The organism is Enterobacter sp. Bisph1, assembly GCF_000814905.1.
Taxonomy (GTDB): domain Bacteria; phylum Pseudomonadota; class Gammaproteobacteria; order Enterobacterales; family Enterobacteriaceae; genus Kosakonia.
This window is the reverse complement of sequence record NZ_JXAG01000050.1, coordinates 173015-288357: the sequence shown is the minus strand read 5'-3', so window position 1 is coordinate 288357 and position 115343 is coordinate 173015. Positions and strand designations below refer to the sequence as shown.

The 115343-nt window shown below is 55.2% G+C and carries 106 protein-coding genes and 1 pseudogene (2 of these 107 running past the window's edge); 60 read left to right on the top strand and 47 right to left on the bottom strand.

From position 1 onward, the window contains the following. The 6 genes in view from RW65_RS19000 to RW65_RS18975 are tightly spaced (each overlapping or abutting the next) and all read left to right on the top strand, a layout consistent with a single transcriptional unit that may run on beyond the window. Window positions 1–1154: the 3' portion of a DUF3131 domain-containing protein gene (locus RW65_RS19000; protein ID WP_039058377.1), read on the top strand. The gene continues 178 nt to the left of window position 1, outside the view; 1154 of the gene's 1332 nt are visible here — the last part of the coding sequence; its start codon lies beyond the left edge, outside the window; the stop codon is at window positions 1152–1154. Further along, window positions 1151–2698, top strand: a complete 1548-nt coding sequence (locus RW65_RS18995) for a DUF3131 domain-containing protein (protein WP_039058376.1) — start codon at window positions 1151–1153, stop codon at window positions 2696–2698. Before RW65_RS19000 ends, RW65_RS18995 begins: the two co-directional genes overlap by 4 nt. Continuing rightward, window positions 2683–4086, top strand: a complete 1404-nt coding sequence (locus RW65_RS18990; RefSeq protein ID WP_039058375.1) for a DUF3131 domain-containing protein — start codon at window positions 2683–2685, stop codon at window positions 4084–4086. The genes RW65_RS18995 and RW65_RS18990 overlap by 16 nt, the downstream gene beginning before the upstream one ends. Next, window positions 4086–4523 (top strand): hypothetical protein, encoded by a 438-nt coding sequence (locus RW65_RS18985; RefSeq protein ID WP_039058374.1) that lies wholly within the window; start codon window positions 4086–4088, stop codon window positions 4521–4523. Before RW65_RS18990 ends, RW65_RS18985 begins: the two co-directional genes overlap by 1 nt. Next, window positions 4520–7210 (top strand): hybrid sensor histidine kinase/response regulator, encoded by a 2691-nt coding sequence (locus RW65_RS18980; protein WP_039058373.1) that lies wholly within the window; start codon window positions 4520–4522, stop codon window positions 7208–7210. Before RW65_RS18985 ends, RW65_RS18980 begins: the two co-directional genes overlap by 4 nt. Beyond that, the gene (locus RW65_RS18975) at window positions 7207–9408 is read left to right on the top strand and encodes a glycoside hydrolase family 2 protein (protein ID WP_039058372.1); all 2202 of its coding nucleotides are present in this window, start codon (window positions 7207–7209) and stop codon (window positions 9406–9408) included. Before RW65_RS18980 ends, RW65_RS18975 begins: the two co-directional genes overlap by 4 nt. Before the next feature lie 45 nt (window positions 9409–9453). On the opposite strand, the gene glgX is transcribed toward RW65_RS18975, so the two are convergent. The 4 genes from glgX to bla all read right to left on the bottom strand — a co-directional run bounded on the left by glgX (window position 9454) and on the right by bla (window position 16931). Beyond that, window positions 9454–11532, bottom strand: a complete 2079-nt coding sequence (glgX, locus tag RW65_RS18970) for a glycogen debranching protein GlgX (RefSeq protein ID WP_039058371.1) — start codon at window positions 11530–11532, stop codon at window positions 9454–9456. Between the two features lie 68 nt (window positions 11533–11600). Beyond that, window positions 11601–14111 (bottom strand): malto-oligosyltrehalose synthase, encoded by a 2511-nt coding sequence (gene treY / locus RW65_RS18965; protein WP_039058370.1) that lies wholly within the window; start codon window positions 14109–14111, stop codon window positions 11601–11603. Continuing rightward, window positions 14108–15895 carry a malto-oligosyltrehalose trehalohydrolase gene (treZ, locus tag RW65_RS18960; RefSeq protein WP_039058369.1) on the bottom strand — a complete coding sequence of 596 codons (1788 nt, stop codon included), beginning with the start codon at window positions 15893–15895 and terminating at the stop codon, window positions 14108–14110. The genes treY and treZ overlap by 4 nt, the downstream gene beginning before the upstream one ends. 163 nt (window positions 15896–16058) lie before the next feature. Beyond that, the gene (gene bla / locus RW65_RS18955; RefSeq protein WP_039058368.1) at window positions 16059–16931 is read right to left on the bottom strand and encodes a class A beta-lactamase; all 873 of its coding nucleotides are present in this window, start codon (window positions 16929–16931) and stop codon (window positions 16059–16061) included. Between the two features lie 45 nt (window positions 16932–16976). Between bla and RW65_RS18950 the strand changes: the two genes are divergently transcribed. After that, on the top strand, window positions 16977–17918 hold the full coding sequence (locus RW65_RS18950; RefSeq protein ID WP_039058367.1) for a zinc-dependent alcohol dehydrogenase family protein: 942 nt from the start codon (window positions 16977–16979) through the stop codon (window positions 17916–17918). 32 nt (window positions 17919–17950) lie between these two features. On the opposite strand, the gene RW65_RS18945 is transcribed toward RW65_RS18950, so the two are convergent. Continuing rightward, entirely contained in the window at window positions 17951–18448 is a 498-nt protein-coding gene (locus RW65_RS18945) for a cupin domain-containing protein (RefSeq protein WP_039058366.1), read from the bottom strand. A 274-nt stretch (window positions 18449–18722) separates the two neighbouring features. Here RW65_RS18945 and RW65_RS18940 point away from each other — a divergent pair, with 274 nt between their 5' ends. Further along, window positions 18723–19961: an EAL and HDOD domain-containing protein gene (locus tag RW65_RS18940; RefSeq protein ID WP_039058365.1), complete on the top strand. Its 1239-nt coding sequence runs from the start codon at window positions 18723–18725 to the stop codon at window positions 19959–19961. A 256-nt stretch (window positions 19962–20217) separates the two neighbouring features. Further along, window positions 20218–21783, top strand: coding sequence for a methyl-accepting chemotaxis protein (locus RW65_RS18935; protein WP_039058364.1), 1566 nt, complete (start codon window positions 20218–20220; stop codon window positions 21781–21783). A gap of 21 nt (window positions 21784–21804) precedes the next feature. On the opposite strand, the gene RW65_RS18930 is transcribed toward RW65_RS18935, so the two are convergent. Beyond that, window positions 21805–23238, bottom strand: a complete 1434-nt coding sequence (locus tag RW65_RS18930; RefSeq protein ID WP_039058363.1) for an aldehyde dehydrogenase family protein — start codon at window positions 23236–23238, stop codon at window positions 21805–21807. 100 nt (window positions 23239–23338) lie between these two features. Here RW65_RS18930 and RW65_RS18925 point away from each other — a divergent pair, with 100 nt between their 5' ends. After that, window positions 23339–24229, top strand: a complete 891-nt coding sequence (locus RW65_RS18925; protein WP_039058362.1) for a LysR family transcriptional regulator — start codon at window positions 23339–23341, stop codon at window positions 24227–24229. Here the strand turns inward: RW65_RS18925 and RW65_RS18920 are convergent, their stop codons facing one another. Continuing rightward, the gene (locus RW65_RS18920; protein ID WP_039058361.1) at window positions 24230–24709 is read right to left on the bottom strand and encodes a carboxymuconolactone decarboxylase family protein; all 480 of its coding nucleotides are present in this window, start codon (window positions 24707–24709) and stop codon (window positions 24230–24232) included. 92 nt (window positions 24710–24801) lie between these two features. On the opposite strand from RW65_RS18920, the gene pdxR reads away from it, so the two are divergent. Beyond that, complete coding sequence (pdxR, locus tag RW65_RS18915) at window positions 24802–26223, top strand: MocR-like pyridoxine biosynthesis transcription factor PdxR (RefSeq protein ID WP_039058360.1); 1422 nt, start codon at window positions 24802–24804, stop codon at window positions 26221–26223. Window positions 26224–26388: 165 nt separating this feature from the next. On the opposite strand, the gene RW65_RS18910 is transcribed toward pdxR, so the two are convergent. The 9 genes from RW65_RS18910 to sad form a co-directional block, all read right to left on the bottom strand. Next, the gene (locus RW65_RS18910) at window positions 26389–27303 is read right to left on the bottom strand and encodes a bestrophin family protein (RefSeq protein ID WP_039058359.1); all 915 of its coding nucleotides are present in this window, start codon (window positions 27301–27303) and stop codon (window positions 26389–26391) included. A 293-nt stretch (window positions 27304–27596) separates the two neighbouring features. Next, entirely contained in the window at window positions 27597–29048 is a 1452-nt protein-coding gene (locus tag RW65_RS18905) for a tagaturonate reductase (RefSeq protein WP_039058358.1), read from the bottom strand. Window positions 29049–29164: 116 nt separating this feature from the next. Next, a complete protein-coding gene (locus RW65_RS18900; RefSeq protein ID WP_039058357.1) occupies window positions 29165–29689 on the bottom strand; it encodes a GNAT family N-acetyltransferase in 525 nt (174 codons plus the stop codon). A 79-nt stretch (window positions 29690–29768) separates the two neighbouring features. Further along, window positions 29769–30737 carry a sensor domain-containing diguanylate cyclase gene (locus tag RW65_RS18895; RefSeq protein WP_039058356.1) on the bottom strand — a complete coding sequence of 323 codons (969 nt, stop codon included), beginning with the start codon at window positions 30735–30737 and terminating at the stop codon, window positions 29769–29771. Between the two features lie 376 nt (window positions 30738–31113). Beyond that, window positions 31114–32541 carry a GGDEF domain-containing protein gene (locus tag RW65_RS18890; protein ID WP_039058355.1) on the bottom strand — a complete coding sequence of 476 codons (1428 nt, stop codon included), beginning with the start codon at window positions 32539–32541 and terminating at the stop codon, window positions 31114–31116. 73 nt (window positions 32542–32614) lie between these two features. Further along, window positions 32615–32977, bottom strand: a complete 363-nt coding sequence (locus tag RW65_RS18885) for a DUF4186 domain-containing protein (RefSeq protein WP_039058354.1) — start codon at window positions 32975–32977, stop codon at window positions 32615–32617. Continuing rightward, entirely contained in the window at window positions 32977–33903 is a 927-nt protein-coding gene (gene glsB / locus RW65_RS18880) for a glutaminase B (RefSeq protein ID WP_039058353.1), read from the bottom strand. The genes RW65_RS18885 and glsB overlap by 1 nt, the downstream gene beginning before the upstream one ends. Window positions 33904–33965: 62 nt before the next feature. Continuing rightward, window positions 33966–35555, bottom strand: coding sequence for a methyl-accepting chemotaxis protein (locus tag RW65_RS18875; RefSeq protein ID WP_039058352.1), 1590 nt, complete (start codon window positions 35553–35555; stop codon window positions 33966–33968). Window positions 35556–35655: 100 nt separating this feature from the next. Next, entirely contained in the window at window positions 35656–37044 is a 1389-nt protein-coding gene (gene sad / locus RW65_RS18870) for a succinate-semialdehyde dehydrogenase (RefSeq protein ID WP_039058351.1), read from the bottom strand. Window positions 37045–37148: 104 nt separating this feature from the next. On the opposite strand from sad, the gene ptrR reads away from it, so the two are divergent. Beyond that, complete coding sequence (gene ptrR / locus RW65_RS18865; protein ID WP_039058350.1) at window positions 37149–38042, top strand: putrescine utilization regulator PtrR; 894 nt, start codon at window positions 37149–37151, stop codon at window positions 38040–38042. A gap of 145 nt (window positions 38043–38187) precedes the next feature. Continuing rightward, complete coding sequence (locus RW65_RS18860; RefSeq protein ID WP_039058349.1) at window positions 38188–39132, top strand: L-lactate dehydrogenase; 945 nt, start codon at window positions 38188–38190, stop codon at window positions 39130–39132. A gap of 65 nt (window positions 39133–39197) precedes the next feature. On the opposite strand, the gene RW65_RS18855 is transcribed toward RW65_RS18860, so the two are convergent. Continuing rightward, window positions 39198–39989 carry a PhzF family phenazine biosynthesis protein gene (locus RW65_RS18855; protein WP_039058348.1) on the bottom strand — a complete coding sequence of 264 codons (792 nt, stop codon included), beginning with the start codon at window positions 39987–39989 and terminating at the stop codon, window positions 39198–39200. Between the two features lie 171 nt (window positions 39990–40160). Here RW65_RS18855 and RW65_RS18850 point away from each other — a divergent pair, with 171 nt between their 5' ends. Further along, complete coding sequence (locus RW65_RS18850) at window positions 40161–41360, top strand: sugar transporter (protein ID WP_039058347.1); 1200 nt, start codon at window positions 40161–40163, stop codon at window positions 41358–41360. Between the two features lie 66 nt (window positions 41361–41426). Here the strand turns inward: RW65_RS18850 and RW65_RS18845 are convergent, their stop codons facing one another. Continuing rightward, complete coding sequence (locus RW65_RS18845) at window positions 41427–42101, bottom strand: MarC family NAAT transporter (protein WP_039058346.1); 675 nt, start codon at window positions 42099–42101, stop codon at window positions 41427–41429. Between the two features lie 241 nt (window positions 42102–42342). Here RW65_RS18845 and marR point away from each other — a divergent pair, with 241 nt between their 5' ends. From marR to marB, 3 genes are read left to right on the top strand one after another with little or no spacing between them, the layout of a single operon-like run. After that, window positions 42343–42777, top strand: coding sequence for a multiple antibiotic resistance transcriptional regulator MarR (marR, locus tag RW65_RS18840; protein ID WP_039058345.1), 435 nt, complete (start codon window positions 42343–42345; stop codon window positions 42775–42777). Window positions 42778–42796: 19 nt separating this feature from the next. Continuing rightward, window positions 42797–43177: an MDR efflux pump AcrAB transcriptional activator MarA gene (gene marA / locus RW65_RS18835; protein WP_039058344.1), complete on the top strand. Its 381-nt coding sequence runs from the start codon at window positions 42797–42799 to the stop codon at window positions 43175–43177. Between the two features lie 36 nt (window positions 43178–43213). Beyond that, window positions 43214–43429, top strand: a complete 216-nt coding sequence (gene marB, locus RW65_RS18830; protein WP_039058343.1) for a multiple antibiotic resistance protein MarB — start codon at window positions 43214–43216, stop codon at window positions 43427–43429. Between the two features lie 29 nt (window positions 43430–43458). On the opposite strand, the gene eamA is transcribed toward marB, so the two are convergent. Further along, window positions 43459–44352 (bottom strand): O-acetylserine/cysteine exporter, encoded by an 894-nt coding sequence (gene eamA / locus RW65_RS18825; protein ID WP_039058342.1) that lies wholly within the window; start codon window positions 44350–44352, stop codon window positions 43459–43461. Between the two features lie 195 nt (window positions 44353–44547). On the opposite strand from eamA, the gene ydeE reads away from it, so the two are divergent. Next, a complete protein-coding gene (gene ydeE, locus RW65_RS18820; protein ID WP_039058341.1) occupies window positions 44548–45732 on the top strand; it encodes an efflux MFS transporter YdeE in 1185 nt (394 codons plus the stop codon). 122 nt (window positions 45733–45854) lie between these two features. On the opposite strand, the gene RW65_RS18815 is transcribed toward ydeE, so the two are convergent. Then, complete coding sequence (locus RW65_RS18815; RefSeq protein ID WP_039058340.1) at window positions 45855–46958, bottom strand: cobalamin-independent methionine synthase II family protein; 1104 nt, start codon at window positions 46956–46958, stop codon at window positions 45855–45857. Between the two features lie 184 nt (window positions 46959–47142). Next, window positions 47143–47556: a rhodanese-like domain-containing protein gene (locus tag RW65_RS18810; RefSeq protein WP_039058339.1), complete on the bottom strand. Its 414-nt coding sequence runs from the start codon at window positions 47554–47556 to the stop codon at window positions 47143–47145. A 67-nt stretch (window positions 47557–47623) separates the two neighbouring features. On the opposite strand from RW65_RS18810, the gene ftrA reads away from it, so the two are divergent. Both ftrA and mgtS read left to right on the top strand, forming a co-directional pair. Then, the gene (gene ftrA / locus RW65_RS18805) at window positions 47624–48628 is read left to right on the top strand and encodes a transcriptional regulator FtrA (protein WP_039058338.1); all 1005 of its coding nucleotides are present in this window, start codon (window positions 47624–47626) and stop codon (window positions 48626–48628) included. 106 nt (window positions 48629–48734) lie between these two features. Continuing rightward, the gene (mgtS, locus tag RW65_RS22785) at window positions 48735–48830 is read left to right on the top strand and encodes a protein MgtS (protein WP_039058337.1); all 96 of its coding nucleotides are present in this window, start codon (window positions 48735–48737) and stop codon (window positions 48828–48830) included. 595 nt (window positions 48831–49425) lie between these two features. Here mgtS and RW65_RS18795 read toward each other — a convergent pair. The 3 genes from RW65_RS18795 to dcp form a co-directional block, all read right to left on the bottom strand. Next, the gene (locus RW65_RS18795; protein WP_039058336.1) at window positions 49426–49851 is read right to left on the bottom strand and encodes a GvpU-like protein; all 426 of its coding nucleotides are present in this window, start codon (window positions 49849–49851) and stop codon (window positions 49426–49428) included. Window positions 49852–49896: 45 nt separating this feature from the next. Beyond that, window positions 49897–50115 carry a hypothetical protein gene (locus RW65_RS18790; protein WP_039058335.1) on the bottom strand — a complete coding sequence of 73 codons (219 nt, stop codon included), beginning with the start codon at window positions 50113–50115 and terminating at the stop codon, window positions 49897–49899. Window positions 50116–50558: 443 nt separating this feature from the next. Further along, complete coding sequence (dcp, locus tag RW65_RS18785; protein ID WP_039058334.1) at window positions 50559–52604, bottom strand: peptidyl-dipeptidase Dcp; 2046 nt, start codon at window positions 52602–52604, stop codon at window positions 50559–50561. A gap of 183 nt (window positions 52605–52787) precedes the next feature. Between dcp and ydfG the strand changes: the two genes are divergently transcribed. The 3 genes from ydfG to ydfZ all read left to right on the top strand — a co-directional run bounded on the left by ydfG (window position 52788) and on the right by ydfZ (window position 54692). After that, window positions 52788–53537, top strand: a complete 750-nt coding sequence (gene ydfG, locus RW65_RS18780; RefSeq protein ID WP_039058333.1) for a bifunctional NADP-dependent 3-hydroxy acid dehydrogenase/3-hydroxypropionate dehydrogenase YdfG — start codon at window positions 52788–52790, stop codon at window positions 53535–53537. Between the two features lie 89 nt (window positions 53538–53626). Further along, window positions 53627–54313 (top strand): GntR family transcriptional regulator, encoded by a 687-nt coding sequence (locus tag RW65_RS18775; RefSeq protein WP_039058332.1) that lies wholly within the window; start codon window positions 53627–53629, stop codon window positions 54311–54313. A 175-nt stretch (window positions 54314–54488) separates the two neighbouring features. Continuing rightward, window positions 54489–54692, top strand: a complete 204-nt coding sequence (gene ydfZ / locus RW65_RS18770; RefSeq protein WP_039058331.1) for a putative selenium delivery protein YdfZ — start codon at window positions 54489–54491, stop codon at window positions 54690–54692. Window positions 54693–54740: 48 nt separating this feature from the next. Here the strand turns inward: ydfZ and RW65_RS18765 are convergent, their stop codons facing one another. From RW65_RS18765 to RW65_RS18745, 5 genes are all read right to left on the bottom strand, one after another. Beyond that, on the bottom strand, window positions 54741–56204 hold the full coding sequence (locus tag RW65_RS18765) for a mannitol dehydrogenase family protein (RefSeq protein WP_039058330.1): 1464 nt from the start codon (window positions 56202–56204) through the stop codon (window positions 54741–54743). Window positions 56205–56382: 178 nt separating this feature from the next. Next, window positions 56383–57756 carry an MFS transporter gene (locus tag RW65_RS18760; protein ID WP_039058392.1) on the bottom strand — a complete coding sequence of 458 codons (1374 nt, stop codon included), beginning with the start codon at window positions 57754–57756 and terminating at the stop codon, window positions 56383–56385. Between the two features lie 57 nt (window positions 57757–57813). After that, window positions 57814–58830, bottom strand: coding sequence for a Zn-dependent oxidoreductase (locus RW65_RS18755; protein WP_039058391.1), 1017 nt, complete (start codon window positions 58828–58830; stop codon window positions 57814–57816). A 14-nt stretch (window positions 58831–58844) separates the two neighbouring features. Then, on the bottom strand, window positions 58845–60059 hold the full coding sequence (gene manD, locus RW65_RS18750; RefSeq protein WP_039058328.1) for a D-mannonate dehydratase ManD: 1215 nt from the start codon (window positions 60057–60059) through the stop codon (window positions 58845–58847). Window positions 60060–60175: 116 nt separating this feature from the next. After that, window positions 60176–60502: a YnfA family protein gene (locus tag RW65_RS18745; protein ID WP_039058390.1), complete on the bottom strand. Its 327-nt coding sequence runs from the start codon at window positions 60500–60502 to the stop codon at window positions 60176–60178. Between the two features lie 146 nt (window positions 60503–60648). Between RW65_RS18745 and RW65_RS18740 the strand changes: the two genes are divergently transcribed. Continuing rightward, window positions 60649–60987 (top strand): DUF1283 family protein, encoded by a 339-nt coding sequence (locus RW65_RS18740; RefSeq protein ID WP_039058327.1) that lies wholly within the window; start codon window positions 60649–60651, stop codon window positions 60985–60987. Window positions 60988–61040: 53 nt separating this feature from the next. Next, window positions 61041–61601, top strand: a complete 561-nt coding sequence (speG, locus tag RW65_RS18735; RefSeq protein ID WP_039058326.1) for a spermidine N1-acetyltransferase — start codon at window positions 61041–61043, stop codon at window positions 61599–61601. A 19-nt stretch (window positions 61602–61620) separates the two neighbouring features. On the opposite strand, the gene RW65_RS18730 is transcribed toward speG, so the two are convergent. After that, window positions 61621–62331, bottom strand: coding sequence for a YnfC family lipoprotein (locus RW65_RS18730; RefSeq protein ID WP_039058325.1), 711 nt, complete (start codon window positions 62329–62331; stop codon window positions 61621–61623). A 351-nt stretch (window positions 62332–62682) separates the two neighbouring features. On the opposite strand from RW65_RS18730, the gene RW65_RS18725 reads away from it, so the two are divergent. The 5 genes from RW65_RS18725 to dmsD all read left to right on the top strand — a co-directional run bounded on the left by RW65_RS18725 (window position 62683) and on the right by dmsD (window position 67689). Then, window positions 62683–62964, top strand: coding sequence for a DUF1161 domain-containing protein (locus tag RW65_RS18725; RefSeq protein ID WP_039058324.1), 282 nt, complete (start codon window positions 62683–62685; stop codon window positions 62962–62964). Between the two features lie 148 nt (window positions 62965–63112). After that, window positions 63113–65551 carry a selenate/tellurate reductase subunit YnfE gene (ynfE, locus tag RW65_RS18720; protein WP_039058323.1) on the top strand — a complete coding sequence of 813 codons (2439 nt, stop codon included), beginning with the start codon at window positions 63113–63115 and terminating at the stop codon, window positions 65549–65551. A 10-nt stretch (window positions 65552–65561) separates the two neighbouring features. Beyond that, window positions 65562–66179, top strand: coding sequence for a DMSO/selenate family reductase complex B subunit (locus RW65_RS18715; RefSeq protein WP_039058322.1), 618 nt, complete (start codon window positions 65562–65564; stop codon window positions 66177–66179). Window position 66180: 1 nt separating this feature from the next. Then, window positions 66181–67038, top strand: a complete 858-nt coding sequence (locus RW65_RS18710) for a DmsC/YnfH family molybdoenzyme membrane anchor subunit (RefSeq protein ID WP_039058321.1) — start codon at window positions 66181–66183, stop codon at window positions 67036–67038. Between the two features lie 39 nt (window positions 67039–67077). Beyond that, window positions 67078–67689: a Tat proofreading chaperone DmsD gene (gene dmsD / locus RW65_RS18705; protein WP_039058320.1), complete on the top strand. Its 612-nt coding sequence runs from the start codon at window positions 67078–67080 to the stop codon at window positions 67687–67689. 306 nt (window positions 67690–67995) lie between these two features. On the opposite strand, the gene bioD is transcribed toward dmsD, so the two are convergent. The 3 genes from bioD to ynfL form a co-directional block, all read right to left on the bottom strand. Beyond that, complete coding sequence (bioD, locus tag RW65_RS18700) at window positions 67996–68691, bottom strand: dethiobiotin synthase (protein ID WP_039058319.1); 696 nt, start codon at window positions 68689–68691, stop codon at window positions 67996–67998. Between the two features lie 125 nt (window positions 68692–68816). Then, entirely contained in the window at window positions 68817–70037 is a 1221-nt protein-coding gene (gene mlc, locus RW65_RS18695; RefSeq protein ID WP_039058318.1) for a sugar metabolism global transcriptional regulator Mlc, read from the bottom strand. Between the two features lie 129 nt (window positions 70038–70166). Further along, complete coding sequence (gene ynfL, locus RW65_RS18690) at window positions 70167–71063, bottom strand: multidrug efflux transcriptional activator YnfL/SxtR(Kp) (RefSeq protein ID WP_039058317.1); 897 nt, start codon at window positions 71061–71063, stop codon at window positions 70167–70169. Between the two features lie 119 nt (window positions 71064–71182). Between ynfL and ynfM the strand changes: the two genes are divergently transcribed. Further along, window positions 71183–72433: a multidrug efflux MFS transporter YnfM/SxtP(Kp) gene (gene ynfM, locus RW65_RS18685; protein ID WP_039058314.1), complete on the top strand. Its 1251-nt coding sequence runs from the start codon at window positions 71183–71185 to the stop codon at window positions 72431–72433. A 61-nt stretch (window positions 72434–72494) separates the two neighbouring features. Here ynfM and RW65_RS23270 read toward each other — a convergent pair whose 3' ends face one another. Beyond that, entirely contained in the window at window positions 72495–72587 is a 93-nt protein-coding gene (locus RW65_RS23270) for a KPN_01571 family protein (RefSeq protein ID WP_353599152.1), read from the bottom strand. A gap of 130 nt (window positions 72588–72717) precedes the next feature. Between RW65_RS23270 and RW65_RS18680 the strand changes: the two genes are divergently transcribed. From RW65_RS18680 to RW65_RS18670, 4 genes are all read left to right on the top strand, one after another. Continuing rightward, entirely contained in the window at window positions 72718–74202 is a 1485-nt protein-coding gene (locus RW65_RS18680; RefSeq protein WP_039058313.1) for a carboxypeptidase M32, read from the top strand. A gap of 163 nt (window positions 74203–74365) precedes the next feature. Further along, window positions 74366–74701, top strand: a complete 336-nt coding sequence (asr, locus tag RW65_RS18675) for an acid resistance repetitive basic protein Asr (protein WP_039058312.1) — start codon at window positions 74366–74368, stop codon at window positions 74699–74701. A gap of 94 nt (window positions 74702–74795) precedes the next feature. Next, window positions 74796–74882, top strand: a complete 87-nt coding sequence (ydgU, locus tag RW65_RS23410) for a small membrane protein YdgU (RefSeq protein ID WP_502685567.1) — start codon at window positions 74796–74798, stop codon at window positions 74880–74882. Window positions 74883–74976: 94 nt separating this feature from the next. Next, a complete protein-coding gene (locus tag RW65_RS18670; protein ID WP_039058311.1) occupies window positions 74977–75807 on the top strand; it encodes a trypsin-like serine peptidase in 831 nt (276 codons plus the stop codon). 131 nt (window positions 75808–75938) lie between these two features. On the opposite strand, the gene mdtI is transcribed toward RW65_RS18670, so the two are convergent. The 4 genes from mdtI to RW65_RS18650 form a co-directional block, all read right to left on the bottom strand. Continuing rightward, entirely contained in the window at window positions 75939–76268 is a 330-nt protein-coding gene (gene mdtI / locus RW65_RS18665) for a multidrug/spermidine efflux SMR transporter subunit MdtI (RefSeq protein ID WP_039058309.1), read from the bottom strand. Beyond that, on the bottom strand, window positions 76255–76611 hold the full coding sequence (gene mdtJ, locus RW65_RS18660; protein ID WP_039058307.1) for a multidrug/spermidine efflux SMR transporter subunit MdtJ: 357 nt from the start codon (window positions 76609–76611) through the stop codon (window positions 76255–76257). The genes mdtI and mdtJ overlap by 14 nt, the downstream gene beginning before the upstream one ends. A gap of 517 nt (window positions 76612–77128) precedes the next feature. Then, entirely contained in the window at window positions 77129–78202 is a 1074-nt protein-coding gene (locus RW65_RS18655; protein WP_039058306.1) for an AI-2E family transporter, read from the bottom strand. Between the two features lie 125 nt (window positions 78203–78327). Further along, the gene (locus tag RW65_RS18650) at window positions 78328–79869 is read right to left on the bottom strand and encodes an EAL domain-containing protein (RefSeq protein WP_039058305.1); all 1542 of its coding nucleotides are present in this window, start codon (window positions 79867–79869) and stop codon (window positions 78328–78330) included. A gap of 363 nt (window positions 79870–80232) precedes the next feature. On the opposite strand from RW65_RS18650, the gene umuD reads away from it, so the two are divergent. Beyond that, a complete protein-coding gene (umuD, locus tag RW65_RS18645; RefSeq protein ID WP_039058304.1) occupies window positions 80233–80667 on the top strand; it encodes a translesion error-prone DNA polymerase V autoproteolytic subunit in 435 nt (144 codons plus the stop codon). Beyond that, window positions 80651–81913 carry a translesion error-prone DNA polymerase V subunit UmuC gene (gene umuC / locus RW65_RS18640; RefSeq protein ID WP_039058303.1) on the top strand — a complete coding sequence of 421 codons (1263 nt, stop codon included), beginning with the start codon at window positions 80651–80653 and terminating at the stop codon, window positions 81911–81913. Before umuD ends, umuC begins: the two co-directional genes overlap by 17 nt. A 45-nt stretch (window positions 81914–81958) precedes the next feature. Here the strand turns inward: umuC and smrA are convergent, their stop codons facing one another. After that, the gene (gene smrA / locus RW65_RS18635) at window positions 81959–82522 is read right to left on the bottom strand and encodes a DNA endonuclease SmrA (protein WP_039058302.1); all 564 of its coding nucleotides are present in this window, start codon (window positions 82520–82522) and stop codon (window positions 81959–81961) included. 537 nt (window positions 82523–83059) lie between these two features. On the opposite strand from smrA, the gene ogt reads away from it, so the two are divergent. From ogt to uspE, 3 genes are all read left to right on the top strand, one after another. After that, window positions 83060–83578 carry a methylated-DNA--[protein]-cysteine S-methyltransferase gene (gene ogt / locus RW65_RS18630; RefSeq protein WP_039058301.1) on the top strand — a complete coding sequence of 173 codons (519 nt, stop codon included), beginning with the start codon at window positions 83060–83062 and terminating at the stop codon, window positions 83576–83578. A 209-nt stretch (window positions 83579–83787) separates the two neighbouring features. Continuing rightward, window positions 83788–84540, top strand: coding sequence for a fumarate/nitrate reduction transcriptional regulator Fnr (fnr, locus tag RW65_RS18625; protein WP_039058300.1), 753 nt, complete (start codon window positions 83788–83790; stop codon window positions 84538–84540). 144 nt (window positions 84541–84684) lie between these two features. After that, window positions 84685–85632 carry a universal stress protein UspE gene (uspE, locus tag RW65_RS18620; protein ID WP_039058299.1) on the top strand — a complete coding sequence of 316 codons (948 nt, stop codon included), beginning with the start codon at window positions 84685–84687 and terminating at the stop codon, window positions 85630–85632. A gap of 36 nt (window positions 85633–85668) precedes the next feature. Here the strand turns inward: uspE and RW65_RS18615 are convergent, their stop codons facing one another. From RW65_RS18615 to pntA, 3 genes are all read right to left on the bottom strand, one after another. Further along, window positions 85669–86772 (bottom strand): mechanosensitive ion channel family protein, encoded by a 1104-nt coding sequence (locus RW65_RS18615; RefSeq protein WP_039058298.1) that lies wholly within the window; start codon window positions 86770–86772, stop codon window positions 85669–85671. Between the two features lie 105 nt (window positions 86773–86877). Continuing rightward, complete coding sequence (gene pntB, locus RW65_RS18610; protein ID WP_039058297.1) at window positions 86878–88266, bottom strand: Re/Si-specific NAD(P)(+) transhydrogenase subunit beta; 1389 nt, start codon at window positions 88264–88266, stop codon at window positions 86878–86880. Between the two features lie 10 nt (window positions 88267–88276). Beyond that, window positions 88277–89806: a Re/Si-specific NAD(P)(+) transhydrogenase subunit alpha gene (gene pntA, locus RW65_RS18605; RefSeq protein WP_039058389.1), complete on the bottom strand. Its 1530-nt coding sequence runs from the start codon at window positions 89804–89806 to the stop codon at window positions 88277–88279. Window positions 89807–90309: 503 nt separating this feature from the next. Between pntA and ydgH the strand changes: the two genes are divergently transcribed. Together ydgH and RW65_RS18595 are read left to right on the top strand one after the other, a co-directional pair. Then, on the top strand, window positions 90310–91254 hold the full coding sequence (gene ydgH, locus RW65_RS18600) for a DUF1471 family protein YdgH (protein ID WP_039058296.1): 945 nt from the start codon (window positions 90310–90312) through the stop codon (window positions 91252–91254). Between the two features lie 192 nt (window positions 91255–91446). Next, window positions 91447–92829: an amino acid permease gene (locus RW65_RS18595; protein ID WP_039058295.1), complete on the top strand. Its 1383-nt coding sequence runs from the start codon at window positions 91447–91449 to the stop codon at window positions 92827–92829. Here the strand turns inward: RW65_RS18595 and RW65_RS18590 are convergent. Continuing rightward, window positions 92826–93161: a GlpM family protein gene (locus RW65_RS18590; RefSeq protein ID WP_039058294.1), complete on the bottom strand. Its 336-nt coding sequence runs from the start codon at window positions 93159–93161 to the stop codon at window positions 92826–92828. The genes RW65_RS18595 and RW65_RS18590 overlap by 4 nt on opposite strands. A 128-nt stretch (window positions 93162–93289) precedes the next feature. Here RW65_RS18590 and rstA point away from each other — a divergent pair, with 128 nt between their 5' ends. From rstA to tus, 3 genes are all read left to right on the top strand, one after another. Continuing rightward, window positions 93290–94012: a two-component system response regulator RstA gene (gene rstA / locus RW65_RS18585; protein WP_039058388.1), complete on the top strand. Its 723-nt coding sequence runs from the start codon at window positions 93290–93292 to the stop codon at window positions 94010–94012. Window positions 94013–94033: 21 nt separating this feature from the next. Beyond that, window positions 94034–95329, top strand: coding sequence for a two-component system sensor histidine kinase RstB (gene rstB, locus RW65_RS18580; protein WP_039058293.1), 1296 nt, complete (start codon window positions 94034–94036; stop codon window positions 95327–95329). Window positions 95330–95403: 74 nt separating this feature from the next. Further along, entirely contained in the window at window positions 95404–96333 is a 930-nt protein-coding gene (gene tus / locus RW65_RS18575) for a DNA replication terminus site-binding protein (protein WP_039058292.1), read from the top strand. On the opposite strand, the gene fumC is transcribed toward tus, so the two are convergent. Next, a complete protein-coding gene (gene fumC, locus RW65_RS18570; RefSeq protein ID WP_039058290.1) occupies window positions 96330–97730 on the bottom strand; it encodes a class II fumarate hydratase in 1401 nt (466 codons plus the stop codon). The genes tus and fumC overlap by 4 nt on opposite strands. A gap of 132 nt (window positions 97731–97862) precedes the next feature. Next, window positions 97863–99509 carry a class I fumarate hydratase FumA gene (fumA, locus tag RW65_RS18565; RefSeq protein WP_039058289.1) on the bottom strand — a complete coding sequence of 549 codons (1647 nt, stop codon included), beginning with the start codon at window positions 99507–99509 and terminating at the stop codon, window positions 97863–97865. Between the two features lie 193 nt (window positions 99510–99702). On the opposite strand from fumA, the gene manA reads away from it, so the two are divergent. The 5 genes and pseudogenes from manA (at window position 99703) to add (ending at window position 106554) form a co-directional block, all read left to right on the top strand. After that, on the top strand, window positions 99703–100875 hold the full coding sequence (manA, locus tag RW65_RS18560; RefSeq protein WP_039058288.1) for a mannose-6-phosphate isomerase: 1173 nt from the start codon (window positions 99703–99705) through the stop codon (window positions 100873–100875). Window positions 100876–100982: 107 nt separating this feature from the next. Beyond that, a complete protein-coding gene (locus tag RW65_RS18555; RefSeq protein ID WP_039058287.1) occupies window positions 100983–102512 on the top strand; it encodes a YdgA family protein in 1530 nt (509 codons plus the stop codon). A 187-nt stretch (window positions 102513–102699) separates the two neighbouring features. Further along, window positions 102700–104313, top strand: a complete 1614-nt coding sequence (malX, locus tag RW65_RS18550; protein ID WP_039058286.1) for a maltose/glucose-specific PTS transporter subunit IIBC — start codon at window positions 102700–102702, stop codon at window positions 104311–104313. A gap of 4 nt (window positions 104314–104317) precedes the next feature. Next, window positions 104318–105452, top strand: a pseudogene (locus tag RW65_RS18545) (MalY/PatB family protein). Window positions 105453–105552: 100 nt separating this feature from the next. Next, a complete protein-coding gene (add, locus tag RW65_RS18540) occupies window positions 105553–106554 on the top strand; it encodes an adenosine deaminase (protein ID WP_039058285.1) in 1002 nt (333 codons plus the stop codon). Window positions 106555–106598: 44 nt separating this feature from the next. Here add and RW65_RS18535 read toward each other — a convergent pair whose 3' ends face one another. After that, window positions 106599–107639, bottom strand: coding sequence for an oxidoreductase (locus RW65_RS18535; protein WP_039058284.1), 1041 nt, complete (start codon window positions 107637–107639; stop codon window positions 106599–106601). A 208-nt stretch (window positions 107640–107847) separates the two neighbouring features. On the opposite strand from RW65_RS18535, the gene blr reads away from it, so the two are divergent. The 10 genes from blr to nth all read left to right on the top strand — a co-directional run bounded on the left by blr (window position 107848) and on the right by nth (window position 115334). After that, window positions 107848–107985 carry a division septum protein Blr gene (gene blr / locus RW65_RS18530; RefSeq protein ID WP_039058283.1) on the top strand — a complete coding sequence of 46 codons (138 nt, stop codon included), beginning with the start codon at window positions 107848–107850 and terminating at the stop codon, window positions 107983–107985. A gap of 241 nt (window positions 107986–108226) precedes the next feature. Further along, window positions 108227–108442 (top strand): transcription modulator YdgT, encoded by a 216-nt coding sequence (ydgT, locus tag RW65_RS18525; protein WP_039058282.1) that lies wholly within the window; start codon window positions 108227–108229, stop codon window positions 108440–108442. 86 nt (window positions 108443–108528) lie between these two features. Then, window positions 108529–108969 (top strand): DUF2569 domain-containing protein, encoded by a 441-nt coding sequence (locus RW65_RS18520; RefSeq protein WP_039058281.1) that lies wholly within the window; start codon window positions 108529–108531, stop codon window positions 108967–108969. Window positions 108970–109044: 75 nt separating this feature from the next. Then, the gene (gene rsxA / locus RW65_RS18515) at window positions 109045–109626 is read left to right on the top strand and encodes an electron transport complex subunit RsxA (protein WP_039058280.1); all 582 of its coding nucleotides are present in this window, start codon (window positions 109045–109047) and stop codon (window positions 109624–109626) included. 1 nt (window position 109627) lies between these two features. Then, the gene (gene rsxB / locus RW65_RS18510; protein WP_039058279.1) at window positions 109628–110206 is read left to right on the top strand and encodes an electron transport complex subunit RsxB; all 579 of its coding nucleotides are present in this window, start codon (window positions 109628–109630) and stop codon (window positions 110204–110206) included. Beyond that, window positions 110199–112313: an electron transport complex subunit RsxC gene (gene rsxC / locus RW65_RS18505; protein WP_039058278.1), complete on the top strand. Its 2115-nt coding sequence runs from the start codon at window positions 110199–110201 to the stop codon at window positions 112311–112313. The genes rsxB and rsxC overlap by 8 nt, the downstream gene beginning before the upstream one ends. Then, window positions 112314–113366, top strand: coding sequence for an electron transport complex subunit RsxD (gene rsxD, locus RW65_RS18500; protein ID WP_039058277.1), 1053 nt, complete (start codon window positions 112314–112316; stop codon window positions 113364–113366). It abuts the gene before it with no gap. Between the two features lie 10 nt (window positions 113367–113376). Continuing rightward, window positions 113377–113997 carry an electron transport complex subunit RsxG gene (gene rsxG / locus RW65_RS18495; RefSeq protein ID WP_039058276.1) on the top strand — a complete coding sequence of 207 codons (621 nt, stop codon included), beginning with the start codon at window positions 113377–113379 and terminating at the stop codon, window positions 113995–113997. 3 nt (window positions 113998–114000) lie between these two features. Then, a complete protein-coding gene (locus RW65_RS18490; protein ID WP_039058275.1) occupies window positions 114001–114699 on the top strand; it encodes an electron transport complex subunit E in 699 nt (232 codons plus the stop codon). After that, window positions 114699–115334, top strand: a complete 636-nt coding sequence (nth, locus tag RW65_RS18485; RefSeq protein ID WP_039058274.1) for an endonuclease III — start codon at window positions 114699–114701, stop codon at window positions 115332–115334. The genes RW65_RS18490 and nth overlap by 1 nt, the downstream gene beginning before the upstream one ends. A gap of 6 nt (window positions 115335–115340) precedes the next feature. Here the strand turns inward: nth and RW65_RS18480 are convergent, their stop codons facing one another. Beyond that, a protein-coding gene (locus tag RW65_RS18480; protein WP_039058273.1) for a CopD family protein crosses the window boundary here: on the bottom strand, window positions 115341–115343 show its end. The gene runs 423 nt beyond the window's last position; only the last 3 of its 426 coding nucleotides appear in the window; the start codon falls outside the window, past its right edge; it ends in the stop codon at window positions 115341–115343.

The window sequence follows — 115343 nt, the reverse complement described above, 5'->3', positions numbered from 1 at the left end:
CCTTTAATGAAGCCATTTGGGCGCGCGTCGCCTGGCAATATTATGTCAATAACACCCAGCCGAACGGGCTGGCGAATGCCCGCGACGCGGAACCCTGGTTCAGCTTATGGAGTACCGGCAGCTATCTCTTTGCCGCCATGGCCGCGCAGCAGCTGCGTATTATCACCCCCGCCGAATTCGACGAGCGCATCGCCGCCGCCCTGTTTAGCCTCGGTCAGTTACCTCTGAATCCTCAGGGGCTGCCCGCCAGCTATTACCACGCCGACTCACTGCAAATCCTGGGTAAAGCCGAGAGTTCGGCGATTGGTATGGGACGCTTACTGACGGCGCTGCAAACCTTATTGTGGCGCTACCCGCAACACGCAGCGGAAATCCACGATCTGTTCAGTCAGTGGCAAACCGGAGCATTGATCGCCAGCGGCGAAACTACGCGCGCTTCTCTGCCGGTGCACCACTGGACGCTGGCGACGGATGAGCCGCGCAACAGCTTCGGTTACCGCCTGTATGCCAGTCAGACGCTGCGCCATGTTGGCAGCGAGGCGGGCTTAGCGGTAACTAACCCGCCAGAAGGCCAGTCGATGATCGATATCGACGGCATTATGGTGCCCGACGAAGGACTGCGTACCCCCTGGGGACGCCAGCCTTCCCTGGTGAGCCTGCCCTATTTGTTAACCGGGCTGGAGACCGGCTTTGATGCACAAAGCGCCGAGATCGCCTGGCGCATCATGCAAATTCAGCAGCGACGTAACAGCCTGCGGGTGCGTAAGCCGCCGATCAGTACCGACTATGCCGAACCCGCGCCGGATTACGTTAACGATCTGCCGAACCGCGAACCTGTCAATCAGGTGAGCGTGAGCAATGCGCCGCCGGAGCAGTACGCCATTACCTCCACCCGCTCAGCGTTCGCGTGGTACGCCCTGTTTCGTAACGGCTGGAGTGAAGCCCTGCGCGAGCAGGTGGTGAAATTACAGGTTCCCGGCAAAGGCTGGCAGCGCGGCCTGAATCTTAATAACAGCGTCAACAACGTGATTGATGGCGATACCAACGCGGTCGTGCTGGAGAGCCTTTCCTATATTGCCCACGGGCAGATGCTGTGCCTGAGCTGTATGCACACTTCAAGCCCAACAACCCCAGCAGCAGGAGCAACGCCATGAAGTTGAATTATTTAACGCTTTTTCGCCGGTGGGCAGGCATGGTGGCACTCTGCCTGGTGATGACCGGCGCGCAGGCCGCCTCGGGATTGCCTGCCTCCGACTACCCGGCGCGCAGCGGCGATTTAACCGCCCAGGAGATGCAGATAGCGAAAAACGCCTGGCAATATTTTGTCGCCAACTATCAGCCCACCACCGGGCTGGTCAATGCGGTAAATAACTACCCGTCGACCACTATGTGGGACAGCGCCTCTTATTTGGGGGCGATGACGGCGGCGCGCGAGCTGGGGATCATTGATAAAGCAGAATTCGACCGCCGCTTAATTAAGTTTCTCGCCACCCTCAATAATCTGCAGCTGTTTCGTAATCAACTGCCGAATAAAGCCTATAACACTGTTAACGGCCAGCAGGTGGACTATGTAAACAAACCCGGTGAGATTGGCTACTCGGCGCTGGATATTGGCCGCATGTTACTGTGGATGAAAATCATCAAAGAGCGTTATCCCGAATATGGCAACAGTATTGATAACGTTGTGCTGCGCTGGGATTTCAGCCACGCCGTTGACGGCTGCGGCACGCTGTATGGTGCCATTGTTGAGAACGGTCAGCCTAAATATGTCCAGGAGGGCCGTCTGGGCTATGAGGAGTACGCCTCGGCGGGATACCAGCTGTGGGGATTTAATACCTGCCAGGCCAGCCGACCCGATCCCTATGAGTTAGCGGATATCTACTGCGTGCTGGTGCCTTATGATTCGCGCGACTCACGCCAGACTTACCAGCATAACTATGTGGTCACCGAATCCTATCTGCTGTATGGCCTTGAGATGGGCTTTGATAACGTCAGCGATCGCAGTACGGACAGCAAAAGCTTCTCCCATCCGTGGATGAAAAACTTCGCCGATCGCGTCTATCAGGCACAGGAGAACCGGTACGCCATTACCGGCATTCTGACCGCACGCTCCGAGCATCAACTCGATAAAGCCCCTTACTTTGTTTACGACACGGTGTTTAGCGACGGCTTTAACTGGAACACCATTACCGACACCGGCCAGTATGTACCTGAAACCGCCGCCGTCTCCCTGAAAGCGGCGCTCGGTATGTGGGTGCTGTGGAATTCGCCCTACACCGATCGTCTGTTCAAAGCGATTGAAAACGCTAACGAAGCGGGCAAAGGCTATTACGAAGGGCTGTATGAGAACGGCAGCGGTCCCATCAAGGAGTTCACCGCCAATAACAACGGCATCATGCTTGAAGCCCTTTTGTTTAAAAAGAGCGGCAAGCTGCTGCGCTTTAACACCGATAACCCGAAAGATAAAAACTTTGCCCCGTCGCTGTGGGAGAAAAAACTGGTCGATCTGTTTGAAGAGAACAACACCCGACGCAACCGTCCGTTCCTCAATCCGACGCCAGCGGTGAAGAGCTGGTGTGAGCAGACCGGCACCGCCCTGCGCGTAAAATCGAGCTGTCAGGCGTGCCAGTGCGCCGCCTGTAAAGAGGTCGAGCCTGTTAAATTACCTCCGATGGCGGCGTCATGCTTAAAACAGTAAGCCGCAAAGCTGCACGCGTCATCCTCTGCCTGCTGGCGGCGGTTATTGCGCTGTTCGCCCTGATGCGCAACGACGGGGCGGGCTGGCGCTGGCTAAGTAAAGGCGGCTGGAACACCACTGCGCGCATCAGTGCCCTGACGCCACAAGAGCGCCAGTGGGCGCAAACCGCCTGGCGCTACTTCGTCAACAATACCCAGCCGCAAACGGGGCTGGTCAACGGTAACGATAAAGAGCCTCGCGTCACGCTGTGGCAAATGGGCGATACGCTGATTGCCCTGCTGGCGGCCCGCGAGCTGGGGCTGGTGCACGAGGATGAGTTCGATCGCCGACTCACTCAGTTACTCGGCACCTTAAACCGCCTGAATCTTGCCGATAGCCGCACGCCCGGTCGTCTCTACGCCACCGACAGCGGCAAGCTGGTTGACTTTAGCGGCCAGACACAGCGCAACGGCTGGTCGGCGCGGGATATGGCGCGCCTGATGCTGGCCTTGCGCCTGGTGAGCGAATGGGCGCCCCAGTATCAGGAGTATCTCGACAAAATTGTCCTGCGCTGGAATTTCTGCCCGGTTATCGATGCCCGCGGCGAACTGTGGTCTTCCTCCGTTGAGAATGGCACGCCGGTTATTCGCGAAGAGTTGCGCCTCGGCGAGAGTGAATATGCCGCCACCGCCTTTCGCTTATGGGGCTTCAACCCCGAGCAAGCTTTCGCCCCCCCGGCGCGCAATGTGATTATCTATGACCGGGCCATTACCGTTGACGCCCGCGATCCGCGCACCACCTGGCAGCCTTCATTGATAACCACGCTGCCCGCGGTGCTGCCGGGGCTGGAGTTCGGCTGGCAGCCGCCGGGCGTGGAGAGCGAAACCCGTCAGGCGCTGCGTGAACGGGCACGGCTGGTATGGCTAACGCAGCAAACCCGCTGGGAGAAAGAGAATGTCCTCACCGCCCGCGCCGATTACGCCCTTAATCAAGCCCCATGGCATGTCGATGATACGGTGTGGGGCAATGGTTTTGCCTGGAATACCCTCGGCGCGGATGGCAACTACTATCCGGCACTGGCCCAGGTCTCCACCAAAGCCGTGTTCGCCCTGTGGGTGCTGTGGGACACGCCGTTTACCGATGCGCTGATGGAGGTTACGCGGCGTAGCCACGATGCCGAACGCGGCTGGTATGAAGGCCGGGTCGAAGCTACCGGGGATGTCAACCGCACCATTACGCTTTCCACCAACGCCATCATTCTGGAAAGCCTCTTTTACAAAGCCCACGGCGGCCCGCTGTTTCATGGAGGCCTTATCGACAGCGCCAGCTATTTCAACCTGCGGGCGACAGATGTTTTTAATGCGCCGGGACGTTGCCTGCCCGGCGAGCGTCGGACGGAGGCGAAATAATGAAATTCTATCGCGATCTTTTTGAAGCAAGCCTCGGCCGTGTTTTTCCGCAGGAGGATAAAAAGCCCTTCTTTAACGCCTTTTATACCGCCTTCGTGAATATGTCGCCGGAGACCGAGCGTCACTTTCTGCTCGGTAATACCGACCAGGGTCGCCAGCTAATTTTTAAGTGTTTCTTCGCCATGCTGGCGGTCGATGGCTCACTCTTCGTGCCCGATTTTCTGGAAAAGCTGGCCCGCGATCAGGGCGAAAGCGGCTTGCATCTGCCGCCGCGCTTTTTTGCCCTCTGGCGACAGGCGATGCTGGACACGGTACGCCTGCGCGATCCGCTGTGTGATGAAGAGATCCTCACCGCCTGGGCGATGGCGATAGCGCCAGGGCTTGAATATTTACGCCGCCAGGCTGAGCTTCATTACCGCGCCGGGGCGCAATCATGAACGCTGCCGGTTTCGATCTTAACACCCTGCCAATCGCGGTGCTTGTCTTTGATGGCGAAGAGCGACTGGTGGCGTGGAATGACAAAATTCCCCTCTTTTACCCGGCGATGGCGTCGCGGCTACAGCTGGGGGCCACGCTCTCCGCGCTTACCGGCCAGTTTATCGATACCGCGTTTAATACCGATCCCGCCAGACGCCAGGCGCTGAAAGCGTCGGTGCTGCGCAACTGTCGGCTGCAGAACCATTATGAAGTACGCAACCACGGCGAGCGGCGGCTGTTTGTTCAGCATCAGCGCCTGCCCGATGGCGGCATCATCAGCCTGCATACGGATATCACCCGGCTCGATATGGCACAGCGGGCGCGCCAGGATCTGCATGCGGATTTTATGCTGGCGGCAGAATCTATTCACATCGGCATTTGGGACTGGCAGGTCTCCACGGATATTCTTCAGCTCAGCGATACGCTGTTAAGCCTGATAGAGCAGCCGCGCGACAGCTGGCAACATAGCGTCAGTGCGATGCTGCAGCTGGTACATAAAGCGGATCGTCCACGCCTGATAAAAGCGGTGCTGCGCTCGCGTGCGCACCATTTGCCAGTTTTTGAGTGTGAAATTCGCCTGCGCTATAAATGCGATGAGTGGCGCTGGATGCTGCTTTCCGGCCAGGTCACTACCCTGAACCTGAACGGCGCGATGGAGCGGGTAATTGGTACGCTGCAGGATATTAACCGCCGCAAAGAAGCCGAATTGATCGCCATTGCAGCGGCGCATGTCGCAAGGCAGGCGAATGAAGCGAAAAGCGCCTTTCTGGCGAATATGAGCCATGAAATCCGCACGCCGATGAACGGCATTCTGGGTATGACGCAACTGTGTCTGGAAACCCAACTGAGCGCTGAACAGCGCGAATATTTAACCCTGGTGATGAGTTCGGCGCAGTCGCTGTTGCATATCATCAACGATATTCTCGACTTCTCGAAAATCGAAGCCGGCAAGATCCTGCTTAATGACGAAGCGCTGGAGATCCGCCCGTTTATCCAGTCGCTGATCCGCCCGCATATGCCCGCCGCCGCTGAAAAAGGGGTCGAATTGCTGGTGGATATCGATCCCGGGCTGCCGCAGATAGTGCGGGTGGACAGTGTGCGCCTGCGCCAGATCCTTACCAACTTAATCAGCAATGCGCTGAAATTCACCCATCAGGGCGAAGTGCTGCTGGCAATTGAACCCGCTGACGGGGGAAAGTGGCGCTTTCGCGTCCGCGACAGCGGCATCGGTATTCCCGAGGAGAAGCAGCAGCTTATTTTTGAAGCCTTCAGCCAGGCGGACAGCTCCACCACCCGCCGCTATGGCGGCACCGGGCTGGGGCTGACCATTTCATCACGGCTGGTGTCGATGATGGGCGGTCATTTAACGGTTGCCAGCACTCCCGGTGCGGGCAGCGAATTCTTTTTCTCTCTGCCGCTGGAAAGCCATACCAGCGAAGAGCTGGCCTGGTCCGAGACACTCAAATTCAACGGCGAGCGCGTACTGGTGGTGGACGATAACGCCACCAACCTGCGGCTGCTAAAGGCCAAGCTGAGCGCGATGGGGCTTACGCCAGTATGCATTAATAAACCCCTTGAGGCGCTCGCGCTGGCGGCAGAGCTGCCACCGTTTCCGCTGATCCTGCTGGATGCGCAGATGCCGGAAATGGACGGTATTTCGCTGGCCCTTGAACTCTCGGTGCTGCCGGATGCCAACCACAGCCGCATTATTATGCTCAGTTCGATGAACCGCCATTTCGACCGCAATATGCTTAAGCGCATTGGCATCTCCCACTATCTGCATAAACCTGTCGATCACAGCGAATTACAACAAGCTATCGCCTCGTTACTCCATCCGCTGGCGGTACCGATCCCCATTCCCGCCGATGCCGAAGCGGCAAAGACGGTACCCGCGCCGCATCCCGGCCTGCGCATTCTGCTGGCGGAAGATAATCTGGTAAACCAGAAACTGGCGAACCGCTTGCTGGAACAGCTTGGCCATGATTGTGAGATTGTCGATAACGGCAGCGCTGCCCTTGCCCGCTGGCAGGCCGACCGCTGGGACGTGATATTGATGGATTTGCAAATGCCGGGTATGGACGGCGAAACCGCCATTCGCCTGCTGCGCGAAGAAGAGATGCAGCGCGCCCTAATGCCGCAGCGGGTGATTGCCATGACCGCCCATGCCATGCAGGGCGATAAAGAGCGCTGTTTAGCCCTCGGTTTTGATGGCTATATTGCCAAACCCGTTACCCGTGACGCGCTGGATGCCGAACTGCGGCGCGTAACCGTTGCAGCCCCAACAGCGCCCGCCGAGGCACCGGCGCAGGGTCTGCCTGATGAAAGCGCGCTGCTGGCGCAACTGGGCGGCGATCGCGCGCTGGTCAATGAACTGATGACCATTTTCAGCGAGGGGCTATATACCCTCTGTGACGAACTGGAGCAGGCGATACAACGTGTCGATCGCGAAACCGTGCGCCGCAGCGCCCATAAACTGCGAGGGGAAGCCATTGCCCTCGATTTCACCCGCCTTAGTCAGTTGCTGGAGGCGCTGGAAAGCCAGTCGCAAAGCCTCAGCCCACAGGAACTGGTTAATCTCCTTGAGCCGTTACGCCATGAACGCCAGCGCGCTACCGCCTGGCTTACTGCGCGGGAGACCGATCAATGAAACGTTACATTGTCACTTGTCTTGTGCTTTTCAGCGCCTTTGCCCAGGCTCAACCAACGCCGGTGAACTGGTCGCTGGCGGGTCCGTGGCGCGTGCATGACGCTAACCAGGCGGGTTTTGATGGCCTTCGCGAAGAGGATAAAAACTGGCGCACGCTGCGGGTTCCGGCCAACTGGTACAGCGCCGGGTACGATCATCAGGGCGCAATGTGGTACCGCCGTGACTTCGCGATGCCCGCGCTCGCGCCGGAGACGATGGCGACACTGGTGTTTGATGGCGTGGATTACTTTGCCGATGTCTCTCTAAATGGCAAACACCTGACGCGCCATGAAGGCTATTTCCAGCGTTTCGCCGTCGATATCACCGATGCGGTGCACCGCCATAATCGGCTGGCAGTGCGTGTTGATAGCCCCTGGGAAGATCCAAAAACTATATGGCCGCTGCATAAAGGGCTGGTTAAAGGCGTACTTAATCAGCACGACACCCGCCCCGGCGATGCATGGTCCGAACGCGGGCAGGACGCTAACTCCGGCGGTATCTGGTCACCGGTGCGTCTTCATCTGAGCCGGGGCGCAGTGATTGACGAGATTATCCTGCGCCCTGACTGGCAAAACGGCTTAGACAAACCTGCGCTGCGCGCCGAGATCCGCTACCGGGCAAAAAAAGCGGCATCGGCGACGCTTAAACTGGTTGCCACACCGGATAACTTTAGCGGTCAGGCTTTTCATCTGGCGCAAGCCGTCACGCTCAACGCCACCAATGGGAAAACAGACAAACTTACCCTCACGCTACCGATGGAGGGGGCAAAACTGTGGTGGCCCGCTGGCCTCGGCAAACCGAACCTGTATCGCGTAAGCGCGAGCCTGACGGATAAACAAGGGGTAATGGATCGGGCAAAAAGCCGCACCGGGCTGCGTAAAGTCGAAGAGCAGCCGGATAATCGCGGCTGGCTGGTAAACGAGAAGCGCTTATTTATTAAAGGCACCAACTATATTGGTTCGCCGTGGCTCAGCATCATGACCAAAGAGAAGTATCGTCGCGATCTGCAAATGGTACTCGGGATGAACGCTAACGCTATTCGCGTGCATGGACATGTTGCTAACCGCCCGCTTTATCAGGTTGCCGACGAACTCGGGCTGATGATCTGGCAGGATGTACCGTTGCAGTGGGGTTATGACAACAGCGCGGCCTTTGCCGATAACGCTGCGCGCCAGACCCGTGAGATGGTGGAACAGTTTGGCAACTCACCCGCGATTATCGTCTGGGGCGGCCATAATGAACCGCCGTGGAACTCACCGTGGATGGAGAAACGCTTTCCCGACTGGAATAAAGATCTCAACCGGGCGCTGACGGAGAAAATTGCAGATACGCTGGCCGAAGATAATTCGCGGATCGTTCACCGTTTCTCTTCCGTGGAAGAGCACTACTGGCAGGGCTGGTATTTTGGCGTGATGCGCGATCTGCTGGCCCCGGCGAAAACCGCCATCATCACCGAATTTGGCGCGCAGGCGCTGCCGCGTCTCGCTACGCTGAAAACCTTTATCCCGCCCTCGGTGCTGTGGCCTGCAACGACCAAAGCCGACGATCCGGGCTGGGAGCGCTGGAAGTACCATAATTTTCAGCCCTTCCAGACCTTTGTTTTTGCCAAAATCCCCCGCGGCAACAATATTGATGCGTTTATTCACAACACCCAGCAGTATCAGGCCGAGCTGGTAGCCATGGCGGCGGAAAGCTATCGTCGCCAGCGTTACCAGCCGGTCACCGCCCTGTTCCAGTTTATGTTTGTCGAAACCTGGCCCTCCATTAACTGGGGCGTGGTCGATTATCTGCGCCATCCGAAGCCGGGCTATTACGCCCTGCAGCGCGCTTATCAGCCGCTGCTGCCCTCCATTGAGCCCGTCAGCGCCGAGTGGCAATCCGGTAAGCCTGCCACGCTGCGCCTGTGGACGGTGAATGATACCTATCAAGACTGCTCCGACTGTTCCCTGAAATGGCAGGTAAGCCTGGGAGACCTGCAACTGGTGGTGGGTGATAAACAGCAGACGCTGGCTGCGGATAGCGTGGCGACCATCAGCGACGTCACGGTGACACCACGTACGACGGGCACGCTGAAGGTGAATTATCAAATTTACGACGCGAAGGGGAAAAAAGTGGCGGAAAACGGCTGGCAAACTGAGGTACAACCCGCGACAAACTGAAAGTGGTGATGCGCCAGGCGGCAGAGCCGCCTGGCCTGTTACAAGTTACGGTCGGCGGAACAGAACGATACTGCGCCCTTCCAGTTCGAAATCCTTCTCTTTGGTGATCAGCGTACCGCTTTTCGCGCCGTCAGCCGTGGAGAGTTCCAGCACCCAGCCGCCTTCACCGAATTGCGGAATGCGGAACGGCACCGTGCCTTCAAACGGGTTGAACAACATCAACACGTCATGCCAGATCCCCTCTTCTTCCTGCAGATCCGGGCGGCCGAGATAGACGCCCAGGGTGGAACCTTCATCCCACTGTTCGGGCAGCTGCTCACCGCCGCCGGCGTTGTACCAGCGGATCTCCATCCCGTCGCGCCAGTTCTCGCGACGCAGGATCGGTTGCGCGGCGCGCAGCGCAATCACATGACGGGTAAATTCCCGCAGCGCTTCGCCGTTGCCGCTATGGGGCGCTTCCCAGTCGATCCACGAAATTTCGCTGTCCTGACAGTAACCGTTGTTATTGCCCTGTTGAGTACGGCCAAATTCATCCCCCGCCAGCAGCATCGGCGTGCCGTGGGAGAAGAACAGCGTGGCGAGGAAGTTACGTTTTTGCCGCTCGCGCACCACGTTGATCCCTTCATCGTCGGTAACCCCTTCCGCACCGTAGTTATAGGAGCGGTTGTCGTTGTGACCGTCGTTGTTATCTTCGCCGTTGGCGTCGTTATGTTTCTCGTTGTACGAGACCACATCGTTCAGCGTGAAACCGTCATGAGCGGTAATAAAGTTGACGCTGGCCCACGGACGACGCCCGCGCTGGTCGTAGAGATCGCCGGAACCCAGCAGGCGGGCGGCGAAATCTGTCGAGACGTTGTCGCCCTTCCAGTATTCGCGCAGCGTGTCGCGGTATTTATCGTTCCACTCAGCCCAGCCCGGCGGGAAGCCGCCCACCTGGTAGCCACCGGGACCAATATCCCACGGCTCACCGACAAGTTTCAGTCTGGACAACACCGGATCCTGGCTAATGGCATCGAAAAAGCCGCCGCGCTGATCGAACCCTTCCGGCTCACGCCCAAGAATAGTCCCGAGATCGAAGCGAAAACCGTCGATATGCATCGATTCGGCCCAGTAGCGCAGGGAATCCATCACCATTTGCAGTACACGCGGGTGCGAAGTATTCACCGTATTGCCGGTGCCGGTATCGTTGATGTAGTAGCGGTGCTGATCGGGCAAAGTGCGGTAATAAGAGAAGTTGTCGATGCCTTTAAACGACAGCGTCGGCCCCAGTTCGTTGCCTTCTGCCGTATGGTTATAAACCACATCAAGAATGACCTCGATGCCCGCATCGTGAAACGAGCGCACCATATCACGGAAGCCCTGAATGCCGTTCGGACCATAATAACGCGATGCCGGGGCGAAGAAGCCCAGCGAGTTATAACCCCAGAAATTACGCAGGCCTTTATCAAGCAGATGTTGATCGTCCGGGAACCAGTGCACCGGCAGCAGCTCAACGGAAGTAATGCCCAAGCTTTTGATGTACTCCACCGAAGCTTTATGTCCCATCCCCTCAAACGTGCCGCGCAGCTCCGGCGGCAGCGCCGGGTTAAGCTGGGTAAAACCTTTGACATGGGTTTCATAAAAGACGGTGTGTGGCCAGGTTATGTTAGGCCTTGCGTTGTCCTGCCAGTCAAAGGACTGCGGATCGATAACCCGGCACTTCGGCGTAAACGGCGCGCTATCCTGCGTATCAAAGGTGAGATCTTTATCTTCATGTCCGAGATCGTAAGCGTAATGAGCAGGATTCCACTCGATATCTCCGACCAGTTCGCGGGCATAGGGATCAATCAATAATTTATGCGGATTAAAACGGTGGCCATTTTCCGGATCGAACGGGCCGTGAACCCGATAGCCGTACAGCGCGCCGGGCTGCAGGCCGGGAATATAACCGTGCCAGATCTCATGGGTGTATTCCGGCAGATCGAAGCGGGCGATTTCCTGCTTGCCATCGGGGGAAAATAAGCATAGCTCCACGCGCTGCGCATGGGCTGAAAAAAGGGCAAAGTTGACACCCTCGCCGTCGTAGTTCGCACCGAGTTGTTGGCCGTGCCCCGCCGTAATATAAAAGTGTTTACCGTCTGACATTGCTTCTCCTTGATCGCCTGTAAAACATCACCAGACATCGCGATTGTTTATCGCACCTTTCGTTGTCATTACGCGCTTACCAGCACGGCAAAGGTAAAACCGCCCACAGATCGCAGGTTTACTTTGTCGGCCAAATAAATCTCTTCACCACTAAGAATGTCCCGGTAACGCCGATTCGCCAGTTCCGGCGGCAACATAATGTGCGCACCCGCCAGGCTGCCATCGATGGCCTCGAACAACAGCCGCGGTGCGAGCACAATTAATGCGTCGTCGTTTTGTACGCGGGCAAAGGCAATTAAATGATCCGCCTGTTCCCCTGCGGCATTTAGCGGCAGATAGTCACCGCGACTAAACAGCGTCGGCAGCGTTTGACGCAGATGCAGCAACCGGTAGATAAAGAATTGCTTCAGTTGCCCGCTCGACCAGCTCTCCTGTGAGTTCGGATCCGCCTGCTCTTCGTCCATCAGCAGTCGTTCAAGCTCGGCGTAATCCGGCAGCAATCGGTTATCAGGATCCACCAGGCTAAAGTTAAGCGCTTCGCTGCCCTGATAGATATCCGGCACCCCGGGTGCCGTCAGTTTGATCACCGTTTGCGTCAGGCTATTGACCATCCCGGCACGGATAAAGGGCTGCAGCGAGGCAGTGAAATCCTCTAAGAAGGCGCGGTTATCCGGCGACAACAGATGGCGCACATAATCGAGCACCGCCTGTTCATAAGGATCGTTAGAATCAATCCAGTCGGTGCGCTGTTTGGCTTCGCGCAGGGCTTTTTCGACAAAGGCGACAAAGCGCTCTTCCAGCGCTTTCAGACCTTCGGCATCGTCCGCCTGCAGATTGACCGGCCAGACCCCCGCCAGCGCCTGATAGATCATCCACGCCACCATCGGGCGCGGTGCGGCACCATCTTCCAGCAACTGCACTTTCATATGGTTCATCTGCCGCCAGCGCGCCACACAATCCGCCCAGCGTTGCGGCGCTTCCGTCAGGGTATAGAGTCGCGCGCGGGCATCTTCGCCGCGTTTAGTATCATGGGTCGAGGTACCGGAAAGGGCATCCGGCTGGCGCTGCAGGCGGGTTTTCATCTCGGCGTGGAAGCGCTCAAGGGAGAAAGTGCGCGGCAACGGCTCCGCCCCAACTTCGTTAAGCGCCAGGTCGACATGCTGGCGGAAAAAGAGCGTATCTTCGACGGATTTTGCCATCAGCGGCCCGGTGAGCTGCTGAAAACGGGTACGAAAACGTGCCGCCGATTTCAGCGCGCTCTTCGCCACTTCGCCGCGCAGTATACGGCAGACAAACTCAAGGGCATCGGCATCGGGCGCTTCCGGGATGCGCTGCACGCGCGCCACCACTTTGCGCAGTAGCGCGACGTCATCCTCACGAAGCCCCTCTTCGGTGCCGTAGGTGCGATACACCGGGAAAGCAACCAGCAGCTCGCGCAGAGCCTGGCGCACCGCGTCCTCCTGCGGCACCGGAATTTCCGCGTGTCCAATGCTCAGGGCAATCTTCACCAGCGCGCTAAATTCGCCGTTAAAATTGCGATCGACCATCAGCAACTTGGCCGCGCGCAGTTCCGCATGCATATCTACGGTTCTGCCGGCGACGCCGTTATAGGCTTTACGCAGATCCTCAAGCTGGGCATCATCGACCAGCACATCCGACAACGCGGCGATAAACTCATAGCCGGTGGTGCCGGAAACCGGCCAGTCCTCCGGTAAGTGTTCCCCTTTACCGAGGATCTTCTCCACCGTCAGGTAACAATCAGGTCCGACTTTTTGCCGTAAGCGCGTCAGGTAACCTTGTGGATCTGCCAGCCCGTCAACATGATCGATACGTAAACCGTCGACGGCACCGCTGTTAACCAGTTCGAGGATCAGCCGGTGGCTATCATCAAACACCGTTTCGTCTTCTACCCGCACGCCGACCAGACCGGTGATTTCAAAAAAGCGCCGGTAGGAGAGATCGTTCGCCGCATCGCGCCAGCTCATTAAACGCCAGGGCTGCTGCGCATGCAGTTCGGCCAGTTGTGCCGGGTCGGTCATGCCAAGCATTTCCTGCTGCCGCCCTTGCCAGCTTTCAGCAACCAGCGGATAAAAGCTCTCGTAATAGGCCAGCGCCGGTTCCCCGCTTCGCGGATCGGCTTTCACCGACAGTTCGCCTTTTTTTAGCACAACCTCAAAGTCATCGCCGAGAAACGGCAGCGTTAGCCGTCGCGACCAGTCGATGTCGAAATGGTGTGCGTAAGGACTTTTCTCACCTTTGGCCAGCACATCGCGCCACCAGGCATTCTCCAGCGAGGCGGCCATATGGTTGGGGACGATATCGAGAATTAACCCCAGCCCGGCCTCTTTTAACGCGCTCACCAGTCTGTCAAAGCCTGCGCGCCCGCCGAGTGTCGGGTCGATTTCATTGGCGTCGGTCACGTCATAACCGTGGGTTGAGCCGCTGGTGGCGGTAAACACCGGTGAGGCGTAAAGGTGGCTGATCCCCAGCCGTTTCAGATAGGGAACCAGATCCACGGCACGATCGAAGGTCATGCCGTTACGAAATTGCAAACGGTAAGTCGCGGTGGGTGTTTTCACTTTCCCTCTCCCTGAGCCAGACGAACAATAAAGGCATTTGGCGGCAAACTATCCTGCTCTGCAGGCCAACAGGCCAGCGTTTGACCGGCTAGCGCGGGTAACGGTTGCGCGGTCTCGCCAATATTGAGCGCCAGCGATAATGTCCCCTGCGGCAAGCGCCAGCGCACCGCCAGAAAGCCCGGCGCGGTTGTCAGAACGTCGCCATTTTGCTGCCGGGCGTTCGCCAGCAGCGGCACGATATGTTGCTGGCGCAGCGCCAGCCACTCGCGGGTTTGCTTAAGCCAGGCCTGACCGGGCTGCTGATGGGGTTTTTCCCAGTCCAGCTTCGAGCGGGTAAAGGTTTCCGGCGCGTTAGGATCCGGCACCGCTTCCCCTTCATGTCCGGCGTGGCCCTGGAATTCGCGTGCCCGTCCTTCACGTACCGCCCGCGCCAGATCGCCGTGGAAATCCGTAAAGAATAAAAACGGGTTTGTCTCGCCATACTCTTCGCCCATAAACAGCAGCGGAATGTGCGGGGAAAAGATCAGCGCAGCGAGCATCACGCGGGTGCGCTCGGCACCGGCCAGCACAATCAGGCGCTCGCCCTGGGCGCGGTTACCGGTCTGATCGTGATTCTGGATAAAATCGACAAATGCCACCGGCGGCTGGCCCCGGCTGTCGACGCCGCGCGCCTCCCCGGTGGAGGGCGCCGTCTCGCCCTGGAAGGCAAAGCCTTCGGTTAACGCTCGTGCCAGCCATACTTCAGGCTGACCGGCAAAATCCTGGTAATAGGCATGGGTTTCCCCGGTGGCAAACACATGGGCGGCATTATGCAGATCGTCGTTCCACTCGGCGGTAAACAGCGGCGCGCGACCATCATCCTCGCGTGGATGCAGCGTAATGATGTTGCGGGAATCTTCGGTGGTGAGATGCACCGGGCGGTCGGTGATTTCAGCGCGAATACGCTGGGCTATTTCTACCAGCACCTGTGGTTCGGCGCTGTCTTCAATCTGGTCGATGGCATCAAAGCGCAGCCCGTCCAGATGGTATTCATGCAGCCAGTAGAGCGGCGCTTCTGTGATATAACGCCGGACGGCATCAACGTCATAAGCAATGCCCGGTCCCCACGGCGTTTGTCGTTCCGGGTGGAAAAAATTCGGCGACAGCGCGGGCAGATAGTTGCCTTCAGGGCCAAAGTGGTTGAGCACAATATCCAGAACCACCGACAGGCCATAGCCGTGTGCGGCGTCGATAAAGGCTTTGAAATCTTCCGGCGTTCCGTACGCCGAGTGCGGCGCATACAGCAGTACGCCGTCATAACCCCAGCCACGGTCACCGCCGAACTGTGAAACGGGCATCACTTCAATCATCGTGATGCCAAGTTCAGCAAGGTACGGCAGTTTTTCCATTGCCGCGCGGAAAGTCCCCTGCGGCGTAAAGGTACCCATATGCAATTCATATACTACCGACTCTTCCCACGGGCGGCCCTGCCAGTGCGGATGTTGCCAGCGATACTGTTGCGGATCGACGACCAATGAAGGGCCGTTAACACCGGATTGTTGCGCGCGGGAAGCGGGATCCGGCACCGCCATGCCATCACTGAGCACAAACTGGTACGCTGTGCCCGGAGCCAGATGGTCAACGTTTAGCTCAAACCAACCGTTGTCGCGCCGCTGCATGGGTAGCTCGCCCGAGGGCAGACGCAGCGTAATCTGTTCATGCCCGGTAGCCCATAACCGAAACTGCACGCGGCCATCCGCGGCGTACTCGGCTCCCCAGCTTTTACTAAACGATTTCGACTCCATGCAATTACCTCTCCACGATGTCACGAGAAACAATCATAGACGATAATCCGCAACATCATGGGCGAAGCGCCCGCTTAACGCCCGTCAAACCAAGCGTTAAGCGGCCTTAACCGGCAAATTTACCTTCACCGCAGAGGTGTTTTTGCCTGCATTGCCAGGCGTTTTAATCTTTGGTGGCACTGAATATGGCTTTGCCAATTCGGGCAATGGCGTCATTGCTTTGCGCCATCGTCGCCTGGGTGTTGGTGACGTACACCGACACGATGCGCGGCGCGCCTTTTTTCGGCCAGACAATGCTGATAATCGAGCGCGTACCGTGCTCGCCGGCACCGGTTTTATCGCCGATTTTCCAGCCTTTCGGCAGCGACGCGCGCAGCAGCGCGTCGGCGACTTTATCGTCCTGCATCCACTGCACCAGTTGCGCGCGCGAAGCGGGCGTTAATATTTCGCCCAGCGCCATTTTCTGCAGGCTATGACTGATGGCAAGCGGCGTGGTGGTATCGCGAAGATCGCCGGGTATCGCGCTGTTTAATTCCGGTTCAGCGCGATCGAGCCGAGTGACAGTGTCACCGTTATCGGCAACAAATCGCGTTAATGCCGCCGGACCGCCAATTTTTTTCGCCACTACATTTGCCGCCGTGTTATCACTGACGGTGATAGCCGCGCTGCATAGCTGTTGCCAGCTCATCGAGGCCGGAGCGACAAACTTGCTGGTCACCGGCGAGTACTCGACAAGATCCTGCTGGCTAAACTGGGTGGTATCGCTTAGCGTGAATTCGCCTTTATCGACCTTGCTTAACAACGCACCGCAGAGTAGCGCTTTATGGGTGCTGGTCATCGGGAAACGCTCATCGCCACGGTAGCTCACCGTCTCGCCGCTACCGGTATCGATGACGGCAATACCGATGCGCGCGCCCAGCCTCTCCTCCTGCAGACGGGCCACCGCCGTCAGCGTCGCGCTATCAATATTGGCGGCGCTGGCGGCGAAAGTGCTCAATAACATAAAAGAACAGATTGATTTCACACGGAAAAACATAGGTATAATCCTTTATCAAATTAATCGATATAACAAACGGATAACATGTATAACACATCTTTAGTGTACAGATGTTTCGGCGACCCGCTGACGACTCTGCAAGAAGAAACCGCCACGCTTGCGCCGCTGCGGGCGGGCGCGATACGGGTCAAAATGCGCTTTTCACCGGTTAACGCCTCAGATCTGATTCCGATCGCCGGTGCCTATAGCCATCGCATTACCCTGCCCGCCATCGCCGGGTATGAAGGCGTGGGCGTGGTAACAGAAACTAACGGATCGAATGCGAATTTGTTAGGTACGCGGGTGCTGCCGCTGCGTGGGTCGGGGACCTGGCAGCAGTATGTTGATTGCCCGGCGGAACTGGCGGTACCCGTGCCGGACGATATTGCCGATACCCTCGCCGCCCGCGCCTGGATCAATCCCTTTGCCGCGCAAATGATGCTGGAGCTTTATCCGGTCCGCGGCAAACATGTGCTTATAACGGCGGCGGGTTCCGATTGCGCGGGTTATCTGGCCCAGTGGGCACGATTGCAGGGTGCAAAAAGCGTAACCGGCATTTACCGTTCCGCTATTCATGCCCAACGGCTGGCGGCTTACGGGATTGCGCCGCTGGCGGACAGTGATAGCGCAGGCATCAAACAGGCGGCAGCCAAAGCCGCCGTCGTGTATGACGCCGTCGGCGGTACACTGGCCGAAACGATCCTACAAGCGATGCCGCAGGATGGTATGTTTATCAGCTACGGTTTATTGAGCGAAGAACCTTTCAGTATCCGACGGCGCTTGCCGGTCGTTCATTGGTTCCATATTCGCAATTATCTTGATGCCATGCCCGCGAGTGCCTGGCAGCAGGCGTTTGTTGGCATCTGGGACCAGCTGCGCAACAGCCAGTCCAGCGAGGTGACACTGATTGATTTTCATCAATGGCAGCAGGCTATCGCGCAATACCACAGCGCGGGCCGAACAGTTAAACCGCTGCTGGCGTTTTAGCCGCCTGCGAAGAGCCGCTGGCTTGCAACCCGCTACGCCTCGCCTTCCCAGTAATCGAGGCTGCCGCCACGAAAATCGATATGGCGAAAATCCTCATGGCCATCAGTTCTGGCCCGCGCGAGAAATTTGTTGGCATCGGGATATTCGCAAATTTCCGGGCTTTCCATGGTACTGATGGAGATATAGCGCAGCGGCTGGTCGGAGGTATTGATTATCTGGTGCGGCCACGCTTTACCGGGTGGAACGCAGATAACATCCCCCGCTTCGATGGGCCGTTCTTCATCACCGATGCGCAGCGTGCCGCGACCGTCGAGCACAATAAACATCTCTTCTTGCGCGTGATGCAGGTGGAAAGGACAGGCGCGTTTTCCCGGCGGCAAAATATCAATCGACGCGCCGAGTTTGCGCGCCTGCGTCCCTTTTGTCAGCGATGCACCGAGGGATTCGTACAGCGGCGGGCGGACAAAATTCTCCATCTCGAGGTGGTTAAAATTGCGAATCACAAATGCGGGCGAGCGGGTATTGTTCATAAACAGCTCCTGTTGAAGTGACCTGTTGAGTATTGAAATACCCTGCTACGCCTGTCAATTTCACAGCGCAGAGTTCGTTAAACAGTGGGATTAAGCGCCCGTTGCCTGCCGGGAATATAAGCCCCGCCTGTACATCTACCGCTTTGCTGTCCTACTCTGTATCAATAAAAGTAAAATATTTTGCGCCAGTCACAGGGTTACGCTGTTAAGGGTGTTACTGTAGCTTATATATTTGGAAAACCTATACAAAAGTACACGATGTGCGAGGTGGTGAATGTATTCTTTTGTGGCCCGACAGGCGATTTTTGATAAGCAATTAAATACCGTCGGTTATGAGCTGCTTTTTCGCAACAGCATGGATAACCGCTTCCCCGATATACCTGCGGAACAGGCCACCACGCAGTTAATCGAAGAACAGTTCCTCAGCGCGCCGGTGGGACGTAAGAACGACAACAGCACCGTGTACGTCAATTTCCCTTACCAGTTACTGATTGAAGGAGTGGCGGAAACCCTGCCCAGCAACCGCGTGGTGATTGAAGTGCTGGAGGATGCCGAGCCGGACAAAAAGCTGCTCGAAGCCGTTAAGCGGATGCACCATATGGGCTTTCGCATCGCGCTGGATGATTTTGAGCCAGGCCACCAGTGGGATGCCTTTATCCCCTATGTCAACGTGATTAAATTTGACATAGGGCGCACCCCGCGCGAAGCGATTGGTGATTATATTCTGGCAAACCGGGAAATATTGCGCCATACGGTATTACTGGCGGAGAAGGTAGAAACCTACGAGGAGTTTGAATACTTTAAGAAGTTAGGCTTTCATCTCTTTCAAGGCTATTTTTTCAGTAAGCCAGTGGTCACTAAACGAAATAAACTGGTGCAAAACCGCGCATTTGCTTTAAAGCTGATGCAGGAAGTAAACGTTGAATCGCCGAATTTAAATAAAATCGAAGAGCTGTTAAAGCGCGATGTCTCGCTGTCATTCAAAATTATGCGCTATGCGCAAAATATTTTATATAACACCCGCGGGATCAATGGATTTCGCAATCAGTCATTGCGCGATATTGTGGTTTATCTGGGCATTAGCGAAATGCGCCGCTTTGTGCTGGTGGCGTGCCTGACCTCCTTTGAGGATGTCACCAATACGGAAATTTATTACCTGAGCCTGATCCGCGCCAAATTCTGCGAACTGGTGGCGGCGCGCACCTCAGCGAACAATAACAATAATGATGCCTTTATGGTCGGTCTTTTCTCGCTGCTGGATGTCATCCTTAATTTACCGCTGGCGGAACTGATGGCACAGATCGCCGTCTCACCGGACGTCGCGAACGCGCTGGAGACCGACAGCGGCGAACTATTCCCCTATGTGCATCTGGCGCGCCTGTATGAGCAGCGGATGTGGGATGAGGCTAACGCCGTAGCCGAGCAAATTGGTTTGCCGATATCGGCGATCTCCGAGTTGATGAACCAGGCGACGAAATGGGCAGATGAACTGCCGATCACCCTCTCGCGTTAATTTTCTGCGCACTGAATGGGGTGCGCAGAAAATTAAACAATGTCAATAATTATCACTTGAAACGATATTTCACTTTATTGAAGTATTATTTTCTCACCTTATTAACAACTTTTGTTTCCTTAAGTTAAATTAAAAATCCACTGTGTGCTGATGCACAAAAATGATCGCATTATGTGACTGAGATCAGATAAATGTCTCAACATTTCCCCGGTTATTGCCGTTATTACTATTACCTTTCTTTACGTAGTAGTGGATTATGAAAAAAATCTCGCAGGCCACCGTTCTCACAAAATTGCTTATCGGCTTCTCCATCCTGATTGTGATGATGTTGCTGCTGGGCGTTGTTTCCATTTATCAGCTCAACAGCAGCAATAAAAATATTGACCAGTTCCGCGAAAGCAGAATGCCGGGCGTACGCTATACCCTTGAAATGCGAGGAGTATTAGCAGAAATGCGTCTGCAACAGGTGCAGTATATTACCTCTACCACGGCGGCTTCGTTGGATCAGCATCGCGCTGAACTGCTGCAAAATCAGGCGACGTTCCTTAATGCTCAGCAGCAGTACGCGAAGATTTCCGCCAATGAGCCGCAGGAGATGCACGCGCTGTTTGGTACGGTAGTCGATAACTTTAAAAACTTTGTCGATGTGAACGCCAAAGTGATCGAGGCGATGAATCGCGGCGACGCCGAAGAAGCGGCTAAAATCAGCGGCGCGGTCTCAGCGAAATATCGTACCAAGCTGATGAAAGATTTGGCGACGCTGGTGGATATGGAAGTGGCAATCGGTAACCAGGCAGGGGAAGAATCGCAGGCGGCCTACCGCCAGGCGTTCTATCTGCTGAGCGGATTACTGCTGCTGGCGCTGATCGCCACCGGCGTGATTGCCCTGTTTATCTCACGCAATCTCGCGCGTCAGCTGGGCGGCGAACCGACCTATGCGATGTCGATTATGAAAGCAGTAGCCAACGGCAACCTGGGTACTCAGGTCGCGTTGCGCCAGGGTGACAATGAAAGCCTGCTGGCGACCATCCATGAGATGAACAGCAAGCTTGCCGAGATCATCACCGGTATTATCGACGGCAGCGAATCCATTTCTCATGCCGCCGGTGAAATTGCCGAAGGCAATAACGATCTCTCCCAGCGTACCGAGGAACAAGCGGCCTCGCTGGTGCAGACCTCTTCGAACATGCAGCAAATCACCGAGAACGTGAAGAGCAATGCCGAGAACGCCCGCAAAGCGAGCGACCTGGCGCGCCAGACTTCACAAACCGCAGTAAAAGGCGGGAAAGAGGTGAATGACATGCTGAAACGTATGCATGAAATCTCCGCCAGCTCGCAGAAAATTGTCGACATTATCTCAGTGATCGAAGGCATTGCATTCCAGACGAATATCCTGGCGCTGAACGCCGCCGTTGAAGCGGCGCGCGCCGGTGAACAGGGCAAAGGTTTTGCCGTGGTGGCGGGTGAAGTGCGTAACCTGGCGCAGAAAAGCGCCGAGGCGGCAAAAGAGATCAAACAGTTGATTGAAGGCACCGTGCATAAAATCACCGATGGCTCCCGCTATGCCGATACCGCCAGCCGGGCCATGGAAGAGATTGTTAGCTCGGTAAATAAAGTGACGGATATTGTCGCCGAGATCTCTGCGGCCTCTACCGAACAGCATCAGGGGATTAAAGAGATTAGCGTCGCTATCGATCAGATGGATCAGGTCACCCAGCAGAACGCCACGCTTGTGGAACAGGCGGCGGTGGCTGCCCAGTCGATGACCGAACAGAGCGAGATGCTGCGCGACTCCGTGCGCTTCTTCCAGCTCGCCCGTTAAGCCTATCCCTGCCGCCCGGTATTATCGGGCGGCATTTTTTTGGCTGACAATCGTTTTTGGCTCCATAAAAGCAGCCAGCCCCCAACGCCCCATCTCCCGCCCGATCCCTGAGTGTTTAAAACCGCCAAACGGCGCGGCAGCCTCATGATGCAGCGTATTGACCAATACGCGCCCGGAAAGAATTTGCCCGGCGACCCTTTTTGCCCGCGTCTCATCGCTGCCCAGTACCAGCGCGCTTAAGCCGTAATCCGTATCGTTGGCAATGGCTACCGCCTCGGCGTCGTCCTGATAGGTCAGAACGCATAACACCGGGCCAAAAATCTCCTCTCTGGCAATGCGCATCTGATTATTTACCTCGGTGAATAACGTGGGTCGCACCGACCAGCCTCGTTCGCCTCCCCCCGCACGTCCCTCACCGCCTACCAGCATCCGCGCACCTTCTTCCTGCCCGAGGCGAATATACGACTGCACACGCTGCCACTGTTTCTCGCTGACCATCGGGCCCACTTCCGTTGCAGGGTCGAGGGGATCGCCGGATTTCACCGCTGCCACCGCCAGCGCCAGCGCCGCTTCACACTCGGCTTTGCGCGACACGGGGATCAGAATGCGCGTACCGGCTATACAGGCCTGGCCGCTGTTGATAAGCCCCGCCTGAATCGCCAGCGGCACAGCTTTTGCCAGATCCGCATCGTCGAGAATAATTGTCGGCGATTTACCGCCTAACTCCAGCGTCACGCGTTTAAAGCTCTCGGCAGCATTGCGCAAAATGGCTTTGCCGGTGGTTGTCGAACCGGTGAAGGAGATCTTGGCCACATCCGGATGACGGCTAAGCACCTCGCCAACCACTTCGCCACGTCCGGTGACAATGTTGAAAACGCCGGGCGGCAGCTGCGCTTCGTGCAGCGCTTGCGTGACAATTTGCGTTTGCCGCGCGCTCATCTCGCTCGGTTTGATCACGGCGGTACAGCCCGCAGCCAGCGCCGCAGCCAGTTTGCCGCAAATAAACCCGGCGTCACTGTTCCAGGGTGTGATAAGCCCGGCAACGCCAAGGGGTGTCATTTCCATCCGAGCCTGACCTATCGTCGTTGAAAACTCGAACTGTTGTAACGCCTTAATCGCCTCATCGATAACCGCCACGGGATAACTGGCCATCCAGCTACTGCGCGCCGCCGGTGCGCCATACTCTTGCACAATGGCCTCCAGCAACGGCTGTTGATAACGGGCCAGCGCAGTGCGCATGCGCGTTAATGCAGCAATACGCTCTTCTTTGCTGGTATGCGACCACGCAGGAAACGCCGCTTTTGCCGCGACAATCGCCCGCAGCGCATCGGCCTCGTTGGCAAGCCGCAGCTGGCCCGTCACCGCGCCCGTTGCCGGATTAAACAGGTCGAAAAGTTCACTGCCCTGCGGCGTGACCCATTCGCCATTAATTGAGATCTGTTCAATTACGTTCATCACCACCTCCTGATTAATAATGACGCCAGTCTGGCACAGCTTTATCGCGCCGATAATCCACGCTATGCTGCAAAAGCTGTTTCGAAAATCGGGATAATCTATGCATCGTTCAGGATTGATTGAGCTGGAAGTGGTAATGGCGGTGATGCGCCGGGGCAGTTTTCGTGGTGCCGCGCAGGCGCTATCCATGTCGCCGACGGCGGTGAGTAACGCCATTGCCGGACTGGAGAGTCGCCTCGCTATTCGGCTGTTTCATCGCACCACCCGCAGCGTCGCGCTAACGGAAGCGGGTCAGCGTTTTGTTGCGCGTATCGGTCCGGCGCTGCGCGAAATCCAACAGGCGCAGGAAGAGATCCACAGTCTGGCCGATGAGCCTTCCGGCACCCTGCGCCTGAACGTGCCGCAAAATATAGGCCCGTTGTTTCTTGATGATTTGCTGGTGCGCTTTCTGGTGCGTTATCCCCTTATCCGTATGGAGGTCGCCAGCGAGGCGCGGGCCATCGATATTGTCGCCGAAGGGTATGATGCAGGAGTGCGGCTGGCGGAAGCCGTTCCCCAGGATATGATCGCCGTGCCGCTGACCGCCGATATTCGCATGCGCGTGGTGGCAACGCCGCAATGGTTTGCCGAACACGGCACGCCGCAGGTACCGGAAGACTTGTATCAACATCATGGGATTTGCATGCGCATGTCCAACGGCAGTAACTACCGCTGGGAGCTTGCGCGTCGTGGCCAGCAGTTTGATATTGCGGTTCCGCCACGGCTGGCGACCAGCGATCTCTTTACCTCGATTGCCGCCGTACGCGCCGGGCTGGGGGTCGGTTTTTTGCCGGGGTTTTATATTGAAGAGGATCTGCGCAGCGGAGCGCTGGTGAGCGTGCTGGATGAGTGGACACAGCCCTTTAAAGGGCTGTGTCTCTATTATCCCGGACATCGCCATATTCCGGCGGCATTACGGACCTTTATTGCTTTTATCCGCGCCGGGAGGTGATTATTCAAGACCTGCGCGGTCCAGACCGTAGGCTTTATCCAGCGCGCCGGGTAAGGCTTTCGACAGCACCATTAAACGGTTCCAGCTGTTAATCACCGTAATAGAGAAAGCCAGTTCCGAGAGTTCCACTTCGCTAAAATGTTCCCGTACTTCGCCGTAAAGCTCATCGCTGATGCCATGCTCATCAAGCCGGGTCAGCGCTTCGCACAAGGCCAGAGCCGCTTTCTCTTTCGCGCTGAACAGCGGTGATTCACGCCAGATAGAAAGGTGATAAATGCGCAGTTCGCGCTCACCGTGCACTTTCGCCTGTTTGACATGCATATCCAGGCAAAACGCACAGTGATTGAGCTGGGATGCGCGGATATCGACCAGAAGTTTAATTGTCATATCCAGGCTGCTGGCTTGCGACGCCTCGCCCGCATCACGCAGGGTATTGACTAACGCCGGGACGGTCTGGAAGAGATTTAAGCGGGTGCTCATTATTATTTGCCTCGTTTATGGAATCGACAGCCGTTATCCTACGCTCTTATGCCATAGTAAAAAGATGCAAAAACGATAAATAGAGGTAGGACATGAAGCCGGGTTACAAGGCTATTTACCAACAGTATCGGCAGAGTATTGTCAGCGGGTTGTTGAAACCGGGCGATAAAGTGCCCTCGGTGCGCGTGCTGGCCAGCGAGCTCGGCGTGGCGCGTAAAACCGTGGAAACCGCATGGGCGATCCTCGTCGGCGAAGGTTATCTGGTCAGTCAAGGCGCACGCGGTACGCGGGTCAATCCCGATCTGCAGCTCAACGCCGCGCCGACGCTGGATTGTTCGCCTGCTCCTGTTGACGAACTGTCGCCGCTGGCGGAGGTGATGCGCAATCAGTCAGGGTTGCTGCACCCTGGCATACCGGCTCTCGATGCGTTTCCTTATAAAAAATGGCTGCTGCTGGGCGGTAAAGCGGTTCGTTCCATGTCAGCGGGTGAAATGATCAACCCGCCGCTATTGGGATATACACCGTTACGCGAAGCCATCGCCCATTACCTGAACATCTCACGCGGCTTATCCTGCACGGCGGAGCAAATCTTTATTACCAGCGGCTACAGCTTTAACCTGCGGCTGATACTCAACGCATTGACGACGGCTAATGACAAGGTACTGTTTGAAGATCCGGGCTACTTTTTTGGTGCCCAGGCGCTGAAACGCGCCGCGAACAACCTGCATTTTGTGCCGGTGGATGAACATGGTCTTAACGTTGATTATCTGCAGCAATACCACAGTGACGCACGCCTGCTTTTCGTGACACCGTCACATCATAGCCCGCTGGCGGTGACCCTTTCGTTGCCGCGCAAACATCAATTGCTGGCGTGGGCTGCGCAGAACAATAGCTGGATTGTCGAAGATGATTATGATGGCGAGTTTCACTACACGCGCAAAGTGCTGCCAGCGTTAAAGAGCCTGGATAGTGATGACCGGGTTATCTATATGGGCACCTTCAGTAAGACGGTAATGCCCGCGCTGCGTCTGAGCTATATCGTGATGCCGCGCGCGACGCTGGCGGCGTTTCGTGAAACGGCGCACATCAGCGAAAGCGGGCAACCGGTGCTGACGCAGAAGATCGTTGCGGCGTTTCTCAGCGAGGGGCACTTTTACAAGCACCTGAAAAAGATGCGCCCGCTCTATTCGCAACGCCGACATTATGTTTTGCGGGCGCTGGAGCAGGTTTATCCGGGCATATTTAGCGTGGAAGTAAGCGACGGTGGAATGCATATCGTGGCGTTTTTACACACCAGTACCCAGGATGTGGCAATCGCGATGATCTGGCAACAGCACCAGTTAGAAGTCAGTCCCCTGTCGCGCTGGTATAACTCGACGCATAAACGCTACGGGCTGGTTATCGGCTATACCAATGTGCGCACGCAAGAAGAGGCATTGTCGCTGCTAGCGCGCCCGGCGCGAGAAACGCGGGCGCTGCTAAAGCAACAAAGTGAGTTCACGGCAGGCTACTGACGAAGGAGAGATCCCACGCCGTGGCGAGCAGAGATAAGCTAACCACCAGGGTTAACGCAAATGAGATAGCTCTGTCTGACTTTTCCATCGCACGTCCCTCTGTGTTATGGGTATCGCTTTCGGTCTGAAAAAATCGAAGAGATGACTGGCTCTCCACAGCAAAGTTTAGGTCAATTGATAATTTTTGCCCGGGGTCATTTTTGGCGGCAGCACAGCAGCGTCGACCATTTGCAGCAGATCAATTTCGATAGCGTTGCTGATAGCGTCGAGCGGCAGGTCGTTATCCTCTTCGCCAAACGGATCTTCCAGCTCTTCCGCCAGCGTATCCAGCGAGATAAAGGTGTAAGAGATCAGTACCGAAACGAAAGGCGTCATAAAGTGGAGATCCACCACCAGGGCGAACGGCAGCATGATACAAAACAGATAGACGGTGCGGTGCAGAATCAGCGAATAGGCAAACGGCAGCGGCGTGGTAAAGATACGCTCGCAGCCGGACAGCACCGCAGACATATCATGCAGGCGCTGGTTGATACTGCTAAACATCATATCCGAAAGCAGACCCTGGGCACGGCGTTCGCCTAACCACTCTCCCATCAGCAAAAGAATGCGGTTCGCCGGCGAATGGGCGTTAAGCACATTGCGCAGATCGCTCTGGTTTAAATATTTCGCCAGTACCTCGCCCTGCGGCTTGCGACGCAGCGTCATGCGTAAACAGTGGGCAAAGGCAATTTGTAAGTGAATAAAGTGCTGCAACCCGGCATCGTTGGGCAACGTCGTTTTCACCTCGCGCAGCAGCGAACGTGAGGCAATCATCAAATGGCCCCACAGCAGACGCGCTTCGCTATAGCGGGCAAAACAGGCGTTATTGCGAAAACCCAGAAAGATAGCGATAGCCACACCGAGAATGCTGAACGGCGCAACGGTGAGCTTGATGCCAAGCGAAGTATACCATGGCAGCATCCAGACCACGGCAATGGAGAGCAGGAAGTTCATCAGCAGGCGCGAACTGATTTTCGGCAATACCGAACCGTGCCAGACGAAAAGACGAGGAAGCCAGTGTTGTTGAGGTCGAACGATCATTTTTTAGTAACAGTGATAAGGAGAGCTGCGCTATTAAACGTGATCAATATCACAGTTGCAAGTTTGATAACAGATTGTGACGAATTATCGTTCTGGCAGGCGAGGTATTGGTGCAGAGGTTGCTGAAACCTGTTATACAACTATTTCAAAGTATGTTGTAACTAATATAGCCGTTCCTGACCGAACGTCGCGTTATGGGTCGAAGCGGCGTTTAACCCCCTGCGGGTGGCTTGAGGGCATAAAAAAACCCGGCCGTAGCCGGGTTGATACCGAAAGTGCTTAACCGCCGCGTATTAGCACAGCGGTTTGACTGCTTCGCGCATACCGCGCAGCAGAATCGCGTCCAGATCCAGCGAAACCTGCTCTACCAGACCGCTCACTTTACTCAGATCCTGCTCCCAGTGATCGCTGACGGAAAGCACCGCTTTCACCAGTTCGCTGGTGCTGATCTGGCGATCGCCATGCTGGCTCCACAGCTGCTGGTAGCGTTCAATCCAGTGGGCATCATCCTGCACCGGATAGGTCTCGCCGTTACGCTCACCGCGATAGAAAGCAATCAGTGCCGCCAGCGCGAAGGTCAGACGCGCAGGCAATTTGCCGTTAGCTTTCTGCCCTGCCAGCAGCTGCGGCAGAATACGGGTGCGGTATTTGGTCATGCCATTGAGGGCAATCGACAGCAGCTGATGTTTGATATACGGGTTACGGAAACGTCCGGTAACCGCACTGGCAAAGGATTCCAGCTCTTCGCGCGGCAGATCCAGCACCGGAATGATCTCTTCGTAAATCGCCTTCTCAACAAACGCGCAGATTTCGCTGTCGTTCATCGATTCGCCCACGGTATCCAGCCCCGCCTGATAAGCAACCGGCACCAGCGCAGTGTGTGCGCCGTTCAGGATCGCCACTTTACGCTCTTTGTACGGTTTGATGTCGTCAACAATCAGCACGTTCAGCGGGAATTTGTCGAGACGCAGTTCAGCGGCCAGGGTTTTCGGCCCCTGAATCACAAACAGGTAGAAATGTTCAGCGGTATCAAGGAATGAATCCTGATAACCGAGTTCCGCTTCCAGCTTCGCCACTTCATCACGGGGATAGCCGGTCACGATGCGGTCCACCAGCGTCGAGCAGAACGCATTCGCGTTTTCCAGCCACTGTGTAAATTCACTTCCCAGCGCCCACTCTTGCGCATAGCGCAGCACCAGCTCACGCAGCGCTTCACCATTGTAATCAATCAGTTCACACGGAATGATGATCAGGCCTTTATCTGCCGCACCGGAGAAATGGGTAAAGCGTTCGAACAGCAGACGCGTCAGTTTTGCCGGATAGCTCACCGCTGGCGCATCATCAAATTTGTCACCCGCATGGTAGCTAATACCCGCTTCCGTGGTGTTGGAGAAGACAAAACGGATATCCGGGTTGTGAGCCAGCTTCAGGAACTCGTCGTACTGGGCATACACGCTGATTTCGCGGTTTACCGAGCGGATCAGACGCGCGTCGCTTACCGCTTCGCCCTGCTCGTTGAGGCCGCGAATAATTGTGGTGTACAGGCCATCCTGGGTGCTCAGGGACGGCGGGAAATCACTCTGGATCGGGCGAACAACCACCACCCCGGCGTTAAGGTCGGTGTGCTCGTTCAGCAGATCGATTTGCCAGTCGACAAAAGCGCGCAAAAAGTTCCCTTCGCCGAACTGAATAATACGTTCAGGATATTCAGCGCCGGGAAAGTTGCGACGGTTTAATGTGTTCACAGTGGGTTCCTTTTTTGATTAGTCATACAACCTGGGAAGATTGGTGTAATAACTTACCAGACTTTTCGACCACGAAACCCTGTTTTGATCAAAATGCTTTCTCATATTGGCGTGGATTATAAGAACTTGTAAAAAAATGTCGTTGCCGTCACATTTCCATCCGGCATCAGCGCATAGCGCGGGATCTCACCGACGCGCTGCCAGCCGCACTGCAGATAAAAGGTTTCCGCCCCGCTGCCCGTCGCGGTATCCAGCACCAGCACGGTTTTACCTTGCGCCCGCGCTTCGCTCTCCAGCGCATCCATCAGCCTGCGCGCCAGCCCTTGCCGTCGGGCTTTTTCATGCACCAGTAATTTAGCGACATCGGCGCGATGGGGCTGGTTTTCAGGTTGATCCAGTACCACCTGCACCGTGCCGACAATCTCACCGGCGGCGTCTTCCGCCACCAGCACAATGCGCTCGCCGCGCCCAACGCTTGCGGCGACGCCGGACCAGAATGTAAGGGATTTTTCCCGCGATAGCGGATGCATAAAGCTCACGGATGCGCCGCCCGCCACGGAGTTTTCCAGCACGTCGCAAAGAGAATCAATACGGGAGAGTAGCGTTTCGCCAGAGAGGGAACGAACAAAATAGTGGGTCATTTTAACTCCTTAAAAATGACCACTATTATCTTAACAGCGAATTAACACAACGCTGTCAATCATAGGATTTTATGATGGATCAGCGCCCGCGATGATTGCGCGTTTTCATGGCGTACATCTTACTGTCCGCCTCTTTTATCCAGCTTTTCAGGTCACCGCCGCCGCCGTGGTCAAACTCGCTAAGCCCCCAGGAAAAACCCAGCTTCCACGGTTTACCGGAGGTTTTATTCCAGGCTTCCACCTGTTCGGCCAGATGCTGCATAGCAATCCAGGCGCCCTTCTCATCGGTATCGGAAAAGACGATGGCGAACTCATCCCCGCCGTAGCGCACGCACAGATCCGCTTCACGCAGGCTGGCGGTCATGACCGAGGCCATCGATTTTAGCGCTTCATCGCCTTCGCTATGACCCCAGCTATCGTTAATCTCTTTAAAGTTATCCAGATCGATCCACGCCATAGTTAACGGCTGCGCGCGGCGGCGGGCACCCACGATGGCAAACTTCGCCAGGCTGTCAAAACCGCGACGATTAAATAAGCCGGTCAGCTCATCGGTGGTGGCTGCGCTCATCACCGCAAACTCATCTTCGACGATCATGGCAAAGTCTTTCAGGCTGTCCCGCTCCGACTCACTAAACTGTCGCGCTGCGCCATCCACCAGGCAGAAGGAGCCGACCACTGCGCCATCCGGTAAGCGTAACGGGTAGCCTGCGTAAAAGCGGATTTCCGCCTCGCCGGTGACCAGCGGGTTATCGGCAAAACGATCGTCGCAGCGGGTATCGGGAAGAATTAACGGTTCGGTGTGGAGGATGGTATGGGCGCAGAAGGAGATTTTACGCGCTAACGGCTCTGTACCGTAGCCTGCGCTGGATTTAAAGATCAGCTGATCTTTATCCACCAGCGTTATCAGCGCCGCGCGCACGGCAAACATCCGTTTCGCTAACCGGGTCAGGCGATCGAGCCGCTCGGTGACGCCGGTTTCCAGAAGCCCGGAGTCGTGCAGCGACGCAAGGCGTTGTTCCTCATCTGCGGGAATAGCAGGTATTTTCATAAGGGGCCGTTCTCATTCTTAGGCTATGTGCGCAACAAAAGAAAAATGTCGTTGATTTCACGGCATACGGTATAAAGCGTAGCTTATTCGCTACGCCTGCCCCTCTTAAAACCGGTGCAAAAAGCACGATCAGGCTTCAGGGCGGTGCGGTACACGGAATACAAAAAGAGTGGAAAAAACCCGAATCGCCTTCCCGCCCGCGAGTCACGCCTGACGCACTGTCTGTCGGGGATCTGCGGGTTCTTATGATAATCGGGCGATAATTCCGTGACAGACTGGCGGTAATACTATTGACCTGAAAAATAAGTATCAAGCAATTTAATAAGTTACCACTATTATTTGCAGCGCATTTGCTTGCCCGGTAAACGCCTCGCTGTTAACTGCTGAGGCGGGTTTGCGGGCGTTCGGCAAGCGCACCGTCCGACGTACAGTTGCGTCCGCGTTTTTTCGAGCGATAGAGGTTTTCATCCGCTACCGCCAGCAACTCATTGAACATCGCTATCAACTGCGAAGCCTCGGTATTACCGCTGCTGATCCCTATACTGACGGTCAAATGCAGCGTTTGCTGACGCCAGCTAAAGGGATGACGCTCGACGGCGGTACGCAGCGTTTCCGCCAGCCGCTTACCGTCTGTTGGATCGGCGGTGGTAGCAACTACCACAAACTCCTCCCCGCCCATACGCGCGATTAATCCGTGTGAGCCCAACACCTGCTGAACTTTTTGCGCAAATGAAGTGAGCACCTGGTCGCCGCATTCGTGACCATGGCTGTCATTGACGCTTTTAAAAAAGTCGATATCCAGCAGCATCACCGTTATATGCCGATCGGCGAAACGGTTTTCCTCATGTTTTAGCGCTTCATACAGGCCCGATCGTGAGTAGACGCGGGTGAGAAAATCGAAATCGGCACGCAGGGAGAGCTGGCGCATCAGCCGTTTTATCGCCCCGACGCTGACGGAGACTATCACCGGGCAAATCGCCATCGTGGCGATACCGAGCCGCGTAGAGAACATATGCGGCATCGCCTCTGGCGTGGCGACGAAGATATTAATCATCTGGTTGGCGACAAGAATGATCTCCAGCCCACCGGTAAGCAACGTAATCAGGCAGGTCAGCGGCAGGGAGTAACGCACCGCGCACCAGATCAGGGCCGGTAGCGGAAAAGCCAGACTGCCCGCGCCGCCAATCACCACCGACGCCCCAATCGATACGCCCACGCCGAGCACCGGCATCGCCTCGCGCAACGTGAAGCGTAGTGGTTTACGCGGCCAGCTCATGGTCAATATGCAAGGCAGGATCAGCACGCCCGTGGAGAACTGCTCGCCAAACCAGTCGGCCAGCAGTGCGCCAAAGCCCTGTCCATTGATCCCTACCGATCCCAGTGCCCCACAGAAGGCGCACAGCAGCGCGGCCAGCAGGCAGTAACTAAAGAGTGTCAGCGCATTGACCGGCTCCGGCGCACTGTTTATCCGCTTGCGCTCAAGGCCAATTAACTGCGCCATGGTGATGATAAACACCATATTAGAGAAGTTGATCATCAGTGATGCTACGCCCCACGAGGTGGTAATGGCATCGTAAGCCAGCATAGCGAGGAAACTTATCAGGTAGTAATGCCAGCGCTGCAAAAAGACATAACGAGCGAAGATGCCAGCCATCACCGCATTGAGGGGCCAGAAGAGGGAAAGATCTTCCACCAGCCGCATCATTGCGCCCAGCAAATAAAACAGCGTTGTCAGGATAAACACCATCAGCGCATTGGCGTAAGGCGTTGCTTGCCGAAACGGCACAAAAAAGCGGGCTCGCATCAAATCTCAATCCATATCACTTACGTTGGCTGGTGCAAAAAGCGCGAATGACAGAAAGCGTATACGGTTCTGTTCAGGGCGGCGAATTCATCTGCATCACCAGCCACTGATAAATAACCGCCACAATGTACTGTTGTTGCATATCCGTTAAGGCGCTGCCCTGCGCAATATTATGCCATTTTTCCAGACAGCCCCGGCAGCAGGTGGCCGTCGCATGCTGCGCGATAAATACCGGGTGGCCGCGCATCGGCGTCTGTTTACCGTCGTTTGGCGGCTGCGCCGGCGCGAGGCGCTGTGCGACAAAGTCCGCCGCATGAGAGGCGATAACCTCGGCACCTTTATCGAGGCAGTATTGACGCTCTTTCGCGCCGAGGCGAAAACGCGCGCGGAAAGTCGAACGCCTGAGCCTGGTAAACAACGGTGTAAAATCATTCATCAATACACCGATCTCCCAAACTGGCGGGTTAAGGCTTCCAGCACCGCAACGCCGGCCAGGGAATTACCTGCCTCATCAAGCTCCGGGCTCCAGACGGCAATAGCCATTTCGTGGGGCACAATCGCCACGATCCCGCCGCCGACACCGGATTTTGCCGGGAGCCCGACGCGCCAGGCAAATTCACCGGCGTTCTGGTACATACCGCTGGTGGCCATCAGGGCGTTAATCTGCCGCGCCTGCAGCGGCGAGACCACTGGCATGGTCTGCTGCGCACAGTGTCCGCCGTTGGCGAGAAACAAAAATGTGCGCGACAGTTCGACACAGCTCATTTTGAGTGCGCAGTAGTGGAAGTAGTTCTGCAGGACGGTGGTGACATCATTATGAAAATTGCCAAAAGATTTCATCAGCCAGGCAATGGCCATATTACGGGCGGAGTGTTCGAATTCTGAACGCGCGACGGTGGTGTCGTAGGCAATGTCCGGCGCGGCGGTTAGTTTGCGCACAATTTCCAGCATCCGCTGGCGCGGCGCGCTCAGGCGGCTTTGCAGCATATCGCACACCACCAGCGCACCGGCGTTAATAAAAGGATTGCGCGGTTTACCCTGCTCTATCTCGAGCTGTAACAACGAGTTAAAGGGCTGGCCGGAGGGATCTTTACCCACCCGCTGCCAGATCTCCTCTTCTGCGTAGTGGTTCATCGCCACCACCAGGCTCAGCACTTTCGAGATCGACTGAATAGAGAAACGTTCATCGGCATCGCCCGCCTGGAAGTGCTCTCCCTGCACGGTGCTAATCGCAATACCCAGCTTATTACCGCTGACGGCGGCCAGCGCCGGGATATAATCAGCGACTTTGCCGCGTCCTAACAGTGGGCGCACTTCAGCAAGCACTGCCTCCAGCACGCCATTATCCAACACCGTTGCCACGCCAACTCCTTGCCCACAGGCCAAAAATGGCCTGCGAGTATAACAGAGGCGAATGTTTTACGTCAGGCAGGAAGTCGAAAACGCGCCACCGCTTGCAGTAACTGGTGGGAATCGCTGTGCAACTTTTCCGAGGCTTCGTTGGCGCTGGAAACCAGTTCCCCGGTGCGCCGCGCCACGCTGTTGAGCGAATGCAGGCGGCGGGTCATTTTATGAATGCTGTCACCCTGGCTGAGGGTCGCCGCGGAGATCTCACTCAATACGCCGCTCAGATGCCCGACCAGCCCGGTCACCTGCTGCAGATTATCTTCCAGACGACTCACCGCCTGGCTGCCGTCGTTTATCCCCTGCAACGAGTGGTTAATCAACTGCTGGATAGTCTGCGTGGAGTGGCTGCTTTTACGCGCCAGCAGCCCCACTTCTTTCGCCACTACCGCGAACCCCCGTCCGTGATTGCCCGCGTGGGCCGCTTCAATTGCCGCGTTGAGCGCCAGAATATTGGTCTGAAACGCGACGCCATCAATCATCGCGACAATGTTGCGCATCTCTGCCGAACGCTCGACAATCTCGCGCATCGATTTATTCACCGTATCCATCATCCGATCGCCACCGGCGGCCACTTCCTGCGCCTCTTCGGCCTGTTTACGTGCCTGCTCGGCAAAGCCGCTGTTGCCTTCAACATGGGATTCCAGCGTGGCGATATGTTCGGTCACGTCCGTTAACTCCTGCGCCTGTTTCGCCGACTGCTGATACAGCGACTGGTTGCCTTCGGCGAGACTACGAATGGTATTTACCATTGAGGATGTGGCATCGCTGACCTGCATCACCAGCTGCTGCAAGCCTTGCTGCATAGTGTCGATACTGTGGCCGAGCCGATCGACCTCGCGGTTAAAGCGGCTGACGGGCGGTAATGGCGTGCCGAGGTCACCGGCGGCGAGAATATTAATATGGCCTATCAGGCTGCGCAGTGGCGTAATGACCCAGCGCGACATAGCGAACCACACCAGCAGCGCAATCACCACCAGCAGCGCGGGCACCAGCACAAACACCTGCTGTAGCTGCGCGAGGCTGGCAAGTAAGGCCTGGCGGCCCTGCCCGGCACGCGTTTCGCTGGTCTGCTGGAAACGGGCATAGTTGTCGTTGAAATCTGCCTGAAAAGCCTGCGCGGGAACGGCAAAAAAGGCATCTATGGATTGGGTTTTCTCCAGCCCGTCCGCCTGCTCCTTGAGCGCAGCGTAAAACAGCTGGTAGCTGTTAATCAGACCCTCGTCTTTGGGTGGCTTGAGGGCCAGCCACGCCTGCCAGGCGTGTTGCGATTGGGCCAGTGCTTTATGGGTTTCATCCATCAGGCTGTGCCAGCTGCCTTCTGAACCGGTCTCTTTATCCTGCATAAAATAGACGCCCGCGCGGTTGAGCAGGTCGCTTGCCGTCAGCAGCGCAATGCGTGCTTCATCCACCCGTCCCTGTTGCAGATGCGCTTGCTGGTTGCGTTGCTCATTATGCTGCGCGCTGCGCAGGGACGCGGAAAGCATCACTGAGGAGGCGATTTGCAAGGCCGAAAACAGAGCGATGATGCAGAAAATACCGGCGAGCAGACCAAACTGGCGAGGAGAAAAACGCCGCAAAACACGGCGAAAAATTTGCTTTAAGTTCATGATCTTCTTCTGTAACTACCACGTTGCCGTGAGTCTACAAAAGGATCATGACACATCCATGACAGCCCGCAGTGACGCGCCCTACCGGGGCGCGTCGGCGCTAAAGACGATCTTTCCACACCGTCTGGATATTACAAAACTCATGCAGGCCGAAATGGGACAGCTCGCGGCCAAAACCGCTTTTCTTAACCCCACCAAAGGCCACGCGGGCATCGCTGGCGCTGTAGCCGTTAATAAACACCCCGCCGCATTCAAGGTGTTCGGCAAACTCGTTTGCCAGTGCAGTATCAGCGGTAAAGACGGTGGCGGAGAGGCCAAAATCGCTATCGTTAGCCAGCTCCAGCGCATGACGGGCATCACGCGCGGTAGTAATGGCCGCCACCGGACCAAATAGTTCCTGGCGAAAGGCGGTCATCTCCGGGGTCACATTACTCAGCACCGTAGCCGGATAGTAGTTACCGACCCCAGGCGTTTTCTCCCCGCCGAGCAGCAGCGTTGCCCCCTCGCGAAGGGTGGCCATAACTTGCTGATGCAATTCGTCACGCAGATCGAAGCGCGCCATCGGCCCGAGAAAATTCTCTTCCGCGTCCGGCGCGCCCTGTTTTAACGCAGCGGCGGCAGCGACAAACTTCTCGGTAAACGCTTTCGCGATACCCGCTTCGACGATAAAGCGTTTCGCGGCGGCGCACACCTGCCCGGTGTTCTGATAACGTCCGGCAACGGCGGCTTTTACCGCCAGATCCAGATCCGCGTCATTGAGCACGATAAAGGGATCGGAACCGCCCAGTTCGAGGACACATTTTTTCAGCGCTGCCCCGGCCTGCGCCCCGATAGCCGCCCCGGCGCGCACGCTGCCGGTAACGGTGATGGCGGCAATGCGCGGATCGTTAATGGCCTGGCTCACGCCGTCGTTGGTGGCATTCACCCAGTTAAACGCCCCTTGCGGGAAGCCTGCGGCGGTAAAAATGTCGCCGATTAACGCTGCGCTACCGAGCACGTTCGGCGCATGTTTTAGCAAATAGCTGTTGCCCGCCAGCAGGATTGGCGCCGCGCCGCGCAGCACCTGCCACAAGGGGAAGTTCCACGGCATCACCGCCAGAATCGGCCCCAGCGGTCGGTATTCGATAGTCGCCCGCTGCTGCTCGACTTCGGTTGCTTCGCTGTCGAGCATTGCCGGGCCGTGATCGGCATACCAGTCACACAGGGCGGCAGATTTATTCACTTCCGCGCGGGCCTGCAAAATGGGTTTGCCCATCTCCTGGCTTATCATCAGTGCCATCTCTTCCCCGCGCGCGCGCAGCGCTACGCCGAGGTCATGTAATTTTTGCGCCCGCTGGCTAACGCTCAGTTCGCGCCACTGGCGATAACCGCTGGCGGTCAGCTCCAGTGCCGCATCCACCTCTTCGCGGCTGGCCCACGGGGTTGCGCGCAGGGTTTCGCCGGTGGCCGGGTTAATAGAAAGGGCATGAGTGGCAGAGGTAAATGACATATCGACTCCAGTAATTGCATTCAGGGCTTGCCTAAGCATGGCCCCCTTTGCTATTTCTGAAAACTGAATAATATTAACTTCACTATTCACGCAGAGAGAATGGCATGGATCTTACCCAGCTTGAGATGTTTAACGCCGTGGCGCAGACCGGCAGCATTACCCAGGCGGCGCAGAAGGTGCACCGCGTGCCGTCGAACCTGACCACGCGGATTCGCCAGCTGGAGTCGGAGCTCGGCGTGGATCTGTTTATTCGCGAAAACCAGCGTCTGCGTCTTTCCCCCGCCGGGCACAGCTTTCTGCGCTATAGCCAGCAGATCCTGACGCTGGTGGATGAAGCACGCATGGTGGTCGCCGGAGATGAACCGCAGGGGCTGTTTTCCCTCGGCGCGCTGGAGAGTACCGCCGCCGTACGCATTCCGGCGACGCTGGCGCGCTATAACCAACGCTACCCGCGTATTCAATTCGATCTGGCTACCGGCCCTTCCGGCACGATGATCGATGGCGTCATTGAGGGGCAACTGAGCGCCGCCTTTGTGGACGGCCCGATTATGCATCCGGGCCTTGAGGGGCTCCCGGTTTATCGCGAGGAGATGATGATTGTCGCCCCCGTCAGTCATGAAACCATTAGTCGCGCGGCGCAGGTCAACGGTGCCAGTATCTACGCGTTTCGTGCCAACTGCTCTTACCGCCGCCATTTCGAGAGCTGGTTTCATGCCGATAACGCCACGCCTGGCAAAATTCATGAAATGGAGTCTTACCACGGGATGCTGGCCTGCGTGATCGCGGGCGCGGGGCTGGCGTTGATGCCGCGCAGTATGCTGGAAAGTATGCCCGGCCATCACCAGGTGCAGGCCTGGCCGCTGGCGGAGAACTGGCGCTGGCTCACCACCTGGCTGGTATGGCGACGCGGGGCAAAAACCCGTCATCTGGAGGCGTTTATTGAACTGCTCAACGCCGATGCGCAGCCAGCGACTTCAGCAAAAAGCCAGGCACAATAAAATGTCTTTGTTATTAAACTGTTAAAAGCAAGCGGTAAATCTCCGCCATTGTCATATGAATAATTTATACATCTTTCCCACCGTTGCGCGTCGTTGATAAGTGGTTGTACCTTATGCAACATATGATGCAGAAAATGGAATATAGATGAATACCAAAGCCCGCAAAGTGATGATCGTCGGCACCGGCAATGTAGGAGCCTCCGCCGCGTACGCCCTGCTTAACCAGAACATTTGCGAAGAGTTGATTCTGGTCGATTTAGATAAGCCACGCGTGGAGGGGCACGCGCAGGATCTGGCGGATGCCGCAGCGTATCTGCCCGGCATGATGACCATTTCTACCCGGTCGGTCGACGCCTGCGCGGATGTGGATATTGCGGTGATCACCGTTTCCGGCGGCGCGTTAAAACCGGGACAAACCCGTCTCGATGAGCTGAATAACACCGCGCGTATTGTTAAAAACATCGTGCCGGTGATGATGGCGAACGGCTTTAACGGTATTTTTCTGGTGGCGACCAACCCCTGCGACATCATTACCTGGCAGGTGTGGAAACTCTCCGGGCTGCCGCGCAACCAGGTGATTGGCACCGGTGTCTGGCTGGATACCACCCGTTTACGCCGCGTGCTGGCGCAGGCGCTGGAGATTGGCGCGCAAAGTATTGATGCCTTTATTCTCGGCGAGCATGGCGACTCTCAATTTCCGGTGTGGTCGCATTCGTCGGTCTACGGTTCGCCAATTGTGGATGTTTATCAGCGCAAAACCGGCGAGCGGCTGGATGTCGATGCGCTGGCGGAAAAGGTGCGCCGCCACGGCTTCGAAATTTTCGCCCGTAAAGGCTGTACCGAGTACGGTATTGCCGGCACCATTGCCGAGATTTGCCGCAATATTTTTACCGGTAGCCACCGTGCGCTGGCGATCTCCTGCATTCTCGACGGCGAGTATGGCGCGCACGACGTCGCTATTGGCGTACCGGCGGTGCTGGCGCAAAGCGGGGTACAGCAGATTATCGAATTACAGCTGGAAGCGGACGAAGTGGCGAAATTCAACCACTCCGTGTCGGTGATCAAAAGCAATATTGCCCGGCTGCCATAATTTTTAACCTTAACGTCGCTGGCCGGGTTAGTTGCGGCCAGCGGATTGCCGCCAGGCTACAGGCGCTAACGTAAATAGACTTTGCCCAGCAGATAGAGCGTCGCCTGCCCGCCAATAAGGACTCTGTCGCCACGCCATTCGCAGCGCAATACACCGCCTCGGGCAGAGACCTGACGCGCCTGCATCGTCTTTTTAGCCAGTTTTTCACCCCAGTAAGGGATCAGCATGCTGTGGGTTGAACCGGTGACCGGATCTTCTGCTACCCCTTCACCGGGGCAGAAAAAGCGGCTGACAAAATCGTCATTATCGCCGGGCGCGGTCACGCAGACCATTTTGCCAAGGGGCAGTATCGCCGGGATATCCGGGGTTAAGCTTTCCACCTGGACTTGATTCTCCAGCACCACCAGGTAATCCCGCGCCACACGCACCTCTTTAGCGCTATCGATGCCCAGCGCGCTGAATAACCCTTCCGGCGGGGCGTTAACGGCCTCACTTTGCCATGCCGGGAAATCCAGCGTCAGCCAGTCGCCATTCCGGCTGACCTTAAGATCGCCGACAAAACGGGTGGTAAAAAGAATGTCCGTCTGGGGGTAATCGAGATACTCAAAGATGACATGCGCGGCGGCAAGGGTCGCGTGACCGCAGAGGTTTATTTCATATTGCGTAGTGAACCAGCGCAGTTCAAACCCGCTATCGTTACGCACAAAGAAGGCTGTTTCGGACTGATTATGCTGCTGCGCCATTTGCTGCAGCACAGCATCCGGCAACCACTCGGTTAAAGGACAAACAGCCGCGGCATTGCCGCCAAAGGTACGATCGCTAAAGGCGTCGACCAGATAGAAATCGATGGTTTGCATAGTCGTTCCTCTTGTTATTTGTCTTATGTTTCTGCGGGTTATTCAACCCTGATGCAACAGCTATTTCCCCTGACGCGCAAAAATGAGATCTGCATCACAAAATGTTTGTATTTTCGCCGGTGATGGCATTAAGATCGTCCGCTCTTCTTATTACCAACCAACCCAAAACCTATGACTACACATACCGTTTCACGAAAAGTCGCGTGGCTGCGGGTGGTGACGCTTGCGGTCGCCGCCTTTATTTTTAATACCACCGAATTCGTGCCTGTGGGCTTGCTGTCGGATATCGCACAGAGTTTCGACATGGAAACCGCTCAGGTGGGGATCATGCTGACTATCTATGCCTGGGTTGTGGCGTTACTGTCATTGCCCTTTATGCTGCTGACCAGCCAGATTGAACGGCGGAAATTGCTGATTGCCCTCTTTGTGCTGTTTATTGCCAGCCACGTGCTGTCATTTTTGGCCTGGAGCTTTGAGGTGCTGGTGATTAGCCGCATCGGTATTGCTTTCGCCCACGCCATTTTCTGGTCGATTACCGCCTCTCTGGCGATTCGCCTCGCCCCCGCCGGAAAGCGCGCGCAAGCCTTAAGCCTGCTGGCGACCGGCACGGCGCTGGCAATGGTGCTCGGGCTGCCAATTGGCCGCATCGTCGGGCAATATTTCGGCTGGCGAAGCACCTTCTTTGCTATCGGTATGGGTGCGCTGATGACGCTGGTGTGCCTGGTTAAACTGCTGCCGCCGCTGCCGAGCGAGCACTCGGGTTCGCTGAAAAGTCTGCCGCTGCTGTTTCGTCGCCCGGCGCTGCTGTGCATCTATTTACTGACGGCAGTAGTAGTGACGGCTCATTACAGCGCTTACAGCTATATTGAACCCTTTGTGCAAAACGTCGCCGGTTTTAGCGCTAATTTTGCCACTCTGCTGCTGTTAGTGCTGGGCGGCGCGGGAATTATTGGCAGTGTCCTGTTCGGCAAGCTAGGTAATCAGCACGCCTCAGGCCTTATCTGTAGCGCCATCGGTTTGCTGGTTATTTCGCTGGTCATGCTGTTGCCCGCCTCCGGTAGCGAAATGCACCTTGCGCTACTGAGCGTGGTCTGGGGTATTGCGATTATGGTTATTGGCCTTGGAATGCAGGTCAAAGTGCTGGCGCTGGCACCGGATGCCACCGACGTGGCGATGTCGCTGTTCTCCGGCATCTTTAATATTGGAATCGGCGCGGGCGCGCTGGTAGGAAATCAGATCAGCCTGCACTGGTCGATGGATGCCATCGGCTATGCCGGGGCGATCCCGGCCCTGGTGGCGCTGGTATGGGCAGTGGTGATTTTCCGCCGCTGGCCGGTAAAACTGGAAGAGCAGACCCCCAGCCATATTTAAATCAATGCATTAACGGGCGGTTAATCCGCCCGTTTTCGTCAACAGCAAGCAGGAAAAATGAGGCTATCAGGCAGTAGGATGCCAGGTGGTGATAATTTCCAGCACGCCGTTAATGATAAACTGCACGCCCATGCAGACCAGCAGAAACCCCATCAACCGTGAAATCGCCTCGATACCGCCCTTGCCTACCAGTCGCATAATCGCGCCGGAGCTGCGCAGGCAGGCCCACAGAATCACCGCCACGGCGGCAAAAATAAGCGGCGGCGCGACGGTAATCACCCATTGAGGAAATTCGATGCCGTGGCGCACGGTCGAGGCGGAGCTGATGATCATAGCGATGGTGCCCGGCCCGGCGGTGCTCGGCATTGCCAGTGGGACAAAGGCGATATTCGCCCCCGGTTCATCTTCCAGCTCTTCCGACTTGGTTTTGGCTTCCGGCGAATCATGGGGTTTTTGCTGTGGAAACAGCATGCGAAAGCCGATAAACGCCACAATCAGGCCACCGGCAATGCGCAACCCCGGAATAGAGATGCCAAAGGTATTCATGACCACCTGGCCCGCGTAGTACGCCACCAGCATAATAATGAAGACATATACCGAGGCCATGCGCGCCTGCTGATTACGCTGGGCGCTGTTCATATTCCCCGCGAGGCCTAAAAACAGCGCCACGGTGGTTAACGGGTTCGCAAGGGGCAGCAGGACCACCAGCCCGAGGCCGATAGCTTTAAATAATTCCACCATCTGATAGTCACTCCGTGTGAAGACAAAACCTCGCCATTATAGCGTTAACAGCGTCGTCTGGCATGCCCCGGAGGGCTACGCACCTTTTTAGTTATTTAATTATCAACCGTTTATGCCGGTGTTTTTTTCACCATCTGAAACGTTTTAGCAAATAGTGGCATCGAGGGATTCATTCGGTTGACTTATATTTGCCTGAGCAATAATATCTGCCGTGACTAATCTACTTGCCGGGGCAACCATTGTGAAAAGCACGAATGATCTTTTTAACGACATCATTCCTCTTGGCCGCTTAATTCACATGGTTAACCAAAAAAAAGATCGTTTACTCAACGACTATCTGTCGCCGCTGGATATCACCGCCACCCAGTTTAAGGTGCTCTGCTCTATCCGCTGCCAGGTATGTATTACCCCGGTGGAACTGAAAAAAGTGCTTTCTGTCGATCTGGGCGCGCTGACCCGTATGCTGGACAGGCTGGTGTGCAAAGGCTGGATCGACCGCAACCCTAATCCGAATGACAAGCGCGGCGTACTGGTGCAGCTCACTGACGAAGGCGCGGCGCTGTGTGAGCAATGTCATCTTTTGGTAGGGCAAAACCTGCATCAAGAATTAACTAAAAACTTAACGGCAGAAGAAGTGGCAACCCTTGAGCATTTGCTCAAGAAAATCTTGCCTTAAAAAACAAAGAGGTATGACGATGTCCAGACGCAATACTGACGCTATTACCATTCATAGCATTTTGGACTGGATCGAGGACAACCTGGAATCGCCGCTGTCGCTGGAGAAAGTGTCAGAGCGTTCCGGTTACTCCAAGTGGCACCTGCAAAGAATGTTCAAAAAAGAGACCGGTCACTCGCTGGGCCAGTACATTCGTAGCCGCAAGCTGACGGAAATTGCGCAAAAATTGAAAGGAAGCAATGAACCGATCCTGTATCTGGCGGAGCGTTATGGGTTTGAATCACAGCAGACCTTAACGCGAACGTTTAAGAACTATTTTGACGTGCCGCCGCATAAGTTCCGCGTAACGGATATTCCGGCCGAATCCCGGTATCTCCACCCGCTGAACCACGCTTGTTAATTAATCGCCTTAAGTAAAAGACGTATCGAGGAAAGTATGAAACGTATCGCCTGTGCCGCAGTCACCTTAATGGTGCTGTTTTCCGGCCAGAGTTATGCGGAGTTAGTGAATCATCCCGCACCGCAAAGTAGCCGTGCCACGATGATTTTACCCACGGCCCAACAGGCATCGCCTTTTGATTTCAACCATATGGGCGTGGGTAGTGATAAATCCGACTCGCTGGGCGTGCCCTATTATCACCAGCGCAGCTAATGTTTTGCCCCGCACCGTGCGGGGCTTTTTTATGCCCGTAGCGAACGACGCAGCCGTAAGCCAAACACGTTAATGTATAAGCCCGCCATCACCAGTACCGCACCCGCCAGCTGTAACGCCGACAGGGTTTCGCCCAGCAGCAGCGCGGCGCTCGCCATACCGACCACCGGCACCAGCAGCGATAAGGGTGCCACGCGCCAGGTTTCATAGCGTCCCAGCAGCGTCCCCCAGATTCCATAGCCGAGTATGGTGGCGATAAACGCCAGATAGACCAGCGACAGCAGCGTAACGGTATCGATTCTGACCAGGCTTTGCAGCATTACTGCCGGACCATCGAAGATAAGCGAGGCCAGTAAAAACGGGACAATCGGAATCAGCGCGCTCCATACCACCAGCGACATCACTGCCGGGCGCGATGGGTGCTGCATAATTTTCTTATTGAAGATATTGCCACAGGCCCAGCTAAATGCCCCCGCCAGCGTCAGCATAAAACCCAACAGCGGCACATGCTGACCGTTGAGGCTGGATTCGATCAGCACCAGTACGCCGACTACCGCCAGGGTAATGCCGATAAATTGTTTGCGCTGCAGACGCTCACCGAACACGCCGGCACCGAGAATAATGGTGAAAAAAGCCTGCGCCTGTAACACCAGCGAGGCCAGCCCTGCCGGCATACCAAATTTAATGGCACAGAAGAGAAAGGCGAACTGACCAAAGCTGATGGTCAGCCCATACCCCAGCAGGAGCCGCAGCGGTACTTTGGGGCGGGCAACAAAGAGGATTGCTGGACAGGCGACCAGCACAAAGCGTAATCCAGCCAGCATTAATGGCGGCATATCGTGCAGACCCACTTTAATCACCACGAAATTTAGCCCCCAGGCCACTACTACCAGCATCGCCAGCAGGACATCTTTACGCGTCATTCTCCGCCTCGGTATTTGTTTAACTTTTGTAAAAAATTTACGTTATCTTAAAAACTCGCCCAGCGACAGATCATTAATTCAGGTAGGCCTGTTTGCGCATTTTGGGACAAAACGGCGGTTGTCGCGCGCACTTTATGCATGTTAAAGCTGTATACATCACAAAAACATATAACAACTGGCATAGCGGACAGGTTAATGGCCCATAAACAAACGCGTTCCATCATCGCATTACTGGCATCTTCACTTTTACTGACAATTGGGCGCGGCGCGACGCTGCCTTTTATGACGATTTACCTTAATCGCCAATATGGAATGGCCGTTGATCAGGTTGGTTATGCTATGACCCTGGCGCTGACTGTTGGTGTGGTATTCAGCCTTGGCTTCGGCTTGCTGGCGGATAAATTCGATAAAAAGCGCTATATGCTGCTGGCGATCGTGGCCTTTATCATTGGGTTCGCCGCGATTCCCCTCTCTCATCATGCAGGCCTCGTGGTGCTGTTTTTCGCCATTATTAACTGTGCCTATTCAGTTTTTTCCACGGTGCTGAAAGCCTATTTTGCCGATACGCTGACGCCGGCGGCAAAAGCGAAAATTTTCTCCCTCAACTACACCTTTTTGAATATTGGCTGGACCGTCGGCCCGCCGCTCGGCACGCTGCTGGTGATGCAAAGCATTAATTTGCCGTTCTGGCTGGCGGCGGTTTGCGCCGCGTTTCCACTGGTGTTTATCCAGCTGTATGTGCAGCGCATCGCCGTCGGCGCGGGTAACGATCCGGCCGCCGCGTGGTCGCCTTCGGTGTTGCTGAAAGACAAAGCGCTGGGCTGGTTTACGGCGTCAAACTTTCTGGCGTCTTTCGTCGCCGGCTCGTTTGCCTCCTGCCTGTCACAATATGTCATGACGGTCGCCAGCAGCGATTTTGCCGAACGCGTGGTGGCGGTAGTTCTTCCGGTCAATGCCGCGATTGTGGTGACGCTGCAATATGCGGTGGGCCGTATGCTGAACGCCAGCAACCTGCGTCCGCTGATGGCGTTTGGCACCGTGAGTTTTGTTATTGGGCTGATGGGCTTTATGGTGTCAGGGGATAATCTGTGGCTGTGGGGGCTTTCCGCCGCGGTGTTTACCTTAGGCGAAGTGATCTTTGCGCCTGGCGAGTACCTGCTGATTGACCATATCGCACCGCCGGGGATGAAAGCGAGTTACTTTTCCGCCCAGGCGCTGGGCTGGCTGGGCGCGGCGATGAACCCACTGCTTACCGGGGTGATCCTCACTACGTTGCCGCCGATATCGCTGTTTATTATCCTGATGGTAACGATTATTATCGCCTGGCTGATGATGCTCAAAGGGATGCAGGTAAAGCCCTGGGGCGCGGTGCCGGTGTAATCCTCTTACTCAGCAGACGAGTGTCTTGCGCAGCTCATTGCGGCGAAAAAGAGGCCGCAACCTGTGCGTTGCGGCCTGGTATAATAATGTTCCCATCAGACCTTATGTATTGCGCGGCGCGGTTACCACACTTGTTCAGCGATAGTGGTTACCAGCCGCACTTTGTCCCACTGCTGGGCGGGCGTCAGGGTATTGCCCTCTTCCGTTGAGGCAAAACCGCACTGCGGGCTAAGGCAAATCTGGTTGATATCGACAAACTTCGCCGCTTCCTCGATACGCGCTTTTACCCCTTCAGGATTCTCCAGCTCGCCGTTTTTGGTGGTGATAAGCCCCAGCACCACCTGCTGTTTACCCGGACGGACGAAACGCAGCGGCGCAAAGTCACCGGAACGATCGTTGTCATATTCGAGGAAAAACGCGTCAACATTGACGCTACCGAACAGCACTTCCGCTACCGGCTCGTAGCCGCCTTCGGAGATCCAGGTTGAACGGAAGTTACCGCGGCATACATGCAGACCGACGGTAAGATCCTCGGGTTTGTCCGCCAGCGCCTGATTGATAACCCGGGCATAAATGCGCGCCAGTTCATCCGGATCGTCACCACGTTCACGAATTTGGCGGCGCTGCTCGTCGGAGCAGAGATAGGCCCAGACCGTATCGTCCAGCTGCAGATAGCGGCAGCCGGCGGCATAAAAGGCGTGGATTGCATCGCGCCAGGTCGTCGCCAGATCGTTAAAATAATCATCTAAATGCGGGTAGACAGCGGCATCAATATCTTTACGACCGCCGCGGAAATGCAGCACGCTTGGGCTGGGGATAGTCATCTTGGGCTGTGCAGTGCCGCTAATGCTTTTCAGATAACGAAAATCTTCCAGCATCGGATGATTGCCGAAGCCCAGCTTACCCGTAACGCGCACACCGTGGGCTTTGGTTTGTACACCATTAAACTGAATACCTTTTTCGGCATCGTAGCGCTCCACGCCTTGTAGCCCATCAAAAAAGTCAAAATGCCACCAGGCGCGGCGGAACTCACCGTCGGTCACCACATGCAGACCGCAGGCACACTGCTGCTCAACCACCTGACGAATCGCTTCATCTTCAACGCTACGGAGTTGATGAGCACTAATTTCTCCCTGGGCAAACTGCTGACGCGCCTGTTTGATGATATCCGGGCGTAAGAAACTGCCGACTACGTCTGCACGGAACGGGGCCTGATGTCGCTGCATGGAACTCTCCTCCTGCGCCGGGGCAGATGATTGCCCGGCGTGATAATTCATTATTTGAATTTTTAGACTTCTGGATGTCTAAATGTCCAAACAAAATGGCACAGTGGAAGGGTTGTCGCAAACGAGAAAATTTCACGGCACATGAAAAAAATTCATTTACGCGCCGTGAAGTTGAAAGAAATGCTTACAGGGTTGTCGCGTTTTCGCGTGTCGCGAAGGGATAACCTTCATCTTCCCAGCCGGTGATGCCGCCAGGCATAATTTTTACGGACAGCCCCAGACGCGCCAGCTTCAGCGCCGCGCGGTCGGCACCGTTGCAATGCGGCCCGGCGCAATAAACCACAAACAGCGTATCGGCCGGCCACTGGGCCATCCGTTCTGCCGTAATCAAGCTATGGGGCAAATGCAGCGCGCCTGGCAGGTGACGACGAGCAAACGTCTCCGGGCTGCCGACCACATGCAGTAACACAAAATCCTGCTGGTTGTGGGTCATAGCATGATGGACATCGGCACAGTCGGTTTCCAGGCGCAGGCGGTGTAAAAAATGGCTAACGGCATCTTCAGGTGCAGCTGCCGGGATTTCGGTTACATAGCTCATCGTCTTTTCTCCTTGTTTGTGTTAACACTAATTTAACTAACACAGGACAACCACGCTGCCCCCTTCTATGCCAGATAACACCAGGATAATGACAACTTTACGACATTCCCCTGCCCGTCACCGCGTCGTCGCGCTGGCCTATGATGGGCTGTGTACTTTTGAATTTGGCGTTGCGGTGGAAATTTTCGGTTTACCGCGCCCGGAACTGGGGGATAACTGGTACACCTTTGCCGTCGCCGCCGTGGATGAGGGCGAACTGCGCGCGACGGGCGGCATCCGCATTATGACGGAGGGCGGGCTGGAACTTCTGGCGCAGGCAGATACCATTGTGGTACCCGGCTGGCGCGGTGCGAATACAACTGTCCCCCCGGCGCTTTGCGCAGCGCTGCATGATGCCTGGCAGCGCGGCTGTCGGATTATCTCTATCTGTTCCGGGGTGTTTGTGCTGGCGGCAGCCGGTTTGCTTAACGGCCGCAAAGCCACCACCCACTGGCGCTATACGACGATGCTGCGCGAGGCGTATCCGGCGGTTGTCGTGCTGGAGGATGCGCTCTATTACGATGAGGGCAATGTGATGACCTCGGCGGGCAGCGCGGCGGGCATTGATTTATGTCTACATGTGGTGCGCGAAGATTTTGGTATTGAAGTGGCGAATAATGTCGCCCGGCGTCTGGTGGTACAACCGCACCGGGACGGCTCGCAAACCCAGCAGCTTTCAAGGCCGGTCGCCCGCACGCGTGAAAGCCAGAGGCTGGGACAGCTGTTCGATTTTCTGCATCTGCATTTAGCCGAGCATCACACTGTCGCCTCGCTGGCGCAGCAAACAGGAATGAGCCCACGCACTTTTTTACGCCGCTTCGAGGAATCAACCGGCACCACGCCCGCGCGCTGGTTATTACAGGCCCGTTTGCGACGTGCGGAAGAATTACTGATCCATTCACCCATGCGCATTGAGCTGATTGCCGCACAGAGCGGCTTCGCCACCGCCGCCTCCCTGCGCCATCACTTTCAGCAGCAACGCGGCGTTTCTCCTGCGGCGTACCGCAAAAAACACAGCGTACCGGCGAAATAATACAAACCATTCATCCTTTATTGAGGTTGCACGGGCTATCTTTCTTCACAGCAACTAAAAAATTTATTCAGGAGATCTACGTGGGTTAATTAAATGGAGAGTTAAGATGCTGGCAAATATGTATGTTTTTATAACTGTACTGGGTGTGATAGTTTTTTTTGGGTTCCTTGCTGCTTATTTCAGCCACAAATGGGATGACTGATGAACGTTGATAATCCCCCGCCGATATGGCCCCTTGCGCAACCACGTAAGGGGCCTTTTCTTTTTGGGTGTGCTGTCCAAATGCCAAAAAAAAACCGCCCTTAAAAGGCGGTCAATGCTTGCATGGATAAATCAATATTGTTCTACGTCCAAACGCTTGCTAGTGCTTCGTGGACAGGGACGTATGTTAACAATGCCTTCCTAAATAAAATCTAAACGTGCGGATAAACTTTGCGCAACAGCCAATTATGTAATGGATTACATCGAAACGTTTTGCTGGTAACAAAATGCTTTTGCTATTGAAATTACAGACGATATATCTTTCCGGGCAAAAAGTTTGTGTTAACGTCTGATTTCCACTTCACCGGCGGGAGGGGATATCCCCAACATCAAATTCACGTGCCCGGTTTGCAACAACAACAAGTTTTTATTTACCACTTTCTCGCCAGGCCAACATTTACCCCACGGGGCAATTTGCTCGTTGTGTGGCACAAGAATGACGGTGAGATCCTGTCTTCCGGAAGCACGAAGAAGGCGCTGGCCTAAAAGCGTTTTATAGAAAGGGCCTCTGGCGAGGCCCTTATGAAAATCATTATTCAGGCGTTTTTCGCTTTCCCTAAAGAGAACCCGCTCACCTTGGCAATATGCACGCGCAATATAGTGCCTTTGACGCTTGTCCATCCGCCATTACCCGTCATCCACGACGGATCTTTAATATGCAAATAGTGCAGAGGAATATCGTGTCCCTCTTCCACGCGATAATCATTCGCCAGACCGTCAAAGAAAAGCGCGATGGAGTTTTTCAGATCTCCATCACCCTCAATCGAGCGGATTGATTTGGCGGTATATAACGCATATTCCTGACCGGACACCAGCTCACCGGCAACAACCTGCCCACCGACCACCAGCGTAACCACCATCCCCGCACCAAGGTTAGCGCAGGAAACCAGATGCGATAATGCGCTATCCTGGGTGCTAACGGTGGGCGCGGCGGCGTCTGAAAGGTTATGTTCATTTTCCATTGGCATCTCCGAATACGGCAAAAACCGCCCGCAGGCGGTGAATGATCAATAGAATTTACGGATGGCTTGTTCCGTTTCCTGCTGGCTTACCAGGTCAGAAAAGCGGGCAACGAGGAAGGTTTCACCGTCGAGCTCCCATGGCTCAATAGGAATTTCAAGAAACGAGCTCTGCTCATTTTTCAACGTGACCGATTTAGCATCATCTTCCACGGTCACGTTTTCAACCTTACCACCGGCGCGTATTACCACTACATTTTTGGTCATGTCGGTTACCTCTGTTGCAAAATAGCCTTCGACATTAACACAGCCACTTACTGAATGCCTGCGCAATGCCACGTAAAGTTAAGCTGTAAAAGGAGATCTTTTAATCTGGCTTACCGGAAGGGATTACGCTACGTGAGGAAATGTGAAGTGGCCCGCATTTTCACAACGAAAACGGGTTAAAACAGCGCCTTAAGCGGCAGCATTTTAAGAAAAAAGCCAGAGGCCTGGACAACAACAGGCCTCTGGCCGAGCGAGCTACGGTGATGCCGGGTGCCTCCCGGTGAGTCTGCGCCAGCCCGCAGAACCCGCTTTCACCCCAAAAAGGTATGACTGGTAGCCCCTCCGCGCAGGGGGATTCATCACCATCTTCTACGTTATTTGTCGCGATCCGGGAGGTCAATGACCCTACGGGTTATGTAACTTTTTAAAGCAGTTCTCGCCGCTTAATCGCTTAGCCCACGGTTTTTCAACATCGGTTCGATACGCGGATCGTGACCGCGCCACTGGCGATACAGCGCCGACAGATCCTCGCTGTTACCGCGGGACAAAATGGCCTCGCGAAAACGCTGTCCGTTCTCGCGCGTCAAACCGCCCTGTTCGACAAACCATTGGTATCCGTCATCAGCCAGCATTTGCGTCCACAGATAAGCATAATAACCTGCCGCATAGCCGCCGCCGAAGATATGGGCGAAATAGCTGCTGCGATAGCGCGGCGGGACGGCGGGCAAATCAAGGTGCTCTTTACGCAACGCCTCAGCCTCGAAACTATCAACATCGCTGATGGTTGTATCTGCGGCGAGCGTATGCCAGTTCATATCCAGCAGCGCGGCGCTGAGCAGTTCCGTCATGTCGTACCCTTTATTGAACTGCGTGGCGCGCAACATTTTCTCGCGCAGCGCGTCCGGCATCGGTTCGCCGCTTTGGTAATGGTGCGCATAGTGGGCGAAGACCTGCGGCTGGCTGGCCCAGTGTTCGTTAATCTGCGAGGGGAACTCGACAAAGTCGCGCGGGGTATTAGTGCCGGAAAGGCTGGCATAACGCTGGCTGGCAAACAGCCCATGCAGCGTATGACCAAACTCGTGGAACAGTGTTATCACATCATCCCAGGAGAGCAGCGCCGTCTGTCCGGCTACGGGTTGCTGAAAATTGCAGACGTTATAAATCACCGGTTGCGTGCCATTCAGGGTGGACTGCTCAATGAAGTTGCCCATCCAGGCGCCGCCGCTTTTCGAATCGCGAGCAAAAAAATCACCGTAATAGAGCGCCAGACCTGCGCCATTGGCATCAAAAATCTCCCAAACGCGCACATCTTGTTGATAGACCGGAATATCAAATCGCTCCTTGAAATGAAGACCAAACAGCTCGCTCGCCGCCCAAAAGACGCCATTGGTCAGCACATTATCCAGCGCGAAGTAGGGTTTGATTTGCGATTCATCCAGCGAATATTTGGCCCGTCGCACCTGTTCGGCATAAAACGCCCAGTCCCAGGGCCGGGCGCTAAAATCCCCCTGCTGCGCGTCGATAAGCTGTTGGATATCTGCCAGTTCACGTTCCGCACGAGCGCGGGCGGCGGGGGCGATATGGCGCATAAAGTCCAGCGCCGCCTGCGGTGTTCCCGCCATCTGATCGGCGATGGTCCAGCTGGCGAAATCGTCAAAACCGATAAGCTGTGCCTGTTTTGCGCGTAACTGTACCAACCGCAACACAATCGCGCGGGTGTCGTTGACGTCGTTATGCTCGGTGCGCAACCAACTGGCCATAAACAGCTTTTCACGCGTCTGGCGTGAGCGTAGCGCCGCCAGCGCTGGTTGCTGGGTGGTATTTTGCAGCGTTAGTAGCCAGCGGTTATCCAGCCCTTTCGCCTTCGCCGCCTCGGCGGCGGCAGCAATGTCGTCGGCGCTTAACCCCTCAAGCTGCTGCACATTATCGACCACCAGCCCCCCCGCTTTATCAGCCGCTAATAAACGCTGATTAAACTGGCTGGTTAAGGTCGCCGCTTCGGTATTCAGTGCTTTCAGCGTGGCTTTATCCTCTGCGCTCAGCGTCGCCCCCGCCAGTACAAAGCGCTGATGGGTTTTCTCCAGCAGACGCCGGGATTCTGCATCCAGCCCCAGAGTTTCTCGCTGTTGCCATACCGCATCCACACGGGCAAATAGCGCATCATTGAGATAGATATCGTTCGCCAGTTCGGCGAGTTCAGTGGAAATCGCCTCCTCCAGCTGTTGCAGGAAATTATTGGTATGGGCGGAGGTCATGGCAAAAAAGACGCTGCTGACGCGGGTGAGCAGCGCACCGCTTTGTTCCAGCGCCAGTAGCGTATTAGTAAAATCCGCCGCGGCGGGATTTTCTATAATAGCGGCGATCTCGGCGCGTTTTTGCCGTATCCCCTCATCAAACGCCGGACGGTAGTCGTCCTCGGTAATGGCATCGAAGGGCGGCGCCTGATAAGGCAACGTGCTGGCAGAAAAGAAGGGATTGGTGACCGACATTTTTTACTCCTGTCCAGGGTGATTCTTTTCAGAGTAGGCATCCGTCGCGCGCATCGCAATCCTTTCTCTACTTACGCGAAGGCGGCATTTTTTTGCCACACTTTAATACGCCTACGTTGTGTTACCGCTTTTAGCGGTGCATGCTAGGGTATTACTCCACAAAAAGCGTTGAGGAACAGTGAGATGATAATTTTGGTTACCGGGGCAACCGCAGGGTTTGGCGAAGGCATTACCCGACGTTTTATTCAAAATGGCCATAAAGTGATTGCGACAGGTCGCCGTCAGGAGCGTTTACAGGAGCTCAAGGATGAACTGGGCGATAACCTCTATACGGCGCAGTTAGACGTGCGCAACCGCGCGGCAATTGAAGAGTTTATTACCGCCCTGCCTGCCGCGTGGCGCGAGATTGATGTGCTGGTCAATAATGCCGGGCTGGCATTGGGTATGGAACCCGCGCATAAAGCCAATGTTGAAGACTGGGAAACCATGATCGACACCAACAACAAAGGCCTGGTGTATATGACCCGTGCCGTTCTGCCGGGGATGGTTGAGCGTAACCGCGGCCACGTGATTAATATCGGTTCCACCGCCGGCAGTTGGCCCTATGCGGGCGGCAATGTCTACGGCGCCAGTAAAGCTTTTGTACGCCAGTTTAGCCTCAATTTACGCACTGATTTGAGCGGTACCGCCGTGCGCGTGACCAATATCGAGCCGGGGCTGGTAGGCGGCACCGAGTTCTCGAATGTGCGTTTTAAAGGCGATGATGCCAAAGCGGGTAAAACCTACGAAAACACCCAGCCGCTGACGCCAGAAGATGTGACGGAAGCGGTGTGGTGGGTCGCCACGTTACCGAAGCATGTCAACATCAATAGCCTCGAAATGATGCCCGTCAGCCAGACCTACGCCGGACTTAGTGTCCATCGCGAAGGCTAATGAACCCGCCCGGCCTGCGGGCCGGGTATGGGATGTGGGCTAATTTAATGGTATGGTAGCCCGGTTAACCCTTTAAAAAGTAAGAGCGAATGGCCGCTGAAACGCAACTCAACCCTACACAGCCAGTAAATCAACAAATTTACCGCATTTTACGACGTGATATTGTCCATTGCCTGATCCCACCGGGCACGCCGCTGTCGGAAAAAGAGGTGTCGGTGCGGTTTGACGTTTCACGCCAGCCGGTGCGCGAAGCTTTTATCAAACTGGCTGAAAACGGCCTGATTCAGATCCGTCCGCAGCGCGGCAGCTACGTTAACAAAATCTCCATGACCCAGGTGCGGAACGGCTGTTTTGTACGCCAGGCCATCGAATGCGCTGTCGCCCGCCGCGCGGCGTCCATGATTGACGATAGCGCCTGCTATCAGCTGGAACAAAACCTCAATCAGCAGCGCACGGCGATTGAACGTAAGCAGCTGAATGATTTTTTCGAACTCGATGATAACTTTCACCAGAAGCTGGCGCTGATCGCCGACTGTCAGCTGGCGTGGGATACCATTGAAAATATCAAAGCCACCATCGACCGCGTGCGCTATATGAGCCTTGATCATGTTTCGCCGCCGGAGATGTTGCTGCGCCAGCATATGGATATTTTCAGCGCGCTGGAAAAGCGCGATGCGGACGCCGTTGACCGCGCAATGACCCTGCATTTGCAGGAGATTAGTGAGTCGGTGAAAACCATCCGCCAGGAGAATCGCGACTGGTTTAGCGAAGAGTAACGCCTCCTTTCCCCTCCTTATCCGCATTCGATCGCACTTTTTTCCTGCTAAAAAAGTGTGATTTTGATCAAAAACAAAAACTCATCGCCTCAGAGGCGTATTTATAGGGTCGTCCATTTTCGGGGACATCTTCTGCCCCGGTTTGTTTTTGCGGATTTTTTAAGGAGAAACCACCATGATGACTTATGATCGTAACCGTAACGCTATCACCACCGGCACGCGCGTGATGATTAATGGCACCGGCCGTATCGGCAAAATCGTCGCCATTCACACAGAAGGTTTAGACCCTGCGCAAGTGCGCCGCAGTAAAACGGTGGAAGTGGAAGGCTGTGAAGGGAAATTCGAACCGGTTGAACTGATTCGTCTGGGCCTGCACTGAGTGGGAGTAAGAATGCCGCCAGCGCGGCATTCTTCGTTTTATCCGGGGTTAAAGCGCTGCGGCGTACTGCGCCACCGTCGCTTTCGCGCCCTTTTCCAGCAGCGTCAAATAGGCTTTTTGCACTTCAGTTACAAAGCGCGCCTCTTTCGGCAGTTCATTACCGAAAATCGCCTCGATCCCCAGCAGTGCCTGCACACGCCCTTCGCCTTCTGCGCTGGTGTTAACCGCGTGTTGAATCACCGCCAGCAGCGGATCGCATACCTCGATCGCCTGCCCCTGTTCGTCCACGCCGCCGACATAGCGCATCCATCCGGCAATACCCAGCGCCAGCAGAGAGAAGTGACTTTGATGGGCTAAATGCCAGCGCACAGAATCCAGCATACGCTGCGGCAGCTTCTGGCTCCCGTCCATGGCGATTTGCCAGGTACGGTGGCGCAACGCCGGGTTGCTGTAGCGCGCAATCAGCAGATCGGCATAATGCGCCAAATCCACGCCCTGCACTTTCAGCGTCGGGGCTTGTTCTTTCAGCATTAAGCCGTGGGCGGCACGACGATAATTATCATCCTCCATGCACTCGTTAATATGCTGATAACCAGCCAGATAGCCGAGATACGCCAGGAAGGAGTGACTGCCGTTGAGCATCCGCAGTTTCATCTCTTCAAACGGCACCACATCCGCTACCAGCTCCGCGCCCGCTTTTTCCCACGCCGGACGACCGGCGACAAAGTTATCTTCTATCACCCACTGGCGGAACGGTTCGCAGGCGACACCCGCCGGATCGCGAACGCCGGTCAGCTGTTCAATTTTATCCAGCGTGTCCGCCGTTACCGCCGGAACAATGCGGTCCACCATAGTTGACGGGAAGGTCACGTTGGCCTCGATCCACGCGCCCAGTTGCGCATCGACCGCCCGTGCATAAGCGCAGACCACATTGCGCGTGACATGGCCGTTTTCCGGCATATTGTCACAGGACATCACGCTGAACGGCGCTAAACCTGCCGCTTTACGACGCGCCAGCGCTTCAACGATCACGCCTGCCGCCGATTTCGGCTGCTGCGGATTTTGCAGGTCGCCGACAATTAACGGATGCTCGAGCATCAGTTGGCCCGTCGCCGGTGAGTGGCAATAGCCTTTTTCGGTAATGGTCAGCGAAACAATCGCCACCTGCGGTTCACACATGGCGGCCAGCACCGTTTCCAGACCATCTACCTGCGCATGCAACGCGCGGCGGGCCACGCCAACTACGCGCGCGGTCCATGCGTCGGCGGACATTTCCGCCACCGTGTACAGGTTATCCTGCTGCTTGAGATCGGCAATTTGTTGTTCACCGCCAATCAGATTGACCTCGCAATAACCCCAGTCACTATGATGATCGGCCGCGAGAATATCGGCATACACCGACTGATGGGCGCGATGGAAGGCACCAAAACCGAGGTGCACAATGCGCACCGCAAGCTGACTGCGGTCGTAAGTGGGTAACGTGGCTTTCGCCGTTAACAACCTGTTTTCCATGGTGGGACTCTTCTTATTAAGTGAAACAGTGGTTCAATAGATTACGGGCTGTCGCAAACCAGACTATGATTTGCGACAGTATTTGCTGACTACACCAACTAGAATGGTAACCAAATATGTCGAATAACTGTGACTTCAACGGGTATTTATGCGTCCCATCCAGGCCCGTCTGGTGAGGCTAAGGCGTCTGATGGGAGGCCAGCGGTTGGCGGTTAACCTGCGTTTCTGCGGCATCTTCAAGAATATTCAGATCGCGGTCGCGCACTTCCGGCATCAGCAGCGCCGAGATCAGGCCAATCACTGAATAGGCAATCAGCATGGCGACGATAGGCCACCAGGATCCGGTCATATTACAGAAGATCCCCGCCAGCACCGGGCCGAAACCTACCGCCACCAGCCCACCCGTCTCTTTTGAGATAGCCATGCGCGTAAAGCGGTTTCGTGAACCAAACATCTCCGCCATAGTGATATTTTCCAGCGCGAACAGCCCCAGTACGGCCACGTTATGAATCACGATAATCGACAGCATGATAACGCCGGGGCTGTAACTCTTATCGACGATTACCGCTATCATGGGATACGCGATGATCATCGACGAAATACACAGGCAGATATAGGGCAAACGGCGACCCACCTTGTCTGACAGCCACCCCAGCAGCGGAATGGTAATAAAACCAATAATCGAACTTATCATCAGTGCATCGGTGGGAATGCGTTTTTCAAACAGCAGCGTCTGCACCAGATACCCGGCAAGAAAGGTCTGAATCAAACCGGAATTTCCCGCCTGGCCAAACCGCAGCCCGGTCGCCAGCCAGAAGGATTTACTGCGAAACATCGCGCCGAGGCCCGTTTCATTTCCGTTCGTCGCCGGCGGTTGCGCACCTTCATGAACCTGCTCGAACACCGGACTCTCTTTCAGATTCATACGCAGCCAGATGGCGAACAACATTACGACCACGCTTGCGATAAACGGTACGCGCCAGCCCCAGTCCAGCAGCGCTTCACGATCGAGAGCGAAGAACATCACCGCCCAGATTGCGGTGGCGCTAAGGGTGCCGCAGTTGGTGCCCATCGCCACCAGCGAAGAGATAATGCCGCGCTTGCCTTTAGGCGCATACTCCGCGAGCATGGTGCCGGCACCGGATATTTCCGCACCGGCCCCCAGCCCCTGAATAATACGTAGCGTCACCAGTAGCACCGGCGCGAAAATACCAATTTGCGCGTAGGTCGGTAAGAAACCGATGAGCGTCGTACAGATGCCCATCATAGTAATGGTGATAAACAGGACTTTTTTACGCCCCAGACGGTCGCCCATTTTACCAAAGAAAAACGCGCCGATAATGCGCGCTACGTAGCCTGCGCCGTAGGTGCCCATGGCGAGGATCAGCGCCATCGCAGCGGATTGTTCCGGGAAGAAAATCTCATGGAACACCAGCGCCGCGCCGAGTGAGTAAAGCTGAAAATCCATAAATTCCAGAGCCGTACCCAGCCAGCCGGATACCGCCGCTTTAACCAGATCCGAGGTCGTTCTTTCTGCTTTTACTTGCGTCATAATGGCTATCTCGAAAAAAGAAGTATGCGTACCGCTTAACCGCATTTTTCGTGGTAGTTAATTGAATGTTAATAAGACCTTACAGCACTGCCGCTGATCTTTTTCAAACAGTTCAATCGCATCGGTGACATGTTGATAATCAAATTGATGTGTCACAAGTAGGGCTGGGCTAATCAGCCCGCGCGCCAGCCAGTCGATCACCTGCGGGAATTTCCCGGCATTGAGCCGCGAGGAGAAAATCGATAGCTCTTTGCCGGTGATCCCCTGCTGGATTATCTGGCTGGGTTCGCTGGAAAAGCCCATTATCACAATGCGCGCCGCCGGTGACGCCAGCGCAATGGCTTCCTGTAAGATTGCCGGATGACATGCCGCATCGACGATCAACGTTGGTTTTACCCCCTTTCCTGCCAGCGTCTCCTGTAACGGGCGCTGGCTATTGTTAATTACCCAATCCGCACCGCTGCGCTCGGCCATCGCCAGCCGCTCATCAATGCGGTCGGCAACAATCACCTGCTTAACGCCGTACACCCCTTTCAGCGCCTGTAAAGTGGTTAGTCCCATCGGACCGGCACCATAGATCAGCGCAATATCATGCGCCTGCGGGCTAACCTGGCCGGTAACATTCGCCGCAATGGTAAAAGGCTCGATCATTACCGCATCTTTATCGGCAATCGAGTCTGGGACAGGCCAGGCGTTAGCCGCCGGAACCGTGGCATATTCACTAAAGCCGCCGTCACGATGCACGCCCAGCACCACCAGTTCGGTACAGACATTCGGTTTGCCAATCGAACAGGGATAGCAATGTCCGCAGCTGATGACCGGATCGACAACCACACGCTCACCCAGCCGGGCGGTTGAAACACCGTCGCCCAGGGCATCAATGACCCCGAAGAATTCATGACCAATCACGCGTGGATAGCGGGCAAACGGGTTATGCCCGCGGTAGATATGGCTGTCGGAACCGCAGATCCCGGCAAGGGAGACTTTGACGCGCACTTCCCCGGCGGCAGGTTGCGGCACCGGGCGCTCGGCGAGGGTTAGCTGATTGGGCTGTTCTATCACCACACTTTTCATTTCGCGTTTCTCCGTTACCAGTTCCATAAGGTGCCATCTTCCAGCCGGGCGACGGGCAGACAGGCGGGATCGTAGGGGTATTTCGCCGCCCGCTTTTCATCAAACTCAATGCCCAGACCAGGTTTGTCGCCCGGGTGCATATAGCCGTTATCAAAGCGCCAGCTATGGGGGAAAACCTCCAGCATTTGCTCTGAATAACCCATATATTCCTGCACGCCGAAATTGGGCACCCATAGATCGAAATGCAGCGCGGCGGCATGACAAATCGGCGACAAATCGGACGGACCGTGAGAGCCGGTGCGTACCTGGTAGAGCGAGGCAAAATCAGCGATGCGGCGCATGCCGCTAATACCGCCTGCGTGGGTGATTGTTGTGCGGATATAGTCGATCAGCTGTTCTTCGATCAGTTGTTTGCAATCCCAGATACTGTTAAATACCTCGCCGACGGCGATCGGCGTAACGGTATGCTGGCGAATCAGACGGAAGCAGGCCTGGTTTTCCGCAACGGTGGGATCTTCCATCCAGAACAGACGATAAGGTTCAATACTCTTGCCAAAGCGCGCCGCTTCGATTGGTGTCAGCCGGTGGTGCATATCGTGCAGCAGATGTTCGTTAAAGCCGAATTTGCTGCGCACGGCCTCAAACAGTTTGGGGGTGAAATCGAGATATTTTTCCGTCGACCAGAGCTGCTCTTCCGGCCACTGCCCTTTTGTCGCCGGTTCGTAAGCAAGCCCCTTACCTTTCGCCATCCCGTAGGTGGTTTCCATGCCCGGCACGCCGCACTGCACGCGAATCGCTTTAAAGCCCATCTCTTTATGCCGGGCATAATCTTCCAGCACGTCGTCAATGGTCTGGCCGGTGGTGTGGCAATAGACCATCACGCCATCGCGCGATGCGCCGCCCAGCAGCTGGTAAAGCGGCATATTGGCGGCTTTGGCTTTGATATCCCACAGCGCCGTATCGATGGCGGAGATGGCCGACATCGTCACCGGTCCCCGCCGCCAGTAAGCCCCTTTGTAGAAAAATTGCCAGATATCTTCAATGCGGTGCGCATCGCGACCTATCAGCTGCGGGCAGAGATGATCTTTTAAATACGAAGCAACAGAGAGTTCGCGGCCGTTAAGCGTGGCATCACCCAGCCCGATAAGCCCGTCGTCGGTGGTGATTTTTAATGTGACAAAATTGCGACCCGGACAGGTGACATAAACGTCAGCTCCAACAATTTTCATCGTTTTGTTCCTTGCAACGGTTGACGTGATGGCTGATATTTATCCATCTGAACTACTACCATACAAGTATAACTAGCGAAAAAACCGTATTCGATCACAAAAAATTAACGCTTAACTTAGGCACGTCCCCATCCGGCAACGATTATCATCATGCCGCAAAGGGCAATCGCCGCGCCCATCCAGTCGTAAAAGCTGAGCTTGACGCCATCAACCACCCGTAACCAGATTAACGCGGTACAGACATAAACGCCGCCGTAAGCAGCATACACGCGACCGCTCGCCGCCGGATGCAGCGTTAATAACCAGACGAATAGCATCAGAGCCAGCCCTGCAGGCAGCAGCAACAGCGGCGTCGCACCGCGTTTGAGCCATAACCATGGTAAATAACAGCCGAGGATTTCACACAGCGCGGTGGCAAAGAACAGAAGAGTTGTTTTCAACATCAGGCGCAATTTTATTCGCATTAGGTTGAACTATGATAACTGATTATCAGACTAACCTGGGTAGAGACCCGCTACCCAGGCTTTGAGAGTTCGCATAGAATAGGTTTTATGTGCACCTCTTTGTTACTCGATTAAAGGATATTGTAATGACTAACACACTTGGCAAACGTCTGTGCCTCACCGCGATGCTGGCGTTGGGTGCCATCGTGTATACCACTACCGCACTGGCCGAAACCAACCGTCTGATCATTGAATCTGGCGATAATGCCCGTAGCCGCCAGGCCGCAACGATGGAAAAAGAGCAGTGGGATGACACCCGCTCCCTGCGCAAAAAAATCAACAGGCGCGAAGAAACCGAGTGGGATAAAGCCGACGCCGCTTTTGATACCAAAGACAAATGCCTGCAAAGCAGCAATGTCAACGCGTACTGGGAACCCAACACCCTGCGCTGTCTCGATCGCCGCACCGGTCAGAACATTCATTAATAGCCCGGGGCGCGAACAGCGCCCATGGCCCTTTCAGGTTACAAGGATTTTTCATGAGTGACGCTTATTCCGTCCGCCTGCGCCCTCTTGAGCGTGAGGATCTGCGCTTCGTTCACCAACTCGATAACAACGCCAGCGTCATGCGCTACTGGTTTGAAGAGCCTTACGAGGCCTTTGTTGAACTTTCCGATCTCTATGACAAGCATATTCACGATCAGAGCGAGCGCCGGTTTGTGGTGGAGTGCGACGGTGAAAAAGCCGGTCTGGTCGAGCTGGTTGAAATCAACCATGTGCACCGGCGGGCAGAGTTTCAAATTATTATTTCGCCGGATTTTCAGGGCAAAGGGCTGGCGTCAAGAGCGGCTAAGCTGGCGATGGATTACGGCTTTACGGTATTGAATCTCTATAAGCTCTATTTGATTGTCGATAAAGAGAACGAAAAGGCGATTCATATCTATCGCAAGCTGGGATTCCAGGTTGAAGGCGAACTGATCCACGAGTTCTTTATTAACGGCGAGTACCGCAACACCATTCGCATGTGTATTTTCCAGCAGCAATATCTGGAGACCCACAAAACCGGCGGCCCGACGCTGCTAAAACCCACCGCGCAGTAACGCGCGGCGGTCGGCGGTATCAATAATAGGCGATGGTATTTTTGATGTTGTATTGATGGGTGACCTGCGGTGAGACGCTTTCATCCACAATCACCAGGTTACAACTCAGCGGATTATCGTGGCTGTCATATTCACAGGTCTGCTTCACTTTCCCCAGCGGCTTATCATTCAGCGTACTCACGGCGGTGTAATCAAGCTTTTTACGCTTATTTTGCGAAGGGGTAGACGATACCGTCAGCCGGGCATCTTTTGAGGCCGTGGTTTTTCCGAGGGGATAACCTTCACTGTCGTAGCGGTAGTTAACCTCTATCTCTTTACCCGTGGCGCGCACGATAAAGCCGTTATCGTCGGTATCCCAGCTCACGCCCGCTGAGGGAAACTCCGCCAACTGGCATTTTCCCTGTAAACGCAGGCGCTTCTCTTTCGATTCGGCATCGAGATAGTAATTCGCCTCCAGCACCAGCGACACGCCGGTATTGTTCTCCAGGTCGTGCAGCTCCAGCGTATCGAAACAGCCCTCTTTCGACATCGTGCCGGTCACGCGTTTGGTGACTTCGCCTTTCTCGTTAAGCAACGTCTGGCTGAAATCTTTTACCGGACCACGCAGGGGATCGAAATCGAATTCATTCGAGAAACTTGCCATTTCTGGCGTGTAGGAAACCGGTCCTTCGGGCTTATCACACCCGGCAAGTGCCAGCGCCAGGGAGATAAGTAATAGCTGCTTTTTCAATCAGTTCACCACATTATACTTTTGTAATGAGCTTATATTAGCAAAACCTCTGTTACCTATGGCAATCACTTATTGCGCATAACGATGGCCTGGCCAAAAACAGCGCCCACACAGAACCCCTTTCGCCTGTACTCGTGAGCCTGTAAATCAACGAAACGCAGGCTGGGCCATTACCAGACGTAATTCGGAATAAAAGTAGCCATTGCGGCGAATGTCTTACGCGGTGCATCCGTCTTATAAATGCAGTCTTAAAAAATGCGTTATCATGCTTATTCACATTTTTCAGAGATTTACCTTGCGCGGGCGTCACAAATGCTAAGCTTAGAGCAGACAAAACAGAAGGAGATGAGAATGCATTATTCACGTTGGCTTTGTGCGTTACTGCTGGCGGGTTCCGTGCCGGCATTTGCCGCACCGGATTCGTGCGAACGCGTAAAAACGGATATTCAGCAGCGCATTATCAACAATGGCGTGCCGGAATCGGGATTTACCCTCACCATTGTTCCTAACGATCAGGCCGACCAGCCAGGCTCGCAGGTGGTCGGTCATTGCGTCAATGACAGCTATAAAATTCTCTACAGCCGCAACGGCGGCGCAGCCCAGCAGAGCGAACAAGGGACTAATCCGCAATAAGTATAATCCCCCTGAATTTCAGGGGGATTACCCTCATATTGATCGTGCTTAAGTTTCTCCTACCCCGTTGTGATTACCATTAGCACTTCATTAGCCCGCTTTTAATTACCCGGGCAATATATTTATCCTAAATATAATGGAGTGAGCGATGTCCAATTCGGAACACCAGGGAGGGATCAGCCGACGAACGTTGGTGAAATCCACCGCATTAGGATCTCTAGCGTTGGCTGCCGGCAGTTTCTCCCTGCCCTTTGGCCTACGCAGCGCGGCAGCGGCGGTACAGCAAGCGATGCAACCCGCAGCGGATAAAGTGGTATGGGGAGCCTGTTCGGTAAACTGCGGCAGCCGCTGCGCCCTGCGTTTACATGTGCGTGATAACGAAGTCTATTGGGTGGAAACCGATAATACCGGTGACGACATCTACGGTAACCACCAGGTGCGAGCCTGCCTGCGCGGACGCTCTATTCGCCGACGCATTAACCATCCGGATCGTCTGAACTACCCGATGAAACGCGTGGGTAAACGCGGCGAAGGGAAATTTGAGCGCATCAGTTGGGACGAAGCGCTGGATACGATTGCCACCAGCCTGAAGAATGTGGTGCAGAAGTACGGCAACGAAGCGGTGTATATCAACTACTCTTCCGGCATCGTCGGCGGCAACATTACCCGTTCATCCCCTTCGGCTTCCGTTATTGCTCGTCTAATGGCGATGTACGGCGGATTTCTTAACCAGTACGGTACGTACAGCACGGCACAAATCTCCTGTGCGATGCCTTACACCTACGGTTCTAACGATGGCAATAGCACCTCGGATATTGAAAACAGCAAACTGGTGGTGATGTTCGGTAATAACCCGGCGGAAACCCGCATGAGCGGCGGCGGCATTACCTGGTATCTGGAACAGGCGCGAGAACGCTCAAATGCGCGCATGATCGTTATCGATCCGCGCTATACGGACACCGCTGCCGGGCGTGAAGATGAATGGGTGCCGATTCGCCCGGGCACCGACGCCGCACTGGTGGCCGGTATGGCCTGGGTGTTGATTACTGAAAACCTCGTCGATCAGCCCTTCCTTGATAAATATTGCGTGGGCTTCGACGAAAAAACCCTGCCCGCCGATGCGCCCGCTAACGGCCATTACAAAGCGTGGATCCTCGGCCAGGGTGACGACGGTATTGCCAAAACGCCACAATGGGCCTCGCATATCACCGGTATTCCCGCCGATAAGATCATTAAGCTGGCGCGAGAAATCGGCAGCGCCAAACCGGCTTATATCTGCCAGGGCTGGGGACCCCAGCGCCAGGCCAATGGCGAGCTGACGTCGCGCGCCATTGCCATGTTGCCGATCCTGACGGGCAATGTTGGTATTAACGGTGGCAACAGCGGTGCGCGCGAATCGACGTATACGATCACCATCGAACGGATGCCGATGCCTGAAAACCCGGTGAAAACCGCGATCTCCTGCTTTAGCTGGACCGATGCGATTGCCCGCGGCCCGGAGATGACCGCTAAACGCGACGGCGTGCGCGGCAAAGATAAGCTGGATGTGCCGATTAAATTTATCTGGAACTACGCCGGTAACACCCTGACCAACCAGCACGGCGATATCAACCGCACCCATGACATTCTGCAAGATGAGAGCAAGTGCGAAACCATCGTGGTGATTGAGAACTTTATGACCTCCTCGGCGATGTATGCCGACATTCTGCTGCCGGACCTGATGACCGTAGAACAGGAAGATATTATTCCCAACGATTACGCCGGGAATATGGGCTATCTGATTTTCCTCCAGCCCGTTACGGAGCCGAAGTTCGAACGCAAACCGATCTACTGGATAACCAGCGAAATCGCCCGTCGTCTGGGGCCGGATATCTACCAGAAATTTACCGAAGGCCGCACCCAGCAGCAGTGGTTGCAGTATCTCTACGCAAAAATGGTCGCTAAAGATCCGCAGCTGCCCTCCTATGACGAACTGAAAGCGATGGGCATTTATAAGCGCAAAGATCCTAACGGTCATTTTGTCGCCTATAAAAAATTCCGCGACGATCCCGTCGCTAACCCGCTGAAAACCCCTTCCGGCAAAATCGAAATTTACTCCAGTAAGCTGGCGGAAATTGCCAATAGCTGGGAGCTGGATAAGGACGAAGTGATAAGCCCTCTGCCGATTTACGCCTCGACGTTTGAAGGCTGGGACGATCCGGCGCGGGAACACTACCCGCTACAGCTGTTCGGTTTTCACTATAAAGCCCGTACCCACTCCAGCTACGGCAATATTGATGTGCTGCAAGCCTCTTGCCGCCAGGAAGTGTGGATCAACCCGATTGACGCCGAGCGGCGCGGCATCAAACAGGGCGATATGGTGCGCGTCTTTAACGCCCGCGGCGAGGTGCGCATCGCGGCAAAAGTGACGCCGCGCATTATGCCGGGGGTCAGCGCTATGGGCCAGGGCGCCTGGCATCAGGCCAACATGGCGGGCGATCGCGTCGACCACGGTGGCTGCATGAACACGCTGACCACCCACCGGCCTTCACCGCTGGCGAAGGGCAATCCGCAGCACACCAATCTGGTCGACATTGAAAAGGTTTAAGGAGTAGCCGATGACTACCCAGTATGGATTTTTTATTGATTCCGCACGCTGCACCGGGTGTAAAACCTGCGAGTTGGCCTGTAAAGATTACAAAGATTTAACCCCCGACGTCAGCTTTCGCCGCGTCTATGAATATGCCGGCGGCAGCTGGCAAGAAGATAACGGCGTCTGGCAGCAAAACGTCTTCGCTTATTATCTCTCGCTCTCCTGCAATCACTGTGAAGATCCGGCGTGCACCAAAGTCTGTCCGAGCGGAGCGATGCACAAACGCGAGGATGGATTTGTGGTGGTGAATGAAGAGGTCTGCATCGGCTGTCGCTATTGCCATATGGCCTGCCCGTACGGCGCGCCGCAATATAACGCGGCAAAAGGCCATATGACCAAATGCGACGGCTGCCACGATCGTGTGGCCGACGGCAAAAAACCTATTTGCGTCGAGTCCTGCCCGCTACGCGCGTTGGATTTCGGCCCGATTGAGGAGTTGCGTAAGCGCCACGGCACGCTCTCGGCTATCGCCCCGCTGCCCGCATCGCACTTTACGAAGCCGAACATTGTCATCAAACCCAACGCCAATAGCCGCCCGACCGGGGATACCACCGGCTATCTGGCAAATCCGCAGGAGATATGAAATGGGAAATGGATGGCATGAATGGCCGCTGGTTCTCTTTACGGTGCTCGGCCAGTGCGTGGCGGGCGGATTGATTGTCAGCGGCGTCGTCTGGATGAACATCAAAGACGACAGAATCGGCCAGCTGCGCATTGTCCGCAGCCAGTTTTTCCTCTGGCTGTTAATGGGTTTGGGTTTTATCGCCTCGATGATGCACCTTGGCTCGCCGCTGCGCGCGTTCAACTCCCTGAACCGTATTGGCGCGTCGGCACTGAGTAATGAAATCGCCGCCGGTTCGCTCTTTTTCGCCGTCGGCGGCTTCTGGTGGCTGTTGGCCTGGCTTGGCAAGCTCCCCAGCGGGATTGCGCGCCTCTGGCTGCTGGTCAGCATGGTGTTTGGGGTGTTGTTTGTCTGGGCGATGACGCGGGTCTACCAGATAGACACCGTGCCGACCTGGCATAATGGTTACACCACCGCCGCCTTCTTTTTGACCATGCTAATGGGTGGACCGTTGCTGGCGGCGCTGCTGTTGCGCGTGGCGGGAGTGCGTTTTCACGCTTCGCGTTTCGCCGCCGTTAGCGTCGTTGCGCTGGTAGCAAGCATTGCCGTTGTAATGTTGCAGAGTATACAGCTCGGCACAATCCACAGCTCACTACAGCAGGCGGTGGCGCTGGTGCCGGATTACCCTCAGCTTCAGGTGGTGCGTCTGCTGCTGCTGGCCCTTGGGCTTGGCTGCTGGATCTGCCCGCTGGTGATGCGTCGCCAGCCGAAAATCAGCAGCCTGTTGGTCGGGTTCCTGCTGGTGGCGGCAGGTGAACTGATCGGCCGCGGTCTGTTTTACGGTTTGCATATGACCGTAGGCCTGGCCGTTGCGGGTTAATTACCGTGCGCGGGGTAACCCGCGCTGTTCGGAGAGTGTATGAGCGAGGCAACCCGCGAGACCTTTATTTTTACCGCCCGCGTATTGGGCGCCCTGTTTTACTATCCCCCGGATAGCGAACCTTGCGCACCACTGATTACCGCGCTGCGCAGCGGCGAGTGGCAGGATCAGTGGACCTTACCGGCAGAAGCACTGCTGGCGCTGGCGCAGGAGTTTGCGAAACCCTGCGATGAACCGCTGACGGAGGGCTGGCAACGGCTGCTCATTGGCCCTCATGCGCTGCCTGCGCCACCCTGGGGTTCCGTCTGGCTGGATAAGGAGAGCGTGGTATTCGGCGACTCGACGCTGGCCCTGCGCCAGTGGATGCGTGAAAACGACATCGCCTTTCTCAGCGGGCAAAATGAACCGGAAGATCACTTCGGCGCACTGCTGCTGCTGGCCGCATGGCTGGCCGAGCACGGCAATCATGCCGCCTGCGAGCAGCTGCTGGCCTGGCATCTGCTGCCGTGGAGCAACCGGTTTTTAGATGAATTTTGTCACCATGCGCAGCACCCTTTTTTCACCGCGCTCGGGCAGCTTGCACGGCTTACCCTGGCGCAGTGGCAGGCATCGCTGCTTATCCCGGTAGCGCAAAAAACGCTGTATCGCTAACGCTGATCTGCGGAACGTGGCATCACGTTCCGCTCTTTTCCCTGCGTTGACTTTCATTTCGCGCCTATTCCCGCACCGTGAATAACCGTCTTTCACTGCCAAAAGTGACAACGTCACATGATTTCGGCACCTTTAAGTCTTTAAACTATCGTCAGTACCGCAGGCTACATCCTCTGTTGCAATGCAGTACAGAGTGAATGGCACAGACTAACGTTGCGGGTTATTTACGCTTAGGGAATATGCGCCAGGTGCGCACCAGGTAAACGGGGATTAATGCAGAATCCCCCTCCTCGCGAGGGGGATTTTTCAGGCCAGCACGCGGTCGGCCACTAACATGCCGGTCGCCATTTGCAGATTGATATAGGGTGCTAAATTACGCTGTTCCGCACGCGGCAGATAGGGCAATTCACCCACCAGCGGCGCGGGCAGTTTTTTGCTCAAAACATTGATGATTTCGGCATAATGCGCAAGACCAGGATTGATGCGGTTCGCCACCCAGCCAATCAGCGGCAACCCGTCGCTGGCGATAGCCTGCGCCGTCAGCAATGCATGGTTAAGACAGCCTTCCTGAATGCCGACCACCATCACCACCGCCATCTGCTCCTGCACTACCCATTCCGATAGCGGGCGTAAATCATTCATCAAGCTGCGCCAGCCGCCGGTGCCTTCAACCACCACATGATCGACGCGGTTGCACAGATCGGCAAGCCCGTTCGATAAGAGGGTGTAATTAATCGGGCAGCTGTGCGCTACGCTACTCTCTTCTTCGCTCAGGGCGATGGGATTGACTGCGTGGTAAGGAAGCTCAAGGGTCGAAACGCTTTGCAACACCAGCGCATCTTTATTACGCAGCCCTTCCGGCGTCTCTATGCTGCCTTTAGCCACAGGTTTGTAGCCCGCTACCGTTTTACCGCTGGCAGCCAGCGCCTGGAGTAGCGCGCGGGACGCCACTGTCTTACCGACAGAAGTGTCTGTACCCGTTACAAAGAAACGCTTAAGCATCACTTAACCCACCATTTATCAGCGAAAATATAAACCAACAAAATAATTCAGAGGGGAAAGTCTAAGATAAGTGCCTGAGGACCAGCTTGAGGTAGCGCAATTTTTATGACAACAACGAAAAAATGTTACCCCTGCAACAAACGAATTAGCAACGATCCGTTATACATCGCGTCTTTTACCAGCGCCGCACCGGCCATAGTGCCCTGATTGGTAAACTGCGTGCTCTCGACGCTGATATGACGGCTGTAGGCCGGTAGCGCCTGCTGGCGAATACAGTCGGCAATAGCCGGAAAGAGAACGTCCGCCGCTTTACTGAGGGGCGAACCAATTAATATTTTTTGCGGGTTGAACAAATTCACCATAATGGCGAGGATACGACCAATATTCGCCCCAACCCCGCTGATAATGTCTTTTGCCAGGAGATCCCCCTGCTGCGCCGCCTGGCACAGCCACTCCACCGTTAGCGGCTTCTGGTGCAGCATTGAGCTCATCGACTGGCTCATACGCAACTGCGCAAGCTCAAGTACGCTTTCCACGCTGGCGATGGTTTCCAGGCAACCGTGGTTACCGCAATAACAGCGCTTGCCGTAGGGATCGACCTGAGTATGGCCAATCTCAACCAGGCTGCTGCTGCCCGCATGCAGTAAACGGCCATCGGTAATCACCCCTGCGCCTACGTTATGATCGATAACCACCTGTATAACGTCTCTCGCCCCACGCGACGCGCCAAACAGCGCTTCTGCCATGGTCCATGCGCTGATATCGTGCTGGACATATACCGGCACGCCGGTGTGCTTCTCCAGCGCTTCCCCCAGCGGCATATCTTTTACATCGTCAAAAAAAGGCATCCGGTGAACGATACCGTTCTCGGTATCAATAATGCCCGGCAGGGTTATCGCAATGGCGGTCAGGCGTTCCAGCCGGTGCTGATGCTGGGTAAAAAAGCGGTCAATATGCAGGATAATACGTTGTAAAAGCGGCAGTTCATCCGTCAGTGAGAGTTCCAGCCTATCTTCAACCACCAGCTTGCTGCTCAGGTCGCGCAAGGAGAGAAAAATCTCCCCCCGGCTGATGCGCAGGGAAAGGTAGTGCCAGGCTTCGGTCTCAACCACCAGCCCGACCGCCGGACGCCCGCGGCTGCCGGGTTCCTGGATTTCCGTCTCCTGCACCAGATGGGCTTCGAGCATTTCGCGGACAATTTTGGTAATACTGGCCGGGGCGAGCTGCGCCAGACGCGAAAGATCGATGCGCGACACCGGGCCAAGCTGATCAATCAGGCGGTACACCGCCCCCGCGTTGGTCTGCTTTATTTGATCAATATGCCCAGGCTGACTATCAGCAACCACCTCTCACTCCCTTATTTTCACGCTTCGAAATAAACGTTCGGCTATGGTGAAACACTTCACCGGTCGCCGTCAAATATTTACCTCGGCTTGTGATTTACAGCACGTTTTGCAAGGACTTATGTGCAAAATTTATCCGCTGGCAGCGGCGAGGAGCTGTTGTTTAAAGCGCGCGGCGGCGCTTCCCTGTTCCTGGTGCTTTGACCAGACCAGCCACATTTCCGAAACCGCATCCGCTTCAATAATGGGTATCCAGTGCATTTCCGTCAGCCGCACACGGCGAAAAGAGGCGGGTAAAATCGACACGCCTAACCCGGCAGCCACCAGACCAATTATGGTCATCGCTTCACCCACTTCCTGCGCAATGGTCGGCGTTAGCTGATAACGGCGCATCAGCCCGAGGATGTCGTCATACAGCCCGGTGCCGACATGGGGATCAAAAAAGACGAACGGCTCGCGGGCCAGTTCCACCAGCGATACCGCCGGGCGCGCCGCCAGCGGATGATCTTTATGGATCATCGCCAGCAATGGTTCGCGCAGAATAACTTCCCAGCCCAGCGTCTCCGGCAGCAGTGTATTACGCATCAACCCCAAATCCAGCAGGCCTTCATTGAGGGGCGAGATCTGTTCGCGGGTGTTGATTTCACGGGTCTGGATATGCACGTCGGGATAGCACTGGCGAAACGAAGAGAGCGTGTCGGAGACGGCTTTGATAAACGGTGCTGAGGAGGTAAAACCGATCCGAAGCTCACCGGTTTCGCCCTGATGCAAACGCGCGGCGCGGGCCGCCGCCTCGTCCACCTGGCTTAAGATTTGTCGGCTATCGGCTAAAAACTGCCGCCCGGCCGGGGTCAGCGACACGCTACGGTTGGTGCGGGCAAGCAACCTCGCGCCAACCTGCTGCTCAAGGATCTGAATTTGCTGGCTTAACGGCGGCTGCGAGATATTCAGCCGCGCGGCGGCATGGCCAAAATGCAGCTCCTCGGCGACGGCAATAAAATAGCGGAGATGGCGCAGTTCGATATTCATATGTAATAAGTATTATTTGAGATTATTAATATATTAGACAGAATATTTCACCTTTCATACTCTTAGCGAAGTGGTAAGCCCGTCCCAAGAAGTGCGGGTATGAAACGTAAGGATCTCCAGTGAGTCGTACAACAACCGTTGACACCGAACCGGCAAGCGTCGTCAACGAAAAACCTGTCTCTGTGCCGGGACATTTTATCAAACGTGGTACCCCCCAGTTTATGCGCGTGACGCTGGCGCTCTTTTCCGCCGGGCTGGCAACTTTTGCCCTGCTCTACTGCGTGCAGCCCATTTTGCCGGTACTGTCACATGAGTTTGGCGTCTCGCCGGCGAGCAGCAGTATTTCCCTCTCGGTGTCCACCGCCATGCTGGCGATTGGTTTGCTGTTTACCGGCCCGCTTTCGGATGCCATCGGGCGAAAAAAGGTGATGGTGACCGCCCTGCTGCTCGCCTCGTGCTGCACCTTGTTATCGACGATGATGACCAGCTGGCACGGTATTCTGGTGATGCGCGCGCTGGTGGGGCTATCCCTGAGCGGTGTGGCTGCCGTCGGCATGACCTATTTAAGCGAAGAAATTCACCCAAGCTTTGTCGCCTTCTCGATGGGGCTGTACATCAGCGGCAATTCCATTGGCGGTATGAGCGGGCGTCTGCTGAGCGGCGTATTTACGGATTTTTTTAGCTGGCGTATCGCGCTGGCGGTGATTGGCTGCTTTGCGCTGGCCTCGGCGCTGATGTTCTGGCGCATCCTGCCGGAGTCCCGTCATTTTCGCCCCGCTTCTCTGCGGCCAAAAACGCTGGTGATTAATTTTCGCTTGCACTGGCGCGATCGGGGCCTGCCGCTGCTGTTCCTCGAAGGTTTTTTGCTGATGGGTTCGTTCGTTACCCTGTTTAACTATATCGGCTACCGGCTGATGCAAGCGCCGTGGATGTTAAGCCAGGCGGTGGTCGGCCTGCTTTCCGTCGCCTATTTAACCGGGACCTGGAGTTCGCCCAAAGCCGGGATGATGACCATTAAATATGGCCGCGGACCGGTAATGGTGGCGTCAACGACGCTAATGCTACTTGGGCTGTTATTAACCCTGAGCGCCACGCTGGTGCTGATTTTCGCCGGTATGCTGCTGTTCACCGCCGGCTTTTTCGCCGCCCACTCCGTCGCCAGCAGTTGGATTGGTCCGCGCGCACGACGCGCCAAAGGCCAGGCCTCGTCACTGTATCTGTTCAGTTATTATCTTGGCTCAAGCGTCGCGGGAACCTTGGGCGGTGTGTTCTGGCACAGCTATGGCTGGAATGGCGTAGGCAGCTTTATCGCCGTTATGCTGGTTATCGCTATTGTGGTGGGTAGCAGGCTGCACGCTCGCCTGCATTGATGTCGCGATACGCATAACCCTGCGCAAGCAGGGTTAGCGGTTTTACGCACTACTGTGTATATCAAAAGAGATGGATAATTGACGATGCGCCGATCATTTCCCGCACAGCATCAAGGGCCATCAGAGCAAAGATTAACCAGATAAATGGATTCATAATCTAACTCAATTACACGAGAGTATTGGTTATACAAATAGCGTAGCGCGGGTATGTTACAATCGTAAGATTGCTTAAATAACTACCTTTTTAAGTAGTTATGCGTACCACACATTAAAAACGGGGTTTTATGGACAAGCACAACTACCAACAACTCACCCGCACTTTCCTGCGCCTCTCCCGCTTTTCCCATCTCGCCGCCATCGCCGGCTGGGATATGTTTGCCATGATGCCGCCCGGCGGCAGCGCCGCGCGCGGAGAAGCGCTGGCGGAGTTAAGCGTTTTGCGCCACCAAATCCTCACGGATAAGCAGGTCGATGAGTGGATTGCCCGCGCGCAGCAAGAAGATCTGGACGATATCGAGCAGGCCAACCTGCGTGAAATTGAGCGCCACTACCGGCAAGCGGCCCTGCTGCCGGAATCGCTGGTTGAAGCCCTTTCGCTGGCAGGCAGCAAATGTGAACATGCCTGGCGCACCCAGCGTCCTGCGAACGACTGGACCGGTTTTTCCGCCAACCTGAAAGAGGTGGTTCGGCTAACGCGTGAAGAGGCCAAACTGCGCGCCGAGGCCCAGGGCTGTTCGCCCTACGATGCGCTGCTGGATAAATTCGAGCCGGATATGACCAGCGCCCGCCTCGATGAACTGTTTGGTGAGGTCAAATCCTGGCTGCCGGATCTGCTGAAACAGGCGGTGGCAAAGCAGGAACAACAGACGCTGATTGCGCCGCAGGGGCCGTTCCCGATTGCCGATCAGCGCGAGCTGGGTTTGCAGGCGATGAAAACCCTCGGCTTCGACTTTAACGGCGGGCGGCTGGATGTGAGTGCGCATCCCTTCTGCGGCGGCGTGCCGGAAGATGTCAGGATCACCACGCGTTACGATGAGAATGAGTTGCTGAGTGCGCTGTTTGGTGTGGTCCATGAAACCGGCCATGCGCGCTATGAGCAAAACCTGCCGCGCAGCTGGCCGGGGCAGCCAATTGCCTTTGCGCGTTCAACGGCGATTCACGAATCCCAAAGCCTGTTTTTTGAAATGCAGCTTGGCCGCAGCGAGGCGTTCCTGCGCCGCCTGCAACCGGCGATTATTGAACGTTTTGGTATGCAGCCCGCGTTTGAAGAGCACAACTTTATTGCCTGGAACCAGCGCGTAAAACCGGGCTATATCCGCGTTGACGCCGATGAAGTGAGCTATCCGGCACACGTTATCCTGCGCTATGAGATTGAACGTGCGCTGATCGACGGCGAGATTGACGTTGATGATATTCCCGCGTTGTGGAATGAAAAAATGCAGGCCTGGCTGGGGCTGTCTACCGAGGGCAATTACCGCAACGGCTGTATGCAGGATATTCACTGGACCGATGGCGGCTTTGGTTACTTCCCCTCTTATACCCTCGGCGCAATGTATGCCGCGCAGCTGTTCGCCGCCGCGCGTAACGCCCTGCCGGGGCTCGACGACGCCATCGCCGCCGGAGATTTTACCGCGCTGTTTGACTGGCTGCGGCAAAATATCTGGCAGCACGGCAGCCGTTTTAGCACCGCGCAGCTAATTGAAAACGCCACCGGTACGCCGTTAAACAGCGAATTTTTCCGCCAGCATCTTACCCGCCGTTACCTTTAAAACCCTGCGCCGGAACCCCGGTTTCGGCGCACTATCTCCCCCCTGTACATTCCGTTACACGCCGAAACCAATCACTCACGGAAGCGCTTCATTATCAGCGATATAGTTCTTTCACCGGCCCCGCAGTGGGGTTGAATGAAGAAACCAATTCGAGGATATCGGAATGAAAAAAGTATTAGCTCTGGTTGTTGCCGCTGCTATGGGTCTGTCTTCTGCTGCTTTCGCTGCTGACACCGCGACGTCTACTCAGGCTCCGGCTGCTGCTCCGATGGCAACTACCGCTGCTCCGGCTGACACCACTAAAGCTGCTCCGGCTAAAAAAGTGCATAAAAAACACAAAAAAGCCGCTGAACAGAAAGCGCAGGCTGCCAAAGTGAAAAAACATCACAAAAAAGCGGCTAAACCGGCTGCAGAACAGCAGGCTCAGGCTGCGAAAAAACATCACAAGAAACACGTTAAACACACAGCAACCCAGCCAGCCGCTCAACCGGCTGCCTAAGTAAACGTGTCTGATATTAGCGTTCGTATCAGAACGCTGTAATAAGCTGGCGCTGAACCCTTTGGGTGAAGCGCCTTTTTTCTCTGGAGGGCATATGATGCTGCGGCGTTATCGTTTTGAAGTCATTCTGGCGATGTTGATCATCTGCGCGCTGGTTGCCGTCCAGTTTTACCTTTACTGATGTAGCGCGCTGATTTTCCTCCCACTTTCCTCATGTCCCGTCTATATTTATCTGGGCTTACGTAAATAATCATAAATACCCACCAGAGTGTGATATGCGAATAACCGTTGTGCTGTTGCTGGGACCTCTGTTTTTATTTTCCGCCGTTGGGCAGGCTGACGATGGCGATGATGACGCAATAAGCGCCCGTGACGTGAAAACGCTTTTTTTTGGTCATGATGACCGGGTTCCTGTTGCCACACCGACCAAAGCGCCGTGGGATGCGATTGGCCAGCTGGAAACCGCCAGCGGTAATCTGTGCACCGCTACGCTCATCTCTCCGCACCTGGCGTTGACCGCCGGGCATTGCCTGTTAACGCCGCCGCGCGGCAAAGCGGACAAAGCCGTGGCGCTGCGATTTGTGTCGCAAAAGGGCGTCTGGCGTTATGAAATTCACGGTATTGAAGGCCGCGTCGATCCTTCTCTTGGCCGCCGCCTGAAAGCCGACGGCGATGGCTGGATTGTCCCGCCCGCCGCCGCGTCCTGGGATTTTGGGCTGATCGTTCTGCGCTATCCCCCTTCCGGTATCACGCCGCTGCCCCTGTTTGACGGCGATAAAGCGGCTCTCACCGCCGCGCTAAAAGCCGCCGACCGCCACGTCACCCAGGCGGGCTATCCGGAAGATCATCTCGATAATCTTTTCAGCCACCGGGACTGCATTGTGACAGGCTGGGCGCAAAACAGCGTCTTGTCGCACCAGTGCGATACGCTGCCCGGCGATAGCGGTTCGCCATTGATGCTGAAAACCGATGCCGGCTGGCAGCTGATTGCCGTGCAAAGCTCGGCTCCGGCGGCGAAAGATCGCTGGCGGGCAGACAATCGCGCCATTTCCGTCACCGGTTTTCGCGATAAGCTGGAAGCGCTGGCCCAGGCGCCAGAAGAGTAATTCAGGATTGCCGCGATAAACGTAGCTGCAAAATCTTGTCAAGAGCCATAGTTACCTGTAGCTGGTCGCAACCGGCCAGCCGCAGCCGTTTCATTTGCGTCTCGTTTTTCATACTTTCTGCCACCGCTGCGTCAGGCGAGCTTAATCAACGTCATACCGATAATCAGCAGCAGCAGGCCAAGCCAGCCTTTCGCATTAAGGCGCTGACCAAAGAGGATCCAACCGGCCGCGAGCGTAGCGACAATCCCAAAGCCGCCCCATAACGCGTAAGCCACAGCGAGATCGATCCCTTCTACCGCCTGCGATAAAGCGCTAAACGCCGCCAGTACCGCAAGCAGTGAGGCGAAGCCAAAACATTTGCGACGAAAGCCATCGGAGAACTTTAAAAAGATGTTAGCGACGATCTCCAGCACAATCGCCATCGCCAGCCACAGGCCATGAACCCACTCAAACTGCAACATGATGACGCTCCTGACGCCCCGCTTTGCGCGTCCCGGATTTGATAAGCACGATACCGACCACCAGCGTTGCCAGCCCCGCTGCTTTTAGCGGCGACAGCGGTTCGTCAAAAAGAAATACGCTAAACAACGTAATAATTAATATGCCCACGCCTTCCCATAATGCGTACGCTACGCCGAGAGCAATTTTTTTAATGGCGAAGGACAGAAATATATAAGAGAGTGAAATCATCACCAGCATTAAAATAAAACCGGTGTTGTCATCACTTATTGCTGCCCATTTCATCGACAGCGTGCCGGTTATTTCAGACACGATAGCGAGGGCTAATAGGATCCAGTAAATCATTTTTTTCTCCTGCTTGAGAACATACTTTTCGGCGACTTAACCACAAGGGATAAACCGGAAAAACAACGATGTCACTCTGGCGTAAACGCCAGCTCGGGCAGAGAGAGGACTACAGCGCGGTACGCCAGTATTGGTCATCTGCCAGCAGGCAGTAAGCGGAAAGGATGAGGGAAAAATCAGGTTTTGCGACGCTGAATGGAATGTCCATATAATTACAATTATCCGCGCATTGCTTCTCATCGGGGCGGATATAAATTGTCCTCAGTAGTTAAACACACTATATTTTTAACACATGTTCTATTTTATTTCAAAGTCTTTGCATTTCTTTACGGTTGTCACTTTATTTAAAGTTGGTTCCCGCAGCTTTTATTTTTATATTATTGCGGTTTCGCTATCACTATTTCCGCAATATATTAGCGCTTAAAATAGCGGGCTGATTGTGGTGTATCAACAGCGGCGGAAAGCGTTCGCCGCAATGATCCTACAGCGCTGGCGGTGCGTTCACCGCCAGGTCTGTTTAGTGTTGCGCAGGCTGATTTTTAGTGCTGGCGCGCGCCTGCGCCAGCAAATTCCATGAGGTGATAAACAGCGCGGCAATCATCGGCCCCAGCACAAAGCCGTTAATGCCAAAGAACTGTAGCCCACCGAGGGTGGTGAGCAAGATCAGGTAGTCCGGCATCCGGGTATCTTTGCCCACCAGCAGCGGACGCAGAATATTATCGGCCAGCCCCACTACAATAACAAAATAGAGCGTCAGCACCGTCGCGGTGACCAGCTGATCCGTGGAGTAGAGAAAGATAACCGCCGGGATCCAGACAATCGCCGTGCCCACCGCCGGGATAAGGGATAAAAAGGCCATTAAGGTCGCCCATAGCAGGCTGCCGTTAAAGCCGGCGAACCAGAAACCGATGCCGCCAAGCGCCCCCTGCACAATGGCCACCACCAGCGTCCCTTTTACCGTGGCACGCGCTACGCCAGCAAATTTCAGGAACAAACGACGTTTAATAGTCGCTGACAGCGGCATCACCTGGTAGATTTTACGCACCAGCATGGCGCCGTCTTTGAGCAAAAAGAACAACAGATAGGCCATCAAACAGAAATTGATGGCGATGCCCAGCGTCCCTTTGCCGATCAGTACCGCGCTGCCCGCCAGGTAGCGCCCCACGCTTAGCGCCGCGCCGGAGAGCTTCTCACGAATAGAGGCGACCGAATCGAAATCATTTTCATGCAGTGATTTTCTCGCCCACTCGGGCAGATGCGCGATGCCATTGCTCAACATCTGCGGCAAACCGGTGGCGTTATTTTGTAACCGCTGATAGAGGCTGTTGAGTTCGACGGCAATAGAAGAGAGCACCATCATTAAGGGAATAAACACGATGACACAGATCAGCAGCACGGTAATAAGCGACGCCACGCCGTTGCGCCCGCCGAGCAAATCTGTCAGGCGCATGCGTAGCGGGTAAAAAATGAGCGCCAGGATCACCGCCCAGATAATGGCGGAGTAGTACGGCTGAATCAGGCTAAAAAACGCCATGCTGACCAGTAACAACAGAATGATAAAGAAGAAATTATTGCTTTTTAGCGTCGTCATCCGGGACATCCAATGGGGAAACTGCCCACCAGTGTAGAGCGTTACCCATTGATTGTAAAAATCCCACCGCTTCATTGTCTTGCGTTACGCGAACGAAAGATGTCGGTTTTAAACAATGCGCAAGGTTATCTGAGGAGATGTTGTATCTCCGGGAAGGCTAACGCTTTGGAGAAGTACCACCCCTGCGCGCAGGATTCCGGCAAGTTTTTTTGCAAAAAGAGATGCTGGGCTTCGTTTTCGACACCTTCAAAAACGATAACCCGCGGCATATCTTTAAACATGGCGATCAAGCCGGGAAGAATATGCCGGTTAATAGATTCCGTGCCGATGGAGTCGGTGATGGATTTATCAATTTTTATTTCATCCACATCCAGCATCGATAGCCATTTTAAGTTTGAGTAGCCGGTACCAAAATCATCCAGCGCAAACAGCACGCCATGCTCTTTGTATAAGCTTATTGACTGCATGATCTCTTCGATATGACCACTCTGCCTTTCTGTTATTTCCAGTAAGATATGTTTACCCGCCACGCCTTCCTGCTGCAGGGTCTCCACCAGTCGCTGATAAAATACCGGCGAACAGATATCTGAGCAGCTCACGTTAACGCTGAGGGTAATATTTTTCTCTTTCAGTATCGTGCCGCACTCTTTAATCGCGTGCTCAATCACATACAGCCCGATTTTATTTATCAGGCCATGCTCTTCAGCCAGCGGGATAAAAATATCCGGGGCAATATTCCCTTCGGCCTTATCGTGCCAACGCAGCAGTACTTCCAGGCCAATGATATCTTTATCTTTTACCCGGTACAGCGGCTGGTAAACAAAATGCAACTCTTTATTCTCGATAGCATGTTCTAAGCGTGATAATAACGGCTGTCTGCCCTGCAGGTTTTTATTGATCAGCGCCCCAATGATAATCCCCATCAACGATGCGACGCATAGCAGAAAAATAGCCACGGCGAGGTCATTATTGAATAACAATGAATACTTCATGCCCGCTACAACGCAGATATCATGCACCGCATCACAGGACCTGACCGTCAGGAAAAAGAGTTCAGGCTTTTTCCCATGCTCCAGCCCTTCAAGCAGCGAAGTGTTATTCCCGACGCGGAAAAAATGTTGCTGACTTTTGTAATCGCCAACGGTGGCGTTAAAATTCCATTTATCAAACTGTTGGCGAAAGCGCGAAAAAACAAACGGTGACAGAGTAATAGAGATGCTGTCGGTGTAGGCGATATCGGCAGTGATATTGCTCTCGATCAATGCGTCAAACACCCAGGTATAACCTTCACGGTTCACCTTGTGTTTAAACATATTCAGCGCCAGCGGAACGCTATATTTGCCCCACAGGGCCGAGCAGATGATGCGGCCATCTTCGACATAGCCAATATCTTTTATCAGTGGATAGGGCCATAACCGCTTTCTTAAGGTGTGCAGATAAGGCTCACTGCAGGGGGTATAGACGGAGAACTCCGCGCTCAGGGCATCAATTTCTTTTACCTGCTGGACAATATTATCGCTACGCGACAGTACCGACTCGGCATAATCTTCTAACTTATCGTTGACATAAATATAGTAAGCCGCTTGCGCAATCGCATAAAAAAAAGCAAAGGATAATAATAACGTTGCTAAGTAGATAGAAGCTCTTTTTTTAATTACCTTGACCATTTTATACCTTTATGCGAACCCCTCACCCCCGCGCTTTGACTTTCATCATTCCTTTATGCAGCAACATATTGGCTACATCAGATTTACGCTCGTCAGCGCTGAGCGTCGCAACCCTGTATGCCCACTCTCTTTATCGGCGCGTTTTGCATTTACTTTATTTCCTGTTCGCTACGTCCGCGCGACCAGCACACTACTAACGAAAAGCGGTATAAAAAACAGACAGCAAAAAGGTGCGGTGAACATATTTAGCGGGAAAATATATCGGCAGTTCAATTAATTCCGTGAAATGCGCTGTTGTGCCTCTTGATTGATGGTAAAATTTAGCAATACTGTATATAAACACAGTTAAATGGATTGATGACTATGCGCTTTATCCCCTCAACAGAAATTGCTCAACTTGTGCCTTTGCCCCTCTTTGCTGAGCGCGTCGCCTGTGGTTTCCCCAGTCCCGCGCAGGACTATGTCGAAGAGACGCTCGATTTAAACAAACTGTTGGTCAAGCACCCCAGCGCAACTTACTTCGTCAGGGTGAGCGGCGATTCGATGATCGGGGCGGGTATTGGCGATGGCGATATGCTGGTGGTGGATCGTTCGTTAACGGCCGTTCATGGCGATATCGTGGTGGCAGCGGTGGCGGGCGAATTTACGGTAAAGGAGTTACGCACCCGTCCGGTGCTACAGCTGATTGCGCATAACGCCCAGTATGCGCCGATTATTTTCCACGCCGAGGACGAGCTGCAAATCTTTGGCGTCGTGACCTTCACCGTGAAAGCAAACCGCTATGTTCGCGCTGGTTGATGTTAATAATTTTTACGCCTCCTGCGAGACGGTGTTTCGCCCCGATTTGCAGGGAAAACCCGTGGTAGTCGTCTCGAACAACGATGGCTGTGTTATTTCGCGATCGCCGGAGGCAAAGCGGCTCGGCATCAAAATGGCCGCGCCCTGGTTTAAAATCAGAGACGAGCTGCAGCGTCAACAGGTCACTGTTTTTAGCTCAAATTACGCGCTTTATGCCGATCTCAGCCACCGCGTGATGACAACCCTTGCTGAAATGTCCCCCTCCGTCGAGCTCTATTCCATTGATGAAGCCTTTGTCGATTTGACGGGGGTGGAAAACTGTATTTCCCTTGAGACATTTGGCCACCAGCTGCGCGCACAAGTTTTAAAACATACCGGGCTGACAACCGGCGTCGGCATTGCGCCGACCAAAACCCTCGCGAAGGTGGCGAACTACGCCGCCAAAAAATGGACCCAAACCGCCGGGGTGGTCGATCTCTCTCGCCAGGCCCGCCAGCGTAAATTGTTGGCGCTGGTGCCGGTTCAGGAAGTCTGGGGCGTCGGGCGGCGCATCAGTAAAAAGCTGGAGTTGATGGGCATTGAGAACGCGCTGCAGCTCGCCGACAGCTCAACCTGGGTGATACGCAAACATTTTAACGTCGTGCTGGAACGTACGGTACGAGAGCTGCGCGGGGAACCCTGTCTGGCGCTGGATGAATTTGCCCCGACAAAGCAGCAGATTATCTGTAGCCGCTCCTTTGGTCATCGCGTGACGCATTATGAAGATATGCATCAGGCGATTTGTAGCTGGGCCGAACGGGCGGCGGAAAAACTCCGCGCGGAGAAGCAGTACTGTCGGGTGATCACCGTTTTTATCCGCACCAGTCCCCATGCCGAAAATGAACCTTTTTATAGCCCGCAGGCCAGCGGCCGCCTCTCTATTCCGTCGAACGATACCCGCGATATTATTCGTATTGCCACACAGTCGCTGGCACATATCTGGCGCGACGGCTGCCGCTATATTAAAGCCGGCGTGATGCTGAGTGATTTTTTTAGTCAGGGCGTCGCGCAGCTTAATTTGTTCGATGATGTTCAGCCGCAGGTTAATAGCCCTGCTTTAATGCAGGTTATCGATAATATTAATCAATCGGGGCGCGGGAGCGTGCGTTTTGCCGGACAAGGCTTTCAAAAAGGCTGGGCGATGAAGCGGGAGATGCTCTCTCCCGGCTATACAACACGTTATGCCGATTTACCCATAGTCAGATAGGGGAAACGCCGTTGCTGCGAGCAGCACATCCTTGTGTTTTAGCCGTTAACGGCTGCGTTTTGCATGCCGTTCCCAGTTCTCCTGCTTCGCCTGCTCAGACTTACGCAGCGCAACATAGCATGCACCGCTGCCGCCGTGGTGCGGTAACGCCGTGCAAAACGCCTGCACATCCTCAAACTCCGCCAGCCAGCGTGCCAGATAGCTGCGAATGATATTGGCGTGCGAGCCGTCTTCACGCCCTTTACCGTGAATGATAAGCACATTGCGTAGCCCATCCTGGCGCGACTGGTGCATAAAACGAAACAGCGCCTGTCGGCACTGTTCTACCGGCTGACGCAGTAAATTCAGGCTCGCCTGCTGGCTATATTTGCCCTGGCGCAGCTTATCCAGCACGCCTTGCTGCAGCCCTTCGCGTTTGAACTCCAGCGGTAAACTCAGCGGAACAATATCCAGAAACCCGGTGGTAAGAAAATTGTCGAGCTGCAGGGTATCAATGCGCTGCACCGTGCGCGATTTGTGGCTCGGCTGCCAGTGGACATCGGCGCTCCGCTTCAGGGGTTGGACATCCTCCATGGCGTCAAGAAACAGCGATTTGTCGTCAGGTTTCATAGGGCAGTCCTCCAGCTACTTCTGCCCATGTACTATAGCTGGCGGGACCCGCGCTCACAATGGTCGGCGCTGAAAGGAGGGTTTTTGCACAGCTGACGAAATAACAAGCGCTTATTCGTCACGGCCGTCAATATCCATAATTATTAGTGATGGAATAAATGACTTAAATTAAATTTCATGAAATTTAATTTTTTACGCTTAGGTTAAATTAACGTGAAATCAATCACCCATTAGTACTGGAAATATCGCATAAAAGCGCTATAACTATATTTACCGCGCACGGAGAAAAAAGCTTAAAATAATGAACGGATACATTGCTGTGTGTACTGTAGGGCCTGGCGGATGTCGGTAGGCCCTATTTTTTTATTTCTACAAAAAAACCAATATATCATCTATGAAATAAAAAATATTCCCCTGACGTTTAATTTCGCACCCCTCATTACCCACAAATAATATACGCCCTTTCGAGGTATAGCAGCCCGGCTGATGGTTTGCTAGATTACTGCCCTTGCCTGATGAAGATGAAAAGGATGCCGGATGCTGACGCTACTTGAAGATAAGATCTCCACGCCTGTTGGCCCGCTTTGGGTGCTGTGCGATGAACAATTCCGCCTGCGTGCCGTGGAGTGGGAAGAGTACAGCGCGCGAATGGTCGAACTGCTCAATATTCACTACCGACTGGAAGGGTATCAGCGCGTACCGCTGCGTAATCCGGGTGGGCTGAGCGAGAAACTGCAGGCCTATTTCGATGGCGAGCTGGCGATTATCGACACGCTGCCAACGGCGACGGCCGGTACCCCTTTTCAACGCGAAGTGTGGCAAGCTCTGCGCACTATTCCCTGCGGGCAGGTGATGCATTATGGCCAGCTGGCGCTAAAACTGGGCCGCGCGGTGGGTGCGGCGCGGGCGGTCGGCGCGGCAAACGGGTCTAACCCGGTCAGTATTGTGGTGCCCTGTCATCGCGTTATCGGCAGTAACGGTACCCTGACGGGATATGCCGGCGGCGTACAGCGTAAAGAGTGGTTGCTGCGCCACGAAGGCTATCTTCTATTGTAAGAACAGACGCCACTTTTGCCTTCATTTCCCCGGTTTTTGTTGTAAAACCCCTGGTGAAATGATGCAATTTCAAAGGGATGGTGCAATGTCATCTCTTTTCATTTTTATCCCGCGTTTTAATAATCGTGAATTGATGTTTTACCAGGCTTACGCGCCCCATAAAAAGATGTTAAAATTGACCAATATCAATTACGGCGTTGAGCAGACTTATGATCCCGGAAAAGCGAATTATACGACGCATACAGTCTGGCGGTTGTGCAATCCATTGCCAGGATTGCAGCATTAGCCAGCTTTGCATCCCTTTTACCCTCAATGAACACGAGCTGGATCAGCTCGATAACATCATTGAGCGTAAAAAGCCCATCCAGAAGGGTCAGACACTGTTTAAAGCCGGGGATGAACTGAAATCTCTCTATGCTATCCGTTCTGGCACCATCAAAAGCTACACCATTACCGAACAGGGCGACGAGCAGATCACCGGCTTTCATCTGGCGGGCGATTTGGTCGGCTTTGACGCCATCGGTACGGGCCATCATCCAAGCTTTGCGCAGGCCCTTGAAACCTCTATGGTCTGTGAAATTCCCTTCGAAACCCTTGACGATCTGTCGGGTAAGATGCCCAATCTGCGTCAGCAGATGATGCGTCTGATGAGCGGCGAGATCAAAGGCGATCAGGATATGATCCTGCTGTTGTCCAAGAAAAATGCCGAAGAGCGTCTGGCGGCGTTTATCTATAACCTTTCCCGTCGTTTCGCGCAGCGTGGCTTCTCACCCCGTGAGTTCCGCCTGACGATGACCCGCGGCGATATCGGTAACTACCTGGGCCTGACGGTGGAAACCATCAGCCGCCTGCTGGGCCGCTTTCAAAAGAGCGGCATGCTGGCGGTAAAAGGCAAATATATCACTATTGAAAACGGCGATATGCTCGGCCAGCTGGCGGGTCATTCACGTAACGTTGCCTGATTTTTTCCTGCCTGAATTCACCCTTCGCCGGGTCTCTATTTTTTCTGATTTATTGATCTGGCGAAAGGTTTTCCCTGTTTCATTCAGCACTTATGGGTTATCTTTTACTTACAGACTGTGGTGACAGATGTAAGGAGACCCTGTATGGCTAAGTATCAGAATATGTTGGTCGCCATCGATCCTAATCAGGACGATCAACCCGCATTACGGCGAGCCGTGTATTTGCATCAACGGATTGGCGGCCGCATTAAAGCCTTTTTACCGATCTATGACTTCTCTTACGAGATGACCACCCTTCTGTCTCCTGATGAGCGCACCGCCATGCGCCAGGGCGTTATCAGCCAGCGCAGCGCGTGGATCCACGAACAAGCGAAATATTATATTGACGCGGGCGTGCCGATTGAAATCAAAGTGGTCTGGCATAATCGCCCCTTTGAAGCCATTATCCAGGAAGTGATGTCCGGCGGGCACGATTTGCTGCTGAAGATGACCCACCAGCATGACAAACTGGAATCGGTGATTTTTACGCCAACCGACTGGCATCTGCTGCGTAAATGCCCATGCCCGGTATGGATGGTGAAAGACCAGCCGTGGCCGGAAGGCGGACGCGCCGTCGTCGCGGTCAACCTTGCCAGCGAAGAGATTTACCACAACGCCCTCAACGAAAAGCTGGTGAAAGAGACTATCCAGCTGGCCGAACAGGTTAACCATACCGAAGTTCACCTCGTCGGCGCCTATCCCGTTACCCCCATCAATATCGCCATTGAGCTGCCGGAATTCGATCCCAGCGTCTATAACGATGCCATTCGCGGTCAGCACTTACTGGCGATGAAGGCGCTGCGGCAGAAATTCAGTATCGATGAAAAGCTGACCCATGTAGAGAAAGGGCTGCCCGAGGAAGTCATTCCGGATCTGGCGGAGCATCTGCAGGCAGGGATTGTTGTGCTGGGCACTATCGGGCGCACCGGACTTTCCGCTGCGTTCCTCGGTAACACCGCTGAGCAGGTTATCGATCATCTGCGCTGCGATCTGCTGGTGATAAAGCCCGATGAATACCAGACTCCCGTCGAGCTTGACGAAGAAGATGATTAACTTTAGAAACCCGCCTTTGCAGGCGGGTTTTTTATGCTATGCCGCTTCTGCCTGCCTGCGTGGCGGATTATCTACCTTTAGCCCCCCCTGAATAATCATGCCCGGCAGCGCCAGCTGGATCTCATGCTCCGCCAGTTTCTCCATAATGCGGATATTAATTTCCTGCTGGATATCCATGTATTTGTTGTAATCCGCCGTGCTAACAATATGCACCACCTCAAAATTGAGCCTGTCGCTGGCGAACCCCTGAAAATGGGCGCGATCGAAACGCGTGTCCCCGACCTCGGTAATAATGGTGCGCACCATGTCGCCGACCAGACGCAGCTTCTCCGGCGGCGTATTGACCGCCAGCCCAAAGGTGAAAACAATGCGGCGCGTTTGCATACGCTTGTAGTTATGCAGCGTTTGTTGCAGCAATATCGCGTTACCGCAGACAATTTGTTCGCCGCTCAGGCTGCGGATGCGCGTGGTCTTAAGGCCGATATGTTCAATGGTCCCCGCGACATCGTTAAACACCACAAAGTCGCCAATCTCGAAAGGCTTATCAAAACCAATGGAAAGGGAGGCGAAAACATCGCTGAGAATAGTTTGCACCGCCAGCGCAATAGCAATACCGCCTACCCCGAGGCTGGCTACCAGCGCCGTAATATTGACCCCGACATTCGCCAGAATCGATAACAGCATTATCGTCCACAGCATCATGCGCAGCAGCAAACCGGCTATCACCATCGTGACGGGGTTTCGGCTGCCGCCCGGCGTATACATTAAGTGGTGCATCCAGGAGACCACGCCGCGATCGAGCCACAGCGCCATTTGAATGGCCAGCACTAAAAACCAGGCGTGCCCCAGCGTATTGAACAGCCTGTCGGGGAGATCAACAAAGCGCAGGCTGATAAGCAGCGCGGCAATAAAGAGTAAAAACCTGCTGGTACGGCTCAGCATGTCGACTAATACATGCTTCATTCTCCCGACGCCGTGTTGCTTCTCGCCCCAGTTTTGCGCGGTTTTGAGCAACATGGCTAATAACCGCGTAATGAGCCAGTAAACGATAAAAGTAACAACGACAACGGTCGCCAGCCCTATCCAGAATGATGGCAGCATCAAGATGGATATGAAGTTAAAACGCGGTATAAACGTCATCCTTCCTCCTCAAAAAAAACACGAAGATAGAAGTATAGACACTCACTTTTGCCCGGCAGGACAAAAAAAAACCGCTCCGAAGAGCGGTCTGCTTATCAATCAGGGCTACAGGGCTTTAAGAATCGCGTCAACGCTGGCTTTGGCATCGCCAAACAGCATCTGCGTGTTCTCTTTGAAAAACAGAGGGTTCTGCACGCCCGCGTAACCGGTGTTCATAGAGCGCTTAAACACGATAACGTTCTGCGCCTTCCACACTTCCAGCACCGGCATACCGGCGATCGGGCTTTTCGGATCGTCCTGCGCCGCCGGGTTAACGGTGTCGTTAGCACCAATCACCAGCACGGTGTCGGTATCGGCGAAGTCATCGTTGATCTCGTCCATTTCCAGCACGATGTCATACGGGACTTTCGCTTCCGCCAGCAGCACGTTCATATGGCCAGGCAGACGGCCGGCAACCGGGTGAATGCCAAAACGCACCTTGATGCCGCGCGCACGCAGTTTTTCGGTGATGTCCGCTACCGGATACTGTGCCTGCGCCACCGCCATGCCGTAGCCTGGGGTGATAATGACCGTCTGCGAATTTTTCAGCAGTTCGGCGGTCTCTTCAGCGCTGATTTCACGGTGCTCGCCCGCTTCTTCATCGCTACCCGTTGAAGAACCGTCGGTACCAAAGCCCCCTGCAATCACGCTGATAAAGGAGCGGTTCATCGCCTTACACATAATGTAAGAGAGGATCGCACCGGAAGAACCGACCAGCGCCCCGGTGACGATCAGCAGGTCGTTGCTGAGCATAAAGCCCGCCGCCGCCGCCGCCCAACCGGAATAGGAGTTGAGCATCGAGACCACCACCGGCATATCCGCCCCGCCGATAGAGGCCACCAGATGCCAGCCAAACGCCAGCGCGATAAGCGTCATAATCAGCAGCGCCAGTACCTGAAGCCCAACGCTTTCCGTACGCACAAACACCAGCAGCAGCAGGAAGGAGACCACCAATGCCGCCAGATTGAGTTTGTGGCGATTCGGCAGCATCAGCGGCTTCGAGGAGATTTTGCCGCGCAGTTTACCGTAAGCGACGATCGAGCCGGTGAAGGTTACCGCACCAATAAAGATACCGATGAACACTTCGGTGAGGTGGATATTCACCAGCACAGGATCGAGGCCCACTTCATGGTCGAGATAACTGTTAAAGCCAACCAGCACCGCCGCCAGGCCGACAAAGCTGTGCAATACCGCCACCAGCTCCGGCATTTCCGTCATTTCGACTTTCTTCGCCAGACGAATACCGATTGCGCCACCGATAATCATCGCCAATAAAATCCAGGCGACATGACCGGTTTGCGGGCCCAAAATGGTAGCAATCAGCGCAATCGCCATCCCGGCGATACCAAAGTTATTCCCCCGCCGGGACGTTTCATGTTTAGAAAGCCCGGCCAGACTGCAAATAAACAGGATCGCGGCAACAATGTATGCAGCTGTAACTAATCCTCCAGACATCTGTTACCCCTTAGTTCTTGCGGAACATTTTCAGCATGCGCTGAGTGACGGTGAAACCACCGAAAATATTAATGCTGGCAATCAGGACCGCAATAAAGCTCAAGAAGCTGACCCAGCCACCGTGACCAATCTGCAAAAGCGCGCCAACAACGATGATGCCGGAAATGGCGTTAGTCACTGACATCAGCGGCGTATGTAACGCATGTGAGACGTTCCACACCACGTAATAGCCCACCACGCAGGCGAGCGCGAAGACGGTAAAGTGGCCAAGGAACTCTTTCGGCGCGACATTCGCCAGCCAGCCAAACAGAATAATCGCCAGCGCCATCAAGGCATATTTGCGCCACGGCGACGCCGGTGTGGTTTCTTCTATTGGCGCAGCAGCCGCTTTTGGCGCGGCCTTCGGCTGGGCGGAAACCTGAATCGGCGGTGCAGGCCAGGTGATTTCGCCATCGCGAACCACCGTCACGCCGCGCACCACTACATCATCGAAATCCACCACCACATTGCCGTCTTTCTCAACGCACAACAGTTTGAGCAGATTCACCAGATTGGTGCCGTACAGCTGGGAGGATTGCGTGGGCAGGCGTCCCGGTAAATCCGTATAGCCAATCACTTTTACGCCGTTGGCGGTGGTGCTGATTTGGTTCGGGACGGTGTATTCGCAGTTACCACCGTTTTGCGCGGCAAGGTCAACGATCACGCTGCCCGGCTTCATGGAATCGACCATCTCGCGGGTAATAAGCGTCGGCGCAGGTTTGCCCGGAATCAACGCGGTAGTGACAATGATGTCGACATCTTTTGCCTGGGCGGCAAAGAGCGCCATTTCCGCTTTGATAAAGGCTTCAGACATCACTTTCGCGTAGCCATCGCCGCTGCCCGCTTCTTCTTCGAAGTCCAGCTCAAGGAACTCGGCGCCCATACTTTGCACCTGCTCTTTGACTTCCGGGCGCGTATCGAACGCCCGCACAATGGCGCCCAGGCTGTTGGCCGCGCCGATCGCCGCCAGACCGGCAACGCCGGCGCCAATGACCATCACTTTTGCCGGCGGCACTTTGCCCGCCGCTGTGATCTGCCCGGTAAAGAAACGCCCGAATTGATGGGCCGCTTCTACAATGGCGCGATAGCCCGCAATGTTCGCCATCGAGCTCAACGCATCCAGCGACTGCGCACGGGAGATGCGCGGTACGCAATCCATGGCCATCACGGTAACGTTGCGCGCGGCGAGCGTCTCTATCAATGCCGCATTTTGCGCAGGCCAAATAAAGCTCACCAGCGTCGTGCCCGGATTAAGCAGCGCAATTTCCTGCTCTTCAGGGGCGTTAACTTTGAGGATCACGTCCGAATGCCAGACGTTGCTCTCATCAACAATCGTCGCCCCCGCCTGAATAAAGGCTTCGTCATCGAAGCTTGCCAGTGTGCCCGCGCCGCTTTCAATCGCGACGGTGAAACCCAATTTAAGCAGTTGCTCGACCGTTTTCGGCGTCGCCGCAACGCGGGTTTCATTGGCCAACCGTTCTTTAGGTACACCAATACGCATAGTTTTCCCTTCCATCGGTTTCAGATGATGGTTTGTCAGTGGCTCCGGCGCGGTTTTGCTTGTATTGCCCCGGAAAATAAAACAGTAACAAACTTTCTATAACCTACTGAAAATAACGCCTGTGATCTACAACGGGAAAAGAGAAATTATGCGTTAAACCGCGAAAGTTAACTCCTGGAAGGTGCAGACAGGGTTATTTGCCTTAAATAACCGCCTGTGGGCCGATATTCCGCTCAAGCGCAGCGGCAAAACACGATTAATCTCCACGGCGAAGTTGCTTTTTAACAATACATTAACTTAACAAAGCGATAACCTTTATCGTTTTTAGTGGTCAAGCGTCTCTTTTTTCAACATATCACTAAAGGTTATCGTTATTTATCCCTCCTGCCGCACAGGGGGTGAAAAATGACGCAGACATTCGCGCTGAATAAATGCCATAATCACCGACGTTTTCCCAACAACAACACCAGCTTATAGTTTGCGCAAGGCGAAGGATTATTTTTATGAAGCTTAAGTACACCCTCCTGGCGTCAGCACTTCTCTCGGCGACGGCATTGACTGCTCACGCGGCGACAGAGTTAACACCGGAGCAAGCAGCGGCGGTCAAACCTTACGATCGCATCGTGATTACCGGACGCTTTAATGCTATTGGCGATGCGGTTAACGCCGTTTCCAAACGCGCCGATAAAGAAGGTGCCGCAGCATTTTACGTTGTTGACACCTCTGATGCAGGTAACAGTGGCAACCAGCGCGTCACTGCCGATCTCTACAAAGCAGACGCCGCCAAAGCAGAACGTCCTGCTTTTCGCGTGATTAACGGCGTTACGGAACTGCCAAAGGATCAGGCGATTGCCCTTGAGCCGTACGATACCGTTACCGTGCAGGGCTTCTATCGTTCACAGCCGGAAGTTAACGATGCCATCACCAAAGCAGCGAAAGAGAAAGGCGCAGCCTCGTTCTTTATCGTGCGTCAGGTGGATGCCAACCAGGGCGGCAACCAGCTGATCACCGCCTTTATCTATAAAGCGGATGCGAAGAAACGCGTCGTTCAAAGCGCCGACGCTATCCCACGCAACTCCGAAGCCGGGCGTGCTGCGCTGGCGAAAGGCGGCGAAGAAGCGAAGAAAGTAGAAATTCCGGGCGTTGCCAGCGATGCGACACCTGGCGTGGGCGTAGGCCGTTTCTTCGAGACGCAATCCTCTTCCGGCGGACGTTATAGTGTCACTCTGCCTGATGGCAAAAAAATTGAAGAAGTGAATAAAATCACCGCTGCGCAGATGGTGCCGTTCGATAGCATCAAATTCACCGGTAACTACAGCAACATGACGGAGATCTCCTACCAGGTCGCTAAACGTGCCGCGCAGAAAGGCGCTAAGTACTACCACATCACCCGCCAGTGGTCAGAAAGCGGCAACAATATGACCATTAGCGCCGATCTGTATAAATAATTGGCGTTAATGAATCAGGCGGCTGCGGCCGCCTTTTTTATTTTTTTACGTTTTTTCTCAAAATTGTCGTTCCGCCTCATTGCATGGCCCGTCGACTCTCCGTAAAATCCCGCGCCTTAGTCATATCCACCATATTTATGCGCCACGGCGAAATAATTATTCTGGATAAGTTGCTTTTTTGACAGGATAACTATGGAAAAGAAACTTGGCCTCAGCGCATTAACCGCGCTGGTTTTAAGCTCAATGCTCGGTGCCGGGGTTTTTAGCCTGCCGCAGAATATGGCGCAAGTGGCAAGCCCGGCGGCGCTTATCATCGGCTGGACCATCACCGGCGTCGGCATTTTATTGCTCGCCTTCGCGATGCTTATCCTGACGCGTCTGCGCCCCGACCTTGATGGCGGTATTTTCACCTACGCACGTGAAGGTTTTGGCGAGCTGATTGGTTTTTGCTCGGCCTGGGGTTACTGGCTGTGCGCGGTGATCGCCAACGTCTCATATCTGGTTATTGTCTTTTCCGCCCTCAGTTTCTTCACGGACACCCCGTCGCTGCGCCTGTTTGGCGATGGCAACACCTGGCAGTCGATTGTCGGTGCTTCTGCGCTGCTGTGGATTGTGCACGGGCTGGTGCTGCGCGGCGTACAAACGGCGGCAAGTATTAATCTCGCGGCGACGCTGGCGAAACTGGTGCCGCTGGGGCTGTTTATTGTGCTGGCGGCGCTGGCGTTTAACTACAATAAGTTCCACCTCGATTTTACCGGTCTGGATCTTGGCGTGCCGGTGTGGGAACAGGTCAAAAACACCATGCTTATCACCCTGTGGGTATTTATTGGTGTTGAAGGCGCGGTGGTGGTTTCCGCCCGCGCCAATAATAAGCGCGACGTGGGCCGCGCCACGCTGCTGGCGGTGCTGGCGGCGCTGACGGTCTATCTGCTGGTGACCCTGCTGTCGCTGGGCGTGGTTCCGCGTACGGAGCTGGCGCAGATGCGCAATCCCTCAATGGCCGGGCTGATGGTGGAACTGATGGGGCGCTGGGGCGAAGTGGTTATCGCCGCCGGTTTGATCGTTTCTGTCTGCGGCGCTTATCTGAGCTGGACGATTATGGCAGCGGAAGTACCGCTGCTGGCGGCAACGCATAAAGCGTTTCCGAAGATGTTCGCCCGGCAAAATAAAAACAACGCGCCATCGGCCTCATTGTGGCTGACCAACATCAGCGTGCAGGTGTGCCTGGTGCTGATCTGGCTGACCGGCTCGGATTACAACACGCTGCTGACCATAGCCTCAGAGATGATTCTGGTGCCCTATTTCCTCGTCGGCGCTTTCCTGTTGAAAATTGCTCGTCGCCCTCTGCATCAGGCGGTAGCGATCGGCGCTTGCCTGTACGGCTTATGGCTGATTTACGCCTCCGGCCCGATGCATTTATTACTGTCGGTGGTCCTTTATGCCCCGGGTCTGCTGGTGTTTATCTACGCCCGCCGCACCCATGAAAGGACCGCCTTACTCAGACAGCATGAAAAAGCGCTGATTGGCGTGTTGTTAGTTGCCGCCATTCCCGCTACCTGGTTACTGGTACGCTAATGCAGACGGCTCCAGCCATAAATTAACAGCCAGGCGCTGAGGCTCCAGCAGAGGACCGCACAGCCCAGCGCCGGCCAGACCCGCAAAAAGCCGATGAAATACCACAGCGAAAGCAGATAGATAAAATAGGGAATAATCGCCCACATGCCGAACACGATGGTAGTGCGCAGCGCCTCAATCCCCCGCTCGGTTGCCACTATATAGTGCGCGATCAGCGCAAAGGTCGGAAACAGCGGGATCAGCCCGGCGATATAGTAATTTTTTGTTTTTGCTAACAGTCCAATCAACACCACCACCAGCGCACCGATGGCTGCTTTTATCACCAGGCCCATAGTTTTGCCTTTATTACTGCAACAACAAAGACCTACAGCATAACGGAAGGCTCTTCGTTTAGAAAAGATTAATGGCAGCTTACGACAAGGCGGTGTATGTTGACGTTTTTGCACAATCGCGATGGCTTATGAATAAGATCGTTTTTGTAGAAGACGACCCGGAAGTGGGCGCACTGATTGCCGCTTATCTGGGCAAACACGATATGGACGTCATTGTCGAACCCCGTGGCGATCGCGCCGAAGCAGTGATCGCCCGCGAGCAACCTGAACTGGTACTGCTTGATATTATGCTGCCCGGTAAAGATGGCATGACGTTGTGCCGGGATCTGCGCACCCAGTGGAACGGACCTATTGTGCTGCTCACGTCGCTGGACAGCGATATGAACCATATTCTTTCGCTGGAGATGGGAGCCAATGACTATATCCTCAAAACCACGCCACCCGCGGTATTACTGGCACGCCTGCGGCTGCATCTGCGCCAGCGCGGCACTACACAGTCCGTGGCCGAACCCGCCGCGCCGTCGCTGAAACAGCACAAAATCATCAGCTTTGGCACCTTGTCTATCGATCCGGTTAATCGCCAGGTATTGTTAGCCGGCCAGCAGGTGGCACTCTCGACCGCCGACTTCGAACTGCTGTGGGAGCTGGCGACCCACGCCGGGCAAATAATGGACCGCGATGCGCTGCTGAAAAATCTGCGCGGTGTCAGCTACGATGGCATGGATCGCAGCGTCGACGTGGCGATCTCCCGGCTGCGTAAAAAACTGCTCGACAGCGCCACGGAGCCTTACCGGATTAAGACCGTGCGCAACAAAGGCTATCTTTTTGCGCCGCACGCGTGGGACAACTAACGCTCAACTCCAGGTGTCGCTATGAAAAAGCTGTTCGTCCAGTTTTACCTTTTGCTGTTCGTCTGCTTTCTGGTGATGACGATGCTGGTGGGTCTGGTTTATAAATTCACCGCTGAACGGGCGGGCCGCCAGTCCCTTGACGATCTGATGAAAAGCTCGCTCTATCTGATGCGTAGCGAGCTGCACGAGATCCCGCCTCACCAGTGGGCCAGCACCTTAAAAGAGCTGGACCTGAACCTGTCGTTTAACCTGCGCGTCGAGCCGATGAATAAGTATTCGCTGCAGCCGCGCGCCGCGCAGCGTCTGCGCGAAGGCGATATCGTGGCGCTCGATGAGGAATACACCTTTATTCAGCGTATTCCCCGCAGCCACTATGTTCTGGCCGTCGGGCCGGTGCCCTATCTCTTTTTCCTTCATGAAACGCGGCTACTGGATATGGGGCTGATGGCGCTGATTGCTATCTCCCTCGCCTTTCCGGTGCTTATCTGGATGCGGCCCCACTGGCAGGAGATGTTACGCCTGGAATCGGCGGCGCAGCGCTTCGGCGAAGGGCATCTTGAAGAGCGTATCCATTTTGACAGCGCCTCGAGCTTTGAGCGCCTCGGCATCGCCTTTAACCAGATGGCGGACAATATTAACGCGCTGATCGCCAGTAAAAAGCATCTGATTGACGGTATCGCCCATGAATTGCGTACCCCGCTGGTCAGGTTACGTTACCGGCTGGAGATGAGTGACAACCTCAGCGCCGCTGAACACGCGGCGTTAAACCGCGATATCGGCCAACTTGAAGCGCTGATTGAAGAGCTGCTGACCTACGCCCGCCTCGATCGCCCGCAAACGGAGCTAAAACTGACCTCGCCGGATCTGCCCGCCTGGTTCAGCAGCTATCTGGACGATGCACGCAGTATGAACCCGCAGCACACCTTGTTGCTGGAAACCACCGAGGGGGAAGATTACGGTGCGCTGGATATGCGCCTGATGGAGCGCGTACTGGATAACCTGGTAAATAACGCCCTGCGTTACAGCCAGCAGACGATAAAAGTGACATTACAGCGCGAAGGTTCACAGGCCTGCATGATGGTTGAAGATGATGGCCCCGGTATTGCGCCAGAAGAGCGTGAACGGGTGTTCGAACCCTTTGTACGTCTCGATCCCAGCCGCGATCGGGCGACGGGGGGCTGCGGGCTGGGGCTGGCGATTGTCCACTCTATCGCCCAGGCCTTTGGCGGTGAAGTGAGCTGTTCGCAGAGCGAGCTGGGTGGTGCGAAATTTGCTTTCTACTGGCCGATTTACCACAACATTGTGTTGCCCTCCTGAAGCGAAAACGCACAGTGGCCGGATGGCGGCGGCTGTGCTATAACAAAAGTATGTTGTAACTACTGGAGTGAGATATGGCTGCGCTGGATCTTATTGAACGCCTGAATAGCACCTTCCGACAGCTGGAGCATGAACTGGCGGCGCTGAAGGCTGAATTAGCGGAGTGCCGCTTAATGGCCGCCCGCGTATTTAGTCTGCCGGATGTGCCCAAAGGCGCCGAGCACAATCCGCTCAACACCATTCATGTCGAGCAGCATGTTGGTCAGCAAGCGGCCACCCTCGCCCTCAATCACTACACCCATCTGTTTATTCAACAGCAGTCGGAAAACCGCAGCAGTAAAGCCGCCGTGCGCTTGCCGGGGGTTATCTGTTATCAGGCCGATGAAGCCACCCTGCAGGCGTTAACCGATCGAATCGATACGGTGAACGGACTGAAATCCACTTTTGAAACTATCGTGACCCAAGAGTCCGGTCTGGCCCCCGCCGCCCGCTTTGAGTGGGTGCATCATCATCTACCGGGGCTGATTACCTTAAATGCCTACCGGACGCTAACGGCCATTCGCTCACCGGCCACTATCCGTTTTGGCTGGGCCAATAAACACATTATTAAAAATCTCACCCGCGATGACGTGCTGGCGCAGCTGGAGAAGAGCCTGAAATCGCCACGCGCCGCCTCCGCCTGGACGCGGGAAGAGTGGCTGGGGCGCATCGAGCAGGAGTACAACGATATTGCCGCCCTGCCGAAAGCAGCGCGGCTAAAAATTAAACGGCCGGTGAAAGTGCAGCCTATTGCCCGCGCCTGGTATGCCGGGGCGCAAAAACAGGTACAGTATGCCTGCCCGACGCCACTGATAGCGTTAATTAATGAAGAGAAAGGCGGATCGGTGCCGGATATCGGCGGGCTGCTGGATTACAACGCGGAGAATATTCAGCACCGTTATAAACCCGAGGCGCAGCCGCTGACCTTAATCATTCCCCGGCTGCACCTCTATCTGGCGAATTAAGCCGGTTTCATGCTACCGACCATCGATTCCGGGCGCACCCAGCTATCAAACTCGGCTTCCGTCAGGTAGCCGAGGGCCAGCGCCGACGCTTTCAACGTCAGCCCTTCTTTGTGCGCTTTTTTAGCAATTTCTGCCGCTTTATCGTAACCAATGTGGGTATTCAGCGCCGTCACCAGCATCAGCGACTCATTGAGTAACTGGTCGATACGCTCACGGTTCGGTTCAATGCCGACGGCGCAATGTTCGTTAAAGCTCTCCATACCATCCGCCAGCAGACGTACCGATTGCAGGAAATTATGGATCACCATCGGGCGAAAGACGTTGAGTTCAAAGTTACCGGATGCGCCACCAATATTGACCGCCACATCGTTGCCCAGCACCTGGCTGCACAGCATGGTCATCGCTTCGCACTGGGTGGGGTTAACTTTGCCCGGCATAATCGAACTGCCCGGTTCGTTTTCCGGAATGGATATTTCACCAATGCCGCAGCGCGGACCCGAGGCCAGCCAGCGCACGTCGTTGGCGATTTTCATTAATGAAGAGGCCAGCCCTTTTAGCGCACCGTGGGCCTGCACCAGCGCATCGCAGGTCGCTAACGCTTCGAATTTATTTGGCGCGGTGATAAACGGCTGGCCGGTAAAACGGGCCAGCTCGTTGGCGACGCGCTCGGCGTATTCCGGGTGGGTGTTAAGCCCGGTGCCCACGGCGGTGCCTCCCAGCGCCAGCTCGCTAAGGTGCGGCAGACTGTGTTCGATATGTTTCAGGTTGTGCGTCAGCATCGCTACCCAGCCAGAGATCTCCTGGCCGAGGGTAAGCGGCGTGGCATCCTGCAAATGGGTGCGGCCAATTTTAACGATATCGGCAAAGGCGGTCGCTTTCTCGCTAAGGGTCTTTTTGAGCACGTTTAATTGCGGGATTAACTGCTCACGCACGCCGATCACCGCCGCCACATGCATCGCCGTAGGAAAGACGTCATTGGAGCTCTGGCTTTTGTTAACGTCATCGTTGGGATGGATCTTACGCTCCATGCCGCGCACGCCGCCGAGAATTTCGCTGCCCCGGTTCGCCAGCACCTCGTTCATATTCATATTGCTCTGGGTGCCGGAACCCGTCTGCCAGATAGCCAGCGGAAACTCATCGGGATGCTTGCCCGCCAGCACTTCATCCGCTGCCGCAATGATGGCGCGGGCTTTCTCTTCCGGCAGTAATCCTAAGTCCTGATTAACCTGCGCCGCCGCGCGTTTGGTCAGCGCCAGGGCGTGGATCAGCGAGACGGGCATTTTTTCCGTAGAGATACGGAAATGCTCGAGCGAGCGCTGGGTTTGCGCCCCCCACAGTTTATCTGCCGGGACGTCGATGGCGCCCATTGAATCTTTCTCACTGCGATGCGTGGTCATTACTCTCTCCTTGCTACAAAGTGATAGTGGGTAGCGACATGGCTCACCTGCAAACAAGTCAAAGTATTGATGCTTTTTAGAATGTTGCTTATTGCTTCGTGCGGAAAAAAACGCCCCGCAGGGCGTTGAGGATTATTTTACGCAGCGGGCGCACTGCCCGGACTGGATTTGCGCGAAGAAGTCGTTGCCTTTGTCATCCACGAGGATAAAGGCCGGGAAGTCCTCGACTTCAATTTTCCAGATAGCTTCCATACCCAGCTCCGGGTACGCCACGCATTCGAGGCTTTTAATACTGCTCTGCGCGAGAATAGCCGCCGGACCGCCGATGCTGCCAAGATAAAAACCGCCATGTTTGTGGCAGGCATCCGTCACCTGCTGGCTGCGGTTACCTTTCGCCAGCATGATCATGCTGCCGCCCTGGGACTGCAGCTGATCGACGTAGGAATCCATACGTCCGGCGGTGGTGGGCCCCAGCGAACCGGACGCGTAACCTTCCGGCGTTTTCGCCGGGCCGGCGTAATAGATCGGATGATCTTTAATGTACTGCGGCAGATGCTCACCGCTGTCCATCAGCTCTTTCAGCTTCGCATGGGCGATATCGCGGGCGACAATAATGGTGCCGGTAAGGGACAAACGGGTGGAGACCGGATACTGCGAAAGCTGGGCCAGGATTTCTTTCATCGGACGGTTGAGATCCACTTTCACCGCTTCACCCTCGCCTGCCTGGCGCAGCGCTTCGGGAATGTATTTACCGGGGTTCTGCTCCAGTCGCTCCAGCCAGATGCCGTCGCGGTTGATTTTGCCTTTAATATTACGGTCCGCCGAACAGGAGACGCCCATGCCCACCGGGCAGGATGCGCCGTGGCGCGGCAGGCGGATCACGCGGATATCGTGAGCGAAATATTTACCGCCGAACTGTGCGCCAAGGCCGAGATTCTGTGCTTCCACCAGCAGCTCCTGCTCCAGTTGCACATCGCGGAAGGCCTGACCGTGCTCGTTACCCTCGGTGGGCAGCGCGTCATAATATTTGGTGGAGGCAAGCTTGACGGTTTTCAGCGTCGCTTCCGCCGATGTACCGCCAATCACAAAAGCGACATGGTACGGCGGGCAGGCAGCGGTACCGAGGGTGCGCATTTTCTCAACCAGATAGTTTTTCAGCTTCGCCGGAGTGATAAGCGCCTTGGTTTCCTGAAACAGGTAGGTTTTATTCGCCGAACCGCCGCCTTTGGCGATGCAGAGGAATTTGTATTCATCGCCATCTACGCTGTAGAGATCGATCTGTGCCGGCAGATTGGTGCCGGTGTTGACCTCTTTATACATATCCAGCGGGGCATTTTGCGAATAGCGCAGGTTCGCTTCGATATAGGTGTTATAGACCCCGCGCGCCAGTGCGGCTTCATCGCCGCCGCCGGTCCACACGCGCTGGCCTTTTTTACCCATAATAATCGCCGTGCCGGTATCCTGGCAGGTCGGCAAAATGCCTTTGGCGGCGATTTCCGAGTTGCGCAGGAACTGCAGCGCGACATATTTATCGTTTTCGCTGGCCTCGGGATCGTCAAGGATATCGGCGACCTGCTGCTGATGTGCCGGGCGCAGTAAAAATGAGGCATCGTGGAAGGCGTGCTGAGCCAGCAGCGTCAGCGCCTGCGGATCCACTTTCAGGATCGACTGGCCGTCGAATTCAGCAACGGAAACATAGTCGCGGCTTAGCAGGTAGTATTCGGTATCGTCTTTTCCGAGCGGGAAAGGGTCTTGATAATAGAAGGGTTTGTTCGACATTGATCTCTCACTTACGGCTACGGTTATTGTTCAGGCAGCGGATCCTTCTGCCCGGTTAAAGCGAGTCGCCATATCCTACACAATTTTTTAACAAAAACTGAGACTAGTACGACTTTTTGCCCCCGCAGGTTACTTCTGCCCGGTTTGTTGCTTTAATAACGCCATTATTTCATTAATGAGAAAGGGCTTGATAATGCAAAAACTCATCAACTCCGTGCAGAACTATGCCTGGGGTAGTAAAACTGCGTTAACGGATCTCTACGGAGTGGCCAATCCTGACAATCTGCCGATGGCCGAACTGTGGATGGGCGCGCACCCGAAGAGCAGCTCAAAAGTGCAGGATGCCAATGGCCAAACCCGCGCGCTGCGCGAGGTAATCGATAGCGATAAATCCCGCCTGTTAGGCAGCGCCGTCGCCAACCGTTACGGCGAGCTGCCGTTTCTGTTTAAAGTGCTGTGTGCCGACCAGCCGCTGTCGATTCAGGTACATCCGAACAAGAAAAACTCTGAAGACGGCTTTGCTAAAGAGAACGCGGCGGGTATTCCGCTGGACGCTGCGGAGCGTAACTACAAAGATCCCAACCATAAGCCGGAGCTGGTGTTTGCCCTGACGCCCTTTTTGGCGATGAACGCCTTCCGCGAGTTTTCTGACATTGTCTCCCTGCTGCAGCCCGTTTCTGGCGCGCACCCGGCTATCGCCCATTTCCTGCAGGCACCCGGCGCTGAGCGCCTGAGTGAACTGTTTGCCGCACTGCTGAATATGCAGGGCGAAGAGAAATCCCGCGCACTGGCGGTGCTGAAATCGGTGCTGGAAAAACAGCAGGGCGAGCCCTGGCAGACCATCCGCCTGATTAGCGAGTTCTACCCGGATGATAGCGGCCTGTTCTCGCCGCTGCTGTTAAACGTAGTGAAACTGAACCCCGGCGAAGCGATGTTCCTGTTTGCTGAAACCCCGCATGCTTATCTGCAAGGGGTGGCGCTGGAAGTGATGGCCAACTCCGATAACGTGCTGCGCGCCGGTCTGACGCCAAAATATATCGACATCCCGGAACTGGTGGCGAATGTTAAATTTACGCCCAAACCCGCAGGGGAGCTGTTAACCCAACCGACACGCAACGGTGCGGAGCTTGATTTCCCGATCCCGGTCGACGATTTTGCCTTCTCCTTGCACGATCTCAGCGCCGTGGAAACCCCGCTGTCCCAGCAGAGCGCGGCGATTGTTTTTTGCGTAGAAGGTGAAGCCGTATTGAGCAAAGACAGTGAACGGCTGGCGCTGAAAGCGGGTGAATCGGCGTTTATCGCCGCCACCGAGTCGCCGGTCTCCGTTAGCGGCACGGGTCGTGTGGCAAGAGTGTTTAATAAGTGAGACTAAGTTACTGAACTTTTTAGCAAGGATTGCTAAGCTTGAGGTGACATCATTCAACAATCCAGGCGGCATAAACCGCCTGGTTTCATTTTTTATGGATAAACATTATGAAGAAAACGTGGGTTGCCGCAGGGATTATCGTTGCACTGGGTATCGTCTGGACAGGCGGAGCCTGGTATACAGGGAAACAGCTTGAAGGTCGTCTGGCGGAAATGGTCAGCCAGGCGAATGCGCAGATTAAACGTAACGCGCCGGAAGCGAACGTTGAGCTTTCTGCCGAAGATTATCATCGCGGCCTGTTCTCCAGCACCTTTACGCTGAACGTTAAACCTGTCGCCGGCAGCAGCAATACCTGGCTGAAACCGGGTCAGAGCATGGTTCTGCATGAGACCGTCGATCACGGTCCGTTCCCGCTGGCACAGCTCAAATCCCTGAACCTCGTTCCCGCTATGGCTTCCGTGCATACGCAACTGGTCAATAACGATGTCACCAAAGGACTGTTTGAGATTGCCAAAGGCCAGGCCCCTTTCCTGGTGGATACGCGCATTGGCTACGGCGGCGATACCCGTACGGATCTCACCCTTAACCCGCTGAACTCTGAAAAAGAGGGCGAGAAAGTCGCCTTCAGCGGCGGTCACTTCCGCATCAGCGCCGACGATAAAGGCAATGCCGTTGCGGTGAGCGGCGAAGCGGAGAGCGGCCTGGTGGATACGGTGAATGAATACGGGCAGAAAGTGCAGCTGTCGTTCAATAACCTGAAAACCGACGGGTCCAGCGACATCTCCCATTTTGATGAACGCACCGGCAGCCAGAAAATTAGCCTCGATAAGTTGGCTATTGCCATTGAAAATAAAGAGATGGCGCTGCTGGAAGGCATGACGTTAACCGCCAAAACGGAAGCCGCCGATGATAAGAAAAACCTCAATAGCCAGCTGGATTACGCGCTGAACAGCCTGAAAGTTCAGGGTCAGGATCTCGGTAGTGGCAAACTGACGCTGAAAGTGGGTCAGATTGACGGCAAAGCCTGGCACCAGGCCAGCGAGCAGTACGATGCGCAGATCCGCGCGTTAATGGCGCAGCCGGATATCGCGCAGAACCCGGAGCTGTATCAGCAAAAAGCCACGGAAGCGTTTCTTAATATCTTGCCGCTGCTGTTAAAAGGCGAGCCGGTGCTGACGGTCGCGCCGCTGAGCTGGAAAAACGCCAAAGGGGAAGCCTCGTTTAACCTGTCGCTGTTCCTGAAAGATCCTACCGCTGCGACCGGTACGCCGCAAACCCTCGCCGAGCAGGTTGATCGCACGGTGAAATCTCTCGACAGCAAGCTGACTATTCCGCTGGATATGGCAACGGAAATGATGACCCAGGTAGCCAAACTGGAAGGTTATCAGCAGCAGGATGCGGAAAAACTGGCGAACCAGCAGGTGAAAGGCCTGGCGGCGATGGGCCAGATGTTCCGTATCACCACCCTTGAAAACAACAGCATTCTCACCAGCCTGCAATATGCCAATGGTCAGGTAACGCTGAACGGTGACAAAATGCCGCTGGAGCAGTTTGTCGGTATGTTTGCTTTGCCGGGGCTGCAGCCAGGCCTGCCGGATGAGACAACGCCTGCGGTGCCAGCCGTTCCGCAACAGTAATCTTTTGGCCCCTTGCGAGGGGCTTTTTATTGCCTCTCGCAGCGGCGAAAGGATCTCCCGCCTGCCCGCCCACCTTCCGGAAATCTGAAAACATCAAACACCCAACCGGGGCGGATTTATTAAGTTGAAAAAACTGCTAAAAACGCCTGTCTGAACACACGGCACTCTTTGCATATCAGGGGGAAGTATGGCGGGAAACACCGCGAAAAAAGCTAATCTGTGGGCGTTTTTTCAGCAGCTAGGAAAAACGTTTATGTTGCCCGTCGCGCTGCTGTCATTTTGCGGCATCATGCTTGGGATCGGCAGTTCCCTGAGCAGCCGCGATGTGATTACCCTTCTGCCGATGCTGGGCCATCCGCTGCTGCAGGCGATGTTTATCTGGATGAGTAAAATCGGCTCCTTCGCCTTTAGTTTTCTGCCGGTGATGTTCTGTATCGCTATTCCACTGGGGCTGGCGCGCGAAAACAAAGGCGTGGCGGCGTTTTCCGGCTTTGTTGGCTATGCGGTGATGAACCTGGCGGTGAATTTCTGGCTCACCGCGCAGGGTATTTTACCCACCAGCGATGCCGCACTACTGAAAGCGCATAACGTACAAAATGTGCTCGGTATCCAGTCGATTGATACCGGGATCCTGGGCGCGGTCATCGCCGGTATTATTATCTGGCGCCTGCATGAACGTTTCCATACCCTGCGCCTGCCCGACGCGCTGGCCTTCTTTGGCGGAACCCGCTCGGTGCCTATCGTTACCAGCGTCGTGATGGGGCTGGTAGGGCTGGCTATCCCGCTGGTGTGGCCGTGGTTTGCCATGGCGATTAGCGGGCTGGGGCATATTATCGATCGCGCCGGCGATTTCGGGCCGATGATCTTCGGCACCGGTGAGCGACTGCTGCTGCCCTTTGGTTTGCAGCATATCCTGGTCGCACTGATCCACTTTACCGAAGCCGGCGGCACCCTCGAGGTTTGCGGGCACAGCGTGAGCGGCGCGTTGACCATCTTTCAGGCCCAGCTAAGCTGCCCTGATACCCACGGCTTTGCGGAGAGCGCAACCCGCTTCCTCTCACAAGGCAAAATGCCCGCCTTCCTCGGTGGCTTACCCGGCGCCGCGCTGGCAATGTACCACTGCGCGCGGCCAGAGAATCGCCATAAAATAAAAGGGCTGATGATTTCCGGCGTGATCGCCTGTGTGGTCGGCGGTACCACCGAACCGATTGAATTCTTATTCCTGTTTGTCGCCCCGGCGCTCTATCTGATTCATGCCGTATTAACGGGGCTCGGTTTTACGGTGATGGCGGTGCTCGGCGTGACTATTGGTAATACCGACGGCAACGTGATCGATTTTATTGTCTTCGGCGTTCTGCACGGGATGGCAACAAAATGGTATCTGGTGCCGCTGGTGGCCGCGGTTTGGTTTGCCGTCTATTACGCCCTGTTCCGTTTCGCCATCATCCGCTTCGATATCAAAACCCCAGGACGCGATAGCGTGGCGACGGAGAATGTCGATACCGCTGGCGCAGGCGTAAGCGGCAAAACCGGTTACGATGTCCCAGCCCTGCTCACTGCGCTGGGTGGCGCAGAAAATATTCAGACCCTCGATAACTGCATCACTCGCTTACGCCTGTCGGTTAACGAGATGGCAAAAGTGAATGTCGACGCCTTAAAAGCGAACCGCGCCATTGGCGTGATTAAAGTCAATGACCATGATCTGCAGGTGGTGATTGGCCCGCAGGTACAGTCGGTGAAAGATGAGATGGCGCAACTGGTCCGCTCGCAGCAGCCTGGTTCCGTAATGGAGGCGGGATAAGCAGATGAAGCAGCAGAGATTCGATTTCTCCACGCCCATCGATCGTCACGGCACCTGGTGTACGCAGTGGGATTACGTCGCCGATCGTTTTGGCCGCGACGATTTATTGCCCTTCACGATTTCCGATATGGATTTCGCCACCGCGCCCTGCGTGCTTAGCGCCCTGCAGCAGCGGCTTAGCCATGGCGTACTGGTTGCACAGCCGCTTTAACACCCGCATCGATACGGAGTCGATAGTGTATGGCCCGTCGGTTATCTGGATGATAGCCGAGATGATCCGCCAGTGGTCGCAGCCCGGCGATGGCATCGTCGTTCACACTCCGGCGTATGATGCGTTCTATAAAGCTATTGCAGGCAATAACCGCCAACTGCATGGGGTGCCGCTGCACCAGGGCGACGGTGGCTGGTACTGCGATATGGCACAACTTGAGGCGGCGCTGGCCAAACCAGAAAACAAGATCTTGTTGCTGTGCAGCCCACAAAACCCGACCGGGAAAGTGTGGACGCGCCACGAACTCGAGACGATGGCCGCGCTGTGTGAACGTCATAACGTTAAGGTTATCAGTGATGAAATTCATATGGACATGGTCTGGAGCGCCCATCCTCACATCCCCTGGAGCGCGGTAGCGCGCGGCCCGTGGGCGCTGTTTAGTTCAGCATCGAAGAGTTTCAATATCCCCGCGTTGACGGGTGCATGGGGGCTGATTGACGATGCTTCCTCTCGCCAGCGCTGGCTGGAGGCGCTAAAAAACAGCAATGGCCTTTCATCTCCGGCGGTCTTAGCGATAGTCGCCCATATTGCCGCCTACCGTGACGGCGCGCCGTGGCTGGATGCTCTGCGCGGTTATTTGCAGGACAATCTGCACTATGTTGCCGGGGCCCTGAACCATGCTTTCCCGAGCCTTGACTGGCAGGTGCCGGAATCGACCTATCTGGCGTGGATCAATTTGCGCCCCTTAGGTATTGACGATTCCGCCCTGCAACGGGCGCTGATTGAGCAGCAAAAAATCGCTATGATGCGCGGCGATACCTACGGCGTGGAAGGCAAAGGGTTTATTCGCCTTAACGCAGGCTGCCCGCGCGTCAAACTTGAGCAAGGCGTCAACGGATTGATCGCCGCGTTAACCTCCCTGGCTTGACCACAATGATGCGCAATCGCGCGGTCGTTTGCGCAAGATAGCTTTTTGCGGCCTTTTCTTCTTATAATGGTGCGCACTTTACATAAAAAAGAGTGCGACCATGATTGATTCAAACCTGCCGTTAACTGATATACATCGCCATCTCGACGGAAACATCCGCGCGCAAACCATTCTCGATCTCGGACGCCAGTACAATATCCCGCTGCCTGCACAAACCCTTGACGCTCTGCGCCCTCACGTTCAGGTCACCTCCAATGAGCCGGATCTGGTGAGCTTCCTTGCCAAGCTCGACTGGGGGGTAAAAGTGCTGGCCTCACTCGAAGCCTGCCGCCGCGTCGCCTGGGAAAATATGCAGGACGCGGCGCTGAATGGTTTGCATTATGTCGAACTGCGTTTTTCGCCAGGCTATATGGCGATGACTCACAACCTGCCGGTGGCGGGCGTGGTGGAAGCGGTGATTGCCGGGGTACGCGAAGGGAGCCGTGATTTTAACGTGCAGGCTAACCTGATTGGTATCATGAGCCGCACCTTCGGTGAAGCGGCATGTTTACAGGAACTGGAGGCGCTGCTGGCGCACCGTGAAGGCATTACGGCGCTGGATCTGGCCGGCGATGAGCTGGGTTTCCCCGGCAGTCTGTTTCTCTCGCATTTCAACCGCGCGCGCGATGCGGGCTGGCAAATCACCGTCCATGCCGGCGAAGCCGCAGGCCCGGAAAGTATCTGGCAGGCTATTCGCGAACTGGGCGCGGTGCGCATCGGTCACGGTGTGAAAGCGATAGAAGATACCGCCCTGATGGACTTCCTCGCCGAACAACGCATTGGCATTGAGTCCTGTCTGACGTCGAATATACAGACCAGCACTGTGCCGTCACTTGAGCGCCATCCGCTGAAAACCTTCCTTGATCACGGGATTATGGCCAGCATTAATACCGACGATCCTGCGGTACAGGGCGTGGAGATTGGTCATGAGTATCAAGTCGCCGCTCCGGCGGCCGGGTTGAGCCGCGAGCATATTCGTCAGGCGCAGATTAACGGGCTGGAGATGGCCTTTCTGAGTGCTGCGGAAAAACAGGCGCTGCGCGAGCGCGTCGCGAAAGCATAAAGCATAAAGCATACCGCTCACGCCGACGCGTGAGCGGTCATTCTTCAGGTGAGACTCAGCGTGGCGCGATGTTTTGCCGATTCAATACCCAGCTCAATCATCTCCATAATCTGAATCGCCTGGCTTGCCGGCACAGGGTTTTCGCCGACGCCATTAAGGGCATCGCGAATCGCCGCATAGTAGGCCGGATAGTTGCCCGGCAGCGTCAGCCACTGCTCTGCTTTACGCGCCTCGCCATCAATGCGCGTTAACATGCCGTCGCGCATATCATAGCCCCAATCTTCTTGCGGCAGACGCGCGCCGCTTTTCAGGCACTCTTCTTGCGGATCGAGGCCATATTTTACATAGCTACCGCGCGAGCCGTGGACGATATAGCGTGCCGACTCCGCCGCCGCCAGCATCGTACCGTGCAGCACAACGCGGCGCTGCGGATAGGCCAGCACCGCATGAAAATAGTCCGTTGACTGCGCGCCAGGGCGCAGCTGCGCCAGATCCACGGTCATCGACACCGGCAGGCCAAACAGGTTAACGGCCTGATCGAGCAGATGCGGCGCCAAATCATACCAGATACCGCTGCCCGGCCCGCCCTGCTCGCGCCAGCGGTCGCGGATTTGCGGACGGAAGCGGTCAAAATGTGACTCAAAATAGTTCACTTCCCCCAGTGCGCCATCCGCCAGCAATGCTTTCAGGGTCAGGAAATCGCTGTCCCAGCGGCGGTTATGAAACACCGATAACACGCGCCCGAGGCTGCGCGCCAGCGCATCCAGTTCACGGGCCTGGGACGGCGTCACGGTAAAGGGTTTATCCACCACCACATGTTTACCCGCCTCCAGCGCCGCTTTCGCCAGCGGAAAATGGGTATCATTCGGCGTAGGAATGACTATCAAATCAATCTGCGGATCGTTAAACAGATGCTTTGGCTCAGAGACAACCGGCACCGCAGGCCAGTCCGCTTTCACTTTTGTTTCATCACTGCTGGATATGGCCGCCAGCTCCATACCTGCCGTACCGGCAATCAGCGGCGCATGAAACGTTTTACTGGCGTAACCATAACCTATTAATCCGACACGGATGTTATCGCTCATAGCGTGGTCTCTCCTTTTTGGAATCTCTATTTCATACTATCTGCCTGCTGGCAACAACCGCCATCGCGATTCATAAGCGAAACGCATGAATTAACGCAACAAACCCTGGTTTCCGCTTAAAAAATCTGCTTAAATCTGCCTCCGGGCCGCGGTACAGATTGTACTGTGCCCGTCGCAGACGACAGTAAACACAGGGAGCAGTAATAGTATGGTCGGAATTTTCAATCGGATTATTGAATTAATGGGCTGGGTTGTACTCGGCGTATCGACTATTCTGTTGGTTTTCGCCAGTCATATTGATAATTATCAACCGCCTGAACAGAGCGTCGTTGCGCAAAAGAAATAACCGCACCAACAAAATCCGCAACGGGCGTACAGCGCCACCGTTTTATGACCTGCCACACGGTAAGGCATTCATTTTCATCACCCGGCGCTGTTCTGGCGGCGGGTTTCATTCGAAAAGAAAACTCTTAAATTAGGGCCAGAGCACGCATACGCTATTTACCCTCGGGTAATAACGTTTATTATTCCTCTTCATTAACGCGCGTACTCTATTTGCCTCTTTTATTTTATGGACAACCCTCAATATGACCGTTCAGGATTATTTATTAAAATTTCGTAAGATTAGCTCACTTGAAAGTCTGGAAAAACTGTTCGATCACCTTAACTATTCGCTGACGGATAATGGCGAAATTATTAACATGTATCGTGCAGCGGATCATCGCAGGGCTGAACTGGTTTCCGGCGGACGTTTATTTGACATTGGGTGCGTTCCGCGCTCTGTATGGCGCTACGTGCAGTAACGACGCTGGCATTCGCCGCGTAATGCTTTATACTCCTCGCCCGGCGAAATCATCCAGAGCTTTACTGCCTTAATAGAGGAATATGCATGACTTCGATGTCCGCAGAAAGAATCGGAGGCTGGTTACTCGGTCCTCTGGCCTGGTTGCTGGTTGCGTTATTAAGCACCTCGCTGGCACTGTTACTCTATGCGACCGCCTTAATGACGCCGCAGTCGGTTACGGCGCTGGGCGCGCAGCCGCTGAAACAGACGGTGCTGTGGTTTGTATCGTTCGCCTTCGCTATCGCCATCTGGTATTACACCTTTTGGCTGGTTATCGCCTTTTTTAAACGCCGCCGCAGCGTGCCAAAACACTATATTATCTGGCTGCTAGTCTGCGTATTGCTTTCCGTCAAAGCCTTTGCTTTCGCTCCCGTCTCCGATGAACTGGCGCTGCGTCAGTTACTCTTTCCGCTGCTTGCGGCAGCATTGATGGTGCCCTATTTCAAACGCTCGACGCGCGTGAAAAAGACCTTTGTTAACCCGTAATACCCTTACAGTTACCCTGTTGTCGGACGTGGATATTTGACCGATAATAGGAGCGTTTTTATTTCAGGCCATATAATGACAGACTATCTGCTGCTATTTATCGGAACGGTGCTGGTCAATAACTTCGTACTGGTGAAGTTTCTTGGCCTGTGTCCGTTTATGGGCGTTTCCAAAAAGCTGGAAAGCGCAATGGGCATGGGGCTGGCGACAACCTTCGTGATGACGATGGCGTCGATCTGCGCCTGGCTCATCGATAGCTGGGTGCTTATCCCGCTGGATTTAGTCTATCTGCGCACGCTGGCATTTATTCTGATTATCGCTGTTGTCGTGCAGTTCACGGAAATGGTGGTGCGTAAAACCAGCCCGGCGCTCTATCGCCTGCTGGGGATCTTTTTGCCGCTGATTACCACCAACTGCGCGGTGCTCGGCGTGGCCCTGCTCAATATCAACCTTGGGCACAACTTTATGCAATCGGCGTTGTATGGCTTCGCTGCCGCCGTCGGATTTTCACTGGTTATGGTCTTATTCGCCGCCATTCGCGAGCGTCTGGCCGTTGCCGATGTGCCCGCCCCTTTTCGCGGCAACGCGATTGCGTTAATCACCGCGGGCTTAATGTCTCTGGCCTTTATGGGCTTTAGCGGTCTGGTGAAATTGTAAGATGAGTGCGATTACCCTGGCCGTGGTGGCCCTGAGCGTGCTCGGGCTGATTTTCGGTATCATTCTCGGTTACGCTTCCCGCCGTTTCGCGGTCGAAGACGATCCGGTGGTTGAACGCGTCGATGAGCTGTTACCGCAAAGCCAGTGTGGCCAGTGCGGTTATCCCGGTTGCCGTCCTTATGCTGAGGCCGTTGGTCTGCAGGGTGAAAAAATTAACCGCTGCGCACCCGGTGGTGAAGCCGTGATGCTGAAAATTGCCGCCTTGTTAAATGTCGATCCGCAGCCCATTGATGGCGACGCGGCGGCCCTTGAGCCGGTGCGTATGCTGGCGGTGATTGACGAAGACAACTGCATTGGCTGCACCAAGTGCATCCAGGCCTGTCCGGTCGATGCCATTATCGGCGCCACGCGCGCGATGCATACGGTGATGAGCGATCTGTGTACCGGCTGTAATCTTTGTGTGGATCCGTGCCCGACGCAGTGCATTGAGCTGCGCCCTGTGGAAACGACCATCCAGAGCTGGAAATGGGATTTGCAGACCATTCCGGTACGTAATATTCCTGTGGAACACCATGCTTAAGTTATTTTCCGCTTTCCGAAAAGAGAAACTGTGGGATTTTCACGGCGGTATTCATCCGCCCGAAATGAAAACCCAGTCAAACGGCACGCCGCTGCGTCAGCTGCCGCTGGCTCATCGTTTTGTTATTCCCGTGAAGCAACACATTGGCGCTGAGGGCGAGCTATGCGTGCGTGTCGGCGACAACGTTCTGCGCGGGCAGCCGCTGACTCGTGGTCGCGGCCGTATGCTGCCGGTTCATGCGCCCACCTCCGGCACCGTGACGGCGATTGCGCCCCACTCCACCGCGCATCCATCGGCGCTGCCGGAGATGAGCGTCATTATAGAGGCGGATGGCGAAGATCGCTGGATTGAGCGTGACGGCTGGCAGGATTACCGCTCCCACAGTTATGAAGCCCTGATTGAGCGCATTCATCAATTTGGCGTGGCGGGGCTTGGCGGTGCCGGCTTCCCGACCGCCGCTAAATTGCAGAGCGGCGGCGATAAAATCGATACGCTGATTATCAACGCCGCCGAGTGCGAGCCCTACATAACCGCCGACGACCGTTTAATGCAGGATTGTGCCGCGCAGATAATGGACGGCGTGCGCATCCTGGCGCACATCCTGCAGCCGCGTCAGGTGCTGATTGGTATCGAAGATAACAAGCCGCAGGCCATTTCGATGATGCGTGCGGTACTGGCGGGTAGTCACGATATTCAGTTAAAAGTCATTCCGACGAAATACCCGTCCGGCGGCGCTAAACAGCTTACGCAGATCCTGACCGGCAAGCAGGTACCGCACGGTGGCCGTTCGTCCGATATTGGTATTTTGATGCAAAACGTCGGCACGGCGTATGCGATTAAGCGTGCGGTGATCGACGGCGAACCGCTGACCGAGCGTGTGGTCACCCTAACGGGCGAAGCGGTTACGCGTCCCGGTAACGTCTGGGCGCGTCTCGGTACGCCGGTTAGCCATCTGCTTAAGTGCGCCGGTTTCTGCCCGTCGGCTGAACAACTGGTGATTATGGGCGGCCCGCTGATGGGCTTCACCCTGCCTTGGCTGGATGTGCCGGTGGTGAAAATCACTAACTGCCTGCTGGCACCTTCCGCCAGTGAGATGGGTGCGCCGCAGGAAGAGAAAGGGTGCATTCGCTGTAGCGCCTGTGCCGACGCCTGCCCCGCCGATTTATTACCCCAGCAGCTGTATTGGTTTAGCAAAGGTCAGCAGCACGATAAAGCCACCGCACACAATCTTTCCGACTGCATTGAATGCGGTGCCTGCGCCTGGGTGTGCCCTAGCAATATTCCGCTGGTGCAATATTTCCGCCAGGAGAAGGCGGAAATTTACGCCATCAGTGAGGAAGAGAAACGCACCGCCGAAGCGAAAGCCCGCTTTGAAGCGCGTCAGGCGCGTCTTGAGCGCGAGAAGCTGGCCCGCAAGCAGCGTCACCAACAGGCCGCCGTGCAGCCTGCCGCCCAGGATCAGCAGGCAATTGATGCGGCGCTGGCGCGGGCACGCGAGAAACAGGCCACCGCCGGGCAATCCATCGTGGTGCAGGCCGGTGCCGCGCCCGATAATAGCGAAGTGATTGCGGCCCGCGAAGCACGCAAAGCGCAAGCGCGCGCCCGACAGGCAGAAAAAGCCCAACAAGCCGAAACCCCAACCAGCAGCAGCGAAACGCCGGATCCGCGTAAATCAGCGGTCGAAGCGGCGATTGCCCGCGCCAAAGCACGCAAGCTGGCGCATAGCCAGCCAGAAGAAACCGCAGCTGTCGCCGAACCCGCGCAGGCCGAAACCCCGGCCATCGATCCGCGCAAAGCGGCGGTCGAAGCGGCGATTGCCCGCGCTAAAGCGCGCAAGCTGGCGCAGAGCCAGCCGGAAGAGACCGCAGCAGTCGCCGAACCCGCGCAGGCCGAAACCCCGGCGGTCGATCCGCGTAAAGCGGCGGTGGAAGCGGCGATTGCCCGTGCCAAAGCGCGCAAATTAGAACAACATGCCGCCACACAAACCGAGGCTCCGCCGTCGTTTGAGCAGGCCGCTAATGACGATCCGCGCAAAGACGCGGTCGCCGCCGCCATCGCCCGCGTTCGGGCTAAAAAGGCCGCACAGCAAGCTGTTAACGAGGATTAAATGGTTTTCAGAATCGCAAGTTCCCCTTACACCCATAACCAGCGCCAGACCTCACGGATTATGCTGCTGGTGACCCTCGCTGCCGTGCCGGGGATCGCCGTGCAAACCGCGTTTTTCGGCTGGGGAACAGTGATACAGCTTATCCTCGCTATCGTCAGCGCCGTGGCGGCGGAGGCGCTGGTACTGCGATTACGCAAGCAAAACGTCGGCGCTATTGTTGCCGATAACTCCGCGCTGCTGACCGGACTACTGTTGGCCATCAGTATTCCGCCCCTTGCGCCGTGGTGGATGGTGGTGCTCGGCACCGCCTTCGCGGTGATTATCGCCAAACAACTTTACGGCGGCCTCGGCCATAACCCCTTTAACCCGGCGATGATTGGCTATGTGGTGCTGCTGATTTCATTTCCGGTACAGATGACCAGCTGGCTGCCGCCCCATGACATCGCGCGGACGGTGCCGGGTTTTATCGATGCCTTACAGATAATATTCAGCGGCCATACCACGGCGGGTGCAGGAATGGAAACCCTGCGTATCGGCATTGATGGCGTAAGCCAGGCGACGCCTCTCGATACCTTTAAAACCTCGTTGCATGCCGGGCACAGCGTTGAGCAGATCCTGCAATACCCTATTTACCGCGGCGTGCTGGCCGGTGTCGGCTGGCAGTGGGTCAATCTCGCTTACCTGGCCGGCGGCCTGTTCCTGCTGTGGCAGAAAACAATTCGTTGGCATATTCCCGTTAGCTTTCTGCTGACGCTGGTTATTTGCGCGACGCTGGGCTGGCTGCTTGCGCCGGATTCGCTGGCGGCACCGCAGCTGCACCTGTTCTCCGGTGCCACCATGCTTGGCGCTTTCTTTATTCTGACGGATCCGGTCACCGCTTCGACCACCAATAAAGGTCGGCTGATTTTTGGCGCGCTGGCGGGCTTGCTGGTGTGGCTTATCCGCAGCTTTGGTGGGTATCCCGACGGCGTGGCTTTTGCCGTATTGCTGGCGAATATCACCGTGCCGTTGATCGATTACTACACGCGCCCGCGTGTTTACGGGCATCGCTAAGGAGCCGGCTATGCTAAAGACAATGCGTAAACATGGCGTAACGCTGGCGCTGTTCGCGGCAGGATCAACAGGGCTTACCGCCGCTATCGATCAGCTGACGAAAACCACCATTGCCGATCAGGCGACGCTGCAACAAAAAGCGTTATTCGATCAGGTGATCCCCGCAGAGCGTTATAATAATGCGCTGCAGCAGAGCTGTTATCGGGTAAGCGATCCGGCTCTGGGTAAAGGGCAACATCGGCTGTGGATCGCCAAAAAAGACGATACCCCGGTGGCCGCGGTTATCGAAGCGACCGCACCGGATGGCTACTCCGGTGCCATTCAACTGCTGGTAGGCGCCGATTTTAACGGTACGGTATTAGGCGTGCGCGTAACGGAGCACCATGAAACGCCGGGACTGGGCGATAAGATTGAGCTGCGTATCACGGACTGGATCACTCATTTCAGCGGGAGACGTATTGATGGCGCGGCCGACTCGCATTTTGCCGTCAAAAAAGATGGCGGTGATTTTGACCAGTTTACCGGTGCGACTATCACCCCACGCGCGGTGGTTAACGCGGTCAAACGTACCGGCCTGTATGCCATGACGCTGCCGCAGCAGCTGCCGCGTTTAGTGGAATGTGGAGAGTAAGCGATGAGCGAAGTGAAAGAGGTTATTGTCCAGGGGCTGTGGAAAAACAACTCTGCGCTGGTACAGCTGCTGGGGATGTGTCCGCTGCTGGCGGTAACATCGACGGCCACTAACGCCCTCGGGCTAGGGCTGGCAACCACGCTGGTTTTAACCCTGACCAACCTGGTTATCTCCTCCCTGCGCCGCTGGACGCCGGCTGAGATCCGCATCCCTATTTACGTGATGATTATCGCCTCGGTGGTCAGCGCGGTACAAATGCTGATCAATGCGTATGCCTTTGGTCTTTACCAGTCGCTGGGCATTTTTATTCCGCTTATCGTGACCAACTGTATCGTTGTTGGCCGCGCGGAAGCGTTCGCCGCGAAGAAAGGCCCGGCGCTCTCGGCGCTGGATGGCTTCTCCATCGGCATGGGCGCGACCGGCGCGATGTTTGTGCTGGGTTCTATGCGCGAAATTCTTGGCAACGGCACGTTGTTTAACGGTGCCGACAGTCTGCTCGGCAGTTGGGCGAAAGTGCTGCGTATTGAAGTATTTCACACCGATTCGCCGTTTCTGCTGGCGATGCTGCCGCCGGGGGCCTTTATCGGCCTCGGGATGATGCTGGCGGTAAAATACATAATCGATCAGAAAATGAAAAAACGTCGTGAAGCCGCCGTCGCAGTGGCAAACGAGGCTGCACAGGTCACGCCCGGGAAGGCATAATGAATCAAGCAAAACGTCTGGAAATTTTGACCCGCTTACGGGAAAACAATCCGCACCCGACCACCGAACTGAATTTCACTTCACCCTTTGAGCTGCTGATCGCCGTGCTGCTCTCGGCACAGGCCACGGATGTCAGCGTCAATAAAGCCACCGCGCTGCTCTATCCGCTGGCAAATACGCCAAAAGCGATGCTTGAGCTGGGCGTTGAAGGCGTTAAACAGTACATCAAAACCATCGGTCTGTTTAACAGCAAAGCGGAAAATGTGATTAAGACCTGCCGCATTTTGCTTGAGCAGCACGGCGGCGAAGTACCTGAGGACAGAGCGGCGCTGGAAGCCCTGCCGGGCGTCGGGCGTAAAACGGCTAACGTCGTGCTCAACACCGCCTTTGGCTGGCCAACGATTGCCGTAGATACGCATATTTTTCGCGTCTCTAACCGTACGCGATTCGCGCCGGGTAAGAACGTCGAAGAGGTAGAGAATAAACTGCTGAAAGTGGTACCAGCGGAGTTTAAAGTGGATTGCCACCACTGGCTGATCCTGCACGGGCGATACACCTGCATCGCCCGCAAACCGCGTTGCGGTTCCTGCATTATCGAAGATCTGTGCGAATACGACAGTAAAACCGAAAGCTAAGATCCGTCA

Bases quoted from the DNA above. Each gene is read 5' to 3' on its own strand.
- RW65_RS18995 (WP_039058376.1), top strand. From the start codon at position 1,151: ATGAAGTTGAATTATTTAACGCTTTTTCGCCGGTGGGCAGGCATGGTG.
- RW65_RS18990 (WP_039058375.1), top strand. From the start codon at position 2,683: ATGCTTAAAACAGTAAGCCGCAAAGCTGCACGCGTCATCCTCTGCCTG.
- RW65_RS18985 (WP_039058374.1), top strand. From the start codon at position 4,086: ATGAAATTCTATCGCGATCTTTTTGAAGCAAGCCTCGGCCGTGTTTTT.
- RW65_RS18980 (WP_039058373.1), top strand. From the start codon at position 4,520: ATGAACGCTGCCGGTTTCGATCTTAACACCCTGCCAATCGCGGTGCTT.
- RW65_RS18975 (WP_039058372.1), top strand. From the start codon at position 7,207: ATGAAACGTTACATTGTCACTTGTCTTGTGCTTTTCAGCGCCTTTGCC.
- glgX (WP_039058371.1), bottom strand. From the start codon at position 11,532: ATGTCAGACGGTAAACACTTTTATATTACGGCGGGGCACGGCCAACAA.
- treZ (WP_039058369.1), bottom strand. From the start codon at position 15,895: ATGGAGTCGAAATCGTTTAGTAAAAGCTGGGGAGCCGAGTACGCCGCG.
- bla (WP_039058368.1), bottom strand. From the start codon at position 16,931: ATGTTTTTCCGTGTGAAATCAATCTGTTCTTTTATGTTATTGAGCACT.
- RW65_RS18950 (WP_039058367.1), top strand. From the start codon at position 16,977: ATGTATAACACATCTTTAGTGTACAGATGTTTCGGCGACCCGCTGACG.
- RW65_RS18945 (WP_039058366.1), bottom strand. From the start codon at position 18,448: ATGAACAATACCCGCTCGCCCGCATTTGTGATTCGCAATTTTAACCAC.
- RW65_RS18940 (WP_039058365.1), top strand. From the start codon at position 18,723: ATGTATTCTTTTGTGGCCCGACAGGCGATTTTTGATAAGCAATTAAAT.
- RW65_RS18935 (WP_039058364.1), top strand. From the start codon at position 20,218: ATGAAAAAAATCTCGCAGGCCACCGTTCTCACAAAATTGCTTATCGGC.
- RW65_RS18930 (WP_039058363.1), bottom strand. From the start codon at position 23,238: ATGAACGTAATTGAACAGATCTCAATTAATGGCGAATGGGTCACGCCG.
- RW65_RS18925 (WP_039058362.1), top strand. From the start codon at position 23,339: ATGCATCGTTCAGGATTGATTGAGCTGGAAGTGGTAATGGCGGTGATG.
- RW65_RS18920 (WP_039058361.1), bottom strand. From the start codon at position 24,709: ATGAGCACCCGCTTAAATCTCTTCCAGACCGTCCCGGCGTTAGTCAAT.
- pdxR (WP_039058360.1), top strand. From the start codon at position 24,802: ATGAAGCCGGGTTACAAGGCTATTTACCAACAGTATCGGCAGAGTATT.
- RW65_RS18910 (WP_039058359.1), bottom strand. From the start codon at position 27,303: ATGATCGTTCGACCTCAACAACACTGGCTTCCTCGTCTTTTCGTCTGG.
- RW65_RS18900 (WP_039058357.1), bottom strand. From the start codon at position 29,689: ATGACCCACTATTTTGTTCGTTCCCTCTCTGGCGAAACGCTACTCTCC.
- RW65_RS18895 (WP_039058356.1), bottom strand. From the start codon at position 30,737: ATGAAAATACCTGCTATTCCCGCAGATGAGGAACAACGCCTTGCGTCG.
- RW65_RS18890 (WP_039058355.1), bottom strand. From the start codon at position 32,541: ATGCGAGCCCGCTTTTTTGTGCCGTTTCGGCAAGCAACGCCTTACGCC.
- RW65_RS18885 (WP_039058354.1), bottom strand. From the start codon at position 32,977: ATGAATGATTTTACACCGTTGTTTACCAGGCTCAGGCGTTCGACTTTC.
- RW65_RS18875 (WP_039058352.1), bottom strand. From the start codon at position 35,555: ATGAACTTAAAGCAAATTTTTCGCCGTGTTTTGCGGCGTTTTTCTCCT.
- sad (WP_039058351.1), bottom strand. From the start codon at position 37,044: ATGTCATTTACCTCTGCCACTCATGCCCTTTCTATTAACCCGGCCACC.
- ptrR (WP_039058350.1), top strand. From the start codon at position 37,149: ATGGATCTTACCCAGCTTGAGATGTTTAACGCCGTGGCGCAGACCGGC.
- RW65_RS18860 (WP_039058349.1), top strand. From the start codon at position 38,188: ATGAATACCAAAGCCCGCAAAGTGATGATCGTCGGCACCGGCAATGTA.
- RW65_RS18855 (WP_039058348.1), bottom strand. From the start codon at position 39,989: ATGCAAACCATCGATTTCTATCTGGTCGACGCCTTTAGCGATCGTACC.
- RW65_RS18850 (WP_039058347.1), top strand. From the start codon at position 40,161: ATGACTACACATACCGTTTCACGAAAAGTCGCGTGGCTGCGGGTGGTG.
- RW65_RS18845 (WP_039058346.1), bottom strand. From the start codon at position 42,101: ATGGTGGAATTATTTAAAGCTATCGGCCTCGGGCTGGTGGTCCTGCTG.
- marA (WP_039058344.1), top strand. From the start codon at position 42,797: ATGTCCAGACGCAATACTGACGCTATTACCATTCATAGCATTTTGGAC.
- marB (WP_039058343.1), top strand. From the start codon at position 43,214: ATGAAACGTATCGCCTGTGCCGCAGTCACCTTAATGGTGCTGTTTTCC.
- eamA (WP_039058342.1), bottom strand. From the start codon at position 44,352: ATGACGCGTAAAGATGTCCTGCTGGCGATGCTGGTAGTAGTGGCCTGG.
- ydeE (WP_039058341.1), top strand. From the start codon at position 44,548: ATGGCCCATAAACAAACGCGTTCCATCATCGCATTACTGGCATCTTCA.
- RW65_RS18815 (WP_039058340.1), bottom strand. From the start codon at position 46,958: ATGCAGCGACATCAGGCCCCGTTCCGTGCAGACGTAGTCGGCAGTTTC.
- RW65_RS18810 (WP_039058339.1), bottom strand. From the start codon at position 47,556: ATGAGCTATGTAACCGAAATCCCGGCAGCTGCACCTGAAGATGCCGTT.
- ftrA (WP_039058338.1), top strand. From the start codon at position 47,624: ATGCCAGATAACACCAGGATAATGACAACTTTACGACATTCCCCTGCC.
- mgtS (WP_039058337.1), top strand. From the start codon at position 48,735: ATGCTGGCAAATATGTATGTTTTTATAACTGTACTGGGTGTGATAGTT.
- RW65_RS18795 (WP_039058336.1), bottom strand. From the start codon at position 49,851: ATGGAAAATGAACATAACCTTTCAGACGCCGCCGCGCCCACCGTTAGC.
- RW65_RS18790 (WP_039058335.1), bottom strand. From the start codon at position 50,115: ATGACCAAAAATGTAGTGGTAATACGCGCCGGTGGTAAGGTTGAAAAC.
- dcp (WP_039058334.1), bottom strand. From the start codon at position 52,604: ATGTCGGTCACCAATCCCTTCTTTTCTGCCAGCACGTTGCCTTATCAG.
- ydfG (WP_039058333.1), top strand. From the start codon at position 52,788: ATGATAATTTTGGTTACCGGGGCAACCGCAGGGTTTGGCGAAGGCATT.
- RW65_RS18775 (WP_039058332.1), top strand. From the start codon at position 53,627: ATGGCCGCTGAAACGCAACTCAACCCTACACAGCCAGTAAATCAACAA.
- ydfZ (WP_039058331.1), top strand. From the start codon at position 54,489: ATGATGACTTATGATCGTAACCGTAACGCTATCACCACCGGCACGCGC.
- RW65_RS18765 (WP_039058330.1), bottom strand. From the start codon at position 56,204: ATGGAAAACAGGTTGTTAACGGCGAAAGCCACGTTACCCACTTACGAC.
- RW65_RS18760 (WP_039058392.1), bottom strand. From the start codon at position 57,756: ATGACGCAAGTAAAAGCAGAAAGAACGACCTCGGATCTGGTTAAAGCG.
- RW65_RS18755 (WP_039058391.1), bottom strand. From the start codon at position 58,830: ATGAAAAGTGTGGTGATAGAACAGCCCAATCAGCTAACCCTCGCCGAG.
- manD (WP_039058328.1), bottom strand. From the start codon at position 60,059: ATGAAAATTGTTGGAGCTGACGTTTATGTCACCTGTCCGGGTCGCAAT.
- RW65_RS18745 (WP_039058390.1), bottom strand. From the start codon at position 60,502: ATGTTGAAAACAACTCTTCTGTTCTTTGCCACCGCGCTGTGTGAAATC.
- RW65_RS18740 (WP_039058327.1), top strand. From the start codon at position 60,649: ATGACTAACACACTTGGCAAACGTCTGTGCCTCACCGCGATGCTGGCG.
- speG (WP_039058326.1), top strand. From the start codon at position 61,041: ATGAGTGACGCTTATTCCGTCCGCCTGCGCCCTCTTGAGCGTGAGGAT.
- RW65_RS18725 (WP_039058324.1), top strand. From the start codon at position 62,683: ATGCATTATTCACGTTGGCTTTGTGCGTTACTGCTGGCGGGTTCCGTG.
- ynfE (WP_039058323.1), top strand. From the start codon at position 63,113: ATGTCCAATTCGGAACACCAGGGAGGGATCAGCCGACGAACGTTGGTG.
- RW65_RS18715 (WP_039058322.1), top strand. From the start codon at position 65,562: ATGACTACCCAGTATGGATTTTTTATTGATTCCGCACGCTGCACCGGG.
- RW65_RS18710 (WP_039058321.1), top strand. From the start codon at position 66,181: ATGGGAAATGGATGGCATGAATGGCCGCTGGTTCTCTTTACGGTGCTC.
- dmsD (WP_039058320.1), top strand. From the start codon at position 67,078: ATGAGCGAGGCAACCCGCGAGACCTTTATTTTTACCGCCCGCGTATTG.
- bioD (WP_039058319.1), bottom strand. From the start codon at position 68,691: ATGCTTAAGCGTTTCTTTGTAACGGGTACAGACACTTCTGTCGGTAAG.
- ynfL (WP_039058317.1), bottom strand. From the start codon at position 71,063: ATGAATATCGAACTGCGCCATCTCCGCTATTTTATTGCCGTCGCCGAG.
- RW65_RS23270 (WP_353599152.1), bottom strand. From the start codon at position 72,587: ATGAATCCATTTATCTGGTTAATCTTTGCTCTGATGGCCCTTGATGCT.
- RW65_RS18680 (WP_039058313.1), top strand. From the start codon at position 72,718: ATGGACAAGCACAACTACCAACAACTCACCCGCACTTTCCTGCGCCTC.
- asr (WP_039058312.1), top strand. From the start codon at position 74,366: ATGAAAAAAGTATTAGCTCTGGTTGTTGCCGCTGCTATGGGTCTGTCT.
- ydgU (WP_502685567.1), top strand. From the start codon at position 74,796: ATGATGCTGCGGCGTTATCGTTTTGAAGTCATTCTGGCGATGTTGATC.
- RW65_RS18670 (WP_039058311.1), top strand. From the start codon at position 74,977: ATGCGAATAACCGTTGTGCTGTTGCTGGGACCTCTGTTTTTATTTTCC.
- mdtI (WP_039058309.1), bottom strand. From the start codon at position 76,268: ATGTTGCAGTTTGAGTGGGTTCATGGCCTGTGGCTGGCGATGGCGATT.
- mdtJ (WP_039058307.1), bottom strand. From the start codon at position 76,611: ATGATTTACTGGATCCTATTAGCCCTCGCTATCGTGTCTGAAATAACC.
- RW65_RS18655 (WP_039058306.1), bottom strand. From the start codon at position 78,202: ATGACGACGCTAAAAAGCAATAATTTCTTCTTTATCATTCTGTTGTTA.
- RW65_RS18650 (WP_039058305.1), bottom strand. From the start codon at position 79,869: ATGGTCAAGGTAATTAAAAAAAGAGCTTCTATCTACTTAGCAACGTTA.
- umuD (WP_039058304.1), top strand. From the start codon at position 80,233: ATGCGCTTTATCCCCTCAACAGAAATTGCTCAACTTGTGCCTTTGCCC.
- umuC (WP_039058303.1), top strand. From the start codon at position 80,651: ATGTTCGCGCTGGTTGATGTTAATAATTTTTACGCCTCCTGCGAGACG.
- smrA (WP_039058302.1), bottom strand. From the start codon at position 82,522: ATGAAACCTGACGACAAATCGCTGTTTCTTGACGCCATGGAGGATGTC.
- ogt (WP_039058301.1), top strand. From the start codon at position 83,060: ATGCTGACGCTACTTGAAGATAAGATCTCCACGCCTGTTGGCCCGCTT.
- fnr (WP_039058300.1), top strand. From the start codon at position 83,788: ATGATCCCGGAAAAGCGAATTATACGACGCATACAGTCTGGCGGTTGT.
- uspE (WP_039058299.1), top strand. From the start codon at position 84,685: ATGGCTAAGTATCAGAATATGTTGGTCGCCATCGATCCTAATCAGGAC.
- RW65_RS18615 (WP_039058298.1), bottom strand. From the start codon at position 86,772: ATGACGTTTATACCGCGTTTTAACTTCATATCCATCTTGATGCTGCCA.
- pntB (WP_039058297.1), bottom strand. From the start codon at position 88,266: ATGTCTGGAGGATTAGTTACAGCTGCATACATTGTTGCCGCGATCCTG.
- pntA (WP_039058389.1), bottom strand. From the start codon at position 89,806: ATGCGTATTGGTGTACCTAAAGAACGGTTGGCCAATGAAACCCGCGTT.
- ydgH (WP_039058296.1), top strand. From the start codon at position 90,310: ATGAAGCTTAAGTACACCCTCCTGGCGTCAGCACTTCTCTCGGCGACG.
- RW65_RS18595 (WP_039058295.1), top strand. From the start codon at position 91,447: ATGGAAAAGAAACTTGGCCTCAGCGCATTAACCGCGCTGGTTTTAAGC.
- RW65_RS18590 (WP_039058294.1), bottom strand. From the start codon at position 93,161: ATGGGCCTGGTGATAAAAGCAGCCATCGGTGCGCTGGTGGTGGTGTTG.
- rstA (WP_039058388.1), top strand. From the start codon at position 93,290: ATGAATAAGATCGTTTTTGTAGAAGACGACCCGGAAGTGGGCGCACTG.
- rstB (WP_039058293.1), top strand. From the start codon at position 94,034: ATGAAAAAGCTGTTCGTCCAGTTTTACCTTTTGCTGTTCGTCTGCTTT.
- tus (WP_039058292.1), top strand. From the start codon at position 95,404: ATGGCTGCGCTGGATCTTATTGAACGCCTGAATAGCACCTTCCGACAG.
- fumC (WP_039058290.1), bottom strand. From the start codon at position 97,730: ATGACCACGCATCGCAGTGAGAAAGATTCAATGGGCGCCATCGACGTC.
- fumA (WP_039058289.1), bottom strand. From the start codon at position 99,509: ATGTCGAACAAACCCTTCTATTATCAAGACCCTTTCCCGCTCGGAAAA.
- manA (WP_039058288.1), top strand. From the start codon at position 99,703: ATGCAAAAACTCATCAACTCCGTGCAGAACTATGCCTGGGGTAGTAAA.
- RW65_RS18555 (WP_039058287.1), top strand. From the start codon at position 100,983: ATGAAGAAAACGTGGGTTGCCGCAGGGATTATCGTTGCACTGGGTATC.
- malX (WP_039058286.1), top strand. From the start codon at position 102,700: ATGGCGGGAAACACCGCGAAAAAAGCTAATCTGTGGGCGTTTTTTCAG.
- add (WP_039058285.1), top strand. From the start codon at position 105,553: ATGATTGATTCAAACCTGCCGTTAACTGATATACATCGCCATCTCGAC.
- RW65_RS18535 (WP_039058284.1), bottom strand. From the start codon at position 107,639: ATGAGCGATAACATCCGTGTCGGATTAATAGGTTATGGTTACGCCAGT.
- blr (WP_039058283.1), top strand. From the start codon at position 107,848: ATGGTCGGAATTTTCAATCGGATTATTGAATTAATGGGCTGGGTTGTA.
- ydgT (WP_039058282.1), top strand. From the start codon at position 108,227: ATGACCGTTCAGGATTATTTATTAAAATTTCGTAAGATTAGCTCACTT.
- RW65_RS18520 (WP_039058281.1), top strand. From the start codon at position 108,529: ATGACTTCGATGTCCGCAGAAAGAATCGGAGGCTGGTTACTCGGTCCT.
- rsxA (WP_039058280.1), top strand. From the start codon at position 109,045: ATGACAGACTATCTGCTGCTATTTATCGGAACGGTGCTGGTCAATAAC.
- rsxB (WP_039058279.1), top strand. From the start codon at position 109,628: ATGAGTGCGATTACCCTGGCCGTGGTGGCCCTGAGCGTGCTCGGGCTG.
- rsxC (WP_039058278.1), top strand. From the start codon at position 110,199: ATGCTTAAGTTATTTTCCGCTTTCCGAAAAGAGAAACTGTGGGATTTT.
- rsxD (WP_039058277.1), top strand. From the start codon at position 112,314: ATGGTTTTCAGAATCGCAAGTTCCCCTTACACCCATAACCAGCGCCAG.
- rsxG (WP_039058276.1), top strand. From the start codon at position 113,377: ATGCTAAAGACAATGCGTAAACATGGCGTAACGCTGGCGCTGTTCGCG.
- RW65_RS18490 (WP_039058275.1), top strand. From the start codon at position 114,001: ATGAGCGAAGTGAAAGAGGTTATTGTCCAGGGGCTGTGGAAAAACAAC.
- nth (WP_039058274.1), top strand. From the start codon at position 114,699: ATGAATCAAGCAAAACGTCTGGAAATTTTGACCCGCTTACGGGAAAAC.